117 protein-coding genes (2 of these 117 only partly in view) are annotated in these 109,981 nt (G+C 63.6%); 32 read left to right on the top strand and 85 right to left on the bottom strand.

Features of this window, described 5'->3' with window-relative positions; all coding sequences use genetic code 11:
• On the bottom strand, positions 1 to 1,070 hold the 5' portion of the coding sequence (locus tag ACM0PK_RS09880) for an integrase arm-type DNA-binding domain-containing protein (RefSeq protein ID WP_069139110.1). It extends 823 nt beyond the left edge of the window; 1,070 of the gene's 1,893 nt are visible here — the first part of the coding sequence; it begins with the start codon at positions 1,068 to 1,070; its stop codon lies beyond the left edge, outside the window.
• A 714-nt stretch (positions 1,071 to 1,784) separates the two neighbouring features.
• Here ACM0PK_RS09880 and ACM0PK_RS09875 point away from each other — a divergent pair.
• From ACM0PK_RS09875 to ACM0PK_RS09850, 6 genes are all read left to right on the top strand, one after another.
• The gene (locus ACM0PK_RS09875) at positions 1,785 to 2,489 is read left to right on the top strand and encodes a YaaW family protein (RefSeq protein ID WP_145513009.1); all 705 of its coding nucleotides are present in this window, start codon (positions 1,785 to 1,787) and stop codon (positions 2,487 to 2,489) included.
• A complete protein-coding gene (locus ACM0PK_RS09870; RefSeq protein ID WP_114618621.1) occupies positions 2,480 to 3,451 on the top strand; it encodes a hypothetical protein in 972 nt (323 codons plus the stop codon). Before ACM0PK_RS09875 ends, ACM0PK_RS09870 begins: the two co-directional genes overlap by 10 nt.
• 183 nt (positions 3,452 to 3,634) lie before the next feature.
• A complete protein-coding gene (locus ACM0PK_RS09865) occupies positions 3,635 to 4,390 on the top strand; it encodes a M15 family metallopeptidase (protein ID WP_050483500.1) in 756 nt (251 codons plus the stop codon).
• Positions 4,391 to 4,454: 64 nt separating this feature from the next.
• Positions 4,455 to 6,149 carry a YadA-like family protein gene (locus tag ACM0PK_RS09860; RefSeq protein WP_162792545.1) on the top strand — a complete coding sequence of 565 codons (1,695 nt, stop codon included), beginning with the start codon at positions 4,455 to 4,457 and terminating at the stop codon, positions 6,147 to 6,149.
• A 131-nt stretch (positions 6,150 to 6,280) separates the two neighbouring features.
• Positions 6,281 to 6,751 (top strand): GIY-YIG nuclease family protein, encoded by a 471-nt coding sequence (locus ACM0PK_RS09855; protein WP_099470569.1) that lies wholly within the window; start codon positions 6,281 to 6,283, stop codon positions 6,749 to 6,751.
• Between the two features lie 117 nt (positions 6,752 to 6,868).
• Positions 6,869 to 7,975: a hypothetical protein gene (locus tag ACM0PK_RS09850; RefSeq protein ID WP_414606805.1), complete on the top strand. Its 1,107-nt coding sequence runs from the start codon at positions 6,869 to 6,871 to the stop codon at positions 7,973 to 7,975.
• A 3-nt stretch (positions 7,976 to 7,978) separates the two neighbouring features.
• On the opposite strand, the gene mobF is transcribed toward ACM0PK_RS09850, so the two are convergent.
• From mobF to ACM0PK_RS09800, 10 genes are all read right to left on the bottom strand, one after another.
• Positions 7,979 to 11,002 (bottom strand): MobF family relaxase, encoded by a 3,024-nt coding sequence (mobF, locus tag ACM0PK_RS09845; RefSeq protein ID WP_414606806.1) that lies wholly within the window; start codon positions 11,000 to 11,002, stop codon positions 7,979 to 7,981.
• Positions 11,003 to 11,064: 62 nt separating this feature from the next.
• Positions 11,065 to 12,801, bottom strand: a complete 1,737-nt coding sequence (locus tag ACM0PK_RS09840) for a type IV secretion system DNA-binding domain-containing protein (RefSeq protein ID WP_414606807.1) — start codon at positions 12,799 to 12,801, stop codon at positions 11,065 to 11,067.
• Between the two features lie 151 nt (positions 12,802 to 12,952).
• Positions 12,953 to 14,425 carry an ankyrin repeat domain-containing protein gene (locus ACM0PK_RS09835; RefSeq protein WP_162792543.1) on the bottom strand — a complete coding sequence of 491 codons (1,473 nt, stop codon included), beginning with the start codon at positions 14,423 to 14,425 and terminating at the stop codon, positions 12,953 to 12,955.
• 195 nt (positions 14,426 to 14,620) lie between these two features.
• Complete coding sequence (locus ACM0PK_RS09830) at positions 14,621 to 14,743, bottom strand: hypothetical protein (protein ID WP_255313069.1); 123 nt, start codon at positions 14,741 to 14,743, stop codon at positions 14,621 to 14,623.
• A gap of 270 nt (positions 14,744 to 15,013) precedes the next feature.
• Positions 15,014 to 15,544 (bottom strand): hypothetical protein, encoded by a 531-nt coding sequence (locus tag ACM0PK_RS09825; protein WP_139726882.1) that lies wholly within the window; start codon positions 15,542 to 15,544, stop codon positions 15,014 to 15,016.
• A gap of 85 nt (positions 15,545 to 15,629) precedes the next feature.
• Positions 15,630 to 18,653 (bottom strand): TraM recognition domain-containing protein, encoded by a 3,024-nt coding sequence (locus ACM0PK_RS09820; RefSeq protein WP_235645984.1) that lies wholly within the window; start codon positions 18,651 to 18,653, stop codon positions 15,630 to 15,632.
• A 2-nt stretch (positions 18,654 to 18,655) separates the two neighbouring features.
• On the bottom strand, positions 18,656 to 19,150 hold the full coding sequence (locus ACM0PK_RS09815; protein WP_197593388.1) for a hypothetical protein: 495 nt from the start codon (positions 19,148 to 19,150) through the stop codon (positions 18,656 to 18,658).
• A 64-nt stretch (positions 19,151 to 19,214) separates the two neighbouring features.
• The gene (locus ACM0PK_RS09810; RefSeq protein ID WP_114618612.1) at positions 19,215 to 20,381 is read right to left on the bottom strand and encodes a hypothetical protein; all 1,167 of its coding nucleotides are present in this window, start codon (positions 20,379 to 20,381) and stop codon (positions 19,215 to 19,217) included.
• A 66-nt stretch (positions 20,382 to 20,447) separates the two neighbouring features.
• Positions 20,448 to 21,056 (bottom strand): glycoside hydrolase family protein, encoded by a 609-nt coding sequence (locus tag ACM0PK_RS09805; protein WP_049419283.1) that lies wholly within the window; start codon positions 21,054 to 21,056, stop codon positions 20,448 to 20,450.
• 34 nt (positions 21,057 to 21,090) lie between these two features.
• Positions 21,091 to 21,423, bottom strand: coding sequence for a hypothetical protein (locus ACM0PK_RS09800; protein ID WP_130519073.1), 333 nt, complete (start codon positions 21,421 to 21,423; stop codon positions 21,091 to 21,093).
• A gap of 1,086 nt (positions 21,424 to 22,509) precedes the next feature.
• Here ACM0PK_RS09800 and ACM0PK_RS09795 point away from each other — a divergent pair.
• Together ACM0PK_RS09795 and ACM0PK_RS09790 are read left to right on the top strand one after the other, a co-directional pair.
• On the top strand, positions 22,510 to 23,568 hold the full coding sequence (locus tag ACM0PK_RS09795) for a hypothetical protein (RefSeq protein ID WP_414606808.1): 1,059 nt from the start codon (positions 22,510 to 22,512) through the stop codon (positions 23,566 to 23,568).
• Between the two features lie 41 nt (positions 23,569 to 23,609).
• A complete protein-coding gene (locus tag ACM0PK_RS09790) occupies positions 23,610 to 24,041 on the top strand; it encodes a hypothetical protein (RefSeq protein WP_180862704.1) in 432 nt (143 codons plus the stop codon).
• 4 nt (positions 24,042 to 24,045) lie between these two features.
• Here the strand turns inward: ACM0PK_RS09790 and ACM0PK_RS09785 are convergent, their stop codons facing one another.
• The 10 genes from ACM0PK_RS09785 to ACM0PK_RS09740 form a co-directional block, all read right to left on the bottom strand.
• Complete coding sequence (locus ACM0PK_RS09785; RefSeq protein ID WP_180862703.1) at positions 24,046 to 24,366, bottom strand: hypothetical protein; 321 nt, start codon at positions 24,364 to 24,366, stop codon at positions 24,046 to 24,048.
• Positions 24,367 to 24,527: 161 nt separating this feature from the next.
• The gene (locus tag ACM0PK_RS09780; protein ID WP_049452734.1) at positions 24,528 to 24,947 is read right to left on the bottom strand and encodes a hypothetical protein; all 420 of its coding nucleotides are present in this window, start codon (positions 24,945 to 24,947) and stop codon (positions 24,528 to 24,530) included.
• A gap of 489 nt (positions 24,948 to 25,436) precedes the next feature.
• The gene (locus tag ACM0PK_RS09775; RefSeq protein ID WP_414606809.1) at positions 25,437 to 25,793 is read right to left on the bottom strand and encodes a hypothetical protein; all 357 of its coding nucleotides are present in this window, start codon (positions 25,791 to 25,793) and stop codon (positions 25,437 to 25,439) included.
• Positions 25,786 to 26,016, bottom strand: a complete 231-nt coding sequence (locus ACM0PK_RS09770; protein ID WP_323162915.1) for a hypothetical protein — start codon at positions 26,014 to 26,016, stop codon at positions 25,786 to 25,788. The genes ACM0PK_RS09775 and ACM0PK_RS09770 overlap by 8 nt, the downstream gene beginning before the upstream one ends.
• A 338-nt stretch (positions 26,017 to 26,354) precedes the next feature.
• Complete coding sequence (locus tag ACM0PK_RS09765) at positions 26,355 to 26,579, bottom strand: hypothetical protein (protein WP_046433416.1); 225 nt, start codon at positions 26,577 to 26,579, stop codon at positions 26,355 to 26,357.
• Between the two features lie 306 nt (positions 26,580 to 26,885).
• Entirely contained in the window at positions 26,886 to 27,440 is a 555-nt protein-coding gene (locus ACM0PK_RS09760) for a hypothetical protein (RefSeq protein WP_323162916.1), read from the bottom strand.
• Positions 27,441 to 27,451: 11 nt separating this feature from the next.
• On the bottom strand, positions 27,452 to 28,036 hold the full coding sequence (locus ACM0PK_RS09755; RefSeq protein ID WP_180862701.1) for a ParA family protein: 585 nt from the start codon (positions 28,034 to 28,036) through the stop codon (positions 27,452 to 27,454).
• Positions 28,037 to 28,232: 196 nt separating this feature from the next.
• Complete coding sequence (locus tag ACM0PK_RS09750; RefSeq protein WP_180862700.1) at positions 28,233 to 28,703, bottom strand: hypothetical protein; 471 nt, start codon at positions 28,701 to 28,703, stop codon at positions 28,233 to 28,235.
• On the bottom strand, positions 28,700 to 28,945 hold the full coding sequence (locus tag ACM0PK_RS09745) for a hypothetical protein (RefSeq protein ID WP_180862699.1): 246 nt from the start codon (positions 28,943 to 28,945) through the stop codon (positions 28,700 to 28,702). The genes ACM0PK_RS09750 and ACM0PK_RS09745 overlap by 4 nt, the downstream gene beginning before the upstream one ends.
• Positions 28,942 to 29,169: a hypothetical protein gene (locus tag ACM0PK_RS09740; RefSeq protein WP_099596025.1), complete on the bottom strand. Its 228-nt coding sequence runs from the start codon at positions 29,167 to 29,169 to the stop codon at positions 28,942 to 28,944. Before ACM0PK_RS09740 ends, ACM0PK_RS09745 begins: the two co-directional genes overlap by 4 nt.
• A 133-nt stretch (positions 29,170 to 29,302) precedes the next feature.
• Here ACM0PK_RS09740 and ACM0PK_RS09735 point away from each other — a divergent pair, with 133 nt between their 5' ends.
• Positions 29,303 to 31,216: a type 4 pilus major pilin gene (locus ACM0PK_RS09735; RefSeq protein ID WP_414606810.1), complete on the top strand. Its 1,914-nt coding sequence runs from the start codon at positions 29,303 to 29,305 to the stop codon at positions 31,214 to 31,216.
• Between the two features lie 31 nt (positions 31,217 to 31,247).
• On the opposite strand, the gene ACM0PK_RS09730 is transcribed toward ACM0PK_RS09735, so the two are convergent.
• Positions 31,248 to 32,456: a restriction endonuclease gene (locus tag ACM0PK_RS09730; RefSeq protein ID WP_157635959.1), complete on the bottom strand. Its 1,209-nt coding sequence runs from the start codon at positions 32,454 to 32,456 to the stop codon at positions 31,248 to 31,250.
• 76 nt (positions 32,457 to 32,532) lie between these two features.
• Between ACM0PK_RS09730 and ACM0PK_RS09725 the strand changes: the two genes are divergently transcribed.
• The gene (locus ACM0PK_RS09725; RefSeq protein ID WP_414606811.1) at positions 32,533 to 33,315 is read left to right on the top strand and encodes a hypothetical protein; all 783 of its coding nucleotides are present in this window, start codon (positions 32,533 to 32,535) and stop codon (positions 33,313 to 33,315) included.
• 21 nt (positions 33,316 to 33,336) lie between these two features.
• Here ACM0PK_RS09725 and ACM0PK_RS09720 read toward each other — a convergent pair whose 3' ends face one another.
• The 3 genes from ACM0PK_RS09720 to ACM0PK_RS09710 form a co-directional block, all read right to left on the bottom strand.
• Positions 33,337 to 33,837: a hypothetical protein gene (locus ACM0PK_RS09720; protein ID WP_232281411.1), complete on the bottom strand. Its 501-nt coding sequence runs from the start codon at positions 33,835 to 33,837 to the stop codon at positions 33,337 to 33,339.
• Between the two features lie 74 nt (positions 33,838 to 33,911).
• Positions 33,912 to 34,295 carry a hypothetical protein gene (locus tag ACM0PK_RS09715; protein WP_046433505.1) on the bottom strand — a complete coding sequence of 128 codons (384 nt, stop codon included), beginning with the start codon at positions 34,293 to 34,295 and terminating at the stop codon, positions 33,912 to 33,914.
• A gap of 1 nt (position 34,296) precedes the next feature.
• The gene (locus tag ACM0PK_RS09710; protein WP_114618596.1) at positions 34,297 to 35,115 is read right to left on the bottom strand and encodes a hypothetical protein; all 819 of its coding nucleotides are present in this window, start codon (positions 35,113 to 35,115) and stop codon (positions 34,297 to 34,299) included.
• Positions 35,116 to 35,221: 106 nt separating this feature from the next.
• On the opposite strand from ACM0PK_RS09710, the gene ACM0PK_RS09705 reads away from it, so the two are divergent.
• The 4 genes from ACM0PK_RS09705 to ACM0PK_RS09690 all read left to right on the top strand — a co-directional run bounded on the left by ACM0PK_RS09705 (position 35,222) and on the right by ACM0PK_RS09690 (position 38,656).
• Positions 35,222 to 35,608, top strand: a complete 387-nt coding sequence (locus tag ACM0PK_RS09705; RefSeq protein WP_024958708.1) for a helix-turn-helix domain-containing protein — start codon at positions 35,222 to 35,224, stop codon at positions 35,606 to 35,608.
• The gene (locus tag ACM0PK_RS09700; protein WP_136191685.1) at positions 35,602 to 35,913 is read left to right on the top strand and encodes a hypothetical protein; all 312 of its coding nucleotides are present in this window, start codon (positions 35,602 to 35,604) and stop codon (positions 35,911 to 35,913) included. The genes ACM0PK_RS09705 and ACM0PK_RS09700 overlap by 7 nt, the downstream gene beginning before the upstream one ends.
• 136 nt (positions 35,914 to 36,049) lie before the next feature.
• Entirely contained in the window at positions 36,050 to 37,534 is a 1,485-nt protein-coding gene (locus tag ACM0PK_RS09695) for an AAA family ATPase (protein WP_414606812.1), read from the top strand.
• A 33-nt stretch (positions 37,535 to 37,567) separates the two neighbouring features.
• Entirely contained in the window at positions 37,568 to 38,656 is a 1,089-nt protein-coding gene (locus ACM0PK_RS09690; protein WP_414606813.1) for an AAA family ATPase, read from the top strand.
• Positions 38,657 to 38,669: 13 nt separating this feature from the next.
• On the opposite strand, the gene ACM0PK_RS09685 is transcribed toward ACM0PK_RS09690, so the two are convergent.
• The 7 genes from ACM0PK_RS09685 to ACM0PK_RS09655 all read right to left on the bottom strand — a co-directional run bounded on the left by ACM0PK_RS09685 (position 38,670) and on the right by ACM0PK_RS09655 (position 41,983).
• Positions 38,670 to 38,996: a hypothetical protein gene (locus ACM0PK_RS09685; protein ID WP_114618594.1), complete on the bottom strand. Its 327-nt coding sequence runs from the start codon at positions 38,994 to 38,996 to the stop codon at positions 38,670 to 38,672.
• The gene (locus ACM0PK_RS09680) at positions 38,996 to 39,181 is read right to left on the bottom strand and encodes a hypothetical protein (protein ID WP_114618593.1); all 186 of its coding nucleotides are present in this window, start codon (positions 39,179 to 39,181) and stop codon (positions 38,996 to 38,998) included. Before ACM0PK_RS09680 ends, ACM0PK_RS09685 begins: the two co-directional genes overlap by 1 nt.
• Positions 39,182 to 39,202: 21 nt before the next feature.
• Complete coding sequence (locus ACM0PK_RS09675; RefSeq protein ID WP_114618592.1) at positions 39,203 to 39,469, bottom strand: hypothetical protein; 267 nt, start codon at positions 39,467 to 39,469, stop codon at positions 39,203 to 39,205.
• A 477-nt stretch (positions 39,470 to 39,946) separates the two neighbouring features.
• The gene (locus ACM0PK_RS09670) at positions 39,947 to 40,321 is read right to left on the bottom strand and encodes a hypothetical protein (RefSeq protein ID WP_197593398.1); all 375 of its coding nucleotides are present in this window, start codon (positions 40,319 to 40,321) and stop codon (positions 39,947 to 39,949) included.
• Positions 40,318 to 40,557, bottom strand: a complete 240-nt coding sequence (locus ACM0PK_RS09665) for a hypothetical protein (protein WP_114618590.1) — start codon at positions 40,555 to 40,557, stop codon at positions 40,318 to 40,320. Before ACM0PK_RS09665 ends, ACM0PK_RS09670 begins: the two co-directional genes overlap by 4 nt.
• 40 nt (positions 40,558 to 40,597) lie before the next feature.
• Positions 40,598 to 40,738, bottom strand: coding sequence for a hypothetical protein (locus ACM0PK_RS09660; RefSeq protein WP_162792537.1), 141 nt, complete (start codon positions 40,736 to 40,738; stop codon positions 40,598 to 40,600).
• Between the two features lie 858 nt (positions 40,739 to 41,596).
• Positions 41,597 to 41,983 (bottom strand): H-NS family nucleoid-associated regulatory protein, encoded by a 387-nt coding sequence (locus ACM0PK_RS09655; protein ID WP_114618589.1) that lies wholly within the window; start codon positions 41,981 to 41,983, stop codon positions 41,597 to 41,599.
• A gap of 348 nt (positions 41,984 to 42,331) precedes the next feature.
• Here ACM0PK_RS09655 and ACM0PK_RS09650 point away from each other — a divergent pair, with 348 nt between their 5' ends.
• Positions 42,332 to 43,309: a HEPN domain-containing protein gene (locus tag ACM0PK_RS09650; RefSeq protein WP_114618588.1), complete on the top strand. Its 978-nt coding sequence runs from the start codon at positions 42,332 to 42,334 to the stop codon at positions 43,307 to 43,309.
• 149 nt (positions 43,310 to 43,458) lie between these two features.
• Positions 43,459 to 44,397 (top strand): HNH endonuclease, encoded by a 939-nt coding sequence (locus ACM0PK_RS09645; RefSeq protein ID WP_114618587.1) that lies wholly within the window; start codon positions 43,459 to 43,461, stop codon positions 44,395 to 44,397.
• 56 nt (positions 44,398 to 44,453) lie between these two features.
• On the opposite strand, the gene ACM0PK_RS09640 is transcribed toward ACM0PK_RS09645, so the two are convergent.
• Positions 44,454 to 44,981 (bottom strand): hypothetical protein, encoded by a 528-nt coding sequence (locus tag ACM0PK_RS09640; protein WP_143579325.1) that lies wholly within the window; start codon positions 44,979 to 44,981, stop codon positions 44,454 to 44,456.
• A 253-nt stretch (positions 44,982 to 45,234) separates the two neighbouring features.
• Here ACM0PK_RS09640 and ACM0PK_RS09635 point away from each other — a divergent pair, with 253 nt between their 5' ends.
• Both ACM0PK_RS09635 and ACM0PK_RS09630 read left to right on the top strand, forming a co-directional pair.
• Positions 45,235 to 45,618 carry a hypothetical protein gene (locus ACM0PK_RS09635; protein ID WP_235648845.1) on the top strand — a complete coding sequence of 128 codons (384 nt, stop codon included), beginning with the start codon at positions 45,235 to 45,237 and terminating at the stop codon, positions 45,616 to 45,618.
• Positions 45,619 to 45,636: 18 nt separating this feature from the next.
• Positions 45,637 to 46,068, top strand: coding sequence for a hypothetical protein (locus tag ACM0PK_RS09630; RefSeq protein WP_235648844.1), 432 nt, complete (start codon positions 45,637 to 45,639; stop codon positions 46,066 to 46,068).
• On the opposite strand, the gene ACM0PK_RS09625 is transcribed toward ACM0PK_RS09630, so the two are convergent.
• The 4 genes from ACM0PK_RS09625 to ACM0PK_RS09610 form a co-directional block, all read right to left on the bottom strand.
• Positions 46,065 to 46,289, bottom strand: a complete 225-nt coding sequence (locus ACM0PK_RS09625; RefSeq protein ID WP_414606814.1) for a hypothetical protein — start codon at positions 46,287 to 46,289, stop codon at positions 46,065 to 46,067. The genes ACM0PK_RS09630 and ACM0PK_RS09625 overlap by 4 nt on opposite strands.
• An 8-nt stretch (positions 46,290 to 46,297) precedes the next feature.
• Entirely contained in the window at positions 46,298 to 48,265 is a 1,968-nt protein-coding gene (locus ACM0PK_RS09620; RefSeq protein ID WP_414606815.1) for a fimbria/pilus outer membrane usher protein, read from the bottom strand.
• Between the two features lie 9 nt (positions 48,266 to 48,274).
• A complete protein-coding gene (locus ACM0PK_RS09615; RefSeq protein ID WP_414606816.1) occupies positions 48,275 to 48,928 on the bottom strand; it encodes a fimbrial biogenesis chaperone in 654 nt (217 codons plus the stop codon).
• A gap of 116 nt (positions 48,929 to 49,044) precedes the next feature.
• On the bottom strand, positions 49,045 to 49,542 hold the full coding sequence (locus tag ACM0PK_RS09610) for a Csu type fimbrial protein (protein ID WP_080281884.1): 498 nt from the start codon (positions 49,540 to 49,542) through the stop codon (positions 49,045 to 49,047).
• 268 nt (positions 49,543 to 49,810) lie between these two features.
• On the opposite strand from ACM0PK_RS09610, the gene ACM0PK_RS09605 reads away from it, so the two are divergent.
• Both ACM0PK_RS09605 and ACM0PK_RS09600 read left to right on the top strand, forming a co-directional pair.
• The gene (locus tag ACM0PK_RS09605) at positions 49,811 to 50,167 is read left to right on the top strand and encodes an HNH endonuclease (RefSeq protein WP_032960326.1); all 357 of its coding nucleotides are present in this window, start codon (positions 49,811 to 49,813) and stop codon (positions 50,165 to 50,167) included.
• A gap of 34 nt (positions 50,168 to 50,201) precedes the next feature.
• Positions 50,202 to 51,179 (top strand): hypothetical protein, encoded by a 978-nt coding sequence (locus ACM0PK_RS09600; RefSeq protein ID WP_197599482.1) that lies wholly within the window; start codon positions 50,202 to 50,204, stop codon positions 51,177 to 51,179.
• Between the two features lie 129 nt (positions 51,180 to 51,308).
• On the opposite strand, the gene ACM0PK_RS09595 is transcribed toward ACM0PK_RS09600, so the two are convergent.
• From ACM0PK_RS09595 to ACM0PK_RS09485, 23 genes are all read right to left on the bottom strand, one after another.
• Positions 51,309 to 51,767, bottom strand: a complete 459-nt coding sequence (locus ACM0PK_RS09595) for a hypothetical protein (protein ID WP_149500840.1) — start codon at positions 51,765 to 51,767, stop codon at positions 51,309 to 51,311.
• Positions 51,764 to 52,222, bottom strand: coding sequence for a hypothetical protein (locus tag ACM0PK_RS09590; protein ID WP_032960331.1), 459 nt, complete (start codon positions 52,220 to 52,222; stop codon positions 51,764 to 51,766). The genes ACM0PK_RS09595 and ACM0PK_RS09590 overlap by 4 nt, the downstream gene beginning before the upstream one ends.
• Before the next feature lie 2 nt (positions 52,223 to 52,224).
• Positions 52,225 to 52,605 carry a hypothetical protein gene (locus tag ACM0PK_RS09585; RefSeq protein ID WP_032960332.1) on the bottom strand — a complete coding sequence of 127 codons (381 nt, stop codon included), beginning with the start codon at positions 52,603 to 52,605 and terminating at the stop codon, positions 52,225 to 52,227.
• 210 nt (positions 52,606 to 52,815) lie between these two features.
• The gene (locus ACM0PK_RS09580; protein WP_032960334.1) at positions 52,816 to 53,073 is read right to left on the bottom strand and encodes a hypothetical protein; all 258 of its coding nucleotides are present in this window, start codon (positions 53,071 to 53,073) and stop codon (positions 52,816 to 52,818) included.
• Positions 53,074 to 53,148: 75 nt separating this feature from the next.
• A complete protein-coding gene (locus tag ACM0PK_RS09575; RefSeq protein ID WP_197593770.1) occupies positions 53,149 to 55,794 on the bottom strand; it encodes a DEAD/DEAH box helicase in 2,646 nt (881 codons plus the stop codon).
• A 2-nt stretch (positions 55,795 to 55,796) separates the two neighbouring features.
• Positions 55,797 to 57,452 carry a site-specific DNA-methyltransferase gene (locus ACM0PK_RS09570; RefSeq protein ID WP_197593772.1) on the bottom strand — a complete coding sequence of 552 codons (1,656 nt, stop codon included), beginning with the start codon at positions 57,450 to 57,452 and terminating at the stop codon, positions 55,797 to 55,799.
• Between the two features lie 131 nt (positions 57,453 to 57,583).
• Positions 57,584 to 58,063 carry a helix-turn-helix domain-containing protein gene (locus tag ACM0PK_RS09565; protein ID WP_141098025.1) on the bottom strand — a complete coding sequence of 160 codons (480 nt, stop codon included), beginning with the start codon at positions 58,061 to 58,063 and terminating at the stop codon, positions 57,584 to 57,586.
• On the bottom strand, positions 58,060 to 58,371 hold the full coding sequence (locus ACM0PK_RS09560) for a hypothetical protein (RefSeq protein ID WP_141098024.1): 312 nt from the start codon (positions 58,369 to 58,371) through the stop codon (positions 58,060 to 58,062). The genes ACM0PK_RS09565 and ACM0PK_RS09560 overlap by 4 nt, the downstream gene beginning before the upstream one ends.
• Positions 58,372 to 58,439: 68 nt before the next feature.
• Positions 58,440 to 58,754: a hypothetical protein gene (locus ACM0PK_RS09555; RefSeq protein WP_114618575.1), complete on the bottom strand. Its 315-nt coding sequence runs from the start codon at positions 58,752 to 58,754 to the stop codon at positions 58,440 to 58,442.
• Positions 58,751 to 59,071, bottom strand: a complete 321-nt coding sequence (locus ACM0PK_RS09550; protein WP_114618574.1) for a hypothetical protein — start codon at positions 59,069 to 59,071, stop codon at positions 58,751 to 58,753. Before ACM0PK_RS09550 ends, ACM0PK_RS09555 begins: the two co-directional genes overlap by 4 nt.
• A 220-nt stretch (positions 59,072 to 59,291) precedes the next feature.
• Positions 59,292 to 59,543, bottom strand: coding sequence for a hypothetical protein (locus ACM0PK_RS09545; protein ID WP_414606817.1), 252 nt, complete (start codon positions 59,541 to 59,543; stop codon positions 59,292 to 59,294).
• Between the two features lie 336 nt (positions 59,544 to 59,879).
• Positions 59,880 to 61,634 carry an ankyrin repeat domain-containing protein gene (locus ACM0PK_RS09540; RefSeq protein WP_114618572.1) on the bottom strand — a complete coding sequence of 585 codons (1,755 nt, stop codon included), beginning with the start codon at positions 61,632 to 61,634 and terminating at the stop codon, positions 59,880 to 59,882.
• Positions 61,635 to 62,001: 367 nt separating this feature from the next.
• Positions 62,002 to 63,015 (bottom strand): ArdC family protein, encoded by a 1,014-nt coding sequence (locus ACM0PK_RS09535; RefSeq protein WP_049451931.1) that lies wholly within the window; start codon positions 63,013 to 63,015, stop codon positions 62,002 to 62,004.
• A 67-nt stretch (positions 63,016 to 63,082) separates the two neighbouring features.
• Positions 63,083 to 63,328, bottom strand: coding sequence for a hypothetical protein (locus ACM0PK_RS09530; RefSeq protein ID WP_323162930.1), 246 nt, complete (start codon positions 63,326 to 63,328; stop codon positions 63,083 to 63,085).
• Positions 63,329 to 63,419: 91 nt separating this feature from the next.
• The gene (locus tag ACM0PK_RS09525; protein WP_414606818.1) at positions 63,420 to 65,294 is read right to left on the bottom strand and encodes a DNA primase family protein; all 1,875 of its coding nucleotides are present in this window, start codon (positions 65,292 to 65,294) and stop codon (positions 63,420 to 63,422) included.
• 57 nt (positions 65,295 to 65,351) lie between these two features.
• A complete protein-coding gene (locus ACM0PK_RS09520) occupies positions 65,352 to 65,513 on the bottom strand; it encodes a DUF3450 domain-containing protein (RefSeq protein ID WP_136191690.1) in 162 nt (53 codons plus the stop codon).
• Between the two features lie 613 nt (positions 65,514 to 66,126).
• Positions 66,127 to 66,852, bottom strand: a complete 726-nt coding sequence (locus ACM0PK_RS09515; RefSeq protein ID WP_114618569.1) for an N-6 DNA methylase — start codon at positions 66,850 to 66,852, stop codon at positions 66,127 to 66,129.
• Entirely contained in the window at positions 66,845 to 67,633 is a 789-nt protein-coding gene (locus ACM0PK_RS09510) for a DNA methyltransferase family protein (RefSeq protein WP_162792532.1), read from the bottom strand. Before ACM0PK_RS09510 ends, ACM0PK_RS09515 begins: the two co-directional genes overlap by 8 nt.
• Positions 67,626 to 68,279 (bottom strand): DNA N-6-adenine-methyltransferase, encoded by a 654-nt coding sequence (locus ACM0PK_RS09505; protein ID WP_114618567.1) that lies wholly within the window; start codon positions 68,277 to 68,279, stop codon positions 67,626 to 67,628. The genes ACM0PK_RS09510 and ACM0PK_RS09505 overlap by 8 nt, the downstream gene beginning before the upstream one ends.
• 122 nt (positions 68,280 to 68,401) lie before the next feature.
• Positions 68,402 to 68,650, bottom strand: coding sequence for a hypothetical protein (locus tag ACM0PK_RS09500; RefSeq protein WP_046429568.1), 249 nt, complete (start codon positions 68,648 to 68,650; stop codon positions 68,402 to 68,404).
• A gap of 224 nt (positions 68,651 to 68,874) precedes the next feature.
• Entirely contained in the window at positions 68,875 to 69,804 is a 930-nt protein-coding gene (locus tag ACM0PK_RS09495) for a hypothetical protein (RefSeq protein ID WP_414606819.1), read from the bottom strand.
• A 37-nt stretch (positions 69,805 to 69,841) separates the two neighbouring features.
• The gene (locus ACM0PK_RS09490) at positions 69,842 to 70,498 is read right to left on the bottom strand and encodes a nucleotide-binding protein (RefSeq protein ID WP_235319588.1); all 657 of its coding nucleotides are present in this window, start codon (positions 70,496 to 70,498) and stop codon (positions 69,842 to 69,844) included.
• 91 nt (positions 70,499 to 70,589) lie between these two features.
• Positions 70,590 to 72,446: an integrase arm-type DNA-binding domain-containing protein gene (locus ACM0PK_RS09485; RefSeq protein ID WP_414606820.1), complete on the bottom strand. Its 1,857-nt coding sequence runs from the start codon at positions 72,444 to 72,446 to the stop codon at positions 70,590 to 70,592.
• A gap of 294 nt (positions 72,447 to 72,740) precedes the next feature.
• Here ACM0PK_RS09485 and mutS point away from each other — a divergent pair, with 294 nt between their 5' ends.
• The 3 genes from mutS to katG all read left to right on the top strand — a co-directional run bounded on the left by mutS (position 72,741) and on the right by katG (position 78,487).
• A complete protein-coding gene (gene mutS, locus ACM0PK_RS09480; RefSeq protein ID WP_414606821.1) occupies positions 72,741 to 75,296 on the top strand; it encodes a DNA mismatch repair protein MutS in 2,556 nt (851 codons plus the stop codon).
• Between the two features lie 206 nt (positions 75,297 to 75,502).
• A complete protein-coding gene (locus ACM0PK_RS09475; RefSeq protein ID WP_088496962.1) occupies positions 75,503 to 76,102 on the top strand; it encodes a DUF937 domain-containing protein in 600 nt (199 codons plus the stop codon).
• Between the two features lie 147 nt (positions 76,103 to 76,249).
• On the top strand, positions 76,250 to 78,487 hold the full coding sequence (katG, locus tag ACM0PK_RS09470) for a catalase/peroxidase HPI (protein WP_414606822.1): 2,238 nt from the start codon (positions 76,250 to 76,252) through the stop codon (positions 78,485 to 78,487).
• A gap of 220 nt (positions 78,488 to 78,707) precedes the next feature.
• Here the strand turns inward: katG and ACM0PK_RS09465 are convergent, their stop codons facing one another.
• The gene (locus ACM0PK_RS09465; protein WP_005415742.1) at positions 78,708 to 79,115 is read right to left on the bottom strand and encodes an RNA-binding S4 domain-containing protein; all 408 of its coding nucleotides are present in this window, start codon (positions 79,113 to 79,115) and stop codon (positions 78,708 to 78,710) included.
• Between the two features lie 9 nt (positions 79,116 to 79,124).
• A complete protein-coding gene (locus ACM0PK_RS09460; protein ID WP_088496961.1) occupies positions 79,125 to 79,364 on the bottom strand; it encodes a hypothetical protein in 240 nt (79 codons plus the stop codon).
• Between the two features lie 62 nt (positions 79,365 to 79,426).
• On the opposite strand from ACM0PK_RS09460, the gene ACM0PK_RS09455 reads away from it, so the two are divergent.
• The gene (locus ACM0PK_RS09455; protein WP_414606823.1) at positions 79,427 to 80,899 is read left to right on the top strand and encodes an MATE family efflux transporter; all 1,473 of its coding nucleotides are present in this window, start codon (positions 79,427 to 79,429) and stop codon (positions 80,897 to 80,899) included.
• Between the two features lie 68 nt (positions 80,900 to 80,967).
• On the opposite strand, the gene ACM0PK_RS09450 is transcribed toward ACM0PK_RS09455, so the two are convergent.
• From ACM0PK_RS09450 to ffh, 10 genes are all read right to left on the bottom strand, one after another.
• Positions 80,968 to 81,375 carry a DUF1801 domain-containing protein gene (locus ACM0PK_RS09450; protein WP_072166882.1) on the bottom strand — a complete coding sequence of 136 codons (408 nt, stop codon included), beginning with the start codon at positions 81,373 to 81,375 and terminating at the stop codon, positions 80,968 to 80,970.
• A gap of 38 nt (positions 81,376 to 81,413) precedes the next feature.
• Positions 81,414 to 81,848 carry a DUF1801 domain-containing protein gene (locus tag ACM0PK_RS09445; RefSeq protein ID WP_180884694.1) on the bottom strand — a complete coding sequence of 145 codons (435 nt, stop codon included), beginning with the start codon at positions 81,846 to 81,848 and terminating at the stop codon, positions 81,414 to 81,416.
• A 78-nt stretch (positions 81,849 to 81,926) separates the two neighbouring features.
• Complete coding sequence (locus ACM0PK_RS09440; RefSeq protein WP_414606824.1) at positions 81,927 to 82,307, bottom strand: DUF6404 family protein; 381 nt, start codon at positions 82,305 to 82,307, stop codon at positions 81,927 to 81,929.
• A gap of 82 nt (positions 82,308 to 82,389) precedes the next feature.
• On the bottom strand, positions 82,390 to 82,791 hold the full coding sequence (gene rplS, locus ACM0PK_RS09435; RefSeq protein WP_005415736.1) for a 50S ribosomal protein L19: 402 nt from the start codon (positions 82,789 to 82,791) through the stop codon (positions 82,390 to 82,392).
• Positions 82,792 to 82,945: 154 nt separating this feature from the next.
• Entirely contained in the window at positions 82,946 to 83,704 is a 759-nt protein-coding gene (gene trmD, locus ACM0PK_RS09430) for a tRNA (guanosine(37)-N1)-methyltransferase TrmD (protein WP_005415735.1), read from the bottom strand.
• An 8-nt stretch (positions 83,705 to 83,712) separates the two neighbouring features.
• Positions 83,713 to 84,225, bottom strand: coding sequence for a ribosome maturation factor RimM (rimM, locus tag ACM0PK_RS09425; protein WP_005415734.1), 513 nt, complete (start codon positions 84,223 to 84,225; stop codon positions 83,713 to 83,715).
• 44 nt (positions 84,226 to 84,269) lie between these two features.
• Positions 84,270 to 84,530 (bottom strand): 30S ribosomal protein S16, encoded by a 261-nt coding sequence (gene rpsP / locus ACM0PK_RS09420; RefSeq protein ID WP_005415733.1) that lies wholly within the window; start codon positions 84,528 to 84,530, stop codon positions 84,270 to 84,272.
• Between the two features lie 87 nt (positions 84,531 to 84,617).
• A complete protein-coding gene (locus ACM0PK_RS09415) occupies positions 84,618 to 85,430 on the bottom strand; it encodes an aminotransferase class IV family protein (RefSeq protein ID WP_414606825.1) in 813 nt (270 codons plus the stop codon).
• Positions 85,427 to 86,503 carry an NAD(P)H-dependent flavin oxidoreductase gene (locus tag ACM0PK_RS09410; protein ID WP_414606826.1) on the bottom strand — a complete coding sequence of 359 codons (1,077 nt, stop codon included), beginning with the start codon at positions 86,501 to 86,503 and terminating at the stop codon, positions 85,427 to 85,429. The genes ACM0PK_RS09415 and ACM0PK_RS09410 overlap by 4 nt, the downstream gene beginning before the upstream one ends.
• 148 nt (positions 86,504 to 86,651) lie before the next feature.
• On the bottom strand, positions 86,652 to 88,028 hold the full coding sequence (gene ffh, locus ACM0PK_RS09405; protein ID WP_134972785.1) for a signal recognition particle protein: 1,377 nt from the start codon (positions 88,026 to 88,028) through the stop codon (positions 86,652 to 86,654).
• A gap of 122 nt (positions 88,029 to 88,150) precedes the next feature.
• Between ffh and ACM0PK_RS09400 the strand changes: the two genes are divergently transcribed.
• Complete coding sequence (locus ACM0PK_RS09400; protein ID WP_005415730.1) at positions 88,151 to 88,945, top strand: cytochrome C assembly family protein; 795 nt, start codon at positions 88,151 to 88,153, stop codon at positions 88,943 to 88,945.
• Between the two features lie 99 nt (positions 88,946 to 89,044).
• Here ACM0PK_RS09400 and ACM0PK_RS09395 read toward each other — a convergent pair whose 3' ends face one another.
• From ACM0PK_RS09395 to ACM0PK_RS09345, 11 genes are all read right to left on the bottom strand, one after another.
• A complete protein-coding gene (locus ACM0PK_RS09395; RefSeq protein ID WP_134972784.1) occupies positions 89,045 to 89,509 on the bottom strand; it encodes a YqhG/Tai3 family protein in 465 nt (154 codons plus the stop codon).
• A 161-nt stretch (positions 89,510 to 89,670) separates the two neighbouring features.
• Positions 89,671 to 90,117 (bottom strand): REP-associated tyrosine transposase, encoded by a 447-nt coding sequence (locus tag ACM0PK_RS09390; RefSeq protein WP_414607595.1) that lies wholly within the window; start codon positions 90,115 to 90,117, stop codon positions 89,671 to 89,673.
• A gap of 170 nt (positions 90,118 to 90,287) precedes the next feature.
• A complete protein-coding gene (locus ACM0PK_RS09385; RefSeq protein ID WP_414607594.1) occupies positions 90,288 to 91,046 on the bottom strand; it encodes a 2,3-dihydro-2,3-dihydroxybenzoate dehydrogenase in 759 nt (252 codons plus the stop codon).
• Entirely contained in the window at positions 91,037 to 94,927 is a 3,891-nt protein-coding gene (locus ACM0PK_RS09380; protein ID WP_414607593.1) for an enterobactin synthase subunit F, read from the bottom strand. The genes ACM0PK_RS09385 and ACM0PK_RS09380 overlap by 10 nt, the downstream gene beginning before the upstream one ends.
• Positions 94,924 to 95,181, bottom strand: a complete 258-nt coding sequence (locus tag ACM0PK_RS09375) for a phosphopantetheine-binding protein (RefSeq protein WP_072167534.1) — start codon at positions 95,179 to 95,181, stop codon at positions 94,924 to 94,926. Before ACM0PK_RS09375 ends, ACM0PK_RS09380 begins: the two co-directional genes overlap by 4 nt.
• A complete protein-coding gene (locus ACM0PK_RS09370; protein WP_049465418.1) occupies positions 95,181 to 95,813 on the bottom strand; it encodes an isochorismatase family protein in 633 nt (210 codons plus the stop codon). Before ACM0PK_RS09370 ends, ACM0PK_RS09375 begins: the two co-directional genes overlap by 1 nt.
• Positions 95,813 to 97,465 (bottom strand): (2,3-dihydroxybenzoyl)adenylate synthase, encoded by a 1,653-nt coding sequence (locus ACM0PK_RS09365; RefSeq protein WP_134971884.1) that lies wholly within the window; start codon positions 97,463 to 97,465, stop codon positions 95,813 to 95,815. The genes ACM0PK_RS09370 and ACM0PK_RS09365 overlap by 1 nt, the downstream gene beginning before the upstream one ends.
• Complete coding sequence (locus tag ACM0PK_RS09360; RefSeq protein ID WP_414607592.1) at positions 97,462 to 98,655, bottom strand: isochorismate synthase; 1,194 nt, start codon at positions 98,653 to 98,655, stop codon at positions 97,462 to 97,464. Before ACM0PK_RS09360 ends, ACM0PK_RS09365 begins: the two co-directional genes overlap by 4 nt.
• The gene (locus ACM0PK_RS09355; protein ID WP_065196141.1) at positions 98,652 to 99,848 is read right to left on the bottom strand and encodes an MFS transporter; all 1,197 of its coding nucleotides are present in this window, start codon (positions 99,846 to 99,848) and stop codon (positions 98,652 to 98,654) included. The genes ACM0PK_RS09360 and ACM0PK_RS09355 overlap by 4 nt, the downstream gene beginning before the upstream one ends.
• 154 nt (positions 99,849 to 100,002) lie before the next feature.
• The gene (locus ACM0PK_RS09350) at positions 100,003 to 100,314 is read right to left on the bottom strand and encodes a DUF3817 domain-containing protein (protein WP_032129991.1); all 312 of its coding nucleotides are present in this window, start codon (positions 100,312 to 100,314) and stop codon (positions 100,003 to 100,005) included.
• Positions 100,315 to 100,491: 177 nt separating this feature from the next.
• Positions 100,492 to 101,427, bottom strand: a complete 936-nt coding sequence (locus ACM0PK_RS09345) for a TIGR03571 family LLM class oxidoreductase (RefSeq protein WP_414607591.1) — start codon at positions 101,425 to 101,427, stop codon at positions 100,492 to 100,494.
• 66 nt (positions 101,428 to 101,493) lie between these two features.
• On the opposite strand from ACM0PK_RS09345, the gene ACM0PK_RS09340 reads away from it, so the two are divergent.
• From ACM0PK_RS09340 to ACM0PK_RS09320, 5 genes are all read left to right on the top strand, one after another.
• Positions 101,494 to 101,943, top strand: a complete 450-nt coding sequence (locus tag ACM0PK_RS09340; RefSeq protein WP_171957138.1) for a GNAT family N-acetyltransferase — start codon at positions 101,494 to 101,496, stop codon at positions 101,941 to 101,943.
• A gap of 96 nt (positions 101,944 to 102,039) precedes the next feature.
• Positions 102,040 to 103,560: a thioredoxin family protein gene (locus tag ACM0PK_RS09335; protein WP_414607590.1), complete on the top strand. Its 1,521-nt coding sequence runs from the start codon at positions 102,040 to 102,042 to the stop codon at positions 103,558 to 103,560.
• 181 nt (positions 103,561 to 103,741) lie between these two features.
• Entirely contained in the window at positions 103,742 to 104,371 is a 630-nt protein-coding gene (locus tag ACM0PK_RS09330) for a superoxide dismutase (RefSeq protein WP_065179196.1), read from the top strand.
• Complete coding sequence (locus ACM0PK_RS09325) at positions 104,368 to 104,946, top strand: flavin reductase family protein (RefSeq protein ID WP_139727235.1); 579 nt, start codon at positions 104,368 to 104,370, stop codon at positions 104,944 to 104,946. The genes ACM0PK_RS09330 and ACM0PK_RS09325 overlap by 4 nt, the downstream gene beginning before the upstream one ends.
• Positions 104,943 to 105,278 carry a tetratricopeptide repeat protein gene (locus ACM0PK_RS09320; RefSeq protein WP_053498539.1) on the top strand — a complete coding sequence of 112 codons (336 nt, stop codon included), beginning with the start codon at positions 104,943 to 104,945 and terminating at the stop codon, positions 105,276 to 105,278. The genes ACM0PK_RS09325 and ACM0PK_RS09320 overlap by 4 nt, the downstream gene beginning before the upstream one ends.
• A gap of 5 nt (positions 105,279 to 105,283) precedes the next feature.
• Here the strand turns inward: ACM0PK_RS09320 and ACM0PK_RS09315 are convergent, their stop codons facing one another.
• Positions 105,284 to 106,432, bottom strand: coding sequence for a fatty acid desaturase family protein (locus tag ACM0PK_RS09315; protein WP_005416924.1), 1,149 nt, complete (start codon positions 106,430 to 106,432; stop codon positions 105,284 to 105,286).
• A gap of 11 nt (positions 106,433 to 106,443) precedes the next feature.
• A complete protein-coding gene (locus ACM0PK_RS09310; RefSeq protein ID WP_172412121.1) occupies positions 106,444 to 107,514 on the bottom strand; it encodes a ferredoxin reductase in 1,071 nt (356 codons plus the stop codon).
• A gap of 92 nt (positions 107,515 to 107,606) precedes the next feature.
• Here ACM0PK_RS09310 and fabR point away from each other — a divergent pair, with 92 nt between their 5' ends.
• Together fabR and ACM0PK_RS09300 are read left to right on the top strand one after the other, a co-directional pair.
• Entirely contained in the window at positions 107,607 to 108,263 is a 657-nt protein-coding gene (fabR, locus tag ACM0PK_RS09305) for an HTH-type transcriptional repressor FabR (protein WP_180885353.1), read from the top strand.
• Positions 108,264 to 108,540: 277 nt separating this feature from the next.
• Positions 108,541 to 109,981 carry the 5' portion of a TonB-dependent receptor plug domain-containing protein gene (locus ACM0PK_RS09300; RefSeq protein ID WP_111200601.1) on the top strand. The gene runs 719 nt beyond the window's last position, so 1,441 of the gene's 2,160 nt are visible here — the first part of the coding sequence; its start codon is at positions 108,541 to 108,543; its stop codon lies beyond the right edge, outside the window.

Below are 109,981 nucleotides of genomic sequence, written 5' to 3'. Positions count from 1 at the left end.
CGGCGGGTGCCCCACAGCAGGGTCAGCAACACATAGTCGACGCCCACGGCGTTGTGGCCGTTTTGCATGTCCCGTCTGCCCACCAACGCCTTCAAGACCGTCGGCAACGTCTGGCTACCCGTGGCGCTATCGTCCGTGCCCAAAGGGTTTCGCACCTTGGAGTCCGCGTAGTGTTTGGCCAGCTCCCTTGAGGAACGGTAGCGCTCGTCGTCAGCCAGTGCCTCAAAGGGGTTGTGGACCAGGGCCTGCTGGCGGCCTGTATTGGAAGCCGCGATACGTTCAGCCTTGATCGCCCGGGCCACGGCACGCGACGCGTTGCCCATGGTCTGCTCCGTTGCTGACAGGCCAGCCGCGTGGGCACGGGCCAGCGTCTTCCCCGTCAGCCCCAAACGCACCAAGTCTTCCAGCCTCAAGTTCCACCATGCTCCTTGCTTGGTCAGGAACTCTTTGGTCTCGGGCGACAGTCGATTGGATTGCAGCATGCACGTGTGCCGCAGCCCGTTCCAAGCCGCCAGAAGATCCTTATTGGTCAGTGTGACGATCGGCTTGTCGGCCAGATTGACTTCCGGCCGTTGTAAACGGGCCAGCGCGTCCTTGACGCCTTCCACGCCCCCCGCCTTGGCCCGGCCACGTGCCAGCCGGTCTTCCAAGTGCTCGATGTAGTCTTCCAAGGCCTCGCCCACTGTCTTGCCACGCGCCTTCTGCCGGGCAACTTCGGTTCGTACACGCTCTCGCGGATCCTCACCCGTATGCCGGATGTGGTGACGTTGCGCCCCAGCCAGCTCATGAGCGCGGGCCAAGGTAAGCTCTTGGACTGACCCCAGAGCTAGCCGGCGGCGCACGCCGTTGTGCTGGATACGCAGTTCATAGAAGGCCCCCATGGGACCGACATAAAAGCCAAAGCCTACGGGCGCGCCGGGCGTACCGTCGACAAACCGATACGGCTTGCCCGTAGGGTTGGATACGATCACCACGTTCCCCTGCTGGTCCAGCTCGGGCCACTTTGCGATCGTCAGGGAGCGCAGTTGAGCCTGAGTCAGGCGATACTTCTTCAAGGCGACTTTTGCCATGGTCCGCGTCTCTTCGCGTGGCTAAACAATGGTCCATGATGACCATGCCCGGCGCCTCGCCCTTCGATTGTGGTCCATGTATGGGCCATCGAAGTCGCCACAAAACCGATTCTACCTCCCTTTTGAGCTCGTAATGCAAGTGCCAGATACCTCACAAACCACTGATAAAAAAGCAGTTAGGGCGAAACCAACAGGCACACAAGAACATACCCCCCTAATGAAGCATCACGGGCGCATGCTTTGCATCCGTATGTTTCTGAAAGATATTTTCCGGGACCGCGCCCACTGAGGGCTGGCATTGCTACACTGTCGCTACACGACTCTTGAACCGCGGCGCGGCTCATCGCCTCTTCCTTAGGGTCAAGTCCCGACCTCGCAAGGACTCCCAAGCGGCAATCGCTGGACGCGTTAGGGAACGAACCATTTCCACACTGAGCAGCCGCGTGGGCTGACCGAGATTCTGACAACGGCGCCGCCGCCGTTCGGCCCCTGAGCAGCCCATCTCGACTTCCATCATCGCCCGCCCCTCGCTCTTCATGGCCGAGAAGCGCTGCACGCGCTTTTTCCAGTGACCGAACTGCCGATCTCTTTCAATGCGACTCCAATGACCGAGACTACGGCGGCTTTGGTTAGAATCCGATTCGAAGGGCCGATTGTAGATCGAGCCCTAACGCCAAGAGACAGACGGGCTAAGCAGCCCATACAGGGGAAAACATGGATTTCAGCGTTCCACGAAACCGGCCATTGGCCGAGCTTCTTTCTCAAGCCGGCAGTGAAGATCTGGATGTCCTTGCTGACTTGATCACCGACAACGGCAAGGGGCGGCTCGCGCTCGATTCTGGCATCAAGGCGCTCATCGTTAAGCGAAAGGCCGAAGGGGCCCTTCAGTCGATTGCTGATGTCCTGGAAAAGGAGATCTGCGACTTCGGCGGCAACACCCTGATGAACACCTACAGGTCCTCCGGGGTCGAATACCCGGAGCTAGCTAAAGACGTTGCTAAAAAGCTGGGTAGCAAGATCCCAGAGGGCGCCGACGTCTATGCCCTCGAAGAGTTGGCCCTTGCGGGAGCCATCGGGAAATACTCGCCCGACGATGCAACTGCAGAGGGCGCTGGCGAGACCACGCCGAACTCGGTCATCGACAAGGTGGTGCAACAACTAGTTCAAAACGCAGGGACGGCAACAGGCTTGGCCTCCGCTGGTGGGGTCGCAGGCTTTGCATCCGCTTTGGGCGCTCGTGCAGCATCGTTTGTCGCGGGGCCTGTCGCTGTTGGGGCCGCGGGATACTCACTCTATGAAGCCACAGGCCCAGCATTCCGCATCACAATCCCGGCTGTTCTCCAGATCGCCAAGATTCGTCGCAAGCGGATCGACGCCGATTTCCAACACTATTGTGAGAGGCTGAAAGCATGTCTCTGATCAATGCAGAGCTGGCGCGTGATCTGCCCAAGCTCCAAGACATCCTTGCGCGTGTCGCTTCTGGGGAGCTGAACGTTTTTGGCGGCGTGGTGCGATACGCCGCGGGAACTGGAAAGGGGGGCCAGATCGCCGCGCACCTTGTATTCCCAAGCGACCCGCAGCAGGCCCAGCAGAGCATTTCCCAACTGCAGGCCGCCATGCAACAAAGTATGGGCAATCTTCAGGGCGGCATTGATGTCCTCCAACAGAGCATGGGCTCACTTCAGGCCCTGCAGATGGCAAACCTCGCCATGGCTGGCTTGAACCTAGCGGTCACAACCGCAGGCTTCGTCATTGTTTGTAGAAAGCTCAACAAGATCAGCGGCCAAATCGAGTCCCAGTCCGCTGGCATAGCCCAGACACTTCAGCTGGTGAGCGAGGCCCACGAGCGTAGCTTGCTGATGGATGAGGCGAGGTTCCGCGGCCTGGTCCTGGCTTGCCAACAGCACTTTGAGGAAGGCGACACGGAGCTCCTCAAGCACAAGATCCAAGATTTCCACGAGCAATACCAGTTCACCAAGCTGGTGTTGCAGCGCCACGCAGTTAAGGCAGCAAGCAACAACGAAGCTCGCTTGATTGATATCCAGGTTCTCCAAGACCGCCTAGTGAACCTTGGCCTGTTCCTCTCCCATATCCAGACCAAGGTGGGAGCCCGCGAGCGCGGGCAAGAAACCCTTCGGAACCTTGCGCAGGATCTGGAGGAACTCAACGGGAGCCGCGTGCAGGCCTTGACCTCGGATCGCCAGTTCGCTTTCAGCATCACCGAAGATCAGCTGAGCAAGGTGACTTCTTTCATCCAACAGGGGCAGCAAGCCATCCCTGCCCTTACCTACCAGGCCGACCTTCTCGCCCTCGAACACTTCGATGTCGACGCTGTGAACGAAGCGGCGACGACAGGAGAGATCGTGGTGATTGCGGCGTAGTCACCTGGATTGACTTTTATTTGATGCGTGCTATTAACTAATGAGGCATGCTTTCTTACCTCCCCATGCCTCATTAAGCCCCCACCCCCGGATGACTCGGGGGCTTTTTATTTTTTTCGCCTTGCGCTTTCCATACAATCCACTATCCCTGAATGCATCCAACGATCTTTCTGGGAGGAAAGCATGCAGTCCCGATTTACCATCACCGCCATCCTGGCTTGCCTGGCCTTGGCCGGGTGTTCGACCGTTCAACCCAAACCCAAGCCCAGCACCCCTTGGATCTACCAAACCCCTAAGCCGCACGGCGCCATTTACCGGTTCTTCCATCCGAAAAGTGAAAGGATGTGGAAAGGGGTTTCCCCAGCGCTGCGGGAAAAGGTTGAAGCCGTCCAAGCTCAACTCGCAGCAGAGGGCTACGACGTCCGCCCGGTCGAGGGCTACCGTTCGCCAGAGCGGCAAGCTGCGCTACTCGCTTCAGCTTCTAATGTCACGACGGTTGGTGCCTACAGTAGTTGCCACAACTTCGGCCTCGCATTGGATGCCGCCGTTTTCGTCAATGGCGAGCCGAGCTGGAACCTGGACGATGCCTATGTAATGGCCGGCTATCAACGCTTTGGCGAGCTGGCGGAGATCGTGGGGCTGAACTGGGGCGGCCGGTGGACCAACCCGAAAGACTATCCCCACGTCGAACTGAAAGCCGAGTGCGGCCAGGCCAAGTGGGCCTACCGGCAGGGACGCAAGCCGGGCGCGTTTCCTCCAGTGACCGGGACACCCTCTTCTGAAGTGCTGGCCCGGGCGCTGGCTCCGGCCTGGTGTCCTGCTGGCATGGAAACGGAGTGTCTGGCGTGGGGCAATGAAAACCGGATGGCCTGGAACTGGACGCTCCCGCGTCGGGTTTGTTTTGCGACCTTTCCTAACACATTGAAAAAGATCGGATGATCGCCTTGCGGAAATGAAATCGCCTGCTATGGATGAAGTATCAATCCATACTCGGAGGGTTTTCATGGCTTCGCTTCGCATTTCGATTTTGACGGCTTTGATGGGGGGCGCGTTGTTTTCCTCACCATCGTTTGCTCAAACCGCCACGGGGACCGGGGCCACGGCTTCGGACCCCAACTCGACGGCGACCGGGGAATACGCCCAAGCCTTAGCCCCGAATGCCACTGCAACGGGGGCCTATGCCAATGCCTCCGGGAACGGGGCCGTCGCCACCGGTGTTCAAGCCAACGCCTCTGCAGACAACGCAGTGGCGTCGGGCACGAATGCCCAAGCGTCCGGCGCGAACTCCATTGCGATGGGCCAAGCCGCGAATGCCACGGCGGTGAACGCCGTTGCGGTAGGCACGCTGAGCTACGCCGGGGGCGAAGCGGCCATGGCCCTAGGAGCGCAATCCGCGGCTACCGGCGTCCATTCCTTGGCGGCTGGTGTCCAGTCACAAGCCAGCGGGGACCTCTCGTTGTCGCTGGGCTACTTCAGCCGGTCGCGAGGCAACTCGTCGTTGGCTCAGGGCACCTTGGCAGAAGCCAACGCGGATCATGCAGTCGCCATTGGCTCCTCCACGGTCGCCGACGCGCGCCAGTCTGTCGCACTGGGCGCCGGGGCAGAAGCACGAGCGCAAGATTGCGTCGCCCTGGGCTCCCATAGCCGATGCTGGGCCAGCGACGAAGTCAGCGTGGGATCCACTTCTGAGGACGGAGGCCAGAGCACCCGCCGAATCACCAACGTCCGCGCCGGCACCTCGGACACCGACGTCGCAAACCTCGGACAGGTCCGTCAGGCGGCCCAAGCGCTGGGCGGCGGTGCCACGTTCGTCAACGGCAACTTTGTCGCGCCCATCTTTCAGTTCCGTAGTGGAGCCACCTACAACACTGTCGAGGCCGCTATGGATGATCTTGATGGTCGCTTGACTGTCCAAGAGCAGAATCCAGGCGGTGGCTCGGGCACGCCAGGCCCGCGTGGCGCAGATGGGTTGAGCGCTTACGAGGTGGCGTTGGCCAACGGCTTCCAAGGCAATGAACAAGTTTGGCTGGCAAGCCTGAAAGGGGAGCCAGGGGAACAAGGGCCTGCCGGCAACGATGGGGTGGATGGAACCGCCGGCAACGGCACGGGCGGCTCGACCGTCACGGCGGGCACCAACACCACCGTGACCGACAACGCCGATGGCACCCAGACCGTGGGCGTGGCGGACAACGTTCAGCTCTCCCAGAGCGGTTCGGTGAGCGCTGGATCGGTCACCATGAGCAGTTCGGGCTTCACCGTGGCCAACGGGGCGTCAGTGACCACCGCAGGCGTCAACGCGGGCAACCAGCGCGTGACCAACGTGGCTCCGGGGCGCATCGAGCGCGATTCGACGGATGCTGTGAACGGTTCGCAGATCTACGAAATGCAGCAGGTGTGGAATGACCGCTGGGTCGATACGGACCGCCGTTTGCGGCACCAGGATCGCCGGATCAACGGTTTGAGCGCCCAACTGGGAGCGATGAGCCAGATGGCCACCGCTGCGGCGCAGAACGGGGGCACGGCCGTTGGCCAGGTGAACCTGAACGTGGGCGTGGGATTCTCGGGGGGCAGTGCTGCAATGGCCGTGGGCTGGGGTGCTCGGGTGTCTGAGCGCACCAGTATTTCTGCTGGCCTGTCCTTTGGCTCTGGCAACAAGCCGGTGGCCGGCTTCGGGTTGAGCATCAACTTGGGGCGCTAAACGATTGCGTGGTGGAAAAGGAGGTGATCGTATCTCGGCAAGGGCCCTTCGGGGCCCTTGTTCGTGCCATGGCTTGACGAATCGGTTCTTTCTTTTATGGGTATGTAGGTATACCCATCGATGGAGGACCCTTGAACTGGAAACGCAATCAGAAATACCTGCCCCGCCCACGCCATCTCTACGGGTTGTTCTTTGACAACGGGTGCTGCTACGTGGGGCAGACCGTCGATTTAAAGCAACGCGAGCAGCAGCACCGCAGTGCTCGTGGGGGCTGGCAGGGACGCCGATTCTCGTTCGTCCCGCTGTCGAGCATGACGGGCACCCAGGCCGATGCTGAGGCTCACGAATACGCGTGGCGCTACAAGGCCTTTCAGCATGGCTGGCGAATCTATAGCAAGCCGCCTGGCCTCATCATCCGCAATCCGCGTCGCCGCACCACGGGTTACATAAAGTCCTTGGCTGCCGGCTACACCTGGCCCGGTGCTGCACCCACGCCGGCTCGGGGAGTGGGCGGGAGTCCGGGGTGGATTGTGTTCAAGTGGTGGTTTATCTACCCCGGGATCCTCTGCCTGGTCCTGCTCGCACTGGGCCTGGGTCGTTGAGCCGACAACTCAAATGAGAACGGATCGTATCGCCTAAAACGCGCCTAAGGAAATGGGTTGCGCGCCTATGAACCGTGCCCTACATATACTGCCCTCAGGGACAACATGGGGGCTTCAATGACACTGCAACATGGATGGCAGGCTTGCCGAAACTGCCACGCTTCCGACAGCGATTTGCGCGTTGAGGGGCGATGGCATCTCCGCGCCAATCCCGGCTATTGGGGCACCAGCGAACCCAAGGTCTTGGTGCTGGGGTTCTCCAAGGGCGCCACCCAGATCTCCGCGTCTCAATCCGGCAGCTTTGATGGGGTCGCCTTCGCCCGCATGCGCCCTCGCTTGCGCCAGGTGCTCGATGCGCTGGGCATCGACCTGGGAACGGAAACGGTTGTCCAAGCGCTCTCGGCGTCGAGCCGTTGGCTGGGTGCGGCTTCCCTGATTCGCTGTGGCCTCTCGTTGGACATCGACGGCAAGCTGACCACCAGCGGCACCATCATGCCCAAGGCGGTCTCCGCGGCATTCACCCGGCAAGTCATGCGCTCCTGCGTGGAGCAGCACTTGAGCCCGCTGCCTGCCAGCGTCGAAAGGGTCGTGATGCTCGGGACCACGGATGCCTACATCAAGGGCGTCAAAGCCCTGATGCGCAACCAGTTCGCCGACTACCAGGACATCAACGAGGTGGCCTTCACTGCGCAGGGCCGAGTCTGGGTCTTCGCCGCGCATCCGAGCCCCTCCAACGCTGAGTTCAAGCACTGGCTGGGCGGGGACATGGGTTCGACGTCGGGGCGAAAGCTGCAGCTGGCAGTCCAAGCCCTTGGTTCAAGGCCCGTGGCGCCTACTGCACTCGCATCGGTCATTGCCGTCGCCAAGGCCGCTCGCCCCGCCGCCTCTTCGACTCCCCCCCCAGCACCAGTTTCCAAGGACCGCGTTCCGATGACCAGCACCACCGATGACCGCTTTGCCCAGACCTTCCACCTGGTTCGCGGTGATGGGAAGAAAGTCGTCCCCGTCATGATGAAGAACAAGGACACGGGACGCGTGGCTTTCCGCTTGGCAAAGCAAGGGAACACCAAGGACGTTACGCTTGAGATCACCGACGAGGCAGACCTCCTTCGCAAGTGCGAAAGCGGCCTCTACCAAGTCCGGGTGCAACCACTGGACAAATCGTCCCCTCCAAGCTTTGTCCGCCCGCAGCTCAAGCACCGCATCGTGAAAGGCCGCGCCTGACGGCTACTGCCCAAAGCCATGCCGCTGGCGGGGCTGTTGGGTCGGCCACTGGACTCTGGGCGTCGGTTGTAGAGCCTTCTGGCGCCGAGCCTGCTTGAACACTTCCAGCAGTTGGCGGGCCTTGCGCTCCGCTTCGCTTATTTTGGCTTGGGCCACCCTCTCCTGTTTCTGTTCCTGGCGTTCCTTTAGCAGCGCGTCGAGCTTGCCTTGGATGCCCGTTCGCTGAGAGGCTGGACGTTGAGTGGTGGGACGTGCAGCTGCCCCAGGGGGCTGGACAACCGGCCGTTGCGGATCGTCTTTCAGTCCCGCGTCCAGCACGGTCTCTTTGAGGCGTTCCAGCCCCAGACGTTCGTTCAACCGCTCCACGTCATCGGACGTCGCATACATGCGGTAGGAACCCTTCGTGAGTCGGGTGTAGGCCACCAGGGCGCTGTGGGCGTCGAGCATGCCCAGGTTCGCCAGGTGGTAGACCTCCCGCTTGCCTTGGCCCTGGCTCTTGTGAACCGTCCCGGCATAGGAATGCGTCAGTGCTTTCATTTCAAAGCTGTTGAACGTCAATCGCCGGCCATCGGCCTTGGTCTCCGAGCGAATGGAAACGCTGATGTCGTAGCCGCCCGCCCTTGAGGGCTTGATGTTCTCCACCACGGCCTGCGTGCCATTGATGACCCCCAGGTCCTTGTTCTTCGCGGTGAAGACGATCTGATCGCCTTTCGACAAGGCCAAGTCGAACTTGCGCCCCTTGTCCCGGGCCTCGATCACCACCTCTTCCTGGTCCAGCTTTCCACGCTCTTTCAACCCAGCCCGGATGCCCGCATTGAGCGCGGCCACGTCTGCACGGGTGTGGGCGATGACCAACTTCTCCTGCATCGGGGTTGGGTCTTCGAAGTATTCGTGCAGCAAGCGCTCGCGGGCGTCCTTCTCCGTGGCCGTTTCGCGGATGGTGTCGAGCAACCGGGCCTTGATTTCGTTGCCCTTGTCGAGGGTCTGCGCCCGGGAACGGCTGGCCTTTTTCAGATCGATGATCTGGCCGCTTTCGTCCGTGGCGTAGAACGACAACGCGGTTTCTCGGTCTTCCTGTTTGCCCTGGCGTCGGATCTCCGTGAGTTTGGCATCACCCACCGCGCTCTTGGTCAACTGAAAGCCGGACCCAGCTCCGATGGGCTGAAGCTGTTCCACGTCGCCCTGCATGATGACCTTCGCCCCCGCCTTGGCGGCGTAGCTGAAAAGCTTGTGGGTGTTGCGCGCATCGACCATGCCTGCCTCATCCACCACAATGACGTCCGTCTTGCGGAACTGCATCTTTCTTTTGTCCAGGTCATGGAGCATCTGCGCCATGCTCACGCTGGACATGCCGCTTTCCGCCTCCAGCTTCTCGGCCGCGGCGTTGGAAACGCAGACGCCCAGCAACTCGAATCCTTGGGTTGCGTAAGCTGCCCGAAAACACTCACTGATCGTCGTTTTACCGGTTCCGGCGAGCCCAGAAAGATTGACCACGCCCCCGCTGCCCTGGGTGATGTGGTCCAACGCGTGGCGCTGCTCCTGGGAGAGTTGAAGGCCCTTGGCCTTCTCGTAGTCTTTCACCACCCGGTCCACGTCGGCCTGGGGCACGTGGTGATGGGTTTCCTTGGCTCGCTCAATCGCGAAGGCCACCACCTCCTGCTCGATCTGGAGCATCCACGGGGCGCAGTAGCGCTCCTGGGTATGCCGCCTTGCCAGCGAGTCGCCCTTGTCGTCGTCGTGCAGGCGCATGGGGTTGACCAGCACCAGGCCGTGCTCCTTCTTGAACGCTTCAACCAAGCCGTAGAGCTCTGGCACGGTCACGCTGCCGGAGTATTCCTGGCCCAAGACCTCCAAGAGGTTGTGGTCGCAGAAGATGGCGTCGGTCTCATGGAGCCGCTCCAGCAGTTCTGCCGGGGATTTTTGCTCCATTTCGTGCGCGTTGCCCTTGGCCTGCTTCAGGCTTTCCGTGGATACGTCGAAGCCTTTCAGCGTGTCCTGCCAGTGCGCGATGAGCTCCTGATAAGGCGGCTCGTCCTTGTCTTTGCGCGTGGCCAACGTGGCCTGCTGATTAGACACGTTGTGCTTGGCCGCGTAAGCGAGGATTTCCTTGCGGCGGTTGCCATAGCGATCCGTCACCTCCTCGTCCAGGCCCGCGATCCGCGCGTAGACGCGCCCGGTTTCCTGGCCGTCGTCGTCCAGTTCACGGATGCGGTCCACCCCATAGCCCAGCGCCTTCATGCCCTGGTAGAGCTCGGTCTTGTAGACCTCATCCATGGCTTTGCGGTAGCGGTAGATTTCTTCAGCAGAGAGGCTGGCCTCTTTGCCGTCGTTGCCCAAGGAAAGGTTGTAGAGCAGGTTGTGGGTGTGGAGGTTCGGGCCCATCTCCCCGGTCGCTTCGTCGGCTCGGGCGGCGTAGTGGTGGTGGGAGCTCCAGATCAAGCCCCCCTCCCCTACCCCAATGACGTCTTTCCCGGCCTTGTTGCGCCGGGTTTCGGACATGGCTTCGAAGGCTTCCATCGCCCGCTGGACCGCGTTGCGGTGCGCGGCATGGATGGCCTCTTGCTCTGCCGGATCGGACGCCAGTGCAAACGCCACGGAGATATCCAGCGGTGCGCTGATTGTCAGGTCAAAGCCGATGCGATGCCCACCGGCCAGATACGTGACCACCTTGCCGTCTTTGTCGCGCAACGGGGCCTTGCCGGTCTTATCAAAGCGGACTTTGACCTGTCCGCGATCCCCGGCTCCGTGGCATAGCGCTCGACCGGTCTTGGGGTCAAATCCATCCGTCAGCGGAATCATCAGCTCTTCCGTGGCGCGGACGCCTGCCAGACCCAGGTGCTGGGCCAAGCCGCCGAAGAACTTCGATTGCGCCTCTTTGCTCGGCGCGGAGCGGCTGTAGTAACCCACGGCCATGCTTGCCTGCTCGGCTTCTTCAGAGAGCTTTTCCTGGGCCAAGAGGTAGTAAATCGACGCAGAACCACCCTTGGTTCCCCCGGCGTTTCGCTTCAGCAGTGTGGTGTTGATCATGAGTTCTCCAGGTCCTGGCTATCCCTTCAGATCTACCAAAACCCTGCGACTCCACAACCCCACTACTTGCGGAAGATGGCTTCCAGCTCGTCGTCTGAAACGGCGCGGAGCTTCGGCGGCGTGGCACCGCGTTTTTGCAGCTCCGCGGCGGCCTGGTCGGCGGTCATCTTCAACACGCGCTGGACCTCTGCGGCGCTCTGCGCGTCACTCTGTGGCATGGGTTTTTGCTCCACTGGGCGAGCGCCCTGCTTCGTCCACCTCGCCCGCTTCTGCCCCTCTCGAACCTTCGGATAACTCACACCCGGCCAGTCCAGCAACAACAAATCGCCCGTGGTCTGCACGATGGCCCGGATGCCCCAACGTTCTTTGCCGTAAGCCTTCCCTTTGCGGAAGCCCAGATCGTCCGTGAGGCGCCCTGGCGGAACAACGGATTTCGACTCCTCGTGGACGGTCGCCTTGTCGTCATGCGTGCGCCAAGCCACGGTGCGCTTGCCCAGGTTCCGGGAGATTCTCTCCCGGGTCTCGCCCACCTGGAGCTGACACACGATGTGTGTGCCGACCAACCCAGAAAACGCCTGAGCCGTCTTGTCACCGTAGACCTTCTCGACTTGGCTCCAGTCCTGCACGGCCATGCAGGCCACCACGCCTTTCGACCTGCCCAGGGCCAGCAACGGCTCGATGTTGAGCTTGCCGGCGGAAGTGAGCTCATCGAAGAAGAACCCCAGGAATCGCCCGGCTTCGTCATCTGGCAGCGAGGGGCCGATGATTTCCGGCACCGCGCAGTTGATCATGGCGGAGATGTAGGCCTTGGTTAGCACCTCGTCTGGGCCCGATTGAACGATGACCTGCTTCCGACCCTCATAGGAATCTTTGATCCAGTCGAGCATCGAGAACATGCGGTCCGGCTTGCGCTCCGGCCACGCCAAGGCCAGGCGCTCGATGACCGCGGTGCCGTTGGCGAGCACGGCCATGCAGCTCGATGTGGTGTTGCTGTCGGGATTGGAGATGAGCGCGGCGGCGCGGGGATAGTGGATTGAAAGCGCTTGGGACATGAGTCCGGCTGGGCGGGCAACCAACGCGGCCAACTCTGCCCACCCCCAGCTCTTGCCCTTCGTGGCCTGGAGTTCGCGCACGCACCCTTCCAGCAAGGCTTGCGCCGCAGACGCCCAGAATGCGCCGCTGCCCTCCTCCGGGGGGATGATGCTTTGGGACAACGCGGCGGCCTGGGTTTGCGTCGCCACGTCACGGCCCACGTCCCAGATCCAACTGCGTTTGTCGAAGGGGCAGACGATGACCGGGTGCTTAAAAATGGACGTAAAGTCCCCTTTGATGTCGTAGATGAAACTTTTCTTTTTGAGACGGACCGTTTGCTCCAGCAGGTGCTTGAGGATGACGCTCTTACCGCTGCCCACGCTGCCGTAGATGAACATGTGCCGGGCCAGCAGCTTCTTGCTTGCGATCCAGTCGGGATGCAGCGACAAGGCATGCAGCTCGTCTTCCTGCTCTTTCTTCGTGAGCGAACGACGCCGGGCTTCAGTCAGGGCCTCTTTCCCCTGTAGCAGTTGAGCGCCGGACACATGCCAGGTATTTGAGCGCGGGATTAACCCCCGACGCGTCACCCAAGCCGACGCCCACCCGGCCAAGCAAGCGGCGACGCCGACCCGTGCCAACGTGCCAAACGTGGCCTGCTCCTTGGCCACCTCCCAGAATGCGGCGGCAGGCTCTCGGAATGAGATCGTGCCGGTGGCAAGGTTGCCCAGCGCTGCCAGGCTGCCAGTGAGGGCCTGGTTGAAGTTCATGAGCGTGTGACTGCTGGGCACCTGCCAGCCCAACCAAAGCGCTGCTGGGAAGACCAGACCAGCCACACACGCCCCAGACAGCAGGGCCCGGGGCCAATAGCGGACGGCCCGACTTGGTTCGATGCTCGACGGGACCGTCCAGCTCCAGCAGTCATAAATCGTGGACTTGCTCACGTGCCTTCTCCCGGTGAGCGTCGCCCGGCTTGCGCCCCTCCCGATCCAACTGCCCCGGGTCCGCGCCTGCGGCCATGAGCTCCAGGCAAACGCGGGCCTGCTTCCATTGCGCAGCGAGATGCAGTGGGGCCTGGCCGAAGTGATTCACCTGCGAGGGATCAGCTTGGACTTCCAGAAGCCGGCGGACGATGACGTGACTTTCGGAACGCACGGCTTGGTGAAGCGGACGGTCGCCCATCGCGTCGGGCTGGTTAGGGTCAGCCCCCAGGTGCAGCGCTGCGTCCACCACCTCGGGCGCGTTCAACGAAATGCCTTCTTCCAGCCACGTTTGCGAAGGGACGTTGAACGTCAGCTCGGGATGGAACGCGTGCGCGGACGCCAGAAGTTCCGCCACATGGAAGCGGGCGAGTTGGGGTCCGTGGGCGTCGATGAGCTTCAGTTCCAATGCTTCCGCTTGCTCAGGCGTAGCTCCGTAACGCTCCATCAGTCCTGCCGGGTAGTTTTGGACCGAGCGCTGCATGCCCAGCGCGACGTAGGTCTGGGCCACCCGGTGGCCTTCAGCCATGCTCAACGTCGTCTGCCCATTGGGTGCCGTGAGCGCGGGGTCGGCTCCATGCTCCAGCAACCGACGAACGATGGCCCCCTCGCCCTGGCGCGCGGCCAGGTGGATGGGCATCAATCCTCGGGCATTGGGGCAGTTCGGATCGGCGCCCATCGCCAGGCAAGCATTGACCGCGGCCAAGTTGCCCAGGGTGCTGTTTTCGCAAAGCCAGGTCTGAAACGGTGCGCCGTAGAGCCCCGGGTGTTCGCAGTGCTGGTGCGCGGCGGCGATGACCTCGCTTCCGTGCATCGTGGAGAGCGTTCCGCCCAGGGTTTGGATGAGGTGTTGCTCGGTGGCCTTGGCCTGCTCTTCCGGGACCTCGTAGCGCTGGAGAAGTCCGGCGATGTCCAGTTGGGGAAGCGCCGGGGCCTCCTGCGGCAACTCGGGCTGGGCACGCAGGAGCTGGAGCTGGTCAGCGGCGGCTCGGTTGGCTTGGACTTCTGCGATGGATTGCTGGAGCTGGGCCAGCAGGCCGGCGCGCTCGTCGCTGGGGAGGTTGAGGTAAGCCGGAGCAAGCCGGGTGTGGCCCAACACGCCCGCGTGGATTGTGACGTCCAGTTGCGAGGGGGTGATGCCGGGCTCGACGTGAACCTTGGTTCCTCCAGCTCGGTTGCCCAGCTCCAGGGAAATGCGGTTGGAGAAACGGCTGGGGGTCAGCACCCAGTCAAAACCCGCGTCGGTCTGGGTGTCCAACCCGAAAACCTGGGCCTCTCGGCAGAACCGCGTGGCCAGGTCCAACACTTCCCGCGCATCGGCGGCAGCGGCGGCCTCGTGATGCTTCCCGTAGAACTGGGCCAGCGTCAGGGGGTGGAGGATGGGATGAAGCAACGGCTCGTGGGGACGATTCAAGAAATCGCCCCCACCTGGGTTGCCTGCTGGGTTGTCGTGTTGGGGTTCCATCCCCTTTGCATACCGTCTTTTTCGGTTTTGGCAATCAGCAAGCGATCTTGAGGATGAAAGCCGCGCCAACCAAAACCCCGGTTTGTAGGAAAAGCGAAACGGTGTGCAGATCCATCTGCTCCAAATCCCCCCTCAACCAGGCCATCAAGCCAGCAACCCTGCCACGTTGGCGGCCACGTAGCTCACCACCGAAAACGAAAGCAAGGTGATCAGCAGGTTCCCCACGTTGTCCACGGCGAACTCGTAAGCATCGGCAAAAATATACATAAGGGCCTCCCCCGGTTGTGTTTGACTGATTACAGTCAACCACATCCCATAAAACTGGCAACCCTAAAAATCTCGATTGATCGACACTTTTGATGTTTAGTCAAACCTTTTTTTCTCTCTTCCCCAGATGATCAACCCCCACCCCGCTTCTTGCTTTGAGCCGCTTTTTCCGTTTGCTTTTATGGGTAGATCGATCCACTCACAAACAAGGGAACGTGCCCAACAAAAAGGGCCCCGAAGGGCCCTGGATGCGACACGGGGAATGGACCGTCATTGACGGTAGATGTTTTTCTGGACTTGGGCCTCGTGCTTGTCCCAGTCGAAGTTCGCCTCATAGCGCTTCATGAAGTCCGCTTCCTTCTTCGCGCTGGCGGCGTAGTGCGCGTAGCCCAACTTACCAGGCCCCATGGTTTGCTGCCGCTGGGCCGCAGTCAGCATGGGGATGTTTTCCTCCAAGGATTGCCCTCCGTCCTTCTGCTGGCGCTTCTGTCGCCATTCGTCCACGGTGCTGAACACCACTTGGGCGTGCTTGTCTTTGGGCGCGTCTTCAGCGCGCTGCTGCACCTGTGCGTGCAACCGCTCACGCGCGTCGGTGATCTCGTCGGGCTTGGCTTGCTTGGCCCAGTCCAACACGGCTTGTTGCTTCTCCTGGATATCGGCCTGGTCCTTCGCCAGAGACTGGTCGAAGGCTGCTTTCTTCTGCGGTTGGTGGTCGTTTGGACGCTCTCCGGCCAGCTTGGCTCGCCGTTTATCGCGAGCGCCCAGCAGGTCGTTCAAGGCATCGAGGTGGGTATTGCTCATAAAGTCCTCCTTCAAGGAAATGGGTGGTTGGGTCAGCATTGATCGATTTTGGAAAAGGGCAAGGGTTGCCTTGCCCTTTTGGGGCTCAGTCGTTGGGCATCATCTCGGCCAAGTCCGTGCGGCTCACGCCTGCCCGGCAGAGCGAGACAATCGCATTGCCACGTGCAGCGGTCAGGGCCGGGTATTCCTCTTCCAGGAAGAGCGGCAGGACCTCCCGCTTGCCCCCTGTGGGCATGTCGATGTCCCGTGCCAGCTCCTCTTGGCCCACCGTGTCTTCAGCCCCGACGCGCCATTTGCGCCCCGTCGCCGGATCCACGCGAAGCGCGCTCAAGCGGCCTGCGCCCTGCATCAGCATTTGCTCGTAGGCCGCTGCGTAGGGGTGGTTCGGATCGTTGAGAACGCTGTGGCGGAAGTTGGTCAAGCCACCCGAGAAATCGATGCCACGCGTCGGCTCCTTGAAGGTGGTCAACTGAGCCTTGCCCAGCCGCTTCATCAAGTAGTTGCGTGTGACAAACGAGTGGTTGAGCGCGATGACCGATTGCATGGTGTTGGCCAGCAAATCGGCTTCGTTCTCCGACCCGTAGGTGTTGATAAGGCTGTCGTGGCCCTGCACCGCGATCACCGGCATCAACCCCAGGCTTCGGGAGGTGCTGAAGAGCAGCACGTCGTCCGAAGTCAGCAGCAAATGCGCCTCGTCCATCATCAGCAGCACGTCGGTTTGGCCCGGCAGCATTTCGCGCCACTTGTCGCCGTGCGCCCCGCGTGCCCGAATGCCGTTCATGACACGCTGCTTGAGCAACCGCTGCATCATGTCGCCCGCTTCGCCGAACTGGGTGGGGGGCAGGAACAAGCCCACGAACTTCCCGTAAAGCGCCTGAGAGACGTCCACTTCCCCACGTTCGACGGAATGCCACGGGATGTCATCTGCCGTCCGGAGCTTTTCACCCCGAAGCAGTTTTTCGATGAGCCCCCGCGAGTTCAACGTGAAGGACTGGCGCTGCTCTTTATGCATTGCAGGAACGCCCAGCAATGCCCATTCCAGCGAGCTTTGCAGCTGGGACATGGGACGCAGCAAGTCGGGATGGACGGTCTCGGACCGGGTGGCCAAGCGGTTGTGGTAGTCCCGGGAGTAGGCGGCATAGGCCTCCCGCTCTTCGTCAGTGCTAGACGTATCCGGGCGCTCCAACCCCAACCAGTTCACCAACTCCAGCACGCGAGCGCTGGCAATCTCCCCGCCACGCGGCGTCGGCACCACCTGCTCAACCATCGCCAACAGCTTGGCATGGTGGAATGGGGTGTAGAACCAGTTCCGGGAAGCCTCCGCCACAATCGCGTAAGTGCCCATTTGCTCTTCCACGCGAGCCAGCGCCGCTTCCAGGTCTTCCAACCCCAAGCCACGCTTCTCCAACTCCTCCCGCTCCAGCAGCATAATCAACCGGGCGTGCTCCAACCCTTCCAGCTTGGCGATGCAGAAGTCTCGGTAGGCCTGCTCGTGCTCGCATGCGGCCTTCAGGATGATGCCGGTGTGGAAGAGGAACGCGTCGCCGCCGTCGCTCCAGAGCTTGGACTTCTCATCGACCTTGCCACCGGTCGCGCCGCGAAGGGCCTTGGTGATTTGGTCGGGCTCCAGGCCCTCGTAGGGGGCCACCGACATGCCTGCGCGCACGACGATATCAAACGCGTCCTTGCCCAAATCGGAGATGATCGCGCCGTCCTTCGCGTCGAGGATGAGTGCTCCCCCCCCGCTGCGCTTCGCATCAAGAACGGTCTCGCCCGCGGCGCTCCCCTTCAGTTCATTCCGCAGTCCTACGGCCAATGCGGACTCGCGATAGCGACGGGCCAACGGCCGCAGCACGCTGAAGGACTTGCCGGAACCGATACGCCCGTAGACGATCAGGCCTTGGGTCAGGTCGCGCCAGGACAGCATCATCACCGTGCCCTTGTCCGGCGCAAAGCCATGGCCGCGGTCGTTCAGGTGACCAGACGCTCGACCCACCTTCAAAAGTGGGGTGTTGTCGCGCAACGCTTCGGCAGCCTGCTGCTCGCGGGCCTTCACGTGGGACTTGGACAGGGCACCCTGGGTCGCCAGGTTGTTATCCATGTTCTGCAGGTAGAGGCGAGCGGCCGTTTGAACGAAGTTGCCTTCCGTGAACTGCAAGGCATACATGGCCGCGATCACAAACGCCACGGCCACGCCCATCCCGTCCGGGAGAAGGGAGCCAATCCCCACCAGGGCCAAGATCACCACCATCCACTTCATCATCTGAATGAAGCGCTCGGCGGTTCCGCCCAGCACACCCCGGTGGGGATGCGAGGCCGCACTCAGGAAGGCCGCGAACAACAGCAGGCCAGGAATGGTCAAGATCAGAAGAACGATGCCCGCCATTTTGGCAAAGCCCGCGGCGACCGCCATCATCTCCGCTAACTTGCTCATGGGGTCAGCCGCTGTTTGCTGGACCTGCTCGATGCTGGCGGCGTCCACATGGAGCGCGGACGACAACGCCGCCGAGGCGGTTGCAATCAGCACGGGCAGCACCATCAGGGCCAGGCCCTTGAAGGCTTCCTTCATCCCTTCCGCTTGCTTCAACGCAACAAAGTAAGGAATCGCGGCCAGCAGCACCACGTAACTAAAAGCGCCAATGAGCGAGCCCAAGAAGTATTGAACCGCACCGATCAGCGGGAAGGCCAGATACATCAGCGAGGTTGCAGTGCTGTCGCCGCCCAGCGCCATGTCGTCCCCCAGCACGAAGCCTTCGGCACGACGTCCTTCCTTGGTGATGATCATGCGGGCCTGGGTGTTGCGCAGATCCTCCGGAACCTTCGGCCACCACGGATGGAACCGATCCAGATCCAGTTCTTCGGGCACAACCAGTGCCATCTCTTTCTCGTCGAAAACCGCGCCCGCTTGGACCGCCATATCTACATCCTCTGGGGGAACGTCCAGCACGCGGCTCTTCACGCGGTCGCTCACGTCAAAGCGCCCGACCAAGTTTTCGTAGCGGTCATTGCCGTCCAGAATGATTTGCTCCAGCGTGCTCGACGCTTGATCGTCCTTCTTGAACAGCTTGCGGCCAATACCGACCGTCCAATCCATCAGCGATAGCAACATGCTCAGTGCCTCCCGTTGTTGTTGTTGTTGGTTTGAGATAGCGCCTGACACGCCACGATTTCCTGAGGCGTGATGGTGCCGCTCGTCCATTTCTTTTTGCACTCGTTCAACGACAACGAGGGCGCGAGTTGGATCGCCGCCGGCGAAGGGCGTGTTCCTTTCACTTTGTTGACGACCAATGCCCCAAAGCAAAGGGCCACGCACGCGGCGGAGGTGACAAGAAAGCCGGCTTTGGACACATGTTTTTCGCTGGCGTGCCGAACCTGGCTGGCGCGCAGGGCGTCCATCCTCCAGGCATCAAAGTCCTCATCGTTTGCCACCGGCATCTTCCGGTCCGCCCGCAGGTAGTAATACGAGGTCAGAACGTTTTCCCTGCAATCGGAGAGCCCAAAGCTTTCTGGGTTACCAATGAAGAAGCGCCCATGCAGGTTGAGCCACTTCGATCCGAAGTGGAGCTTTCCGGGCTTTCGATACTGCGTAAACAACCAACCAAACATTTTTCCTCCCATCTTTCATGGATACACATTCTTTCTAGCAAGGCTTTCGATAAGCGCAAGCTCTTCACTTGATCTTTTTTGCCCAAGCGTCGATATCGCTGTTGGCTTGGTCCTGCCAATCGTTTTTCGGCTCGGGTTTAGCAACAGTTTTCGGGACCGGCTTAGGCTTGGGTTTCGCCACGGGCTTTGCAGCCGGTTTCGAAACCGGCACCGGCTTTGACGCTGGGGCGCCTGCCGGGGTCTGGGCCTTAGGTGGCTCTGCCAGCACCGGGGCTTCCACAACCGGGGCAGCGACCGCGGCCTTCTCTTCCACCGGGGCAGGCACGGGCTTGGGCTCCTCAACCTGGGGTGGCGCGGATACAACCGGAGCAACTGGCACGGCGACGGGGGCCGGGGCAGTCACTGCTGCAGCCGGTTTGTCTTGGAGCGGAACGGTTTCGCTGGAGCGGTGAGTGGTCCACCACGCCAACGCCCCACCCAGCACCAGGACGACCACGCCCGCACCAGCCAGAAGTTGCCAGCCCTTCTGGTTGCTGGCCTTCGCCGACGCCTCACCGGCCGGATTGGCCTTGGGGGCTTCCGGTTTCACCGGGGCCCGGGTCGACGTCGCCTTGGGGGCCGGTGCCGGGGCTTGAGCCGGCTTGCTCGGTTCGGGGTTCGAAACAGACGGGACCACCAGCTCGACAGGCGCTGGAGCGGCAGGCGTTGCGTCCACGGCTTCACTGACTGCAGGCGTAGGAACACTGACCGGCTCCACGGCGACCGGCGCGGGGCCTGCTTCTGGTTCTGGTGTCGGCTCGGGAACCACCTCCTCAACAACCGGCTCGGGCGCTTCGGGAGCGGAATCGGTTTGAACGGGCTCGGGCTCAACCACCCGCGGCTCGGGCTGGGCAGTCGCTTCTTGCTCGGCCAACGCCTGGGCGCGCTCGACTTCCAGGCGTGCGTTCTCTGCGGCTTCGGCTTCCCTGCGTGCCTTGGCCTCTTCCGCACGACGGGCCAACGCTTCTTGCGCCTCTCGCCCCTTCTCAGCGGCGACCGAGGCCGCTTGCTTGGTTTTGTCTGCCAAGGCTTTGCCAAAACTTGCAGCCAGCCGGCCTGCGGTTTTCAAGTTTTCTTTTGTCGCATCGCTGACGAGCTTCTCCGCGTCCGTGGGCGCGGTGGTCTTGGCTTGTGCTGCTTTGGCGAGCAGCTCGCGCTGCTTGCGTTGTTTGATGAGTTCTTCGGGTGTCATGGTTCCTCCCAGGCGCTTGAAAAAGATTTGAGCCAGGGGGCTTTCGCCCCCCAGCTCTCGGTTGGCTTAGCGAACGTCGGGGATCGGCGAAACCGTGATGGCGTAATCGCCCCGGCCGCACTGGTCATCGACCGTGGCGTTCTGAAGCGCGCCGCGCTTTGCCAGCTCAACGACCGGCACCTGGCACACGGCGGCATCGGCACCACTGAAGCCAACCGTCAGCTTTTCTTTGCTCGCCTTGAGCAACGCGGCCAGCTTGTCCAGCGTGGCGCCGGTCTTGGCACTCACCGGCTGCATGTCAGCGGCCGGGTAACGGATGACCAGCTTGTCCAGGGCTTCGGCCTGGCCGTCCTTGGTTTCGACGGTCTTGGTATGCACCTGAGCATCCAGGCCAGCTGCCTTGGCTTCGGCTTCCAGTTCGCGGAACTCCTTGAGCTGGGCTTGATAGGACGCAATGCCTCCGACAATCGCCCCAGCAGCGCACACCGTCAGGGCCTTGTCTTTCTTGCCGGTCAGCAGGGCGATGCCTGCACCGGCAGCGCAGCCAATCCCGCCGGCCTTGAACAGGCGCAGCTTGTTGGTCTTTTGGGGTTCGGGCCGGGTGCTGTCCTGGGCAAACGAAAGCCCCGGAGCCAGCAACGCGGCGATGGTGAGAGTGAGGATGAAACGCTTCATGGGTATGCCTCCTTATGAGGTAGTGGGGAAAGGGTTAGAGTTTTGGAGGCAGGAACGCCGAGGTAGCAGCAGAAGCTCGACTGGGTTCGGCAGCCGGTTGCTTGGAGAGGGTTTCGGCGTCGGGTTCTTGCTGCGCCAGGAACTGGGAAAACGCTTGAAGGGTTTTCACCACCAGTTCTTCATTGGCCTGGAGCGCCGCGCTCTGCTCTGCTCGCAAGTCCGCCAGCGCGCTTTCTAGGGCAAGGGCATTCCGCGTTTCGGATTCGCGGACCGTGGCTCGGATGTCGCCCAACGCATCGGACGCTTCAAGCCCCTGAACCACGCCCCGGTTTTTCTCCAGGACCGCCAGGCGCAAATACTTGTTCAAGGAAACGCCTTGTTCTTTCGCGCAATACCGCGCGCTCTCCAACTCATCGGGAGCGATGCTGAAAGATTTGGTTAGAAGCGACGGACGACCCACTTAACCCCCTGCAATGAAAATCCACACCCATGGATTAGCAAAGGATTTAAGAAGCGCAAGTGGGCTAAGCCGTTTTTCTTCTGTTTTTCTGGGGTTCCGGCCATTTTTCAGCCGAACGGTTGGCCAAGTTGTTAGCCAAGACTGAAAACAAGGCGCAGCAAGGCCTGGGCGGGCGGAAAGGCGCAGCGTTTCTAGCCAAGCCGGAAAAACACTTCAGTGCGACTTGTGTATGGCCTACTCCCTTCACCCTTCGGTAAACCTTGAACGGTGAATGGGCAGCCAATCTCTTTCCCCGCAGTCCTCCCCCCAGTTTTCGTTCCACCGATCTTGCTCTTCCGATTTTCAGGGGTAGAAGTAAAGGAAAGTCCCAACCCTTAACGAACCCGGAGACCCCAGTGCCCCTCACTCCCGCCACGCTCAGCCGCTCAAAAACGTTTTCGCCAGCCCCCGCAGCCTCCCTCCCCACCCAGCCAGCTCCCCACGTCCCCACCGACTCCACCCCCCCTGCCTCAAAAATCCGGGACCTCCGTTTTCCCCACTTCCGCACCCTGCCCCAGTTCGTTTTAGTCAAGCGGAGGCCAGCATGGGATCCCGTGAGTGGCTGGGTTCAGTCACGCTGCCGGGGTATTCGGAAAGCCCTGTCTCCATCCGTTTTAGTCAACTCTGCTTGGGGGTTTGGATGGCCGAGTGCGGGGGTTCTCGCGCTCGGTTCGCATACCCTGGAAACACTGACCCCATCCGTTTTAGTCAAGCGGTCTGACCTTGCTCTCGTTCGCTGTCCCCCGGCCTTCGATCAGCGGCTGGGGGTCCAGTGCTGGGCTGGGAATAGATCGGGCAAGCAGGTTATGGGTTTTGGATCGGCGGTAGCTGGGGAGGTTCGACAGGCTCGGCATAGCGTTTTAGTCAAATCTTTTTCAGGCTCCTGCAACGCCCCACTGCCCCCGTTCCGCGATCCGGTTGCTGGGCCTGCGTTGAACGACTGGGGGGTGTTCCGTGCTTGAGCTGACCCCCTTCTTGGATGCCATTGCCCGAGCCGATGCCCCGCTGGAAGGCAAGGCCAACGGCTGGCAACGCAAAGCTGTTTTGGCCGAGTTCGGCAACGCCTGCGCCTTCTGCTCCACTCCGCTGGACCTGGCCTCTCCCAAGTCCTGGACGGCTACGCCACTGGTGCCCGCTCAACTGGGCGGCCCCGCTGGCGTGGTGGAAAACTGGGTGCCTGCCTGCCGTCCCTGCGCTGCTGCCAAGGGCCTGCGCGATGTCGTGAGCTGGTCGGACTGGCAAGCGTCGGCGGACCCTGACCGGGTGGCCTTGCTGCTGGAGCGTCGGCGCTCTGCGTTGCTGTATGCAGAGAACCACTTCACCCCGTTGAGCCCTCACTCCAAGCGTGAGCGCGTGATGGCCCACCTAGGCTCTCGTTTCGACAAGCCCCGCTTCCGGGTCTATGCCTGGTCGGGTGAGGTGGATAGGGAACGGGTGTGCCTGGTGGGCTGGAGCACCCGACACGGGGATCCGTTCGCCGTTGGTGAGGCCCTGCTGGCGTTACGACTAAGGGACGGGGGCGAGGTGCTGTCAGAGGGCCAGACGACCCTTCTGCGGCTTCCGGTGGACGCGTTCCTGGGGGCCGTGTGGGCGCTCATTGAGGCCCATGGGATCGTCGTGCCGCTTGAGGTGCCGGGCGATGGCCAGGTGGACGATGACGACTGGCGGGAGTGCTGGCGCCACCGTGTGATGGACCCGGTGAGCAACCACAAGCGCGTCCCGATGACCGGCGGTCCGGCCCTGCCTCATGCCCCCCGCGTGCTGTCCACGAACCCGGATTCGGTTCGCCGGCTGGCCCAGCTGCAGGCCGCCAAGCGTGCTGACCGGGTGGAGGAAGCCGAGCTGATGTATCGGGAAGCGATGGCTAGGAAGAGCAAATACCTGGAGCGGGTGAAGCGCGGGTTGGAGGCTCCGATGCCGCTGGACGAATACCGGGCGTGGGGGGATGAGGTGAGGCAGTTAGGAGTGGACTGGGCGCGCCTGGAGAACGAGAGCTTGACGCGGGGCGCGTAACGCGCCACAAATAACTACCACCACAAGGCAAGGGATTGCAGATGCAGTTAGAAAAACTTATTCACCTCAGCAAGTTTGAGCTTTCTTTGATGTATGTCAGAGAGATGAGCGAGCACGTCGATGTCGCTCCACTGCTGGCGAAGCCAAACTGGGCTCGCGCCGTATCAGATCCCGCTTCCGTTGCTACGATGGAGTGGAAAGATTTCAACCGCCTACGCAACGGTGCCTACCGAGTCATCTCGAAGCATCTGAAAGAGGCTTCTGAAATCGGCGACAAGATCCGAGACCTAGTCTGCAATCGACTAAAAATCTGCAACAAACTGGGCTTACCTGTCATCGTCTTGGCCAGAGAGGTCGCAGATGCGCTCAAAGATGCCTTTGGAGAAGCAACCGCAAACATCATCACTGCCTTGCTTATTTCCCACGTATCCCTAAGCCTTTTCTGCAAATGTCATTCGAAAGGACACTCCTAGACTGTTATTTGCGCATGATCGTCAAGAACCACCCTGCATAGGGCGTGTTCTTCACCAAGCACCTGTTCCAATCCCCCTCCCCATCGGTCCACCACACCGGGCCACGTTCGCCCAAGCCCGTTTTCGCGCTGTCCACGGCGCGCCGGGCGGCGGCGAGTGCTTCCCCATCCTGATTGGCTTTTGCTGACTTCACGGCACGCCGGGCGTCCATCAGCTCGTGGACCAGTCGCTCCCTCTGCGGCTCGCTTAGGCCCGGGTTGGTGGTTCGCCAGAGGCGCCCGCGGACGATGAGGTAACGGCCGTCTGGTGTGATGAGGGGAGGCATGCTGGGAGGGTATGGGGTGAGCGGTGACGGGGGAGCAGACAAAAGAAAGGCGGCACCCTGGCCGCTCTTGCTTCTATGCCTCCCTAGCCCCCGCCCAACAAAAAGCCCCGGCTTACCGGGGCTCTTCTTAAGCTTCGTGGGCTTGGCTTCGTAGTGTGCCGTCAAAAGCGCACCGGCTGGCGGGCTGCGGAGCTGGCGGCAGGCAAAGCGATATCGAGGCCAATAGCGCGAGTCATTGGCTTGAACGATTCCACCGGATCTTCTTCTTCGTCCTCTGTCGCGAAGAGCACGTTGCCCTTCAGATTGTCACCGACCTCTTCACGCAGAGCAGCCAAGGTTTGGCCGAAGCGGGAGCGAGGTCCCTGATTCCTGGCGTCCACCCTCCAGCGCTCGATCACTTCGAAGCTCTTTTCGTGGCGATGGCCGTTCTTATTCAACTCTTCCATCACTTGATCGAATGAAGTCAAGTCAAAACGAATCGCAGAAAGCATAACAGGATGCCCATACTTCCCACCGCTGGAAGCAGCTTGGGTGATAGCGATAACTTGGCTTCCGTCGGTCGCAAGAGTGTGAATCTTCATAAATATCCTTGTTTGTTTTCAGGTTAGCGGTATTGCCTCCCTACAAATCCAGGTTACGACAGAGCATAAAAATGTAAACCCGAAAGCAACACATTTATTTGACTAAAGTGCAGAACTGACGGGCAACCGCAGAAAACACAAAAACCCTGAAACACCTCACATTTCCCGCCCAGCGCTGGGGCCGGCAGAAACCCCGCCCCCCGCCCTTCCCCCAATGCGCTTTTGCTTTGAGCCACTTTTGCCGTTGCCTTCTCTCTCCTAGATCTCAAAAGAACGCGGCCCGGGGCCGCGCCTGAAAAGCCCCCTCCGGGGAGGTTAGGACATGGGCCGGGGCTTCCGCCCCAGCCACCGCTCAACTCTCCCACATCCGAAAAACCCAGCCACCACCCAAAGGGGCGCCCCCCCCTTTTCTCCCAGCATCGCCAGACTGCAGGCATAAAAAAGGCGACCCTCAGGCCGCCGCTTCCCCTCCCCCGTTTGTTCCCCGCCTCACCTGCTCTGCTCCAGGCACCGGTCAACCAACTGCCGCATCGCCTCGCCCAGCGAGATCCTAGCAGCTCGTGCGTCTTGGATCAGGCTCTTGGCCACCTCTTCATAAACTTTGGGATCGGGCAGCACCGCGCCGTAGCGCATCCCATCAGGCCCATGCTGGGCACGGACCCGGGGCCCGAACGGCTGGCGGATGTCGGCATGGGCGGCCGCCAGGGCAGCCAATGCACTGCTGGCCGTGAGCCCCTGCTGGCGAGCGAGAGCCCGGAATGCGGCAGCCTTGTCCGGGGCAATGCGAACCGTGGGCAGCCGGCGGGGAACCGGCTGCTTGGGGGCGATGGCGTATCCCTTAGCCATTGATGAGCTCATCCCGGACGTGGGCGCGATACCAGCGGCGGCAGACCTTCTCAAACCCTTCTTGATCTTCGCCCTCGTAGGAATGGGTGTAGCCATTGCTATCGCAGATCTGCTCACCGAGGGTGCCTGGTTGACCATTCAAATCAGCGTAGATGTAGGAACGGCCAGGGCGAGAGAAAGTGATGGCGCGGTTGAGTTTACGGCTATTGATGATGAGTTCCATGATGATTACCTTTTTGGCTTTTTCGGTCAGCGGTATTGCCTTCCTATGAATCCAGGTTACGATAGACCCAAAAAATGTAAACCCTAAAACAACACATTTATTTGACTAAAGTATAGAACTGACGGGCAACCGCAAAAGAAACAAAAACCCTGAAACACCTCACATTTCCAGCCCAGCACTGGGCCCGGCGGAAGCCGAGGCCCCACCCGCCTTTCCTCCACAACGCTTTTCCCCATGCCGCTTTTGCCGTTGCTCTTTCCACCCGCCGCCAGCCATAAAAAAGGCGGCCGATGGCCGCCTGTCTTTCACTACCACCCCAGGGATGGCGTAGGACCTGCTCATAGCTCTGCCATGATTTCCTTGTGATCCAACGCCTCGGAAACCTCGGCCAGGGTGGCATACCCGCAAAGACTGTCTTGGTATTTCCCGTCCGAAAGCTCCCACCGCGGCATGGCTTCGCAGTTGTTGGCGGCTTCCATTTTGACGTGGAGCCCAGCTTCGGAGAGTCGCAGTCCCAAACGGGCGGCGCGGTTTTCGAGGGTTTGGCGGCGAGGGGTTTTCATGATGAATCCTTGTTTGGTTTTCAGGTCAGCGGTATTGCCTCCCTACAAATCCAGGCTACGACAGAGCGTAAAAATGTAAACCCGAAAACAACACATTTATTTGACTAAAGTGCAGAAGTGACGGGCAACCGCAAAAGACACGAAAACCCTGAAACGCCTCACACTTCCAGCCAAGCACCGGGCTCGGCGGAAGCCGAGGCCCCACCCGCCTTTTCCCCATGCCGCTTTTGCCGTTGCTCTTTCCACCCGCCGCCAGCCATAAAAAAGGCGGCCGATGGCCGCCTGTCGTTCACTACCAACCCAGGGCTACCGTTGTTTCCTCGCCCGCCCCACAATCGCCTTCCGGACCTGTTTCCGCACCGGATCCAGGTCGTCGGTCGCCGTCGCCACCACCAAGCGCCGCTTGCTCCTTTTTAGTTCCTGGCAGGCCCAGGACGCCAAGGCGATGATCGCAGTGGTGATCACCGGGCTCTCTTCTCCCGTCAAATCCTGGAGCTGATCGCGGAGCTTGGGTGGCACGGTCACCATCGTTCGCTCGGTCCTGACGCCGTTGACGTCCCGGTAATCGAACATCTGGCTACCGCGGCCCACTTCGAGATACACCTTCTTCCCCGACCGAGTAAACGGCTGCTCTTCGCTGTAGTCGAAGTAGGTCTTCCGCCCAGGCGCGTCCCCTGCAGCCACCATCAGCTCTGCCAGCTGCTCTTCGGAAATCTGGTCCAGATCAATGAGCGGCGCATACGTGCGTTGCGGCTTGGCGTGGACCACTTTCGCGGCCTTGGACAGGTCTTTGCGGGCTTTGGCAACGGCGTTCTTGGCGGGGGTCTTCTTGGCAGCCATGAGGTCCGGCAGGGGCAGCATTGGGATGTCCATCATGCATTCCCCCGGCCCGGGTTGGCCAATCTTTTTTGGATAGCCTGACCTACCCGCAATATATCTTCTCGGGCTTTAGCCACGCCCGCGCCGCGCATGGAAAAGACGGTCTCCCCCAGCTCATAGAAGCTTCCCAGCGCAGCGCGCTCGGGGATGACGATGGCCCCGGCCAGCTCCGGGTCTTCCAGCCGCCGGCGGTGTTCAGCCCGCTTGATGTTGACCCGGTTAGCCACCGGCAGGAAGGCCTTGCCCTGCTTCCGGAGGGTCTCGATGGTATGCAGGTAGACGACGTAACTCCCGCCGTCGAGCAGAGTGGGAACGATGTAGAGGTCGCCATCCGGAAGCTGATCTTTCACTGGGGCGCTGGGCGGCAGGTCTTGGATTTCCAAGTCGAACCCGGGGGAGGCCGAACGGCCCACGGTGAATGGGGTTTCGTCGGAAAGCGCGGCCCAGGCAACAGAACAGCAGTGCGGATCTCGGTCGTTCACCAAAACTCGGTGTTGGGAGGCGAAGAGCGCAGCAAGATTGAGCGAAAGCGTCGTTTTTCCAACGCCCCCTTTGAAACAACAGACGACGAGACGCATGATAGAGATCCTTTTATGGGTAGGTCATGCAACACACTAGGCTGCAAACCTAATCCCGCAAGGGCCTCTGCATCCAGAGGGTTTTCGCCGTGCAGACGTCCGGGATTCAGCGACCCAGGCCGCGGCGGGAGCCGTGGCCCTCCCCGCCCCTTCTCCCACGACGCCTTTCGGCGGCGAGTAGCCGCCGGCACGCGCTTCAAACCTCTTCAGCGACCGGTTGCTGAGTCTTGATGAACGCTGGGTGGTAGCGGTGAAGGTGGGTGTTCATCAAATCCGCGGTATGGCGTGCGAACCATGCCTGCATTGCCGGGCACAGAACGCCCCCGCAGGCCTCCGCCAGGCTTCGGCCGGCTGACACCTGGCGCCGCTCCAGCTTCCCAGTGTGCCCCCGTCGCACCACGAACCGCTCCCCGATCTGAACCAGCGGATTGGCCCCGGCGTCCATAAGCGCCTCAATCATTGCCGCATAACGCGTCGCCAGGACCGGGTCCGACTGGATGGCCTTGGAATACATGAGGGAGGCGACGGCCAACGCGGTGATACCAGGATCGCCGGCCACGCCAGCGTCCAGGTCGGGCGTCCCCTTGAGTGTGCGCAGCCACCCATAAAACGCCAGCGGGTCGTTGGTTTGGATGGCCCTGATGAGGCTTTCAGTCCCGGCACTCATTGCCCACCTCCCAAAACCCCGATGAGCACCAGGGCCACCAGCACGTAGAACGGCACCAGCACGATGCTCCACCACGCCTTGGAAACCTGTTGCAGAACGCTTCCTTGGCGATGCTCCGCCGGCAGTTGATAGAAGCGCACCAGGGCGCGCCCAGCGGCGATGGGGTTGGCGACCAGGTCCTGGTAGAACACCGTGGTGCCCAGGAGACCGACAAACAGCAGGGCCATGTTCAAGAGGCTCATGCGAACCGCTCCTCTTCCTTCTTCCAACGCCGCTCGTGGCGAGCGCGGGTGGCGAGGCGCTGGAGACGCCGGTGCTTGTCGGCCAGTTGGTTCAGACCGTTGGTGCGGTCCAGGAACCGCGCGGCGGTGTGGAGCTGGAAATGCGCCAGGTCGGTGCTGGCGGGCTCTCGGGGATGAATCTTCATGGCTTCACTCTCTTTTTGTGAGTAGGTCGGCTTACCCATTAAACCGCTCCTACACCACGATCCAACCACTCCCCCAATCTTTGTCAACCCATTGATTTGAAAGATTTTTGACTAAAATCAAGAACTGCTTTTAGGGCTTGTCAAAACGCGTTCATGTCGCATGCTGAAGTGCATGACAACGCAAGCTCGCCCTCACCGTCGTTCTCCTGCCCCAGGCTTTGGCCTGGTCGAGTTGCTGCTCGCATTGGGGGTTGCCACCGCAATGGGCGCCGCCGCGTTTTGGGTCTACCCCCGCGTCACCACTCGGGTCAACGTGGCGTCGGACGTCGAGAACGTTCGGGACCTGGCCAGTCGCATTGATCGGTCCCATGGCGTCATTGGCTCGTTCCGCGGCGTCAGCACGTTGAACGTTCTTGAGGATGGGCTGGCCCCCACCGACTTCCGCCAGGACAGCGCAGCGACCATGAGCAACGCGTGGGGCGGCGCGGTGACCGTGGCCCCGGCCACGGTGCGCTTGGCAGGGGATGCCTTCACCGTCGGGCTGTCCGGCCTTCCTGCCCGCGCCTGCGTGCCGTTCGTGTCGGCCGTGGCGGGCGACGTGAACGTGCGGGACGTGATCGTGGGCAACACCAGTGTTTTGCTGAGCAACCGAGGGAGCTTGGACGTTCCAAGCTTGGGATTGGCATGCGGTGTCGATGGAGCCTTGGTCGAGGTCGTCTATTACTCCGGCCTCGTGGCAGGTGCGTCGGTGGCCGTGGTGCCCACGCTTCCCCTGCCCTCCACGCCCGCCGTCCCTGGCCCTTCAACGCCGACACCGGCTGGCCCCGTATCCACCGCTCCCAGCGTGCCCGATGCAGTGCCGGGCGTTCCTGGGAGCGTGTCGCCAAGCCCTGGGGTTGCTCCTTCCCCGGCGGTTCCGCCGCTTCCTGTTGCGCCCAGCGTTCCGGTGCCTCAGCCGCTCCCAACGCCGGTCCCCACCCCGGCTCCGCCGGCCTTGGTGCCGTGCCGGCAATCGGAAAGCTCGGCGGCCCGGGCGAGCTGTCCGGCGGGCACGTGGGGCACAGAGACGGTGCGCACGCGCCAGGTCTGCGCTCCCGGCGACGTGGATCCAAACTCAGACGCCGCGTGGGAGCATCCCGAGGCGTGGGTTCAAGCCCAGACGGTGGCGGCCGTGACGACGAGGGATTGCCAGGCCTGCCCGGGGACCACCCGTGAGGAACGCGATCAATGGCTCCCCACGTCGCAAGCCTGCCCGTCGGGTCAAACCGGCACGCACACCTGGGAACGGCAGCAGGTGCGGTCGAGGGACGTGTTTACCCATTGCCCGTTTGGCACCACGACCCTGCCCGGCCCCACTTACGGCGGCTGGTCCCACTGGGTGGATACCGGGGCTCGTCGCAACGAGGTCAACACATGCAAGCCCACGGCCGCTCGCTGCAGCGATGGAAGCTTGCAGGTCGTGGCGTGGCACTCGGCCGATGGGCAGGACGTGCCGCCGCCCTCCGGTTCGAGTGGCATCTCCTACTGGTATCCCGACGCGGTGGTGCGCCTGACGCCAGCGGAGAAAGCAAAGTTGGACTGGGCCATCGCCAACGTGCCCATCCACCGGGTGGAGACGCCTGCACCGATGCCCGGCAACTGGCCCGCCAATGTGAGCGAGTCGGCCTTCTACGAAGAGCAATGCAACGCGCTTTCGGACGCGGGGAACATCCGTTATGCCTACTCCTACGATTTTGAGTGCGTCTCCAACATGGGCATGCACTACTGCGACTACAACTGGACCAGCGGCGGCACGTCCTTGGCCGTGTGCCGACAAGCGTGCGCATCGGAGCTAGTGGGCAAGAGCAACAATCCCTATCGCTGGGAGTGGCCCGAGTCGTCGGTGGTGGCTTCGACGCCCTACATCACCTGCACGGGCCAGCCCGGATGCACGCCCAACGGCGGGTTTGGCACCCAGCAAGGGCTGCCTGCGTGCAACGAGCACAACGTCGGCCAGACCGTCGTGTTCAACTGGTATCGGCAGTTCTACAACCCAGTGCGGGTGGACTACCAGGTGCTGACGCTGACATGCAGAGGGCCTAGCTGATGTGCCGGGGACCATCGTCCCCGCCCATAGGTCAGTCGCAGAGATCAAACCTCAACGGCTTGCCATCCCACCGACCATACAGCTCGCCACTCCCCCAATAGCTGACCCGGCCTTCGCTTTCGCGCCGAATCGCTCTGAACACGCCGTTTCCCGGTGTCTGGTCGACCAAGCTCCCATCAAGCACCGGGAGAACATATCCAACCAGGCCATCCGGCGGAGTTGCTTGAGAAGGGATTGGTAAAAGGAGAGCACCTGTCGGCGTTTCTCGAAGAACGATGCAGAAGCACGGGTAGCTGAAGCTCTTCCAGGAAAAGACCAGCGCAGGATGCGTGCCTCGGGAACGAATCTCGTCGAGCAGCGGGCCGAGCGAAGTCATTGCTAGCGCCCTGGCCTTCGCCTTCATGGCCTCTTGGCTTGCCTCCTCGCACCAAGATGCAACGTCCGATGAGTCGGCGAGGATCAGGTCCTTATTTCGGCTAGCAAAGCGCTTGGCGACGTTTCTGTAGCGAGACGTAGTAACAAACAACCCGCCCGCCTTCTCCCGCAGGCTATGCGCCTCAAGGGCTGCCACTGCATCAAGATCTATAGGACGATGCTTGGCGTAACGCTTCGCTTGCACCAGCGTGAGGGCATCACCCAAAGGGGATTGAATCCACATTCGGACATCCACGCCTTCATCGGCGCTGCCCGGTCCGATCTGAGTCCGCCAGCCTCTGGCCGTGAACACGCTGCTGATCAGCTCTTCGAACGCACGGGGACTCAGCCGATACAGGTCATCTGGGCGCTTCGAAAAATATTCGTAGATATCGCCGGAAACATCCGCCGTATCGGCCTCGATCAGCCGACAGGTCCACCTCCAGCGAGCCCATTCGTCGAACCTCTTCTGAAGGTCGGACTCCTGGTCAATGAGGTAGTAGCCGGCGGTGACGTGGTCATCTAGCTCAATGAATACACCGATGGACTCCAATGCCGCGTAGAGCTCCTCGGCCTCGTCCATCCCTTCATTCAAGCAGCGCCCCACCATACCTTCGGACCAGAGGGTCAAAATGGAAGAACCCTCACCCGGCTCAGTGTCGTAGTGATCAAGTGGATCCTTGTGCCCAGAATCACCCCACAGGTCGTGGCGCTCTGCCCATGACTCGGTGATCGCCTTGGCTTGGGCAACCACATCCTCCAGCTCTTGATCCGGCTTGGCCCTTGACTTTCGAGCACCCTTGATACTTTTAGATGAAGTTGCCACGACATATCTGCCGTCCGATAAAGTTGGAACGTATACTCCGCCCAACCGACATCTTTTTCCACATCCTCGGACGCACATGACAATCCTTTTCTTGATTGCGCTAGCCCTTGCGATCCCTACCAGCGGCCTATCTCTACTGGTCTACGGTGCAGTATTTGTAGGGAAAGCCATCCTTAAAGCTAAAGTAAGGATGCAGGAGGCCAACAAGAACATCGCCTTTAAAGCGATTGACAGCGAGGGCCCGAAGAACCTTCCCTCTTGGGTTAAAAACGAGGATCGGCGAGATGAGTTTGTCAGCGCGCTGCTGATGATGGCTCAGCGAAGAGGAGTTCCGGAGGCTTACTTGGGCGTGATGCTCAACACTCGGCAGTCTCTAGAAATCCTGTTGGGCTTCGCAGCAGAGATGGAGAAGAACGGCGCCTCTTTCGTGGAGCAGCAGTCCGGCAGCATCGATTTCGTCTGCCAGATGTGGGATCGCTTGGACGCAGCAAACAAAGCTAAGTTCGCAAACATTGATCTGACAGAAGAACAGTATCGCAGCCTCCACACGCCAATCGAACGCCGACTCCCCATCAACGCTCCGAGGCGCAACGATGCCCGCACTACCCAAATGATCGAATGGGCAATCGAGACTCTTGGCAAAGAGCCAAGCGTAATCGGAACCGCCTACGACGAGATTTCCTACAGCGCAGTGGTCAGCTACGTTCATGAACGCAAATGCACGCTCATTGCGCGAGTGGCAAAGCCCTATGGCGACTGGCTTGAGTTCCAAACGAACGTGCGTGGTCGGTCCTATCAAGTCACACTGGGAATGACACACGAAGGACACGGTTCGGTGCTCACCTCTCATCCCGCCTAAGATGTCAGTCCATGCGCTGGCTCATCGGGCGTCCGGCAGGGCCGTTCTATCCCACGCCCGCTTGACCCACCCGAACACTACGGCCAGCACGCCGATCAACAGCACGCCCCAGAGCCAAGCCAAGTAAAACGCTGCGGTAGCGATCTCCCCAAGCTGGGGATGCTCCGCATACTTGAACCCCAGAACGGCGGCCGCCACCACCGTCACCACGCCCAATCCGCCCCCGAGCAGCGCCCCTTTCAGGAAGCCGTGCTTCCGAAAATACGGCATCCGCCCCGTTCGGACGTGCCAGTCCCAGAGCCGCTGAGCCCGGAGATGGAGCGCCAGGCAAAATGCCAAAAACGCGAAGACGAGCGCACCGGGCACACAACAGACCACGCCGATGAAGAAGTCGCGCTTCATCACCTCCAGGCCGGCCGCCAGCCCAACCAGGCCCAACGGGCCCAAGATGACGCTAGGGAGGATCAGCGCGGATGGGCCCGGCGGCGCATACACAACTTGCTGCGGCGGATAGCGGTTCATATGGTCCTCCCCTGTTGGATGGCTGCACGCTTGATCGGGACCGGCGTGCAGTCAAGCGGCGGACTGCGGCCCGTTTAGCCCGCAGACGTCCCTTCGTCGGTCACTTCGACCACTTGCCAGCCCTCGCCCTGCGGGCGGAACAGTGCACGCAGCTTCGGCTTGAGGGTGCTTGGCTCGGGCTTGGTGGGCTGGCCACCGATGGACCCCTGCGCTTTTACCGACCCGCCCACCATGCATTCTTGATCCCCATTGGGCTTCTTCTCGCAGTCGAGATCCAAGCCGCCCGCGTCGGTCACTTCAAACCGCCAAGAGCGCTGGAGGGTTGCCTGCCTCCCCTGCTCGGTGAAAAAGCCTTCCACGACCTTCACCCCATCCTCCTTTGAGGGGCCCTTGTCGCCAGAGCAGGCGGTCAGGGTCAAAAGTGCCGCTGCTGCGGCCACGATCAGTGCGTGCTTCATGTCATGCGTCCTTGTCTTTGGAAGGGGTGATGCCGATGATCTGGTTCTTGTAGCCGATCTCGAGGCGGTCGATTTGGAGAACGATGTCGGGCAGGCCGTTGGGCTTCAACCTGCCCTCCACGACCTTGAAAAAGATTCGGTCTCCCGTGGCGTCGCGCCCCACCCGTCGCAGCTCGGCCGCGTCTTCCGGCTTCAATCGCAACGCGGCGTGGTAGCGCCCGCCATGCTCGACCCCGACCACCGCACTGCCCTTGCCCAACGGCGAAGGGCCGATAACGGCCGTCGGAAGAAAGTCAGGCGAGCGGGGATACCAGTCGTGGTTCATGACCAGCACGTAGGCGTGGAGAATGTTGGTCTTGGGGTCGATCTCCACGTCGATGTAGGGCCGCAGGTAGAACGCATCGGTAGAGGCGATCTGCCGCGCCTTGGCCTCAAACGCAGAGGCCGGATCGCCTTGCAGGCCTACGCGTTTGAACTGGTGCCCCCATGAGCCAATGCAGTGGGTTCGCATCGCCGGTGCCAGGGCAGCGCCGGCCTTGGCCTGGGCAAAGAGGTTGTCTTCGCACATGCCGAAACCGGCCGACGCGGTGGCCGCCAAGCCCCACCGGATCCGGGTGTAGCCGTCGAGCACTGGAGGGTCGCCGTCGTCCCAGTAAGTGCCTGCCGGCTCCAGGTAACGCTTGGTCGCCGGGGCCGAGGCGGCGTCCTTGCCCGCCTGCATCAACCCCTTGCCAATCCTTCCCAAAATGCCGTCCTGGGCGGTGGCCGTCCCGCTGGCCAACGCCAGGCACACGGCCACGGCTGCAATCGCTTGCTTCATGCATCCCCCTGATCCCGGCCACCATGGCCTTATTTGCCATTTTGGCAAATGCGGTGCAGCATGGGAAGCGGCAGACTTGGGGATTGTTCCCGGTTCGTGATCGCCCATGCCTGCCCCTCTCGCCCCAGCTCACACGTTTGGCCGCCGCTTGCGCGAGGCCCGGCTGGCCAAGGGCCTGACGCAAGCACAGTTGGGGGCCGTGCTTGGGTTGGACGAGGAAAACTCCGCCGCTCCCAGGGTTTCTCGTTACGAGAGAGGAGATCGCGTGCCGGATCCTGCAACGATGGAAAAGCTGGCCCAAGCACTTGGCATGCCGGTCGCCTATTTCCATGCCACAAATGATCTAGTGGCAGAGACGTTGCTGGTGATGTCGCGGCTTGAACCCGAACAGCAGCGAGAGCTGCTGACGAAGGTGAGGGATTACGCCCAGAGCCGTGGCGTGGCCATCCTCCCGAGTAGCGACAACGATCTCAGGGAAGAGAAGACATGCTGAAACGACTTCGACGCTGGTGGCTGCAGCGGGATGCGCCAAGCCCGATGGCACCGGAGCAGTTGCAGGCGCTGATGGACATCAACCTGCTAGAAATCCAGTTGGCGGCATTGGACGCCCTCAAGTCCTCGACGCCAGCCGCGGAAGCGGCCAGACTGCGATCCCATGCTTGGCTCGCGTCGATGCGTGGGCAAGGCCCGGTCGGGACGCCGAACTGGAGCGAACTGCGGGCTGAAGCGCGAGCACTGAACCGTGATCTGGCAGCCGCCCTGGCTGCCGCCCAGATCGATGCCCCCTCAGAGGCCTGATCCCTACCGTTCGGGAAAACCATTTCCCCATCCCCTACGACCATCACCGACTTGCCTCCAAATGTGACCCGCGTCACTATTGCGGAAGGGGGAACGGAGCCTTCCTGGCTCTGGCCATTCACAGGGGAAGTGACCGATGGCGAACAAGAATGGGGCCGCTGCGCCTACGACTCTGGAAGAGTGGTTGAATGGCCGCCCAAGCTGGCTGCGCATGGCCGCTTCCACGGTGATCCAGCACCGCCGCATGCCGAACGAAGAGGAGATGGAGGCGCTGGCGGATCACTGCCTGGCCGAGGCAGCCAAGAAGCTGGATGCTCCCCACCCGGCGTTGGCACCGGGAACCATCTTGGGGACACCCACCGCCGCTGAGCTTCGCATCGACTCGGTCTCCTCCATCCGCGGCGTCAATGCCCTTGGCGAGGACGCGGCATTGGACCTCAGCCAAGGCCAGATGACCGTGGTCTACGGACCCAACGGGGCCGGCAAATCGGGCTACGCCCGTTTAATGAAGCACGTTTGCGGCGCGCGGGCCAGGGGTTCTATCCACGGCAACGTGTTCCAGCAAAACCCCGCTGCTGCCTCTGCCCTCATCAAAGTCACGGCGACGCGATCCGACGGCACCACATCGCCTGCTGAACTCACTTGGCAAGCAACCGACGGCCCCCATGCGACGTTGAAAGCGGTGCCGGTGTTCGACTCAGCCACGGCGCTGGAGTTCGGCGACAGCGCCACCACCGCCACCCACCTTCCCCGGGCCATGCGGTTCGTCGGGATGCTCATCAAGATCTCCGATGACCTGGCCACCCAGTTGAAGGCCCGCGGAGCCAAGCTCACCAGCAAACTGCCCATCATCCCGGAAGACCACGCGCAGAGCAGCGCTGCAACGGTCCTCCGGAAGTTGACGGCGAAACTGACCGAAGAGGAGATCAACCAGCGTTGCGCTTTCCCCGCTGCACTGAACGATGAGCGTTTGGCGCTAGAGACCGCCCTGGCCCAGGCGAACCCTGAAGTGGCCCACGCCAAGGCCGTCGGAGAGCTAGAACGCTTGTCGCAGATGGCCACAAGCGTCTCGGCGTTGAGGGAGAGCTTGAGCGACGAGAAGGCCCAAGCCCTCTTGGATGCCCGCAGCAATGCAGAGGTCAAGCGCCAGGCCGCCACCGCCTATGCCACGGCATTCCTCAACGGGTTGCCTCTCAAGGGCATCGGAGACGCCGTGTGGCGAACCCTTTGGGACGCTGCAAAAGCGTATTCGACAGGTCTTGCCTACCGTGACCACCCTTTCCCCCACGTTGGGGACGAATCCCGTTGTGTCCTCTGCCAGCAACCGTTGGGAGACGACGGCAAGGCCCGCTTGGCCAGCTTCGAGAGCTATCTCAACGACACCCTGCAGACAGAAGCCAAGAGCGCGGAAGACGCGCTGACGGCGCTGAAGAAGGCATTGCCCAGTCCTCTCACCGATGTCGCCTGGCAGGCCCAGTGCGCTGCTATTGGCTTGGAAGCCCCTCAAGCCACTGAGCTGCTTGAGGCCATCCATGCGAGGTTGAAAGCCATGGCCGGGGCCACGACGGCTTCGGCGGTGGAGTGGTCGGTGTGGACCAACGCCTACGATCAGAAGGTCTAAACAACCACCGCTGATCGCGACGCGCTGGCGGGCTTGCTGGACCCGACGGGGCGGAAGGAGAAGGAAACCCGCCTAGCAGAGCTGAAAGCACAACAGTGGCTGTCGGAGCAGCGCGATGCGGTATGGGCGGACGTGATCCGCCTCAAACGCGTGGGAACGGTGGAAGCCGCTGTCCGGTCCACCTCAACCAGCCAGTTGACGACCAAAAGCAATGACATCGGCGAATCGGAGTTGGCCAAGGGCTACTGCGACCGCTTCAATGCCGAGTTGCGGGCGCTGGGGGGCCATTCGCTTCCTGTCCGCATGTCGTATCGCTCCCAAGGCAAAGGCGCGTTCACCTTCTACGTGGAGCTGAAGGACGCGCAAGGCGCCCAGAAGAATCGGGAGATCCTGAGCGAGGGTGAGCAACGCATCGTGGCATTGGCGGCCTTCCTGGCCGATGCGACGGGCCTTGAACGGGGCATGCCCGTGATCTTCGACGACCCCATCTCCTCCCTGGATCAACGCTTTGAGGAGGCGGTCGCCAAACGCTTGGTGGATCTGGCCGAGCATCGCCAGGTGATCGTGTTCACGCATCGGCTGTCTTTGATGGTCCTGCTGCAGAGTGCCGCCAAGCAGCGGGCCAACCTCGATCAGTCTACGGTCAAGGTCGCGGTTGAATCGATCGCCCGCGATGGAAGCAGGACCGGCATGCCGGCGCAGATCAATACGTTCTCTCTGAAGCCACAATCCGGCTTGAACCAAATGATCAGCAGCATCGGACAGCTTAAGAAGCTTGATCCGCCACTAAAAGAACTTGCCCTGAAGGCCGCCTGCAGCAACTTCCGAATCTTGGTTGAGCGCTCCGTAGAGGACGAACTTTGTTCGGGCATCATCAACCGCTATCAGCGCGAGATCAACACGCGCAACAAGCTACAGCGGCTCAGCGCAATCACTCCGACAGACTGCGCACTGATCGACGGCATGATGACCAAGTATTCTGCGTTTGAGCACTCTCAATCCATTGATACACCAACGTGGCTTCCAGAGCCGGACGAGCTCCTTAAGGACGTGCAAGACATGCTCGAGTGGTGCAAGAAGTTCAGTAAGCGAGCGGAAGCGGCGGCGAAACCCAAGGCGTAGGCCGGGCCACCCTTTACTGCGGGCTCACGGTCATCAGAAGCGCCGCTTGCCAGCGCTTCCCACAGTAGGTGGCAGCTTGATGCAACTCGTGCGCGCGAAGAAACGCATGCAGCCACTCTTCGGCGTCCTTGACGCCCGTCAGTTCCCGAATCACCACCCCGGCCAAGCAATCCCCAGGGACGGCAAAAAGGTCGTCGTTCAGATCGCTGCTGGACAGAGGGGTATGGAAATCGGCCCCCTCTTGGAACGCCTGAAGCAGGTGCTGCCGGGCAAGAGGATCCCGGCGTGCCGCCCATGCGAGGCGAACGAGCTCCGACGATGGCCAGGGTGCGGGGGTCATCAGAACTCGTAACCGTCTGGCACGCCCGAGGGGATGCCCTGCATGGGGCCGGAGTAGCCCACCTGCTGAACCAGGTTCTGGGCGGTTTGCGACATGCGATCCAGGCGTTCCGGGACTTGGTCCAGGGCGAACAGAACCATGCCAAAAACGGCGATGTTAAGCAGTTTGTTGAAAAGTTTTCGCACGAGCGAGGTCCTCCGTGGTTGTCAGGGGTTCGGGTTTAAAAAAAGCTGGTGGTGTTGGGCGATGCCGAACAGGCAAAGCGCCCAGGTGGCCGCAATCGCTGCAGGAGCCAGGCAGAGCGACACGCCGATGGCAATGTCCGACAGCTTGGCCTTGGGGTCGGTCACCATCTCCCATCCCAGCTTGGCCGCTCCCATGCCCGACATGGCGTCGAACAGGAATCGCAGGAGCGCTGAGGTGGTGGCGATGGAAGACCGGGCGGGCGCTTGGGTTTGGCTGCGAGTATTCATCAGAGCGCATCCGGTCGATCAGCAATGGCCAATCCGGCGACCAATCCAGCCAAGAGGCAAAAAGCAAAGAACGTCAACATGGGGTTTCCTTTGGTTAAAGAGCATCGGCGCTCTTCTCTGATCTCAAAGTAAAAGAAAACCAACTTTTCGCAATAGATAGACCCTGTATTTTTCTGACTAAAATGCAAAACTGACGGGCATTGGCAGAAAATGCCAAAACCTTGAAACACCTCATATTTCCACTGCCCGCCAAGCGCCGGGCCCGGCGGAAACCCCGCCCCCCGCCCTTCCCCCAATGCGCTTTTGCTTCATGCCGCTTTTGACGTTGCCTTTTTCTCTTCAAGAACTCAAAAGAACGCGGCCTGGGCCGCGCCTGAAAAGCCCCCTTCGGGGAGGAAAGACCCAGCGCCGAGGCTTCCGCCCCAGCGTCCGCGTGGCTGTCCTTGGCCCCATGCCCGCAAAAGGCAGTCCGATTCGTCAGGCGCTGGCTTGGATGCATCGCCAGACCAACTGGCGAACGGCTTCTGGCTGACGAATGCCGATTCGGTTGGCGTCGATGAGCAGGGCCATGGCGACCTGGGGAGCCACCTGCACACTGGGGAGCGCGGTTTTGTAGCGCTCTCGCCCCTTCGCCGCCTCTCCGGTCCAAGGCGTGGGGCGTCGAGGGGAAAACGGTTCTCGAATCTGGGCGTGTTGCTCGATGAGCTGGGCCAGTGCAGCGCGCATGCTCAGGCCTTGCGCGGCGGCCAGGGCTTGAAACGCGGCTTTGCTGGGCGCGTCAATCCACGTTTCATGGATGGTCTCCACAAGTGAAATGTTGTTCCGCTTGGGTTGTAGCGTGTAGCGGCTCATCCGCTCCTCCTCTTCTCCTTCAGGTCTGCTCTTACATACAACCCCGAATCCATAAAAACGAGGGCCATCTCGCCAAACGAAACGCCCGCCGGAAACTCTTGACTCCAGACCACAATCCCATCTTTGAGGTAGCTGTATTCCTGGCGAGTCACTACGCCAAAGCCATCTTCTGAGTCGCACATGTATTTGACCCGGTGGCGGTAACCGGCGTTCTCGATTTCAATCAACTCTTTCATTCGAACCCTGCTTGTGAGGGCCAGAGGACGTAGCGCCTTGTCATGCGGTCCTCCGGCTGGGCTTGGCCATCCATCCTTGGGCGGCCGCTTCTTCAGCGGTCAGCAACGCGGAAGTGCCCAGGAAACGCGTGAGCTGGTAATGGCCGATGGTGTGCGGATACCGCTGGAGGTGGGCGTGCATGGCTTTGTCGAAGTAGCACGTGGACCCCGAGCGGCGTTGATAGGCGAAATAGCGGCGGCGACGCGTTGCTGGGGGCTTCATGCCGAACCCCCGCAATCGTCGCAACGCTGCATTTCTGCCGGATACGTTGAGAAGGGGTAGGCCCCTTTCTGCCCCACTTCCCCGCAGCACCCACACTGCATGAGCCCCCGAGCCGTTTGGCAAATCGCGGCCTCCGGGCCTTGCCAAACCACGCCGACAACGACGGCTTCCCAGGAGCTGCCGCTCCGGGCAACCACAGTGAGCCTGTCGCCGTTCCGAACATTCGGGGCGGGCACCCGGGCGCCCCATTCGCCCGACTTGAGTTGGAGGGGCCTGGCGTGGTGGTGGGCCATTAGAAGACCCCCCGATAACCAAGGGCAACAAAGCCTGACCGGCCAATAGCGCAAGCAATCATTAGAAAACCTTTGAAGAGGGGGCATTCCCTCACTACCCACTCAAACTAAGCCCCCTCAAAAAAATCGCAATACTTTCACCCTGCGTTTTATCGACTAAATATCAAAACTGCCGGAAGGGCCGCGAATCGCTGAAAAACCCTGAAACGCCTCACATTTCCCGCTCAGCACCGGGCCCGGCGGAAGCCGAGGCTCCACCTGCCTTTCTCCCAATGCGCTTTTGCTTTATGCCGCGTTTGACGTTGCCTTTTCTCTCCAAGAGCTCAAAAGAACGCGGCCGGGACCGCGCCTGAAAAGCCCCCTCCGGGGAGGTTAGGACATGGGCCGGGGCTTCCGCCCCAGCCTGCGCGTGGCTGCCATTCACTGAACGCCCACAAAAAAAGCCCCGGTTTGCCGGGGCTCTGTCTGCAACGCCCAATGGCAATCAGGCCTTGAACGGGTGCGCCGGCCATTCCTGGTCCGGGTGTTTCTTTTTCCACGCTTTACCTTCAGCAGTTTCGGCCCATGCAAGGAATGCCTTCGGCTGACGTCCAGTGCCAGCCCACGTGGTCCCATCCGGGATCTGGAACTTCGGGGCGCGACTGATGCCGGTGCTTGCGGAAGACGGCTTGCGTGGCTCAAGCAGCGCCTTCAGATCGTTCTTCTGCTTTGTCGTGTAATGCTGCCCGAACTGCTGCAAGGTCTCGTAGACTCCTGCAAAGCTGGCCCCGGCTTCGGCCGCAAGCGCATCGCCTTCGGCCTTTTCCATTTCGGCCAGCAAAGCCTCGGCCTCGGCCTTTTTCTTTCGGATTTGTTCAAGCGTCAGTGCCATGGCTTTCCCTTGGGGTTGGTCAAACCTTGATCCTGCCGTTTCGTAGAACCACTGTAAACCCTCAACGACTCAAACCCGGCTTGCACCGTTTTCGGACCCCAGATGGAGCGGCGTCATCCCTGCATGGTTGAGGCTCTCTCGCCAAGTGCTGCCCCGCCATGAGGGGGACCACCAAACTCAGGTGAGGGGCAGGCCCCATCGGGGCAACGTCGCTGAGGAACAACCCGCGAACACCGGCGATGCTTGCCCCTCTCAATCGCTGCGGCTTTCTTTCACCGGATTCACGCGTCTCAGAGCCCGCGTGGCGCCGTTTATACTGCACATCTACTTAAGCCCTAAGGGGGCGACATGGAACGGTCGAGAAAAGATGAGCTGAACGAGTGGAAGTGGCCCACTCGCCCAACCAACGAAGAAGAGTTCGACGCCATGATGACGTCTCTCGACAGTCGCTTTTCGGCGATGGGCATCGAACCCTGCCATCGAGGAATGAGAGCCTCCCAGCAAATATCCTGGACCTTGAAGCTGGATGGCACTCCAATCCTCGGCGGACCACCGGACAGGGGTCCCCCCTTCGGTCCGCGCGACCTACTTGCCAAGGTCCATGACTGGTATTCGGATCACTACGGCGACGCGATGAAGATCGACTTCTCACCGGGAAGCTTCCTGGTTGTCGTCAACGGCAACCTCTGGAAGGTTCGTCTTCCGATGATCATGGGCGAAGGGACGCTCGTGTTTGATCGCGACCTATCCATAGCCCAGAAGGGCGGTGTTGGCAGGGGTCCGGCAATCCACAACGTGTTGTGCTCGGTGGAGGGACTGACACAACCGATGGCCAACAAGTTATCGGACCCGGAGCTTGCGTTTTTCTTCCACGCATTTGTGCATGGTTGGCAAGCAATCATGACTCTGGATTCACTCGGCGGGCATGCACTGTTCTCTGAAGCAAAAGCAGATTTCAGGCACAGCGTCGATGCCATCGCCAGCCGACGCGAGTATGGAAAAGCGCGCTGGGAGGCGGCTCAATGCGCTGAGAAGTTGCTGAAAGGCCTTCTTGCCCGCGAGGGACACTCGTATCCAAAGGATGCCGGAAAGGGGCATGACCACGTCCACCTTGGCAAGCTGCTGGAGGAAAAGCTCAGCATTCGTATCAGCGAAGAGATTCTAACGGCATTGAAGACGTCACCGGCCGTTCGATACGGGGAAGAGGCCAGCACATTAGAGCAAGCGATGGCGTCCCATAGCGCTCTGCTGGCATTGCTAAGGACGCTTGGGCCACACCACTTCGTCGAGACCAGCGATGGCGATTCAACCAATGGAATCGGCTAGCACCGTCTGCTCTACGCTTGCAGGCTGCGTCTCACTCCGCCGGGATAACGGCAGACACGGCATGAAGGACGTAGCGAGATAGCGCCCCAAGCGCTTGAACGGCCCGTCTTGGAGCGTGGACTACTGCATTCGGCCAGCAAAGGAATGGCATGGACAACGGCAACGACAAACAACGGATCGCCGAATGGCGCGCAAAGCGACGCCGGCAGCGCTTCGAGCAGGAACTGGAGCGAAATCGCACGCGGCAGTTCGGCGGGCATTTCTTTCTCGAGGACGATGAAGGGGAAGGCATCGATCCTGCTGACGCCGCTGCGGACGCAGAGGAGCTGGCCTTAGCCCAGCAAAAGTTGGTGCGCGCACAGGCCCCGCCTCGCCTGACGAGCAGCGAGCTCAGGCTGGCGTTGTGGTCATGGGATTTGGACGCGCTGCGCCAGTTGTGGAGTGAGCGGGAGCAAAAGCTGACCTACCTGGAGGACGCCGCTCGGTTGCTTGCACACATTCGTCACCGATCCGGGATTGACCCCGTCCTTCGTGCCCCGGCGCAGATGATGAAGAACGACGCGGTCGAAGCACTCAGGGGGACGCTGGAAGAGTCCGGCCGCCTGATTCCGAGCTCTGCACCCGCCTCACTCGCTCCGCCAGACGTCGAGGTGGATGGCAAGCGCGTCGAGCAGGTGCTGCGAGTCATCCGGGATGGGCAGGCCGAGTTCAGGAAGCGATTGATCGAGCATTACGGGGCCGTGTGCATGGTCACAGGCACGGCGCACGCGGCCGTGATCGATGCTGCGCACATCACGCCCTACAACGGCACGTCCACCAATGCGCTCAGCAACGGGCTGCTGCTTCGGAAGGACATCCACGCCCTGTTCGATGCTGGTTTGCTTGTGGTGTCTCCGAGCCTGGTCATCTCCGTCTCCAGCACCCTTTCTGATGCCTGCTACCGCGATCTGCATGGGCGGCCGCTGAGACTTCTAGCCCCGTCCAAGATCTCTACGAACGCTCTGCGGTCCCGGATGCTTGGCAAGGCAGCGGACGAGATCAGCCTTTCAGGCGTTACCCTCGGGAACAAAAATGAATCTCGCATCTGATCCGCTGGAAGCCGTTCGCTGGGCGAATCATGAGGGGGCAACTTACCAAGGAGTGCTCACTCCTCACCCTCCCACGGATCATCCTCAAGCTCCGACCAACGACCATCCCCTCCCGCCTCAAGGCGCTTGCGTTCAGCTGCACGCTCTGCTTCTTCCTGCTTCAGCCAAGCACGGGCGGCCTCGCCGCCCTCAATCAGTGCCATCAAACGGCGGTTTTGCCGTTCGTATTCACCCTGCTTAAGCAATCCGGCGGCATAGTCCTGCTCGAGTGATTCAAGCTCTGAACCGAACTCCAATGCACTTCTTACTTGATCCGCCTCTTCAGCCTCTCGCCGCGTCGTGTGCTTGAGTAGAGAGAGCATCGGATCTCCTAAATCTTCACCAGGGGCACAAGCTGCCACCTGATCCAAATCGACACCAGCAATTCGGTTAATTTGACCAAGTTCAATGAGCTTTTCCTCAAGCAACAGAACTGATCGGTGGTGGTTCCGTGATATCTCCAGCAATCCCTTGCCGCCAGAGTATGCCCTGGCAACGATCACCTCCTCCGCCTCTGTCCACGGACTATCATCTCGAGTGCCCATCCCCGTCACCTGCTTTACCCCGGTCGATCTTCGGGATTCTAATCGATAGGGGCTGCACTAGAAGCCAAGCGCTGCCCCACCTCTTTCCTGCGGGGTCAAAACCTCCGAAGCTGGACAGGTCATCAGGGTGATTCCACCACACCTTATAGACCGACCGCGGGGGTGTCGGCAGGATCCGGCACTCACTAAGCGCCTGTCGGCCACCGTGCACCATTGGGCAGCGCATTCCCTACAGAGCCAGTATGCTGCACGCATGGCCCTCTACAAAATCGCAGATCATCTCGAAAAGGCGAAGGCCTTCCTCACCCAAGGCGAGGAGTCCTCGCTGATTTATGCCGCACTTGAGCTTCGATTCTGTCTGGAATCCGTGGCTTATCAAAATCTGGCCGCCTACGGCGACGACATTTCAGCCGAGTTGGCTAGAGAGTGGCGACCCGATCAAATCATCAAAATGCTGGCCGCGTTCGATCCAAACTCTGATCAAACGGCCAGCTTCTCTATCTCGGTGACGCCGCTGCCCGAAGACCTCGATTTCGCCTCAAGTGACTTAAGAGCTGCCTTCAACGACAGCGATTTCCTGCCGATAGGCGAGGCCAAACGCATTCCTTGGAGCAAGTTTCGTAGCTACTACAACTAGTTGGGCAGCTTTCTCCATTTGCGCAAGGATCTGACGAACGCACGGCCGAAGATCGAAAGGCTCCGGGCTCTCATCGCGGAGCTGGAAGAGGTTGCGAGCTCGACGCTGATCGCTGCCGGCAAGCATCTCGCGACGGGCAAATGCGTCGACTGCGGCCATGTGCTGATTCTCGGTCCGGCTGAGCAAGCGGGCGACAAGCCCGTTTTCTGCCCGAACACCAAGTGCAACTCAAGCTATTTGGCCATCAGGGGGGACCGGGAGCGGCGGGTGCAGAAGGTCGAAGCCCTGGGGCTGCGCTGCGAATGCGAGGCCATCGTTCCTATCTTGCCAGAGAGGCTCCTCAAGCCTGCGGTTTGCCCGGATTGTGGGTCGACCGTTTGCGCAGTCATTGCTTCGAAGGCAAGGGTGCTAGGGGCGCCGCACGGTCGCGAGGGAGATCTGAGCAGCTAGTTGCACCTTAACTCCGCCACTTCGTCCAGGCCCGGCAGTGGCGACGGCAACACGGCTTTGCACACGCCCGAAACCTCGACGGCCATCCCCGGCTCAGGGTGTTCTAGGTAAAGGGCTCCGTCGTAGCCGACCATGGCTTGTTCGTTCGGCGTGGACGCGACGGTGCCCGGCGCGATGATCGGACCTGTCAGGATGAAGGCCCGGGCGTTCTGCGTCAGCACGGGGAAGGTCACCCGCACACCGCCTTGCCGGGGGCCACGGCTTGTTTCTCCGTCTCCCCGATCTCCACGCCCACCGGCAGCTCCTTGTCCTTGAGGCTGACGGTGGTGGGTAGCAGGGAGGGAACGTCGGTCACCAGCACGCGGCCTTGCTTGTTGGTCTGGCCGACCGGCGCTCCGTTGACCCGCACCGGCACGCCCGCCTGGCCCGGCACGTCCACGACCGCGAAGCTGGCGTAGGCAGGCCTTCCGAAGGCCACACCGCGATGGTCCAGGAACACGGAGCCAGAGAAGTTGGCCGCCACCTGGGTTTGCCCGTCGTAGCGGTCCAGCATGATCCGGGCGTCGCCGTAACGGGTCATCGCGTCGGCCGTGGCCCGGGTGCTGCCCAGTTCGCCCTCGGTGTGCTCTGCAGCCAAGCGAAGGCCGCCCTCGGTGCGGTAGGTCGCTCGGGTGGTCAGGGCATCCTGGCCTGGGGCCTGGCGGGCCCGCACGCCCACGCTGGCCTTGCTGCCGAAGCGGTAGGTGTAGCTGGCGGACACTTGAAGATCGTCGCCTTGAAGGTCTCGGAGCACGTTGGCGGACACCTGGCCCGCGGTGCCCAGGTTCGCGCTCACGCTCAGGGAGGCGAAGGCTAGGCTGGAGCGCCCCGTGTCGATGGCGCTGTAGGTGCCGCGCAAGGTGAAGCGGCGATCCGGACGGTAGGAAACGCTGGCTTGGGTGCGCGACGCGATGGGCAGCGCGGTCTCGCTCTGCAGTCGCCAGAACCCGTCGTTTTCCTCGTGTTCCAATCGCACGCCAAACGTGGGCCCTTTGTAGCCGTAGGCAACAGCCCAGCGCGTCCCGCCGTCGCTTGAGCGACCCACCTCGCCGTCGAGCACGCCCCAGGTGCCCGGGGCCCAGGTGGAACCCACGGTGACGTTGCCCTTGCCCTTCTCGTCCACCTGGCCACCGGCTCGGATGGTCCAGCGGTCGTTGACGCCCCTGGCCCAGGAAGCGCTGACGCCGGCCGTGCCGTAGCGGTTTTCGTCTTCGCGGACCTGGCCGGCGGCGATTTCCCACGCGGAGAGGCCCCGACGCAGCAGGGTCGGGGCGACGTAGAGCCGTGCAGTGGAAACGGCGGTTTCCCGGCCGTAGGCGTCCCGCACGACCACGGCCGTTTGGCTGGCTCCCAAGGCCACGTTTCGACTGTCCACGGTGAAGGGGCCGGCCTTGACGTCTTGGCGCGTGATTTCCGCCTGGTTGGACAGGACCTTGACCTGCCCCGGATCCAACGCGATGCCCCCCAAGGTCGGGACGGGCCACGTCGGCGTGAGCGGATCCAGGGCTGCCGGGTCCTTCGCGAGGCGAATGCCCCCCAGCGCCACGGGGCCGATGCGGGGGATGGCGTAGACATCGCCGGCTTGCCAGGTCCGTTGGCGCTTCAAGTCGTCTTTCTGCCAGGCCGTCATGCCGCGGCGCATGCCAAACCCGCTGGGGGAATGGTTGAGCTGCCCGGTGGTGGAGACCACGCCCCAACGCCCTCCGGTGCGCGCGTCCAGTGCCAAGGACGTGGCTTGTTGGCCGCCTGCGATCTGGGTGGCGAGGTTGTAGTTGACCAGCACGCCCCCGATGGCCGGCGAGACCTGGGAAACCGGGGTGCCTCGTCGGGTGAGCTGCTGGGCTGGCTTGCGGTCGGCGGGGATGGTGAGCCGGACCGTGGCGTTCTCGGGGTTGTAAGCCACCGAGACGCCCAAGGCTTGGTCAGTCAGGTCCTGCCCCTCTTCGCCCGGGCGAAGGGTCACGCCGAGCTGCTGCCAAGTCGTGGCTTCCGCGACCCAAGCCCCGTTCTGCTGCCAGAGCAACACGGGGTCTTTGGCGGGCTGGCCGTTGGCCAGGATGGGCGCTGCAAGCACGGGTTCCACCCCGTCTGGGATGGCCGCGTGCGCGGTGCCGATGGACAGGGCCAGCGCGAGGCCCAGGACGCTTCCCCGCCGCATGCGTTGCCCTTAGTCTGCGGGGACGGTAGCGGGGGACCCGTTGACCGTGATCGAGAGCGAGGCGGCTTTCAAGCCGGACTTGAGCTCAACCAGCTTGTTCTGACCAGGGAGCACCCACCCCAGCGCCCCTTCGCGCCATGCCGGCATGCCTTGAGGACCGACGGCGGTCAGGCGCGCGGCGGTGGGCCCGGTGTTGGTCAGCAGCAGGCCGTCGGCGGTGAAGCGGGCCTTGAGCACCGGAAGACCGGCCTTGGCATCCTCAAACCCCACCGGCAGGTTCTGGTGAATCAACAACTGCACGCGGCCCGCCGTGGACGGCTGGGGCAACTGGCGCAGCAGCACGCGGTAGTAGCCCGGCGTGCCGACGCCTTGAGTGCGCACCAACCGCACGGCCCGGCGGGACCCAGGCGGGATTTCGACAATGGACGGTGCCGCGAGCACCGCGGTGGCGGGGCTGGTCACGTCCTGCCCGGCGTCTTGGGACCAGTCCAGCACCGTTACTTGGAAACGCTCGGGGGTTTTCCCATGGTTTTCCAAGGTCAACGCGCCCGATTTTTCCCCAGCCGGCGCCACGATGCTCGTGGGAAACAACGACACATTTCCCGCCCACGCAGGCACGGCGAACAATGAGCACAACGAAACGGCCAACAAACGCTTCAACATCACTCCTCCAAACCGATCACCTCCTTTGATCCAACCAAAACATTTAAAGTTGTCAACCCACCCCCAAAAGAAAACCCCCGGGGATTTCCGGGGGCTTTAAGGGAAACGGTTGAGGATCAATAAGTCAGGGTCACGGCGATGGTATCGGAGAAGGTCCCGCCGGGCACCTTGTTCAAATCATAGAAGGCATAACCGATGCCGATCATCTGCTGCTCACCGGTTCCCACGCCCTCCCACGCATCGGCCCCACTGCCCCACGCTTGGCTGGCACCAGGGTCTTTAAACAGCCCGTAGGCCACGAAGTTCCCGGCCCCATCGGACACAGCACGGTGATTGGGTCGCGCGATGGCCGCCCCGTAGTTCAACCCATCGCCAGGCACGATGCTGAAGGCGGTGCCTTGGTTGCAGCGAACCATCAACGCACCATTGGAATAGCCCTGCGTGCCGGACGCCAAGCCGTTGTATTCACCGCCGCCCAGCTGGGTCACGAGCAGGCTGCACTCGTTGTTCACGGTCGCAGAAATCATCAGGTCTTCGGTGACGTCAGCGGCGGACGCCGAAGCGGCAGAAAACGCGGCCATCAAGGCCAGAGAAAAAGAAAGGGTCTTGCGCATGAAAAATCCTCCTCGGATTTAGGGAAAGGGAAAGTGGCCCGGATTGGGCTTGCTTCACCAATACTCGATAAATCCATTTCCGCAAGAGGATCGGGCAACAAGATTTGGAGGCGCCAACCCAAGCGCTTGCACCGAACGCACGAGTAAGCTAAAAAGCAACCGCCGGTCGCAGAAGCGTCGGTGTTGTGCCCGCATGCCAGTAGGCTCCGGGTGCCCGAGGTCCACCCAATGGGGGCGCGGGAATCTTTTTTCGATTCCGGAGCCATCCATGACGACCAAGCGCCTCAAATCCATCCGCACATCCGCCTTCCATGCCCAGTCTGGCCGCTGCTTCTATTGCGGTCTGCCGATGTGGCTCGAAGCTCCATCAGAACTGGGACTGAAGTCCCGCAAGGCTCAAGCCTTTCAGTGCACCGCCGAACACCTGCTGGCCCAGCAAGACGGGGGCCGAGACGTGTCCGGGAACGTGGTGGCCGCACATGCCCGATGCAACCAGTGCAGGCATAAGCGGAAGGGGCCAGCCCCTTCCCCCGATGCTTTCCGCGCGCTCGTGATGAGGCGCGTCAACGCGGGGAAGTGGTGGCCCCAAAACCAGAAGTTCTGGCAACATCAGTCGACCCAGTAGGGGCGATGCCTTGCCCCACTGCAAGGAGGCTTTGATGTTGATTCGGGGGGCAGAACCCGTCAGTTGCTTTGGGCTAGCCGGCTGCGATGAGAACGCGGGCACCTATGCCCTGGGATGGTGCCTGGAGCAGTCCGCAGCGCTTCGTGCGGAGCTCTTCGGTGCCATGGGGCTTGATCCGTTGGCACAGGTGGCGCTTTCCAGCCAAGACTTCGGCATGAAGGATCGCGGGTTCACTGATTTGGAGGTTCTTTCAGGCACGGCCTTTCATCTGGTGTTTGAAGCCAAGCGACACTGGCAGGTGGCCACGCATGCGCAACTTGCCCGGTATGTCCATCGCTTGGCCGACTCGAATGTGCAGCACAAGCGGCTCATCTCGGTCAGCGCGGCTCGGAAGGATTGGGCCGTTAGGCACCTTCCCGCGGACGTCAAGGGCATCCCCGTCGATCACCTCTCCTGGTCTGAAATCCGTGCCATGGCGAAGCGGGCTCATGCTGCGACCAGAAACCAAATCGAACGCTTGTGGCTGGACCAGCTCGCCTTGCACCTATCGGAATACGGAATGACCTCCAACGCGTTTGACTCGCTCGCCTATGTGGTTTCGCTAAGCCGAGACTTGATGCCCAGCTCTCAAGAGCTGACCTGGATCGATGTCGTCACCAAGCAGGGCAAGTATTTCCATCCCATCGGTGGCAATGGCTGGCCCACTGTCCCGCCGGCCTACATCGGCTTCCGCTACCTATCGCAGTTCCGAAGTGTCCACTTCATCGAGCGCGTAGACACGGTTGATCGGCTTCAGGACGTAGACCGGCATTGGCCGGAAACCGATTCTCCGCACTTCGTCTACACCCTTGGCCCCGCGATGCGTCCAGCGACGGTGTTGCCACTGGGGAACATCTACTACACCGCCCGGCACCGGGTCGCGTTGGATCTGCTTCTTAGCGGCAAAGCAGCCACGTATGAGGAGGCGGTTGCGCTCACCAAGGACCGCCAAGCCCAGCGAGGCGAGGCCTGACACCAGGCAAAAAAATAGGCCGGGGATGAGCCAGCAGAAGGATTCCGAGGAACAAGGGATGGGCAGAAGTATGCCCAGCCTCATTCGCAGTGGTAGAGACCCTTGGCCGAAATCCCGTCTGCCTCGATGTCAGGCGTGCGTGGGAAGCTTGACCAGTCCCATCCAGTCCGACTGCGCCGTGGAAGCGCTCGCCATCAGGGGCCCGTGCCCTGGGATGACCTTGAGCTGGTCCACGCCGGCCTGGTCTTGGGGGAAGAACGGGCCGTCTGGGCTGAATATGAAATGGTCTCCCTGCAGCGCGCCGCAGATTTGACAGTGGTTGGCCACGTAGGTCTGGTTGGCCGTCTGCGAGCAGTTGGGCTTGAGCCAGGGGGCCGCGGCCCTGACCCGGGCCATCGTGCCCACGTCCAGCTCGCTGACGTATTTCAGCAGCGATGGGCCGCCTTCCTCGGGATACTCCTCGTCCTCGTTGTCGAGGAACCCAGGCACCCAAATGGCGGTCACCACGATCGACTCCGAGCACTTCCAACAAGTGAACTTGCCCTGCAGCAGGGCGTAGCTGGTGGCCGTGATATTGAGATCGGTCATGGGGACTCGTCCACGTATGCACCGCGATCCCAGGAGCGGTAGCGCCAGGGCAACACTTCCTCCAAGAAGGTGACACGGGGGCTGGGGAGGTTCTTCAGCCCGCCGATGGCGGATTGAATGCCCTTGGCATTGGACTCTGGGACAAAGAGCCAGGGCCTGGCACTCCAATCCAGCGGCACACCGCTGTCCCGAGCCAGGGCTGCCCTGACCCCAGGCCAATGCTCGTCCCACGCCCGCAGACGGGCCAGCAGCGACGGCGCGCGTGCGGCGTAGGTGATTTCGCAGAGGTAGGCCGCCTGCTCCTTGAAGCTGACCGCGACGGCGTCGCAATACCAGTGCGGGCCGCTGGTATCCGGGTTCGCGCCTTCGTTGAGTTGGATGCAGCACTGGCTGTTGACGAACAGCGCTCGGTCGGCGCGCAGATAGTCCAGCACCACACCTTCGAAGTGATCCATCGCTATTTGGGCTCCATTGCGGTTCGCAGCTCTTCCAGCCGCTCGGCTATCTTGGCGCCGGAGAGCTTGCAGCCCCCAGCGCCGCAGACGTCTTTGACCATAACCAAGGAAACGACCGAGGCACGCAGGAGGTCTTTCTTGTTGCGCTCCAGCGCCTGCCATTCGTCTGGCAACGCAGTGAGCGCGGCCGGGGCTTCTTTGCCGGACAGGTATTGGAGGCAGTTTAACGGTGCCCAGGCCAGGCCGATCTCGTTGACCAGCAGGCTGCGCAGCTCGCGTTCGCCGGCCTTGCCTTCTGCCAGGTTCAGCACCGCGTGCGCGGCGACGATGGCCTTCTGCTGGGGGGACAACTTCGCGCTGGGCCAGTTTGTGGTGCGGACCATTTCCTTGCTCTCGACATTCTGGGCATTGCCAACTTAGACGCTCGCCGTATCGCAGCTTGAGACCTTAGCGGAGAACAGCCAACGGGAGGCTACCTGATCCGCCATGCGCTTCAGCCTTCGATCCATATCTGGGTTTTAACCAAGGCATCGCGGGCTCGTATAGCGGGCGATCAACGATCCGAGAATCAGCCCGTGCGATAAGCATCCCGTTTACATCCTTCGCCCGGGTCCATCCTTACCGCCCCCAAGCTCTCTCTTCATCTTGTCGCCCACGGCTCTGTCAAAAACTTGCGCGGCCTTGCTGTAGCGCCCCTTAGCCTGATTCACCAGCTTCCGCTTGAAAGGTGTAGGACTCTCCTTCGCGACCCTTTCAGCTTCTTCAAGCTCTTTTCCAGCCTTATCCATGCTTCCTTTAGCCAAGCGCACTCTGGCTTCAATCTTTCGTTGTTCGATCTCGTCTTCGGTCACACACCCTCCTTGCACTGTATGGTCAAGCGGCCTTCCGGTGTTCGTAATACGGGGGTGAACCCCACTCACACCTGATCATTTAGAGATCGCTGCTTTAAGTTGCTCGGTGATGCTGTTGCCCTTCTCGTCCCGCAGCTGGGCCATGAGGTAGACACCTCGGCCGTTGCTCTTAGCGGCCCATAGCTCGCCGATCATGCGCTTCTCCTTCTCGGAGTCCGCGGAGTAACGGTCACCACCCTTGTATTCAACGACGAGCAGTCGACCATCTTTAAGCCGCGCCACGAAGTCCGGGTAGGTGCGCTGCTTGGACGTCGGCATCCAGAACTGGCTCTTGTCCACCAGGTTGCGGACCCAAAACTCCACCTCGTCCAGCTGATCGATGGCCTGGGCGCAGAGGAACTCCTCGCCCACCTTGCCCCCGGCGGTCTTCCATTGAAGATCGCCCACGAAGGGGTAGTAGTGCTTGCGGAAGCGATATGTGCCGCCTTGGTAGTAAGAATGCGCTGGATACTGGGTCATGTCCGCCGGATAGGTGAACATGGCATCGGGCTCGTCGCTGACCACGATCTCTGCGTCGGCACCAAACAGGGCCTGCTGGAAGCCATCCTTGAGTGCTTCTGCCTTGGCGATCTGGAGCTGTTCGCCGAGCTTCCGTCGGAGCACGAACTGGCCATTGAGCAGTTGCGATAGCGAGAAGCCCCGATCTTCGGACAGCCCGCTGATGGACCGGCGCAACCACTCCCGCAGCACGGGCTGCTTGACCGCTGGATCGCGGATCTTCTGGTCCAGCCAGCCGACCAAGTCCGCTTGAGTGCGGTCCTTGGCGAAGCCAGGCAAGTAGGTATTTACGTCGTCGTCAATCGGCGTGTAGCTGACCTTCTCGTCCACCAAATCGACTTCAAAGGTTTTGCTGTCCGCATTGAACTTGAGGCTGGTCAAGTCCGGGGGATAGGCCAACAGATCCCAAGTAAAGCCTGGGGGCGTCGCCCCGCTCTCCACAAACTCCAGCTCGCCCTGCTCCATGACCCCCAACCGGGGCACGCTGAACACCGAGCCATTCTGGCTGGGTGCCTTGACGGCCTTGGCGGCGATCTGGTGCCGCTGGATCGTAGCCGTCGCTTCCTCGCGCTCCTTGGTTGGCACAGCCTTGGTGATCGCTTCCACGGTGGACTCGTCCACCTCGCCCGTGATCTCTACCAAGCCCCCCTTACCTTCTTCGTTCGGAGTGAATACAACGCTGGCCTGGTCCCGAGCAGGGATGCCGGTAAGATCAGGCTGTTTGCTCACAGCAATGGTGGCCCTGGGCGTCACGGGCACCGGATTGACCTTGCCGCCTTGCAAGTCCAAGCCGGGCCCAGGTGTGGGATCCGCCAGCACCGCGCCCACGGCCTCCAGCGGGTTGAACCCGATGTCGATGAGCGACTTGGTGAGCTCTGCGGCAGCCAGATTGAACGCCGCAGTGGTGACGTGCGCGTAGGCCTTGTTCATGGCCTCCTGCTTGCGGCGGGTGGCATACGGCATGCGCAGAACGCGCCCCAGCAGCTGCTGGATGTCCTTGTCGCTCTTGACCTGGGCCACCGAGCAAAAGACGTAGGCAAACGAGCAATCCCACCCTTCCTTGAGCGCTTGCTTGGTGATGATGACCTCGATGGGGCAGTCCTTGGCGAACAGGTCCACCCCGTCGATCTCGCGCTGATCGCCCGTGGCGATGGCAATCGCCTTCTCGGGCACCTTCTCGTTGTCGATGAGGTGCTTCTTGACCTCCTCGACCGTGGCAGTGCCCTTGGCGTTCTCAGCCTGAATCAGCAGGATGGGACGGATATAGTCCGGCTCGCCCAGCGCGGTCTTGCCCAACTCGTTACGGCGAGCCACGGCGCTACCCACTGCGACTTCCCATTGCCCGACGTGCTCCTTGAGCACGACTGGGAACTTAATCATATTGGCAACTTTGAGCTCAAACGCGCTGACGCTCACCAGCACATTGCTTTTGCTGGCTTCCGGCGTGGCCGTGAGCTCCACCACGACCTTGGCACCAAGCCGCTCGTAGACCTGATAGGACAGGGGCGTGTTGGCATTGTGGGCTTCGTCGGTGATGACCAACGGGCCGTGAAGTTTCAGCAGATTGGCGAAGGACGCGATGGCCTTTCCCGCCTTGTTCTGCTCCAAGTAGGGCAAGTCGGACACGCTGCCGGCGAAGTGAGGCTCCAGATCTTCGTGGTGCTCGTAAACCTTGCGGCCTTCCTGGTTCTCCACGCGCAGGGCCGCCATGGTCGAAATGACCACGCACACCTTGGTGCCCAAGTCAGCGGGGCGGATGTGGGTGAAGTCCTCCACATCGAACACAGCGACCTTGCCCCCGAACGCCTCGTCCAGTTCTTGGCGGTAGGGGTGTCGGGGATTCTTGAAGGCTTCCAGCGTCTGGGTCTTGATCTGGGTGGTGGGGACCATCCACATGACCAGCGGGAACTCGCGCTCGAGGTAGGCGTCGCCCGCCGCCTGGATGATGTGCGCGCCCATGACCGTTTTACCGCCGCCCGTCGGAATGCGTAGGCACACGTAGGGCGAGGCCTCGAGATGAGGCATGGGTTTGTATTGGGTGACCAGACCGGCATCCGCGTTCTTCTCAAACGCGGATGCCGGGCCGGTCAGCCGGGCGTCTTCGAGGAACTGGGCCAGGCTGGACAAGGCCCGTTGCTGATACACCTTGAGGGAAAGAGCCATGCTTAGCGTGCCTTGATGTCGTAGGGGGTCTGTTTGAAGGTGATCTGGAGTTCTTCCAGACGCTCCTTTGGCAAGTCGCAGGACTCCCCGTAGATCACCTTGGGCCCCTCAAAGGGCTGCAAGCCCTTCAAGATCCGCTTGGTCAGCACGTTACCGCCACTCTTGCTTTCATCCCCGAGAATGCCGTTGAACAGCAGGTAGTAGCCGATCCCATGGTGCTCACCCAGAAACGGTTGCTTGGGGGCACGTGTGGAGCGTGCGGTGCCTGTTTCGGCAAACCAGACGTGGGCGGCCAAGTGTTCGAACTTGATGCCCTCGCGGATGTGGCCCGCATCATCGAACACGGGCACACCGAGCTTGTAGAAGCGAAAGCCACCGCCACCTTTCCAACCGACTTCTTTCGAAATACCTGATTGCTCTCCTTCCACAACGGATACAAGCCTCGCTTGGCAATGGCTTCGCGCCTGGTCACCTCGCTCAATACCAACAAACCTGCGATTGAGCTTCAAAGCAACTGCTGCTGTCGTCCCGCTTCCAAGAAAACTATCGAGAACAAGGTCCCCAGGTTTAGTCGTTAACTCAATGCAACGACGCAGGAGCCGCTCGGGCTTTTTACCTTTCTTAAATGTCACGCCGCCCTCGCCAGCAATACCCTCCCACGAGATATCACTCCAGATATTCGTAAGCATTGAGGAGGCGACAGGCTCTCCATCAATCTCAACAACGTTCTTGCTGTAGAAAAGGATTTGCTGACCGTCCAAGATGTAGACCGTATCGAGCGATTCGCCCCGCTCCAGCTTTAGAACCTCACCAGGTCTACTGAGAGACTCTTTCTTTAGATCAACGATTGCCTGACCCGCACCGGAGTCGCTAATGGATGCTAAGCGGCAGACTTGGCTTGAGTTCTTCAGAACCCACTTGTCGAAGTGCTGGAGAATAGACTTAGGGTGTTTGATCCTTGCGTTCCGTGGCACCTCAGCATATTTATCGGCAAGAGACGAAAACCTCCATTCACTCTCAGGCAAATCCCGGTTCTCCAGCCAAAGGTTGTAGGCATAGTCAACACCGCGTGGAATGCGGGCACTTACGTCTTCAAACTTCTCTTTGTCCTTGGCATACCAAAGAATGTATTCCGATGCTTTGAATACACCAGGATTGACAGTGCTAAATGCAGAAGGAGAGCGGGCAGCGATAGTTATCCTGTTGACGAAGTTAGACCGGCCAAAAATCTCATCCAGCATCACCTTCGCATAGTCAACCTCGTTATCGTCCAGATGAAGAAAAAGAGATCCCTTCTCTGAAACAAGCTCGTGGATGAGTTCGAGCCTGGCATACATCATTGACAACCAAATCGAATGCTCGAAGTTGTCGTCGTATTTCGGGAACATCGCTCCGGTATTGAACGGCGGGTCTATGTAGACGCAACCAACCTGGCCGGCGTAGTAAGGCAGCAACGCCTTCAACGCATCCAGGTTGTCGCCCTCGATCAGCATGTTGGGAGCGTCCACCTCCCCATAGGACAAGCTTGCCACCGGCTCCAAGAGTCGATAGGGCGTCAGGGCGGAGCGGGTCAGGTCCTCATCACGGTCGGACCAGTTGAGCAGTGGCATCGAATACATCCCCTCGAACAGGCTCCAAGTATCCTTCAACGGGTGCATTTGGGCCAATCCCTAAGGCACCATCCGGCTCTAAATCATTGATCGAAATGAGCTTTGCGAAATAAGAAACCGGCGGGGCTTTAGAGCCTGACGACGCATCGGCACTTGGGCCTGGAGATATGTCTCGGCTACTACGTGCTGAGGCCCGCATTCCTGCAGTAGCGATACACGGCCGAGCTGCTCACCCCGAGCTCCCGCGCCAACTGAGCCCGGCTGACCTCCTTTAAGCGAGCCCGAACCTGGTCCAGGGCCAGCCCCCGCAAGGTGCGGTGCTCCGGCCCTTTCAGGACGCGCCCCAACCAAAGGGCTTGGCGGTCCAGGCCGATGGTGGCCGGCGACACGCCCAAGCGCTTGGCGACCTCGGCCGATGTGAGCCCGGCGTTGACCAGCCGCTGCACCTGCTGGCGGCGCTCGGTGACCTCTCGGGCTTGGCGGGCCCGAAAGGCCTGCCGTCCGCAACCGGCCAGGCGATGCCGCCGGACAAAGCGGTTCACGGCTTGGTGGGTGACGCCCAGGCGTTGGGCCAAGGCGCGCTGAGTCACCCCTTCGTCCAGCAAGGATTGGATTTCAGTCGGGGAGCGGCCGCCGAGAAAGCCTTTGCGTGGACTCATCGAACCATCGCCGCCCAGTCGCCACGAATCACCGAGGGCGACACGCCCAGCGCTTGCGCGATGGCCTCGGGCGTCAGGCCTGCAGTCATGCCGGCCCGAATCGCATACCTCCTCTGGCGTGCATAGGCTTGGCGACGCACCTCCGGGTCGATGGGCATGGCATCGGACGGGTCTACGCGTTGGGCGTGCTCGATTTGCTCCGCTTCGCCGTGTGCGTTGCGGTGCGCGGCCAAGGCGTCGTCCACGTCCTTGCTGAAAGGCGTGTTGCACTGGGCAGCGTCGTAGATGGCTTGGATCTCCGCAGGCATGGGGAGCAGCTCGATGCCGTCAGGCCCGGGAAGAACGTCTGGGGCAAACAAGGTGGACGGCTCGCGTGTCATCGGCCCACCCAGTAGCCCAGCCCCGCGCTAAGCAAGGTGGCCGCGTATAGAGCGGCGTCCTCAGCGCTGGAAATGTTGAGGGCCATGATTACCGCCCCGAATGCGAGCGTGAGGACGCAGCCCGTGAAGATCCCCCCATAAATGGCGAAACCAATGTAAAGCGACGCGCTCCGCTCGCCGCTCCGGATGAAGGTCAGCGATTGCTTCACCGTCGGGTAAGTCAGCGCGGCCACAAAAGAGGTAACCGCCGCCGAGCAAAGAAACACTGCAAGGACCAGAATGGAAAGGAAAAGCATCGTCAACGCACTCATCCGCGCGACCTCCCCTTGCCCCAGAAATAGGCAAGCAGGCAGAGCACCGCGACCGTGCCGAGTGCAAACAGGCCTCCCGCGGTGGCGACGTGGCGCCAAACACTGAAGGTGGCTTGAGCCAGGAACGCGGCGATGACCACCATCCCAACCCCAAACAGCCCGCCATGAATCACGAAGCGGCCGTGCGTGCGAGCGTCTCGCTCACGGCCTCTCACCCGTTGCCAGGCTGCCTTGGCGTCGGCAAAGCGCTTGAACGTCCAGAGCGGAATCAGGACCATGAGGCCAAGCAGGGTCAGCAAAAGGATCGCGCTCACCATGGGCGGCCTCCCGCTTCGCTCTTCAGCGGGCGTGCCTGGAAGGTGAGAGGTTGGCCCCACTGGCTGGGCTTGAGATTCCATGCCATTGGCAGGTGATGCAGCTCGCGAGGTTGCGCAGGGGAGCAGTCCATGCCATCCAGGACTAGATGCCCGCATTGCTTGAAGTCTTCGACGGTCAATGAGGCAGCGGAGCGCTTACGAGGAAATGCGTTCCACTTCATCAGCGCTGCCCTTCAATCGGCACAACGCGGCTTTTGGAACCCCGGCCGGTCAAGAACACCTTGTCGCCGGCGCGGATCAGCAAGTCGTCTGCCTGGACGATGGCAATCACCTTGCCGCTCTCCAGGTCGCGGACATACACCTCCACGCCCTTGCGCTTGCGCTTGCTCAAGCCGTTCTGAACCGCCGTGCCGGCCACCCCGCCGATGGTCCCGGCCGCAATCCGGGAAGCGTTTCGATAGTTTTTGTTCACCTCTCGCACGGGACGCATAACCCACGGCGGCGCCGATTGCGGAACCGGCGTTGAGGCGCTTGTCGGATTTGATGTCCACGCTGCGAACCATGAGCACCTCGCCCAGGCGGGCGTTCTGAACACTCAAGGTTTCACTGGTGCCGTAACGATGGGCGGAACCGTTGTCCGCAGCGGAGGCCGTCAGGGGGAGCAGGCCGACAAGGGCCAGAGAAAGAACCAAAACGCGCATGAGGCCTCCTTTTTTTGAATGGGTTGCACTACCCATAACAAAAGGTTTGGTTTGCGCAAGGGGATCTGGAAAAGAAAAGGCGGCCTTCGCCGCCCTTTCCCTTGGCCTTAGAAGCGCGCTCGCAAGCGAGGGACCTCCTGGGTTTGGCCATCCTGCCCATGGGCCTTCATGGCCGCACCGACCTGGCGTTGGGCGTCGGCCCCAAACCCGCCTTCCGGTGGCTTCCAAGCGTTGGCAGCGGGAAGAAGCTCGTCCAAGAGCTTGGATCGGTTGTGGGCTCGCAGCTCGTTCTCAGCGTTGTTCAAGAACGCCTTGGTCTCTCGGTTGCTCGCAAAATCGATGGGCTTCATACGAGGCTCGTTTCGAAAGCCGTTGACATGGTTGTCAAAGCCTTGCTCGCCGACGAGCTTACACCCCTTGTCCCAGTCCGCCCCTGCGAACACCAGTTCTCGGCAGAGTTCCGTTTTCCCCTGCTTCGCCGCTTCATGGAGGACGCTGTAGCCGGCATAGTTGTTGTAGGCCCAGCCCTCGTCTCCGTCGATGTTGAACGTTCGGTTCCGACTGACCAGTTCTTCGTTGGGATCCACCTGCTCCAGCAGACGTTTGGCGTCGCCGGCCTCAACGAGGGCCACAATGTTGAGCACGCGGTCTTGCTCCTCCTTCGTCTCCTCCGCCTTTTCCGCGGCCTGCTCTTCCGCTTCGGCATCCCAATACCGATCCTCGTGGTAGTAATCGCGGGTCGCATAAGGGGTTTCCCCCCTGTCGTTCTCTACGTGGTGCTGGGGAACGCCTCGCCCCACCCCATCGACCAACTCTTTCATGGCGCGCTCGTCCGCGGTGTGAGCAGGAATGTTTCCCTCCATGTCTTTTGCGTCAACCTGGGCGCCGGCCAACACCAACGCCTGCACCATCTCCCCCGTTTTGACGTAATGAAGCGGGGTTCGGCCCAGCGCATCGGTGTCCCTCACACTGCCGCCCTGCCCCAACGCAGCGACAAGCTCGCTGGGCGTTTCGGCCAGGAAAATCGGGTCGGTCGCCGCATCGACGCGCTCACGCGGCGAAAAATCGTCTCGGTGGTTCCGAGCGTTTTCTCGATAAAGCACCGGATCATGTTTGAGCGCTGGCTCGCCACTGGAGTTCAGCAGGGAGGGATCGGCCTTGGCATCCAGCAAGCGCAGCACAACGCCTAGATCGCTGGCCAGGTGGAGCGGGGTGTCTCCCCCGTCCGCCCGCAGATTCACGTCGGCGCCGGCATCGACAAGCATGTGGATGTCGCCGTCAAGCCCTCGCTTCGCAGCGACATGCAGAGCGGATTGCCCTTGGCTCAGGGCATTGACATCCGCTCCGGCCTTCGCCAACAACGCCAAACCTTCCGCAGTAGGTTTTTCGGACCAAGCGGGTTCCCTTTGGTAGGTGCTCAACAGGCGATCAAAAGGCGAACGCCCTTGTTTGTCCAACGCGTGAACATCCGCCCCAGCCGAGATGAGCAGCTCCATCTGCCACGGTTCCTGACATTCATGCAAGGCGGAATCGCCGCGCGAGTCGCGATACCCTTTCACATCGGCGCCGTCTTCGATGGCCTGCCTCACCTCGTCCTCGAAGCGACCCTTCGTCTTCAGACCAGCAAAGGCCAGAGTGCTCCCCAACCGATCCGTTGCCTCATCGTTGAAGGGCACACTTTGAGGGCCCTCAACGGGCGAAAGGGTTGCCGGCTCCGCTGAAGCCACTGGCCGCTGGCTTGAATCGTCCAAGCGCTCCCGGACCGGGGGTTCAGGCGGCTCAGAAGGAGCCACGCCTGGAAGTTCCGTGTCCTTTTGACGGATGAAGGGTCGAAGTAGATTTGAAAAGACGTTGCCAGCCATGGTTCCTCCGCTTGATGAGTGATACCCATGTCTTAACAAAGAAAGGGGGATGCGCAAGGGTCTGCAAAGAGAAAAGGGGTGGCGTTCGCCACCCCTCTCAATCCAGCGCAAGAAGCTCAAGAAACAACATGGCGCCTAGTTAGTGATTTCTGAGGTCGGTTAACTAAGCATTCTTTCCACCCCGGCGACAGCAACCACCGGAAACCACCAAAACAGCAAGGATAACCACCCAACCACCCAACCACCCCCTAACCGCTCACCCTCAGAAAGTTATCAGTTAGAAGCAGAGGAATCGGACCTCAGCCGGGACTTCCCCCGACACATTCATTTCTAACTCGAAACCTCAAAAGGTCAACCCCCACCTGCGTTAAGCAACCTGGCGTTCCTTGCGTCGCGATGGAGACCTTCGGCCGGCTTCCGCCTCCCGCCCCTGCTCCGTGTCCTGCTCCTTCTTGACCTGCGGCAGCGGCTCGCGTTCAAACGTCGGGATGTCGAGGAAGGTCATGACCTTCTCCGCTTGGCTGGCTGCGCGGAACAGGGTCCTCGGGTCATCGGCCAGGGCTTTCATCCAAGACTGCAGGTAGCCGGCGTGCTGTTCTTCGTGTTCTTTCCCCAGCCCGATCCCGAGGCGCTCGGAAATGAAAAGGCTGGACAGCTCTGCCACCAGTTCCTCCTTGGCATACCCCTCCGTCCCGAATCGCCCGGTTAGATCGCGGCCGAGCCGGTGCTTGGCCCCGGTCCAATGGGCCAGTTCGTGGAGCACGGTTGACGCATAACTAATCGGGTCTTGAAAGCTGCCGGCTTTCGGAACGTGGATGCTGTCGGTAGCAACGGAGTAGAAGGCCCTGTTCCCGCCATCGTGATGAAGTTTTGGCTGGTGCTTGTCCAACAACTCCCGCAGACGCAAGTTGCGGATCGACTCGGGCATGATGAAGGGCGGCGGGGGCTCGGGCATGCCGTCCATTTGGCTGGCATTGAACACCGTGGCGACGAACACCGATGGCCCTTGGTATCCGCTCTTCTCTTCGCCTTCGATCAACGGCTCGGCACCGTCTTTGGCTTTGCCCGTCTTGCTGAAGTCCCAGTAGGTGATCTGCTGCCCCTTCTCGCCGCGCTTGACTTGGGCCCCAATGCTTTCTGCCTGCCGGTAGGTCAGCCAGCGATTGTCGTTGTAGCCATGGGCCATCTGCGCCCCGCGCAGGATCAGCGTGTTGGAGCCGCGATAGGACTTGCCCGAGGTTGGATTCCACGGCCCGTTGATCGAGCCGTTCTGCGGGGCGTCGGGGTCGTTCCAGGGCCGGCGCCAGGGGATGGTGCCCTGCTGCATGAGCGAAAGCATTCGCTCGGCAGTGGCTTCAATGAGATCAGAATACTTGGACATGGGGTGGTTGCCTCAAATCTTTTTCAACCTCCTGCGCCTCTCAACAGGTGGTTGTGGGTGGATGGGGTCAGAACTCGATATGAAGGGTCAGCGTCTTTCGGTGATACAACGCTCGCCGCACCAGCTCGGCGATTTCATCCTCGCTGCGCAATCCCTGGTCGCCGTCTTTGCCAAGACGGACATGGAGACCAAACCCGCTCTGCACGAGCAAGTATTGCGGGTCCGCTTCCGGTGTCTCTGGGCTCTCCAGATCGGCCGGGCCGATGGCCGATTCGGGGAACGCGTCGTCGGGGATGTGGTTGGGCGATGGCATGGGGGCTCCGTTTTGGTTTGGATACCCCTTTGCAATAGCGCAACGTCGCCGGTTGTAAAGGCCTGCCCCGGAAATGCCCGGCGTTGCTGGGTTAGCCGGCCTTCTTCTTTTCCGCTTCGGCCTTGCGTTGCTCGCGCGCCTGTCGCTCCCGGCGATCCTGCCTCTCACATGCGGCGGCGTTCTTGGCTTGGCGCTCCCGTTCGGCGCGGCGTTCCGCCTGGACCTGCTCGTAGGGCGTATTGGTGAAGCCAAAGACGTCTCGGATGGCATCGGGCATGTCGGCGAAGTCCTGCTCGTCTTGCCGTTCGGCGGCGACGGCCAGTGCGACGTTCTGAGCGTCGTTGGCCGCCTTGGCCTGCTCAGATTCGGCATGACGGGCTTCTGGGGTCAGGGCCTCCAGCCGCTTGAGCTCCAGCTCTTGTGCGCGCTCGGCATCGGTCTGCTCGCCCTTCCAGCAGCAGAGGTAGCAGTCCAACTGCTCGCCCTCTACGCGCCGATTCGACGGGCGCCCCCGCAGGTGCCCGGCGGTTTTCAGACCACGGGTGAACTGGCGCTGCGAGAGGATTTCATCCGGTTCAAAGCCCTTCTTCTCGCACCAGGCCACATAGCGGGCATGGATGGCCTTGACGCTTTGCCATTGCTCACTGCCAGCGGCGGCGCCGAACAGCACGCGGTCGGCGTGGGCCCAGGCCGCGATGGAGTCGGCGCCGTGGATGACGGCCTGCTTGTAGGCCTGCGCGGCCTCCGGGAGTTCGTGGTCGGCCATGAACCGGCCTCGGGCCACGACTCGGCGGGCGCCTTCCAGCATCCAGTCGAGGAACAACTGGCCTTCTTCTGCAAGCAGCTTCTTGCTGAAGTCAGGAATGCGGTCACTCTCCGGGATCACGTTCGCCCACTCCACGATGGAGAGGCGGCGGGCCACGCCGCCGGACTTGTCGCGGAAGAACGGCGCGGAGTTGGAGCTGATGATCCACTTGGCCTTGGATTGGTAGTTCAGAACCGACAGGTGCTTGCGATTGATCGCGATGCCGTTGCCGCTGACCAGGGTCTTGAACGTGCCCTCTTTCCACTTCTCGCACTCCACCTCATCCACCAAGATCAGCTGGCTGCCCAGGATGCCTTCGAGTGCAAACGTGTCGCTCAACGTGCCCAGGTCCAGGCGGGCCACTTTGTTGTGGACGACTTCGACGCACTCGGCCAGCGTGCTCTTGCCGCTGCCGGCGGCGCCATGCCACCACGCCGCGATCTGATAGGAACCGGGCAGCAAGGTCATCCCGCACTGCTCCTGCACCAAGGCGCGCACGCCTTCGTCCGGCAACGCATGGGCCAGGAACTTGCCCAGCAGGCTATCGGCCGGCACGGAGCTGGGGATGTAGCGCTGGCCGGGCGTGGCGCCCGTGGCGATGTTCAGGGCGTGGGTCATGCCGTAGCGCGGCTGGGGTTCCAACGCCTGGATGCTGTCGGCGGTGATTTCCAGGTAAGCGTCAGCGCAGGGGACCACCGCCCGCTTGGGTTCCAACTGCGGCAACGCGCTTTGCTGGCCTAGGCGGGTGCGGGCGTAGGCCCAGCAACTCGAAGCGAGCTTGTCGCTGGCCTTTGCGGGGATGTTGGCATCGAGCCAGTCGGACGCCAGGCCGTCGCCGAGGCCGCGGTGAACCAGCGCCCAGTGATTTGCACTCCAACGGTAGACCAGCGTCGATTGCGTCGCGGATTCGTCGCGGACGCTGGCCCAGAGGTGGCCGTCGAGCCCCAACTGGAGGTGGCGAGCGAACAAGAAGTCCAGGCTTTCCGGGCGCAGCTCGCCTTTGTTGAGCTTGGCTTGCTTGTGGCGATCCAAGGCCCGTTGTTCAACCTTGAGATTGCTGGCGTAATCCCGCCGGTTTTTCTCCCAGTGCTTTTCGATGAGAAAAGCAACCTCAGGGGGGTTGACGACCGACGGATCTTGAGGGAGATTGTTCGTAGACATTGTAGTTCGGCTCCAACGACTCCCCGCCCGGCAAGGCGGGGTTTCGCGTTTGTGGGGTTAGGCGACGTGCGGCAACGCGTTGTCGAGGATCCGGCGCAGCTTCTCGCTGGGAGAAATCCCCGACCGCTTGGCTTCGGCTTTCAGCCGCTCAATCAACGCCCTTTCCATGCGGGCATTGAAAGGGTCTTTGCGTGGGGTTTGGTTCTGCTGCGTGCTCATGGGTTCTCCGTGTTGCATCCGTAATACATTCAAGAAAGCAGGTTTCTTGAAACCGTCAAGCCCCTTCCCCAGAAATATTTTTTAGCTGCTGGTTAACTTTTCTGCTGGTTTTCTGTTTTTTCTTAAACCAGCAGACAAACCAGCAACTAAAAACCTTCCAAGTGATTGTTTAATCTCGTTTTTGTTCAAAAAATAAGCTAACTGCTGGTTTGCTGGTTAAAAAAACAGGTTTACGCTACGCGCCAACGTCTCATTTGGTCGAGAGATTTTCACTTATTCTTAACATTTTACAGTTGCAGAGAAAAAGTGAAAAAAATTAACCAGCAAACCAGCAGGAGCCTTCAAAGCCTTACGTGACAAGGGTTTTGCTGCTGGTTTGGCTGCTGGTTAACGGTTTTGGGGTTAACCAGCAGGAGCGTTAACCAGCAGTCTTTCCTAACAAACCGATACGGTTGGATTATTTTTCGTATGGAATAGCTTTCAGGAAAGCGGGGTAACAAGCACTTGTTACCCGGTTTCTGCGGGTTGAAGAGCAAAAGCAAAAGCGGCTTGGAGCAAGAGCCGGCGGCTGCTCGCCGCCGAGTCTTGGAGAGGGGAAAGGCGGGCCTCCGGCCTACTCGTAGTTGAAGGAGTGGGACCAGAACCCGCATCGCCTAGGGTCGGCCAACTCGTCCCCTTCTGCCTGCCCCTCTCCTTCCGTCTGCTTTTTTCCTCGGACCAGCTCGTTTCCCACCGTCACTTTGACTTCCCTAAGCGGCAGGGAATGAAAGGTCTGGTTCATGTGAATCTGCAAAGCTGTCATCGCTGCGCACAAGGGATCAATGTCTCCCGCGCGAACCCGGATTTCATTGCTTGAAATGAGGTTGAGGCGACTCCGGATCGCGGCCAGGGCCAGTGAGCCGGCACCACAACAACAGTCATAGACGTTACTCACGCTGGCACTGGGGTGCCGCCAGGTGAGGTTGGTGGCAAGGGCTTGAACCAGGTCCAAAAGATCGCCTGGCGTGAAAGACTGCCCCAGCCCTTCCCCGCCCTTCCTGGCCAGCAGCTCGGCATGGACCTGCCCAAGAATGTCTTCAAACGGCCTGCTTGCAGCGACTGCGTCGAAGTAAGCGGTGATGGCCGCCCCCACCTCGGGCACTGCGACGGCTCTTTCCTGCAAGGGGGTAAATGCAAGCACTTTGGGGTCGATGTGAGCCACCAGCTTCACGTGATAAATCCCGAGTGACATCAGCGCGTGCTGAACAAACGTTTCGACTGCAACCCGCGGATTCCACGGCTTGCCATCGGTGGAAGGAATGGCGCGGATGGCCTTCACCAGGTTGGCGACCTCATTCATCGTTGGCCGCCCCCATGTCAGCGCCCGTCATCCGGTTGGCCTTCTCGAGCCGGATCTCCTCATCCATGGCGATGAACCGATCTCGCGAGAGAGACCAAAACACCACCCGCGTTTCCAGGTATTGAGTGATGATGTCTTTGCACTCGACCACCACGCGCCCGATGGGCATCCGCCAGATCAACTGGTTTGACAGCAACTGAAGTGCGGTCATCGCAGCACACAACGGATCGCGGTCGTTCGCTTTCACGGTAAGCCCCCGAAGGGCCTTCGAATCCTTCCCGGCCAGTTCGTGAAGCTTCACAAGCAACAGCGTGCCGGCTCCGCAGGTGGGGTCACCCATGGGCCACTCGTCTTTTTGAGGCGCTTGAGCAAAGGCGTTCAAAGCCATCGCCAAGCCCCAGGGGGTGAAATGTTGAGCGTCGTTCTTTTTCCCTGACCACACCAACTCATTAAACAGCCGGCCCAGGATGCATTCGAACGGCTCGAAGGTTTCCACTGCGCCGCCGTAGGCCTGGCCCGCTTCGAGGCACCAATCCTCGGACCCATCCACATCGGTCCCAAGCAGCGTCAAGTCACACCAGGCGACCAAGGGCCCATATCCCAAGGTGAACAACTCCTCGGCCTGCTTGAGAACGCAAACCTTCAGCGCAAGCGCGGTGAACTTGCGCATCTTTTCCCGGGGCGAATCCCCGGGGATGGTTTGGACGGCCTTCAGCAACCGCTGGTAAGCCGCATCGCGGGGTGAGGTCGGCTTTGCCTTCTTCGAAGTGGGCTTACTCATCGTTGGCCGCCCCCACGTCAGCGCCCAACACCCGGCCCACGCGGGCCATGTCAAAGTAGCTTCCGCGGATCAGGCCAGACTCCACTCCCCGCTTGAGCCTGCGCGCGGCTTCAGCACCGTAGCCGATGAACACCGATCCCGCCGGGCAACTCGTGCCCAGGGTCCCATCCGGGCGGCAGAACGACAGACGCCCCTTCGTGAACACCACCGCTGAAACGCTGGGGTGGTTGAGCACCGACTCCTGCATCCAGCTCGTTTCCATCCGCGCCAGCACAAGGGCAATCCCGTTGCCATGCTCTGCGGCCTTCTCCATCCAGCGGTGCTGCGAGGTCGAGCTGTTCTTGTGCCCACCGTAAGGCGGATTCATCCACACGAATGCCGATTTCGGCCAGGGCGTCTTGAGCCCGTCGTCGCTGGGCTTCAGCATCCGGGTGGCCGTGCGCCAGGGCATGCCCTGCTCCGGGGTGCAGGGATCCAGGTCAAACGGACCCAGGCCGTGGACGATCTTCGGCGGGGTGAGCCAAGTCTCGGTCGTAATGCCTTCCGGTGCCCGGTCGTAACCCACGTTGTGGGCGACGGCGAGCGAAAGCTTGGTCTGCTTGGGCTTCTTCGGCTTGGTGGTGAGGGGGCGAGCAACAGCGTTCATGGGAAATCTCCAGGGTTGAGGGGTTTTTGGGCAAAGCTCCGCCAGCACGGCTGGTCGGCCGCGTTTCGCGAAAAGGGTTGAGGGGGTTGGGCCTAGGCCCGGGTTACCGCTGCGCTGCTGGCTTAGCCGTTGGCGGCGTCGGCCACGTCCAGGAAGCTGTCCAGCGTTGCCAGCTGCAGGGTGAGCACCCGGGCGGGGTGGTGGCCGCGCATGTCGCGGTTGGGCACGATGACCGACGTGCTGGTGTCAGCGGCGAGCTGGGTCAGGGCCTGAGGCAAGGCGTCGGCCAGGGCGTCGATGAGGACCTGCGGTGTCAGGGTGGAGAAGTGGGTCGAGAGCGAGGGGTCGAGCGAGAGGATGAGCGGCTGCATGGCGGTGTCTGTGTCGATTGGTGTGGCGCCAGCCTATCGATCAGGACATGGGAATCGGGCCCAAAAGGGGCGCTTGCCCCTTTCCCGTGCGGACACAAAAAAGCCCCAAGGGCGACCTGGGGCTTGAGCGGGTGAACAAGGCTGCGGCGGAAGCCGCGGCCTCCCTGCCTTTTCTTCCAAGACCGAGCCGGCGGGTAGCCGGCGAGAAATGCTCCAGCCTCCGGTCAGAACGGGCACGGCTTGCGAGCCTGACCTGTGGCAGCCGGCAGGGTCAAATCGAACAACGCCTCGCGAACCTCGGACTGAAGCATCTGCACGTCGTGCTCCTCTCCCCTCCACATGTCCAGCATTGCCGCCTGGACGGCTTGGGCGGTTGGGCTTTCCTCTTGAGCAACCGCCTCACGGGCTTTTCGGATGTCTTGCTCCACCCGGGCTAGGAGCTGGGCCAGCTCGCCCTGGGCGCTTTCCAGCAGCTCCTTGTAGCGTCCCGCGCAATCCTTTTTCAGCGCCTCGTCCGCCCAGGGCAGCGTGAACGCTTCGGGCAGCGTGGCTTCCTTTTGCATGAACATCACCACGCCCCGCTCGTCCTGCTGGAGCGCCCCACGCGCGCCACGCAGCAGCGCTGCAAGTGCAACCCTCTCCTCTTCACTGAGGTGGGAAAGGTCCAGCGTTGACACCTTGCCGTCCACCAGCCCCAGGCGGATCTGGGTTTTTTTGACCACTTGGAACGTCGCCGCTGGCCTTTTGACGGTTGCCCCAAGCAAGTCCTCATCGCGCCGAGACTCACGCCAGCGGCGAACCTTGGGGGCGCCCCTCACCCCTTCTGCCCATTCCAGAAGTCGGGGCAGGCCAATGGCCGCATGCTTGCCATCGTCTGCAAGCAACGGACCTGTTTCGCTGTCCATCGTTGCGAGAACCCGGAAAACCTTTTGGTTGATTCCCAGAAGTCCAGCGGCCTGCGCCGATGTCCACGGCGGGCTCAACTCCACCTTCGTTTTCGCCTTGGCCGCTTTCGCCTCTTGGTCAATGTCGTTCTTCAGACGCTTCCAGGAGACGCCCTCGCCGGCCAGGAACGCCGGGTGCTTTTGGCCCCAGGTTTTTCTGTAGCGTTTTAACAGCTGTGTTTCCGCTTCCTGCTTGGAATCAAGGGACATGGGTTTGCCGCATGGGTGGAATGACGATGGTAGCCGGTCAGAACCGGAACGGTGTGCGAGTGATTGGGTCCGCCGCGGGCGGCAGGCCGTCGTCCAAGCCTTGCGCACGGGCTTGGTTCCGGACCGCCCTCCACGCCGCCTGGAACGCGGATTGTGCCGCCTCCATTGCGTCATCGAATGGCTCGCGCGCCGCGACGCTGGTCCAAGGCTCCAGCAGCGCCTCGGCCAGGGGGGCCTCCCAGAGTTCGCCCTCGGCCAGGGCGCGATCCAGGGTGTCCTCGTCCACGGTGAGCACGTGCCCGGCAATCAGCCCTCCCACCACCGCCCATGGGTGGGGAATGGCCCAACCTTCATGGGACGTGATCAACGCAGCAAAGCGCCCGGCGTTCTTGCGCAGCTTTTCCAATGCCACCTTGGCCTCGTGGATCTGCCGCTCCAGCTCCAGCTCTCGCTGCTGTTGGCTCAAGCGCTCCAGCTCAGCGCTCAGCCGACGCTCTTTCGCTGACCTGCCCTGACGCCCATCCTTCCAAGCCACCAGTTCGTCGTAGTCGTATTTCACACGCTGGTTGGGGCCATTGACGGCGCTGCCGGTGGCCTTCTGAAAGCGGGGCCCGGTGGGCGGGGTGCGTCGCCTCCACTCGCCCAGCGTGTCGGCATGGATGCCCAAGAACCACGCGGCGGCCTTGGCGGACACCAACCCGCCTCCAGCGCTCTTCGCCCGGGCCAACTCTGCGTTCCAAGAGGCTTCCGCTTTGGCTTGGAACGCCTCTTCTGTGCGAACGGGCTCAATCCTCGTCATCGAGCGCCACCTTCTGGTTGCGTGCTGCAAAAATCGTCACTGGCGGGTCGTTGACCTCATCCAGCCGCGGCTTGTCCGTGCCCTTCCAGCGGTTCCAGACCCGGGGACTGCTCGCCATCATGTGCTCTTCCACCACGGCAAACGCTTGACGCAGGACCGACCACTCCTGCTCGGTGTAGATCGCGTCGGTGGCCGCGGAATCCTTGTCCTTGATCCGGTGGTGAAGCATCTGCGACACGACCCGGGCCTTGGTGCCGTGAATCCGTTCGGCATAGCGCCCCAGAGTGCGACGCAAATCGTGGGGGGTCAGGCCGATGTCCACCTCCTCGCGCAAATCGATCAGCCCAGCGTCGCGACGCACGTTGGCGATGATGGATTTGCTGTCGGAGTAATGACCCGTTTTGCTGCGCCCGGACCTTGCCGGAAAGACGAACCGGGTTCGATCCAACGCGTGCTCAGCGTCGGCCACCGCCGCCTCCAAGGCGTCGATCAGTCCCCGTTGCCCACCCCGTTTGCTCGCGGCGCTCAGCGCGGCCTTGGCGGCCTCCAATCCCTGCTTGGCCCCTGTATCGTCTGCGCGCTCGTTGAAGCGCCGCTGCAGGACGCGCTCGGCGAAGTAGGTGACGGGCAAGAACCGCTGCTCCTTGTTCTTGGTCTCGAAAAGGTAGACCTGGCTGCCCGCCCGCTTGGTGGTCGGGTTGATGTCCTCTGGCCCCGCCAGCCAGACCCAGGACACCATTTCCTGCGACAACTCTCCGGGCGTGCAGCGGTCATACCAGCGCAACGGAGCAGCCTCGCTGCGCCGTGTTCCCCAAAGCAAGGTCAGCAGCAGGTAGTCCGCCCCGGCCGCATTGCGCCCGCCTTGTTCGTCCCGCCGTGCTGCAATGGCTTTGAGGACCTTGGGCAGCGTTTTGTCGTCCAGGGGATTGCGAACCTCTGCCCGGCTGTAATGGTTTCGCAGCTCGTGCGCTTCCCGGAGCATGTCGCGGGTATGGATCACCACCAGCGGGTTGTAGAACTGGCGCTGGGGACGGCCAAACCGATGATCGCGGGCTCTTTCCTCGTCGATGAGGAAATCCACCGCTCGCCTGGCGTCCGAAAACGTGTGTTCCGTTGAACTCAACCCTGCAGCTCGCACCCGCTGGATGTATTTGCCGGTGATGCCCAACGCTTCCAGCTGGGAAACGGTGAGCTTGGCCCAATCCGCCACCTCCGCCAGCTTTCTGCTCATGTCCCGCGGAATGCGATTGGACAGTTGCATGGAACTGATCCGGCAAGCATCAAAGGCCTGCTGGATGACCTCCAAATGGAGCTCGTTCAAGGTTTTGTCCGCCAACCCAACCGTGGGGCGTGAAAGGCGGGCCAAACTGTCCCTCACCCCGTCCACGCTGGCCGGCTTGATCTTCTTGTTCTTTGCGCGGGCGTCCAAGTGGGCGATGTAACGCTCCAATGCCTCGCGCAGGGTCAGATCCCCGAACTCTTTTTCCGATTCCCTTTCCAGCGTTTCCAGCAACTGCTGGCGCTTGACGTGGACGGGGTTCTTCCCCGTTTCCTTCAACAGCGCCAGGTGCTCCCTGCACGCCTCCCTGGCCTCGTCCAGCCCCATGTCGCTCACGTTGCCCAAGGTGAAGCGGATCGGCGTGCCCGTGGGCCCTCGTTTCTGGCCAACGTAGGTGGTCATCGTGGAGCCGACCCGGAAGCCAAACCCCGTGGGAGCCCCCGGCCCGCCGTCCAGCACCACGTAAGCCTTCCCGTCCGGGCGCGGGACCAGCCGAACCTTTCCTTGCGCATCCAAGGCCGGGCCTTTGTGGACCGACAGCGCCAGCACCTGGGCGTAGGTCAAACTAAACTTGAGCGAACCCGCCCTACTGCTTGACGCTGGACTCTTCATCGCATGCCCCTCCGGGTGCCGGTGTTGCTACAGTAACGCACGCCCGCGGTCATTGCTACACGGCGTTGCTACACCCCACCCCACCCCATCCCGCGCCCGTCGCTACATCGTCACTACAGAAAACACCGTCACTCGCCCTCATTCGCCTCGAATCACCGTCACTCCACTCAAAGCCCTTCAACTCAAGTGATTGATATTAAAGAAAACAACAGCGCCAGCAAGGGCTCGAAGGAACACACGCCTGCGATGAAGCAGTTCTTCGCAGCCAAGTCCGAGTACCCGGACCTGCTACTGTTCTTCCGCATGGGCGACTTCTACGAGCTGTTCTACGACGATGCGCGCAAGGCCGCGCGCCTGCTCGACATCACCCTGACCCAGCGTGGCAGCTCCGGCGGCGCACCGATTCCGATGGCCGGCGTGCCGGTGCATGCCTACGAGGGCTACCTGGCACGGCTGGTGGCGCTGGGCGAGTCAGTGGCGATCTGCGAGCAGATCGGTGACCCGGCGCTGGCCAAGGGCCTGGTCGAACGCAAGGTGGTGCGCATCGTCACCCCCGGAACCGTCACCGACGAAGCGCTGCTGGACGAGCGCCGTGACACCCTGCTGATGGCGCTGTCGCGCACGAAGCAGGGCTACGGCCTGGCCTGGGCCGACCTGGCCGGTGGCCGCTTCCTGGTCAACGAAGTGGAAACCGACGACGCCCTGGAAGCCGAACTGGCCCGACTGGAGCCGGCCGAGCTGCTGGTGCCCGACGAAGAAAACTGGCCGGAATTCCTGCGCCAGCGCACCGGCGTGCGCCGCCGTGCGCCGTGGCTGTTCGATGCCGACAGTGGCCGCCGCCAGCTGCTGAACTTCTTCAAGCTGCATGACCTGAGCGGCTTCGGCATCGATGACAAGCCGCGCGCGACCGCTGCCGCAGGTGCCCTGCTCGGCTATGTCGAGGAGACCCAGAAGCAGCGGCTGCCGCACCTGACCTCGATCGCCATGGAAACCGCCGGCGAGGCGATCGCGATGAATGCCGCCACCCGTCGCCACCTGGAACTGGATACGCGCGTCGACGGCGATACCCGCAATACCCTGCTGGGCGTGCTCGACAGCACGGTGACGCCGATGGGCGGCCGCCTGCTGCGGCGCTGGCTGCACCGCCCGCTGCGCCTGCGCGAGGTGCTGGTGCAGCGCCACCATGCGGTGGAAACCCTGATCGATCGCGGCAGCGACGCCGACATCCGCGAACAGTTCCGCCGCCTGGGCGACCTGGAACGCATCCTCACCCGCGTCGCGCTGCGATCGGCGCGCCCGCGCGATTTTTCCACCCTGCGTGATGGCCTGGGGCTGCTGCCCGCCGTGCGCGAGGTGCTGGCGCCACTGGACTCGCCGCGCCTGCAGGCCCTGCACGCCGCGCTGGGCGAGCATGACGCGTGCGCGCAGCTGCTGGCCAGCGCCATTGCCGAAATGCCGCCACTGAAGCTGAGCGACGGCGGCGTGCTGGCCGACGGCTTCGATGAAGAGCTGGACGAGCTGCGCCGCCTGTCCACCCATGCTGACCAGTTCCTGGTCGATCTGGAACAGCGCGAACGCGAAAGCAGCGGCATTCCCACCCTGAAGGTGGGCTACAACCGCGTGCACGGCTACTACATCGAGATCAGCAAGGGCCAGTCCGACCGTGCGCCGGTGCACTACACCCGCCGCCAGACGCTGACCAATGCCGAGCGCTACATCACCGAAGAACTGAAGGCGTTCGAAGACAAGGTGCTGTCCGCGCGCGACCGTTCGTTGTCGCGCGAGAAATACCTGTACGAGCAGCTGCTGGACACCCTCGGCGAACAGCTGGAACCGTTGAAGCAGTGCGCCGCTGCGCTGAGCGAACTGGACGTGCTGGCCGCCTTCGCCGAGCGCGCGCAGGCGCTGGACTGGTCGCGGCCTGAACTGGAAACGGCACCGTGCCTGAAGATCGAGCGTGGCCGCCATCCGGTGGTCGAAGCGGTGCGTGAGCAGCCGTTCGAACCGAACGACCTGGACCTGCATCCCGACCGTCGCATGCTGGTCATCACCGGCCCGAACATGGGCGGTAAATCGACCTACATGCGGCAGAACGCGCTGATCGTGCTGCTGGCCCACATCGGCAGCTTCGTGCCGGCCAGCCGTGCGGTTATCGGTCCGATCGACCGCATCCTGACCCGCATCGGCGCCGGTGACGACCTCGCCCGCGGGCAGTCGACCTTCATGGTCGAGATGGCCGAGACCAGCTACATCCTGCATCACGCCACCGCCCATTCGCTGGTGCTGATGGACGAGATCGGCCGCGGCACCTCCACCTACGACGGCCTGGCGCTGGCCGATGCGGTCGCACGCCACCTGGCCTACCAGAACCGCTGCTATACGCTGTTCGCGACCCACTACTTCGAGCTGACCGCGCTGGCCGACGAACAACACGAGGGCGGCCGCAGCGGCATTGCCAACGTGCACCTGGATGCCGTCGAGCACGGTGAAGCGCTGGTGTTCATGCACGCGGTGAAGGACGGTCCGGCCAACCGCAGCTTCGGCCTGCAGGTGGCCGCGCTGGCCGGCCTGCCGCGCACTACCGTGGCGCAGGCACGGCGGCGCCTGGCCGAGCTGGAGCAGCGCGGCGGTGAAAGCCACGCGGCCGAACTGGCACCGCAGGCACTGGATGCACCGCAGCAGTTCGGCCTGTTCAGCGCGCCGTCCAGCAAGGCGCAGGAAGCGCTGGCGGCGATCGATCCGGACGAGTTGACGCCGAAGCAGGCGCTTGAGGCGCTGTACCGGTTGAAGACGCTGCTGTAACCGCGCCCGCAGGCAGGCCTGGGCCGAGCACGGGCTCGGCTCTACAACTCACGCCCTGCCTGTAGAGCCGAGCCCATGCTCGGCTCCACAACGACCCCGTCGCGCTCTGTCTGTAGAGCCGGGCCCATGCTCGGCTGCCTTCGCATTCCCGTAGTGCACGCAGCGTTATGCTCGGGCCGTCCTTCCTTCACAGAACAGAGACTGCCATGAACACCGAATCGCTCGCTGCATCCCTCTTCCAGCAGCTGCAGCAGGGCCAGGGCCTGCAGCAGCTGTCCCAGCAACTCGGCCTGGACAGCAGCCAGACCGCCCAGGCCGTCGGCAGCGCCCTGCCCCTGCTGCTCGGCGCGATGGGGCAGAACGCCAGTGAGCCGCAGGGCGCGCAGTCGCTGCTCAACGCGTTGCAGCGCGACCACAGCGGTGGCGGCGGTTTCGACCTGGGCGGGATCCTGGGCGCGGTGATGGGCGGGGGCGGCAGCGGCGCCACCGATGGCGCCGGCATCCTCGGCCACGTGTTCGGTGGCCAGCAACCGCAGGCGGCACAACTGCTCGGGCAGAAGACCGGTCTCGACAGCGGCACTTCGGGCAAGCTGCTGGCAATCCTCGCCCCCATCGTCATGTCCTTCCTGGCCCAGCGCTTCGCCCAGGGTGGCAACGCAGGCCAGCTGAGCCAGGCATTGGGCCAGGAAACGCAGCAGTCCGGCGGCATCGGCAACCTGCTCGGCGGCGTCCTGGACCAGGACGGCGACGGCCAGTTCGGAGCTAGTGACTTGATGAAGCTGGGCGCGGGTCTGCTGAAGCGTTGATCGGACACGACCGTCCTAGTCAGATGGCTCCATAGTTCGCCACTATCGCATCGGTTGAATCAATCGAATTTACCCATTGGTAGGCGCCACCTATCGTGGTCAGGCCTCCCCCGATTCCACCTTTCGCCAGTCCACAGGTAGAGACCCATGAAAAGCGAAGCGAAGTGCCCGTTCAACCATGCCGTCGTCGGCGACGCGACGACCAACCGCGACTGGTGGCCGAACCAGTTGCGCGTGGACCTGCTCAACCAGCATTCGGCGCGCTCCAATCCGCTCGATGCCGGCTTCGATTACGCCAAGGCCTTCAAGGGGCTGGACTACGCCGCGCTGAAGGCGGACCTGAAGGCGCTGATGACCGATTCGCAGGACTGGTGGCCGGCCGACTTCGGGCACTACGGTGGCCTGTTCATCCGCATGGCCTGGCACAGTGCCGGCACCTATCGCATCGGCGACGGCCGCGGCGGCGGCGGTCGTGGCCAGCAGCGCTTCGCACCGCTCAACAGCTGGCCGGACAATGTCAGCCTGGACAAGGCCCGGCGCCTGCTGTGGCCGATCAAGCAGAAGTACGGCCAGGCCATTTCCTGGGCCGACCTGCTCATCCTCACCGGTAACGTCGCGCTGGAATCGATGGGGTTCAAGACCCTGGGCTTTGCCGGCGGCCGCCCCGATACCTGGGAGCCGGACCAGGATGTGTACTGGGGCCGCGAGACCACCTGGCTGGGCGGTGACGTGCGCTACAAGCATGGCTCGGAAGGCGTTGAAGAGAGCCATGGCGTGCTCGTATCCGATGACGATGCCGACGGCGACGTGCACTCGCGCACGCTGGAAAACCCGCTGGCCGCAGTGCAGATGGGCCTGATCTACGTCAATCCGGAGGGGCCGGATGGCAACCCGGATCCGGTGCTGGCCGCGCATGACATCCGCGATACGTTCGGCCGCATGGCCATGGACGACGAGGAAACCGTCGCGCTTATCGCCGGCGGCCACAGCTTCGGCAAAACCCACGGTGCCGGCCCGGCCGACAACGTCGGCAAGGAACCGGAAGCCGCCGGGCTGGAAAGCCAGGGCCTGGGCTGGGCCAGCAGCTTCCGCAGCGGCAAGGGCGGCGACGCCATCACCAGCGGCCTGGAAGTGACCTGGACGCGCACCCCGGCGCAGTGGAGCCACGATTTCTTCGAAATCCTGTTCGGCAACGAATGGGAGCTGAGCAAGAGCCCGGCCGGTGCCCACCAGTGGGTGGCCAAGAACGCCGAAGCGGTGATTCCCGACGCGCACGACCCGTCGAAGAAGCACCGCCCCACCATGCTCACCACCGACCTGTCGCTGCGCATGGATCCGGCCTACGAAAAGATCTCGCGCCGGTTCCTCGCCGAGCCCCAGGCCTTCGCCGATGCCTTCGCCCGCGCCTGGTTCAAGCTGACCCACCGCGACATGGGCCCGCGCGCACGTTACCTCGGCCCGGAAATTCCGGCCGAAGAGTTCATCTGGCAGGACCCGCTGCCGGAAGCACAGCACCCGCTGATCGACGCCAGGGACATCGCCGCGCTGAAGCAGCAGATCGCCGCAGCGGGCCTGAGCGTCGCCGAGCTGGTCTCCACCGCATGGGCGTCGGCCTCGACCTTCCGTGGTTCGGACAAGCGCGGCGGCGCCAACGGTGCACGCATCCGCCTGGCCCCGCAGAAGGACTGGGCGGTGAACCAGCCGCAGCAGCTGGCCAAGGTGCTGGCCGCGCTGGAAAAGGTGCAGGCCAGCTTCAATGCCGGCGGCAAGCACGTGTCACTGGCCGACCTGATCGTGCTGGCCGGTGGCGTGGGTGTCGAACAGGCGGCCAAGGCCGGTGGCCATGAGGTCAGCGTGCCGTTCACCCCGGGCCGCACCGATGCCAGCCAGGAACAGACCGACGTCGAATCGTTCGCGGTGCTCGAGCCGGTCGCCGATGGCTTCCGCAATTACCTGAAGGGCGCCTACAGCGTGCCCGGGGAGGCGCTGCTGATCGACAAGGCGCAGCTGCTTACGCTGACCGCGCCGGAGATGACCGTGCTGGTCGGCGGCCTGCGCGTGCTCGGTGCCAATGCCGATGGTGGCAAGCACGGCGTGTTCACCACGCGCCCAGGCACGCTCAGCAACGACTTCTTCGTCAACCTGCTGGACATGGGTACGGAGTGGAAGGCCACCGGCCGCGAAAGCTACGAAGGCCGTGGCCGCACCGACGGCGCTGTGCGCTGGACCGGTACCCGCGCCGACCTGGTGTTCGGCTCAAACGCGGTGCTGCGCGCATTGGCCGAGGTCTATGCCAGCGCCGATGGCGAGAAGAAGTTCGTGCAGGATTTCATCGCCGCCTGGACGCGGGTGATGGAACTGGACCGCTACGACCTGCACGGTTGAGGCGATCGGGGTAGTCGCCGGGCATGGCCCGGCGCTACCGGCGCGCTCCACCGGGTGCGAAGCGTCGGTTCGCACGCTCTCCGCAGCACGTGCGCCATCTCGGCCGGCGTCCCGCAGCACCTGGACGCAGGCACGGTCCGGCGAGCTCCCATTGAAGCCGTTGCCACAGCGCTGCGGCATATCCCGGAAGGTGATGTCGCCGGCGAACGCCGGGGCTGCGTCACAGCGCGTCAATGTCCCCCAGGGCGCGGATCAATCGCCGCGCACGCTTGTCCGGCTTGTGCTCCGGCGGCTGGAACCCGTCACGCGCGGCGATGCGCAGCGCACGCTGTTCGGCACGACGCGCCTTGGAGGCCTCGCTCTCGGCATACAGCTGCTGCGCCGTCGCTGCGGGCCCGCGCTGATCGCTCAGGCCGAGCACCTGGACCTCGAAATGCTCTTCACCACGGTCGACCTGAAGCTGCTCGCCCACACGCACCGCGCGTGAGGATTTCGGACGCTGCCCGGCAACGCTGACCTTGCCGGTCTCGATCGCCTGCTTGGCCAGGCTGCGGGTCTTGAAGAAACGGGCCGCCCACAACCAGATGTCCAGGCGGACACTGGGTGACAGCGGGGAAAGCTCGGGCATGGGGGCAGGCTACTCCAGTGGCTTGTTGAGGGGACGCGGGTTGTCCGGGTCGGCCCGGCAGCCGGTGCCGCCGATCAATGGCCGCACCCCGGAGGCCAGGTCCTGGCGCTGGCTGCCTACCAGGCACTCGGGACGGTCGGTTGGCCGGATCTGGGTATCACCCAGCCGGTCGTCCATCGAACATGCGGCCAATACAGCGCCGATCAAGGCCAGCGCCAACCTCCGCTCCACCTGCAGTCGTTGATGCATTGCCACATCCCGCGAACTGGCTTGGTGCTAGTGTGCGCCTCCCGGGATTCGATCACCACTCCATGGCCAAAGCGCCGCTTGACCTGACCTCCGGCCCGATCGGGCGCAATCTCCTGTTGTTCTCCCTGCCGATCCTGGCGGGCAACATCGCGCAGTCGCTGAACGGTTCGGTGAACGCGGTCTGGGTCGGGCGCTTCCTCGGCGAGGCGGCACTGACCGCCACCGCGAACGCCAACAACATCATGTTCTTCCTGATCGGCTCTGTGTTCGGTTTCGGCATGGCCTCCACCATCCTGATCGGCCAGGCGATCGGCGCGCGCGACATCGTGCAGGCGCGGCGCGTGGTCGGCACCAGCGCAACCTTCTTCATCGGCCTGTCGGTGATCATCGCCCTCGCCGGCTGGTTCATGGCCCATCCGCTGCTGGCGGCGATGGGCACGCCGGCCGCTTCGCTGCCATTGGCCGAGGCCTACCTGCAGATCATCTTCCTGGCGATGCCGACGCTGTACGCGTTCGCCTTCCTCACCGCCGCGCTGCGCGGTGCCGGTGATTCGCGCACGCCATTCCGTTTCCTGATGGTGTCGGTGGCACTGGACATCGTGCTGAACCCGGTACTGATCTTCGGCATGGGGCCGTTCCCTGCGCTGGGTATCGCCGGCTCGGCGTGGGCCACGCTGGTCGCGCAGACGCTGTCGCTGGCCGGCCTGCTGCTGTACATGCGGCACAAGCGCCACACCCTGTGGCTGGGCCGCGCCGACATGCGCCTGTTCAAGCTCGACATGACCATCCTCAAGGCGCTGGTGGTCAAGGGCGTGCCGATGGGCCTGCAGATGGTGCTGATCTCGCTGTCGGTGATCCTGCTGATGACCATGGTCAACCAGTACGGGACCGACACCGGCGCGGGCTACGGCGCTGCCCTGCAACTGTGGAACTACCTGCAGATGCCAGCGATGGCGATCGGTGCGGCGTGCTCTTCGATGGCCGCACAGAACGTGGGGGCGCAGCGCTGGGACCGCGTGCGCGGCACCGCGCGCCAAGGCGTGCTGTTCAACTTCCTGCTGACCGGCGCGTTGATCCTGCCGCTGGTGGTGTTCGATCGCCAGCTGCTGGCGCTGTTCCTGCCACCGGCCAGCCAGGCGCTGGAGATCGCGCGCCACCTCAACCACGTAGTGATCGGCTCGTTCCTGTTCTTCGGCGTCAGCTTCGTGATCTCCGGCGTGGTGCGCTCCACCGGCGCGGTGATTCCGCCGCTGCTGATCCTGGCCGGCTCGCTGTGGGGCGTGCGCGTGCCGTTCGCCGAACTGCTGCAGCCTTACTGGGGCGCCGATGCGATCTGGTGGAGCTTCCCGGTCAGCTCGCTGGTGTCGATGCTGCTGTCGCTGGCGTATTACCGCTGGGGTGGCTGGCGCAAGGCGAAGATGATGGGCAAGCCCTCCCATGCCGATGCGCTGGCCACGCCCTCGGAGATTCCCGCCTGCCCACCCTCGCCGGTGGCCGACCCGGATGCGGCACTGGAGCCAGCGCCGCCACGTTGAGGTGGGTGCGGACCGTTGGTCCGCACAGGCCTGTCAGCCGAGCATGGGCTCGGCTCTACAGAAGACGGTCAGCGCTTCTTCTTCGCCGCGTTGAACGTCGCCGCCGCGCGCAGCAGCGCCTTGAACGTAGCGGCATCCGGCATCGCGCCTTGATGGATATCGATCGCGCGCCGGGTGTTGCCGTCCAGGCTGGCATTGAACAGGCCCTTCGGGTCCGGCAGCGCCGCGCCGTGGGCGAAGGTCAGTTTCACCGCCTGCCTGTAGGTTTCGCCGGTGCACAGGATGCCGTCCTGCTCCCACACCGGCGTGCCGCGCCACTTCCAGGTCTCCTGCACGTCGGGCAGGGCTTCATGGATCAAGGCGCGCACGCGTGCCAGCGTTTCGCCGCGCCAGTCACCCAGTTCGGCGATGCGCGCGTCGATCAGTTCAGCGGCCGGTGTTCCGGCATCGGCAGGGTTCGGTGCATGCGTGACCATCAGCGGCTCTCGTCGGGAAGGGAATCGGAACGTCGGGGTTACATGCGCTCGCCGGGCAACGCGGCGGCCTGGCGCACCCAGTCGCGGAACTGCGTTTCATCCAACGGGGCATCTTCGAAGATGTGCAGGTAACGCGTATTGGCGCTCCTGGACGGCTCGGGCGGCACTGGCGCCAGTGCCGCGCCGCGGAAGAACGCCACCTTGATGTAGCGGGTGAAGCAATGGAAGCTGAGAAACCACCCTTCGCCCGGCGCAACCGCATACATCGGCGAGTTCCACTTCACCGCCTTGTGCACGCCAGGTACGGCCTGCTCGATCAATGCATCCAGTCGCGCGCCGATCGCACGTTTCCAACCCGGCATGGCGGCAACGTATGCCTGCACCGGCGCATCGCCCTCGCCCTTGGCGATCTGCGGGTTGCCACCGGACAGCAGCGTGGGCGCAGTGGAAGGTGCGGTTCGCTTGGCAGGCATCGCACGATACGTCCATCGGGATGAAGCTGCAGCCTAGCGCGGGCCCGCCGTGTGGTCACGGCGCAGTGCGCCATCGGCTCAGTCCGCCTGCCGTGCGCGGAACCGTCGCCAGTCCGGCAGCTTGCGGTGGCGGCGCAGCGAGCGCATCAGCGCCGCCATCACCATGCCGAACAGCGCTCCAGCCAACAGGCCGGCCACCAGCAACAGCGCCAGCGGGCGCTCGCTGCCCTGCCACAGCATCAGCCACATCAGCGCGGTCCAGAACAGCCCGAACAGCAGGCCCTGCACCAGCGCGTTGGTAGCAAAACCGGCCAGGATCGGCGGCGGCAGTGCAATGCCCAGGCGCCAGAGCAGGCGATGCAGCAGCGGTGCCGACTGCACGCGCGCCAGCCCCTGGCCGTCCAGGAAGCGCAGCGCCGACTGGATCACGGCAGGATAGCGCGGGTTGATGTCGCTCATCACCTGATCGTGGCCGATGCGATGCCGGAAACGCAAACGGCCACCCGAAGGTGGCCGTCGCGGCAACAACCGAAGTTGTTTATCAGGCCTTGTCGGCCAGACGGGCAGCCTTGGCGGCAGCAGCGGCAGCCAGGTCTTCCTTGATGCGGGCAGCCTTGCCTTCCAGGCCACGCAGGTAGTACAGCTTGCCGGCGCGGACCTTACCACGACGCTTCACTTCGACCGAGTCGATGATGGCGCTGTGGGTCTGGAAAACGCGCTCGACGCCGTAGCCGTGCGAGATCTTGCGGACGGTGAACGAGGAGTTCAGGCCGGCATTCTTGGTGGCGATGACGACGCCTTCGTAGGCCTGCACGCGCTCGCGGCTGCCTTCCTTCACCTTCACGTTGACGACAACGGTGTCGCCCTGGCTGAACTTCGGCAGTTCACGGGTGATCTGGGCGGATTCGAATTCCGCGACGATGGACTTGTTCAGCTTGCTCATGGGTTACACCGATTCTGGTTCGGGTGGGCGTGTCATATCGACAACGTGGGCTCATGCAGTCACCGGACTGTGCTGCACGTTTGTTTTGGGTACGGCGCGCGCCAACCGGGGCTGGCGGGAATTGGCCATGATAGCCGATAAAGCCAGCCCTGCGCTAGGGGCTGGCCTTCTGGTTCCGGGCCTGGCGGCCCTGCTCCAGCAGTTTGCGGTCGGCCTTGCCCAGTGCCTGTTCATCCAGCAGGTCCGGGCGCCGCTGGGCGGTCCGGAGCAGCGACTGCTGGCGGCGCCAGGCGGCGATGGCCGCGTGATTGCCCGAGCGCAGCACCTCCGGCACGTCCCCCAGCGGGTGCTGGGCCGGCTGGCTGTAATGCGGGCAGTCGAGCAGACCGAGGTCGCCCTCGAAGCTGTCCTGCGCCGCCGACTCCGCATCGTTCAGGGCACCGTCCTGCAGGCGGGCCACGGCGTCGATGATCACCGCCGCGCCCAGCTCGCCCCCGGACAGCACGTAGTCGCCGAGGGAGATTTCCTCGTCGACATTGGCCTCCAGGAAACGCTCGTCGATGCCCTCGTAGCGGCCACAGAGCAGGACCATGCGCGGCAGCGCCGCCAGTTCCCGCACCTTGGCCTGGGTCAACGGCGCGCCCTGCGGGCTGAGGTAGATCACCCGCGCCGGGGTTGGATCGGCCTCGCGGATCGCCTGCAGGCAGGCCTGCAGCGGCTCGATCAGCATCACCATGCCCGGGCCACCGCCGAACGGACGGTCGTCCACCCGGCGGTAGTTGCCTTCGGCGTAATCACGGGGGTTCCAGCCATGCAGGCTGAACAGTCCCTTCTCCTGCGCGCGCCCGACCACGCCCAGTCCAGCGGACTGGGCGAGGAACTCGGGAAACAGGGTGATGACGTCGAAACGCATGCTCGCACTCAGAACTCGGGGTCCCAGTCGACCACGATCAGGTTGGCCTCGAAATCGACCGATTTGACGAAGTCCGGCTGCACGAACGGAATCATCCGCTCGCGGTCACCCCGGACCACCACCACGTCATTGGCGCCGGTGCTGAACAGGTGCGAGACCTGGCCCAGGGCGACGCCCTCGGTGGTCTTCACATCCAGGCCTTCCAGGTCCACCCAGTAGTATTCATCGGGCTTCGGCGGCGGCAAGGCACTGCGGGCCACGTAGATCTCGGTGCCGCGCATCGCTTCGACCACATCGCGATCCTCGACCCCGGGAAAACGGGCCACCAGGTGCTTGCCGCTGTCGCGGCCGCGTACACCCTCAACCGTGGTTTCCACGCCGGACGGGCTGCGCACGATCCACGGCTGGTAACGGAAAATGGCGGAACGAGGCTCGGTCCAGGACTCGAGCTTGATTTCGCCGCGCACACCAAAAGCGCCGACAACCCTGCCCAGCAGGATGCGGCGCTCGATATCTTTCATCTGCTTCAACCAAGAGGGCCACGCCGAAGCGTGGCCCGTCAGGATCAGGCCGCAGCGGCCTGGGACTTGGTCGCTTCCTTGATCAGGTTGCGGACCTTGTCGGTCGGCTGGGCGCCGTTCTTGACCCAATGGTCAACGCGGGCCAGGTCCAGCTCGATGCGCTTCTCGGCGCCCTGGGCGACCGGGTTGTAGAAGCCAACGCGCTCGATGTTGCGGCCGTCGCGCGCGCTGCGCACGTCGGTGACGATGATGTGGTAGAACGGACGCTTCTTGGCGCCGCCGCGGGTCAGTCGGATCTTGACCATGGTGTTTTTCCTATTGCCCAGTCGCCAGGATGGCGAGGTAAGCGGACGATTATAGCGGCAGATCGCGGCCGGGCCAACCCCGGGGGGTCAGATCGCTTTTGTGCCGCAAAAGGGGTCTGACCCCAATCCCTGCCAGGCCACCGCCGCCAGCACCACCCTGCCCTGTTCAGCCAGTGCCTGCGAGCCGGGCAGGACATGCCCGTCGATGGCCTCCAGCGCCCACAGGCCGCTGGCGTTGCAGGCAAAAGCGGCCTTTACGCCGGCCAGTTCAGCCAGCGCCAACGGCCGCGTCAGCTGCGCGCCGGGCCAATGCTGCTTCAGCAGCGCTTCGGCCGTACCGCGCAGGGCTGGCGCCTGCGGCCAGAGCAGCCGTTCACCATCGTGCACGGCCAGGTTCCAGGTGCTGCCTTCACTCACGTGGCCATCGGCGGTCATGAACAGCACGTCGTCGAAACCCGCCGCCAGCGCCGCGCGGCGTTCGGCGAACAAACCAAACGTGCCGACGTGCTTGATCTGCGGCAGTTCACGCTGCCAGGCCACGCTGCGCACGCGCTTGGCGACGGTCAGCGTCACCGGCGCTGACACCGCCACCAGCACGTCCACCGGCACCGCCGCCAGCGGATTGCGGAAATCGAAGCGGCGCGAGTACACCGTCGCCCGCAGCGAGGCATCGGCCTGCCCTGACTGCTGCAATGCCTGCGCCATCCATGCCTGTACCTGCACCGTGTCCAGTTCGCTGCCGAACAGTTCGCGCGTAGCCTGTGACAGCCGCGCCAGATGCAGGTCCAGCCCCTGCACTGCACCACCACGCACCTGCAGCGAGGTGAAGTGGCCGTAATTCACCAGCGCCGGCAGGAGATCCTCCACCTGCGCCGCCCGGCCGTTGCAGCTCACCATCATGGCAGCAGTGCCTGCGCCTGTTCCCACATGCCGCGCAGCACGTCGGCGGCCGGCTGCGCCGGCGCCATCCGCGCCGACTGCCCGGCCCAGGCCTGCATCGCTGCGAGACGATTGTCCTGTGCCGCCTGCCTGCGCATCGGGGCGGTCAGGCCGCGCTGCACCGGGTATGGACGCGGCGCGGGGGCGCCTTCTGCGGCAGCGGCGCGCACATAGGGCGTCGCCAGGCCACGGCCCAGGCGACCACTGAAGGCGCGGGTCGGCCAGGTGTCTTCCGGTTCGCTGGCGGCCAGCCCATCGGCCCACGCCGAAGCGATCGCCGCTTCCGGCGTGCGCAGGAAGGCGGTGCCGATCTGCACCGCACTGGCGCCCAAGGTGAGTGCGGCAGCGATGCCACGGCCATCGGCGATGCCGCCGGCGGCAATCACCGGAATCTGCAGCTGATCGGCCAGGCGCGGCAGCAGCGCAAACAGTCCCACCAGCTGGCGCTCGGCCATCGCCGGATCAAAGGAACCCCGATGGCCGCCGGCCTCCGCGCCCTGCGCCACCACCGCGTCGGCGCCGGCGTCCTGTGCCGCGCGCGCTTCGGACAAGGTGGTGGCACAGGCGATCCAGGCGATGCCGGCGTCCTTCAACTGCTGCACGTGGCGCGGCAACAGCACGCCCATGATGGTCGAGGCCACCGCAGGACGCGCCGCCAGCAGTGCGGCGAACTGTTCTTCGAAGTCGGCCGGCGTGGCGTCGGCGGCGCTGGCCGGCACCTCCGGGCCCCATTGCGCGAGGAAGGCGCGGCTGGCGGCCTCGGCGGCAACGTCACGGGCAGGTACAGGGTCCGGCATCCACAGGTTCACCTGCGCCGGACCGCTGGAGGCTGCGCGGAAGTCATCCATCCAGCGACCGATATCGGCCGAAGAGGACAACACCGCGCCCATTGCGCCCATGCTGCCGGCGTTGGCCAGCGCAGCCGACAACGGTACCGGGCAGGCACCGGCCATCGGTGCCAGCAGGATCGGAACGGAAACGCCAAAGCGCCGGCAGAACGCCTCGGCGCGGGAAGCTACAGCGGAACTCTGCATGACGGCCCATCGTTTCGGACAGGCCCCCATGGTGCGCGCAGGACAGGGGAAGAGTCGAGCCTGCTGCCCGACGGCCTGCTGCGGCGCTTGTGCGCCGCCGCCCGAGCGTGGGCCCGGGCGCTACATCAGATTGCGGACGGGGCCGTCATCAACGGAACGGCATGCCACGGCCGCCCATGGCGCCCATCATGCCCTTCATGCTGCGCAACATGCCCTTCATGCCACCGCCGGCCATCTTGCTCATCATCTTTTCCATCTGCATGTACTGCTTCATCAGCTTGTTGACGTCGGCCGGCGTCACGCCCGAGCCCTTGGCGATGCGCGCGCGGCGCGAGCCGTTGAGCAGGTTCGGATTGCGCCGTTCCTTCTTGGTCATCGAGCTGATGATGGCGATCATGCGCGGCACTTCCTTGCCCTGGCTGACCTGCTGCTTCAGATGGTCGGGGATGTTGCCCAGGCCCGGCAGCTTGTCCATCAGGCCGCCGATGCCGCCCATGTTCTGCATCTGCTCCAGCTGGTCACACATGTCGTTCAGGTCGAATTTCTTGCCCTTGGCGACCTTCTCGGCCAGCTTGGCGGCCTTGTCCTTGTCGACCTGCTGCTCGACCTGCTCGACCAGCGACAGCACGTCGCCCATGTCGAGGATGCGGCTGGCGATACGGTCCGGGTGGAACACGTCCAGGCCTTCCGGCTTTTCACTGACGCCGACGAACTTGATCGGCTTGCCGGTGATGTAGCGCACGCTCAGCGCGGCGCCGCCGCGGGCGTCACCGTCGGTCTTGGTCAGCACCACGCCGGTCAGCGGCAGGGCATCGCCGAAGGCCTTGGCGGTATTGGCCGCGTCCTGGCCGGTCATGGCGTCGACCACGAACAGCGTTTCGGCCGGATTCACCGCAGCGTGCAGGGCCTTGATCTCGGCCATCATCGCTTCGTCGATGGCCAGGCGGCCGGCGGTATCGACCAGCAGTACGTCGACGAACGACTTGCGTGCATCGTCGATGGCGGCGCGGACGATGGCTTCCGGCTTCTGGTCGGCACTGGACGGGAAGAACAGCACGCCGACCTGCTCGGCCAGGGTCTTCAGCTGTTCGATCGCGGCCGGACGGTAGACGTCGGCCGAGACCACCATCACCTTCTTCTTGCGTTTTTCCTTCAGGTGCTTGGCCAGCTTGCCCACGGTGGTGGTCTTGCCGGCGCCCTGCAGGCCCGCCATCAGGATGATGGCCGGAGCGGGCACATTGAGGTTCAGGTCGCTGGCTTCGGCGCCCATCACCGCAGTCAGCTCGTCGCGCACGACCTTGATCAGCGCCTGGCCCGGGGTCAGCGACTTCAGCACTTCCTGGCCGACCGCGCGCACCTTGATGCGCTCGATCAGGGCCTGCACCACCGGCAGCGCAACGTCGGCTTCGAGCAGCGCGATGCGCACTTCGCGGGTCGCCTCGCGGATGTTCTCCTCGGTCAGGCGGCCACGGCCACGCAGGCGCTCGATGGTGCCGGAAAGGCGCTGGGTCAGGGACTCGAACATGCGGCGCAACCTGTCTGAAAGCGGGGGACAATAAGGCAGACAGTATAACGGGTCCGGCTGTCTCCCCGGACTGCGGCCACGGGGCCGTCGCCAGCATCACGGGGGTATGCGAAACTGCAACGATGACAATCGTTCTCATCGCCGTCCTGCTCTACCTGGCTGCCAGTGCCCTGCTGGTGCGCGCGCTTGGCCGCGATGAGACGACCGGCTCCCCCATCTGGCTGTGGCCGGCCCTGCCCGCCATGCTGCTGCACGGCGGCTACCACGTGATGGTGGCGATGCGCACCAACGGCGGGCCGGACATGCACTTCTTCGCCGCACTGTCGCTGGTCGGCCTGGGCATGGCCTGGCTGACGTCGCTGGTCGGCGCGCGCGGGCGGATGTCGGCGCTGGGCGTGGTGGTGTTCCCGCTGGCCGCCGTGCTGCTGCTGGCCTACCACGGTTACGGCCACGAACCGAGCAAGGTACTGGGCTGGCGCCTGGCCAGCCACGCCTGGCTGGCCCTGCTGGCCTACGCCACGCTGAGCATCGCCGCGCTGCTGGCGATCATGCTGTGGCTGCAGGAACGCGCGCTGCGCCGCCGCGAGTTCCGGCCTTGGCTGCGGGCGCTGCCGCCGCTGGCCGACCTGGAATCACTGCTGTTCCGGGTGATCACCGTCGGCTTCGCGCTGCTGACCCTGACCCTGGTCACCGGGGTGCTGTTCGTCGACGACCTGCTGGCGCAGAAGCTGGTGCACAAGACCGTGCTGAGCGTGCTGTCGTGGATCGTGTTCGGCGTGCTGCTGATCGGCCGCCGGCGCTACGGCTGGCGCGGCATGAAGGCGGTGCACTGGACGCTGGCGGCGATGCTGTTGCTGCTGCTGGCCTTCTTCGGCAGCCAGTTCGTGATCGAACTGGTGTTCGGGCATTCGCGATAAAGGCGTGCCGACCAACGGTCGGCACCCACCCGACATCACCGGGTAGCGCCGGCCGCTGGCCGGCAACTGGACCGCATCATGCGTGGATGCCGTACGCGGTCAAGGCAGCGGCTGGGCCAGGATTTTCCGCACCGAACGACCACTGTTGGTGACGATGTCATCAACCTGCCAGCACCCCTGCCCGCGGCGCACCATCGGCAGGCGGGTCAGGTAGGCCTTCTTCCACACCGAATAGCGCATCTCGACCTGGCCGGCGGAGGCCGAAGCCTCCTTCCAGCTGTAGCGCACCGGGGTTTCGATGTCACCGTCCTGCGCATCCAGCCACGGATCCGAATCGATGGTGCAGATGCCCTCTTCGCGCTGCTGGCAGGCGCGCTCTCCACGCAGTGCCTTGCCGAAGGCAGGGCTGACCAGCGCCGAGGGTGGCTCCAGCAGATCACCATCGCCCGTCGTTGCCTCGTAGAAGGCGCGGGCCACCGCCTCTGGTTCCTGGCAGGCGGGTGACGCCTGCACGGCAGGGGCCAGCAGCAGCCCGGCGATCATCAACATCCCTGTCTTTCGCATGTATTTTTCCCTGAGGTAGTGCCGGCCGCTGGCCGGCAGCACCGGGAGATCCTGTATTGCCGGCCAGCGGCCGGCACTACCATCGAGGGTGCTCTGTGCGCCGGAACGCGATCTACGCTGCGCGTCGGTTCTGCTGTGGTAGTGCCGGCCGCTGGCCGGCATCACATCCAGGCCGACCACGCATAGGGATACTCGCCAATCTGTCCAGCGAGACCGGCGCGTACCGGATTCCCCAGGATGTACAACGCCTGCCGCGCCAGCGACTCTTCGGTCCTCAATGCATGATCGAAGTAGCCGGGCTGCCACACCGTGCTTCGACGGCCCGCCAGGCGATTCAGGGCAAGCGCGCTCGACGATTTCATCCGGCGCGCCATGTCGGGAAGGTCAGCTGCACGCAGCTCGAACATCCAGTGGACGTGATCCAGCATGACAACCCATGCCCGTGACCGTACGAGCCCGCGCTGTTCGATGTAATCGAACTGATCGATTACACATGCTGCCGAAGCGTCGCTTTCAAAGAGCCTGCGGCGCCGATGCGTGGTGGTGGTCAGAATATAGGCCTGGCCAATGATCGAGCGACGGCCCAGGCGGAGGCGATGGCTGCTCATGCGCCATGGTGGGTCGATCATTGGGCGCTGGCTGTCGGGCCAAGCCTCGATGGGGGCTGGGAGATGTCTGAAGCTGAATGAGGTTGCCGGCCAGCGGCCGGCACTACCGGGGGCTATGGACTACCGGCCAGCGGCCGGCACTACCGTTGCCGGGCAGCGGCGGTCGGGGCTCAGGCGCGCAGGGTGGCGCCGCCGTCCACGTACAGGTCGCTCATCGCTACGTGCCCGGCCTGCTCGGAGAGCAGGAACATCGCCGCGTTTGCGATGTCCTCGGGGGCGGCCAGCTTGCGCAGCGGAATGCCGGCCTTGTAGGTCTCCAGGTTGCCGGCGATCACCCGTTCGGCGCCGTGCTCGTCCTGCCACATGCAGGTCTGCATCGGGGTCAGCGTCGAGCCCGGGGCGACGATGTTGCAGCGGATGCCCAACGGCGCCAGCTCCAGCCCGAGGCAGCGTGTGAACATGGTGGCGGCGGCCTTGGATGCCGCATAGGCGGCCATGCCATGCCTCGGCACACCGGCCGCATTCGAGCTGACGGTAACCATCGCGCCCTGCCCGCGCGGCGACATCACCCGCGCCAGGGCACGCCCGACATGGAACACCCCGTCGGTGTTCACCGCGAACACCCGGCGCCAGTCGTCATCGCCGGTCTCGGTCACGCCGCCCACATGCAGCACACCGGCCACGCTGGCGCCCAGCATGATCGGCCCGATGCGGGACTCGACCTGATCCACCAAGCCGTCCACGGCGGCACTGTCGGTCACGTCGAGTGCGAAGGTATGCACACGCACATCTGCCGTAACAGGCGCCTCGCGATCGGTCGCCACCACGGTGCAACCGGCCTCGGCCAGTAACCGTACCAGTGCCTCGCCGATGCCGCCGGCAGCGCCGGTGACCAGCGCCACGCGGCCTTCAAAGCCGGTCAACTGCATGTTGCGATCTCCTGTTGCTCGTCCCATTGGCGCAACCGCGCCGACAACCACGGCGCCAGCTGCGCCACCGCATCGCGGCCGGTCAGTTCTGCATGCAGGAACGGCAGTTCCAACGACTGCACCCTACGCGCGTGTGCCCGCCACAACGCCGACTGCAACTGTGGCCGCGCCTGGTGATCCCGGCCCGCACGCACATGCACCAGCGTGCCATCGAACGACCGGTGGATATGCTCACGGATCAGTCGATTGGTGCCGGTCACTGCGCGCACCACGCCATCCAGCACGACATCCGGCAGGCTACCCAGCGCACTGCCACCGCGACGCAGGAACGCGAGAATGCGCTCCCGGCTGTCCAGTTCCGGATGCGCATCCGGGTCATGCCCGGCAATCGCCAGCAGTGCCCGCAATGCGGCGATGGCATCGGGTTCCGGCTCGGCCCGCCAGCACTCGCTGGGATAGGCGTCCAGCAGTACCAGTTCGCCGACCTCGCGCCCGATCTCATGCAGTCGCACCGCCATTGCCTGCGCGAGGATGCCACCCACCGACCAGCCCAGCAGGTGTACCGGCCCCTTTGGCTGCAATGCAACCACGCGCTGTACGTAGTCGCTGGCCATCGCCTCGATGCTGCTCGGCAGCGGCTGCCGCGCGTCCAGTGCCGGCGACTGCAGGCCATATACCGGGCGTGCCGGCTGCAGTGCCCGGGCCAGGGTGCGGTAGTTCCAGGCGATGCCGCCGGCCGGGTGCAGCACGAACAGCGGCGTAGGCCCGGCAGCGTCGGTCGCGGCCAGCGCGATCACCGGCCCCAGTGCGTGATCGGCCAGCGCGGGTGGCTCGGCAATGCGAACCGCCAGCGCGGCCACGGTGGGCTGGGCAAACAACGCCCCCAGACCGAGATCGCAGCGCCAGCGCTGTTCGATCGCCAGCAGCAGGTGCACCGCCGACAGCGAGTCACCGCCGAGACTGAAGAAATCCGCATCCACCGCCACCGGCGCTTCTCGCCCGAGTGCCTGGGCAAACAGCGACGCCAGCTCCTGTTCCAACGGCGCCCGCGGCGCCAATCCGGCGACCTCATGTTGTGATGGTTTCGGCAACGCGTTGCGGTCGAGCTTGCCGTTGGCGGTCACCGGCCAGTGGTCCACGCCGACAAACGCCGAGGGCACCATGTAGTCCGGCACACGCGTGGCCAAATGGCTGCGCAGCATCACGGCATCGGCAAGCGCAGTCGGCACATACGCCACCAGACGCGCGTCGCCGGGCGCATCCTGGCGCAGCAGCACTTCCACCCGCTCCATGCCCGGCAGTTCGCGCAAAGCCGCCTCGATCTCGCCCAACTCGATGCGCAGGCCGCGCAGTTTCACCTGATGGTCGCTGCGGCCCAGGTACTCCACCGCGCCATCGCTGCGCCAGCGCGCTATGTCGCCGGTGCGGTAGATGCGCTCGCCCGCCAGGAAAGGATCGGCAAGGAAGCGTTCGGCAGTCAGGTCCTCGCGACCGAGATAGCCGCGCGCCAGCTGCACACCGCCCAGATAAAGGTCACCGGCCACACCGACCGGCACCGGCTGCATCCGCGCGTCCAGCACGTAAAGTCGGGTATTCCAGACCGGGAAGCCGATCGGCACCGGCCGCGATCGATCCTGCGCCGACGCCGGCCAGTAGCTGACGTCCACCGCGGCTTCGGTCGGGCCATACAGGTTGTGCAGCTCGGCGTGCATGCGCGCGTGGAAGCGGTCGCGCAACGCGGCGTCCAGCGCCTCGCCACTGGTGAATGCCCGTCGCAGCTGCAGGCCTTCGGAGGCCGGTGCAGCGAGGAAGGCATCGAGCATCGACGGCACGAAATGCGCCGTGGTGATGCCATGGCCACGGATCAAGCGGGCCAGTTCAGTGGGGTCGCGATGCGCATCGGGCCCGGCAATCACCAGCGTTGCCCCGCACAGCAACGGCAGGAAGAACTCCCAGACCGACACATCGAAGGTGGCCGGGGTCTTCTGCAGCACGCGGTCATCGGCGCGGATGCCGTAGTGCTCGCGCATCCACAGCAGGCGGTTGACGATGGCGCGGTGTTCGATGACCACGCCCTTCGGCTCGCCGGTCGAACCGGAGGTATAGATCACATAGGCCGCATCGCTGGGCGCCGGATCGGCCCAGGGCGCAGCGAAGCTCAGCGCGGCCCACTGCTCCGGCGCGAGCACCGGTACGCCGGCCGTGCGCGCCGAAATCTCCGCCGCAGCCAGAACGCACACCGGCTGCGCCGAGGCGAAGATGCGCGCCAGCCGCTCGTCGGGATGGGCAAGGTCCAACGGAAGATAGGCCGCGCCTGCACGCAGCACCGCGACCAGCGCGATCACCAGCTCCAGCGAGCGCGGCAATGCCACCGCCACCACGCTGCCCGGGCCGACATCCATTGCCCGCAGCTGTGCCGCCAGCGCGAAGCTGCGCGCTTCCAGCGTCGCGTAATCCAGCGTCGCATCGCCGAACACCAGCGCAGGCGTGTGCGGGTCCCGATCCATGCCCTGCTGCAGCAATTCAACCAAGGTGGTCTCAGGAAGCGCGTGCGCGGTGGCGTTGAAACCCTGCAGCACCTGTTGCGCCTCCATGGGCGTCGCCAAGGGTACGGTTTCGATATCGTCAGCCTGCAGCGCCGCCGACACGAAATGCAGCAGCCTCACCGCGTGCGCCTCGACATCCTCGCGACTGTACAGCGCGGGATTGGCCTCGATCTCCAGATCCAGCAGGTGCTGGCCATTGCCACGGAAAGCCAGCGCCAGGTCATCCACCGGCCCGGTGCACAGCACCTCCAGCGTCGCCTGCACGTCGGTCAGCGCCAGCGGCCTGTAGAACGGCTGCACGTTCACCAATGGACCATGCAGGCGCTGCTGCGTGCCGACCAGGCCCAGGTCCCGGCGCAGCTGCTCGCCCCGGTAGCGGCCGTGCCTGCGGCCTTGACTGAGCTGGCGACCCAGGCCCCGGGCAAAGGCCTCGACGCTGCCCTCGCCGGCCGCCACGCGCAGCGGCAACACATTCATCACCATCGCCGGCACCCGCGCCGACGCGTTGCCCAACCGCCCCATGTAGGGCACGCCCAGCACCACTTCATCGGCGCCACTCATCCGCCGCAGGTACTCGGCCGCCAGCGCGACCAGCACATCCGGCCAGGGCTGCAGCCAACGCACCGAAGCCTGCAGCAACAGCTCACGGAATGCCGCATCGAGCGGCTGCACCCAGCGCAGCGCGTCGTCACTGGCCGCGAGCGTGCCGGCCAGGCCTGCACCTGCCGGTGCGCCCTGCATGTGCTCGCGCCACCACTGCCTGGCCTGCACGCGGCGCGGATCGGCACGAAACGCGGCATCATCGGCCAGCACGCCCGCCAGCCCCGGCAGTGACTCACCGGTACGACCGGCATACAACGCGCACACCCGATCAGTGAACAGCGCCATGCCGTAGCCATCGGCCGCCAGATGATGCACGCGCAGGTACCAGACCCAGCGCAGGCCACCCAGATCGAACAGTACCTGCTGGCTGATCCGGTCGCGGGCGGGATCGACCGGGCTCAGCCGGTCGGCGTGCATCAGGTTGCGTGCCGCAGCGGCGGGATCCGCCTCGGTAGAAACATCGCGCACCGAAAGCAACGGCACGTGTGCCGGGTCATGCCACTGTAGTGGCTGGCCATCGGCACCTTCGGCAAAGCGCAATGCGAAAGCCTCGGCCTCGCGCGCAGCCTGGTCTGCGGCTGCGACGAACGCGGCCACGTCCAGCGGGCCGTCGATCCATACCGCGTGCGCGGTATTGAATGACGGATTGTCCGGTGCCAGCCGCTGTGCGAACCACAGCCCCGCCTGGGCCTCGGTCAACGCCACCGGCGTGGCCAGCGCTGCGGCGTTCATGCGTTCTGCGCGGCCTGCAGTTGCTGCACCACACCCCACCACCGGCGCAGCGTGGTGTGCTCGGCCAACTGCGAGAACTCCAGCGGCAGGCCAGTGTTGCCCCAGGCCAGGACCAGGCCGAGCATGCGCATTGAATCCAGATCCAGGTCGATCAGGTTGTCGTCGTCCCCGATCTCGGCCGGCGTGCACTCCAGCACGCGCGCCACGTCGGCGCGCATCCGCTCCAGATCCAGCGCCTCACCCATGGCAGCCATCACAGCACCTCCAGCAGCTGATCGGTGGTCATCGGCACACCACAGGTGCGCGCGATCCAGTGCAGCGCCTGATCGTGATCGGCACGCGAGAAGTCCGCCACCGCATCGGCGGCGATGAAGGCCTCGATGTCACGCTGGAAGGCCTCGACGACGGTCGCGGTACAGCCGATATGGGCGTACACGCCGGTCACCAGCAGCTGATCACGCCCACGTACCCGCATCAGCGTCTCCAGGTTGCTGCGCTGGAAGGCGCTATAGCGATGCTTGACCAGCACATGCTCGCCCGGCTGCGGCGCCAGCGCCTCGATGATCGGCTCATGATCGGCGCTGCGACGCATGCCCGGTCCCCACAGGTCGGCCTGAAGGCCGCGGTCGCGACGGTCCTGGTCACCGTGCTGGGCGGTGTAGAACACCGGAATGCCCTGCGCGCGGCAGTGCGCCAGCAGGCGCACGATGTTGTCCACCGCCGGCCGCAAGGGCGTGCTGCCGGCGTCGAATGCCGCCAGGAAGTAGCGTTGCATGTCGTGCACCAGCAAAGCCACACGATCGCGCTGCGGGCGCCACGGGCCACGCGCCTGCGGTAGTTCGGCGGCGGTCGGCAAGGGATAGTCGGTGATACGGGGCAGCGCCATCAGCGCGTTCCTCCTGTCTGTTGCAGATGACGCGCACGCAGCTGCGCGCGCAATTCGCGGCGGCTGATCTTGCCGACCGCCGTGGTATTGAAACTGTCGACGAACACGATCTGGTCGGGCACCTTGAACGCCGCCAGGCCGCGCCCGCGCATCCAGGCCTTCAGTGCCGGCGCCTTGAACGGTTCGCCCTGCGGGATCACAAAGGCGCAGCTGCGCTCGCCCAGGTACTCGTCGGGAATCGAGACCACGGCCGCATCGAACACGCCCGGATGTGCCAGCAGGTGGTCCTCTATCTCTTCAGCAGAGATTTTCTCGCCCGCCCGGTTGATGTGGTCACCCGCACGCCCCTGTACCACCAGGTAGCCCCCGGGCAGCTGCTGCACGCGGTCACCGGTACGGTAGAAGCCGTCATCGGTGAACGAGCGCGCATTGGCCACCGCATCGTTGTGGTAGCCACGGATGGTGTACGGGCCACGGGTGAGCAGATGCCCCACCTCGCCTTCGGCCACCGGCTGGTCATGGTCATCGACCACGCGCACTTCGTCGTCCGGACTGATCGGCCGACCCTGGCAAGCCACGATCAGGTCCTCCGGATCATCCAGCCGCGTGTAGTTGACCAGGCCTTCGGCCATGCCAAACACCTGCTGCAGCGTGCAGCCAAGGCCGTCGATCACTCGCCGTGCGGCTTCCGGCACCAGTTTGGCACCGCCCACCTGCAGCACCTGCAGGCTCGACAGGTCATACTTGCTGGTGGCGGCGGCCTGCGCCCACAGCAGCGCCAGCGGCGGCACCAGGCCGCAGCAGGTCACCCGCTCCCGTGCGATCAGCGGGAATGCGGCGTCCGGCCCGGGGCCGGGGCTGAGCACCACGCGGGCACCGGCATACAACGCGCCGAAGAAGCCGGGCGAGCTCATCGGGAAATTGTGCGCGGCCGGCAGCGCGACCAGGTAGACGCTGTCGCGGTCGATGCCGCAGATTTCATTGCTGGCACGGAACGAATAGATGTAGTCGTCATGCGTGCGTGGAATCAGCTTGGACAGCCCGGTGCTCCCACCGGAAATCTGCAGGAACGCCACCGACTGCGGGTCCGGATTGGGCGGCAGCTGGCTGCGGTCACCCTGCAGCGCCTCCAGCGCGATGAACTCCGCCGCATCGCCGTCGATCACCACATGGCGCACTGCCGGGGCCTCGGCCTGTAGTGCCCGCGCCAGCCCGCGATGATCGAAGCCATCGTGCAGTGGCGTGGTGATGTAGGCACTGGCTTCGGCCTTGTTGGCGAAGTGCGCCAGCTCGGTGATGCGGTGCGCCGGCAGCGCGTACACCGGCACCAGGCCGGCCCGGAACAGGCCGCAGACCGTGGTGATGAAGCCTGCGGTGTTGCCCAGCTGCACCAGCACCCGTTCGCCAGGCTGCAGGCCCAGCGCCAGCAGGCCTGCACCGATCCGCCCGGCCTCGTGCCACAGCTGCGCATAGCTCAGGCGCACGTCGCCGGCGACCACCGCGATGTCATCGGCATAGCGTTCTGCACGTTCGCGCAGGAACGCCGGAAAGGTCTCGCCACGCCAATGACCGGCCTCGCGATAGCGCGCGATCAGGTCATCCGGCCACACCTGCTGCAGTGCCAGGCGGGAAGCGTCAGTGGAGGTAGTCATGCGGCAGGCTCGATCGCAGGCGCGGATTCATGGACACCCAGCGCATTCAGCAGGGCGGCGAACTTCGCAGCGGTCTCGGCCACCTCGGCCTCGGGCTGCGAGTCGGCAACGATGCCGGCGCCGGCGAACAGGCGCAGCTGCATTCCCTGCAGGCGTGCGCAGCGGAGTGCCACATACCAGTCGCCGTCACCCTGCGCATCCAACCAGCCCACGGCGCCGGCATAGAAGCCGCGCGGCACCGTTTCCAGCTCGCGGATGCGCTGCAGCGCCGCCAACCGCGGCGTACCGCAGACCGCCGGCGTAGGGTGCAGTTGCGCCAGCAGCTCGGCGGCCGACGTGTGCGGATCCTTCAGCGTGGCATGGATGCGTGTGCCCAGATGCCACATGCTGGCGGTGGCATGCAGCGCCGGCCGCGGCTGTGCATCGATGTGGCTGCAATACGGCGCCAGACCCTCGACGATCGCCTCGACCACATGACGGTGCTCGTCATGGTCCTTGGTCGAGGCCAGCAGGTTCTGCGCGGCGCGCTCGTCCTCGGCAGCATCGGCGCAGCGCCGCGCAGACCCCGCCAGCGGGTGCGACAACAGCTCAGCACCACGCTTGCGCAGGAGCAGTTCCGGGGTCGCGCCCACCAGCCACGCTGGCGCCTGACCCACTTCCACCGGCAGCGGAACCGCATAGGTCGCCACCGAAGGATCCGCGCCCAGCCGTGCCAGCAGCACGTCCGGAGACAGCGCCCGGTGGGTGCGTGCCACCAGGCTGCGCGCCAGCACCACCTTCTGAAGGTCCAGTTCGGGCGCGCGCAGTGCCTGCACCGCCGCAGCCACCGACGCCGCGTACGCCTGCGCCGAAGGCTCGGCCTGCAGGGCACCCTCCAGCGCTGGCGCGGCCTGTGGCTGTAGTGCCAGCGCTGGCAGCAGGCGCTCGGGCTGGTACAACGCGTCGTCGGCACGGGGTTCGAATGGGACTGCGCCAACCAGCAGGCCCGGGCCGCCGCGCTGCTGGGCAAAGAACACCGAAACGCGTTCCGCCAACGTCGCCAGCGCACCGGCCGGCAGCGTGGCGCGGCAACCGCGTGCGTGCACGTGCTGGCCAGCGTGCTGCAGCAGGAACAGCGTCGCGTCGTCGCTGCTCTCCTGCGGCGCGGGCGCAGCCTCCGGCCACGCGCCCTGCATCAGGGAATCGTTCATGGGGTCTCCTTCATCCGATGCACTGCGGCCAGCGCGCACAGCAACAGCAGCAACGCGCCGACCAGGAGGTATGGCAGGCTGGGCCCGCCGCGATACACCAGCGTGCCGAGCATCGGCCCGGCCACCATGCCCAGTCCCTGCGCGGCAGCGACAGTACCGGCGGCGGCGCCCTGCTCGTGCGCCTCCACCGCGTCGGCGGCCAACGCCTGGAACGAAGGGAATACGAAGCCCATGCCGAATGCAGCCAGTGCGTAGGCCGCAGGCAGTTGCCAGGCCTGCTGCACGCCCGCCACCGAAGCAAAGCCGATGCCTGAGATCACGGCGCCGAGGGCGATCCAGCGGCGCGGATGAACCTCCAGCTTCATCACCAGCGCCTGCGCCAGGATCAGGCCAACGCCGACCGCCGTCAGCGCGATGCCGGCCATGCGCGCACCGGCCGCCGCATCCAGGCCCAGGCGATCAATCGCGAAGAAGCCAACCGTGACCTGCGCGATGGTCACGGAAACCATGGCGATGAACGCCGCCAGCTGCGGCAGGCGCAGGCGCGGGTCGAGGCGGCTCATCGGCGCACGGCGCTGGGCGGAAACGCCCATTACAGGCGGTGTGGCCGGCAGTCGCCAGGCCAGCAGCGCCAACGCCAGCAGTGGCAACAGTGCGGCCACGTACAGCGCCAGCGACAGGTTCGTATAGGCCAGCCAACCCGCGGCAGCCGGGCCCAGCACCATGCCCAATGCGTTGGCGCTGCCCAGGCGGGCGAGGAACTTCGCACGCTGCCCGGTCGGTGCCTTGTCGGCGATCAGCGCAGCTGCGGTAGGAGGCACCGCTGCGTAGAACAGGCCGATCAGGCCGCGCGCAGCGACCAGCACCAGCACTGACACCAGCACCGGCGGCACCGCCTGCAGGGCCACGTCGATGAACACCGCCAGCGCGATGTAGACCACGGTGTAGGCACTCATCGCCAGCATCAGCACGCGCTTGCGGCCGATGCGGTCGCTGAGCTGGCCCCAGGGGCGCGCGGCCAGCATCCACAACACGCCTGCGGCGGTGACTGACAGCCCGGCATGCCACTCGGACAAACCGAGCATGCGGACCACCGGGCCGATCACGGCGACGAAGGACATCATCGCCATGGTGCCAATCAGGGCAGCCAACACCAGCGCCGGCAAGCCGGGAACGACGGGACGTGCGTGCATGAAACACCAGCCGTAACAGGAAAGGATTGGCCGGGCGCGCCTGCGCGCCCCACCCGGCACCGACCCTGCTCAGGGCCAGATGCCACCCTCAAATGATAACGGCTCGTATTTGCATTTGATACCCATTCTCTTGAATGGGCGCGTAACACTGGGTTCAGCGCATTGCACGCAGGCCGAGCAGGCCACGGCGCTTGAACCACCACTCCAGGGGCAGCGTCACCAGCGGCGGGATCGCTGCCAGCAGGGCCAGGGCACTGGCCCACCACGGCCAACGCAGGCGCACGGCAGCAAACAGGGTGACTGCCACATAGACCAGGAAGGCCACGCCGTGCAGCGGCCCGAACAGCTTCACCAGCGCCACGTTGGCCATCGGGCCGTACTTCATCCACATGCCGATGAGCAGGCCGGCCCAGGTCACGGCCTCGATAAAAGCGACCGCGGCGAACAGGCGTCCGGTCGGGTGCATGGGGGAACGTTGGGTCACGCGGGGCTCCGGCATCGGGATATCAAATGCGAATGATACGCAGATGCCTGCTGCATGTAGAGTCGAGCGGTGCTCGACTGCTTCTGCCTCGGCTACTGAAGGAAACGCTCAGCAGTTCAGCGGGCGCAGCGGCGAGAGCGTGTCCACCAAGGTGGACACCTACCCGGGCATATCCGGCAGAACCTGCTCCCCGATCTCGCGCAGCACGTCATCCATCGTCCGCCCGTTATCGATCAGGTTGAACATCACATGCGCCACGCCCTGCGCATGCGCGCGCAGCAGATACTCACGCAGGCCTTCGCGGCCGACCTTCAGGCCCAGCGGCAGCGGCTCGGGCGGCGCCTGCGGATCTGCCTGCAGGTCCAGCAGCATCGACTGCACGAACGGCTTGCCTGGCCCGCCGCGCTGCGCCAGCGCCTGCTGCCACAGGCCGATGCGCCCTTCCTGCGCGGCCTCTTCGCGGTGATAGGTGGCCCAGCCTTCGGCCTCACGCGCTATCCACTGCAGGCTCTGCCGCGCGGTACCCACCACCAGCATCGGAATGCGGGTTGCCGGCGCTGGCAGCACGTCGAAGCCACCAGTGGCCTGCAATGCGGCGGTGCGCTCATCGGCGGCCGGTGACAGCGCCGCCCGCAACAACGTCCAACGCTCACGGAAGGTCGCCGCCCTGCCCTCCAGATCCTCGCCGAATGCGGCGAACTCTTCCGGGCGGTCACCCGAACCCAGGCCCAGTACGAAGCGTCCGCCGCTGATCCGGTCCAGGCTCAACGCCGACTTCGCCACCTGCAGCGGCTGGCGCAATGGCAGCACGATGGCCGCGCTGCCGACCACGATGTGCCCCGTCGCGGCCGCCAGCATGCCCAGCCACAGGAACGGATCGTCCAGCGCACTTGCTGTCGCGTCCGGACCCTGCGGCACCATCAGCGGCACATCGCGCGCCCACAACGCGGCGAAACCAAGATCGTCGGCCAACCGCGCGATGCGCCGCGCCTGATGCGGATCGGCCAGCCCCTGCGACGCCACCGGCGTCATCAGGCCCAGGCTCAAGCCCTGCCCTGGAAACAACGCAGCGTACGCGGGATTGAAATCACTCATGCCTGCAGCTTAGCGTGCAGGCACGGGGCAGCGATGACGCGCAGCCCGCCACGGGAAGAACACTGCATGCCGACGATCCGCCCTGCCCGCGTCGATGACCTGCCCGCGATCAGCGCGGTGTGCCTGGCCGCGTTCACTGCGGCGGTGGCGCCCTCGCTCAGCGCAACCGGCATCGCCACGTTCGGCAATGTCGCCGCCGCCGATGCGTTCGGTGAACGCCTGCACGGCGACAACCATATCCTGGTGGCCGAGCAGGACGGCCGTATCGTCGGCGTGGTCGAGCTGAAGGAAGGTCGCCACCTGGCGATGCTGTTCGTCGATCCCGGCTGCCAGGGACAGGGCATCGGCCATGCACTGTTCGAGGCGGTGCTGCCTCAGGTACGCGAGCCGGCCCTGACCGTACGCGCATCGCTCAACGCTGTGCCGACCTATCTGCGCTATGGCTTCGTGATTGACGGTGAGGCCGGCGAGTTCAACGGGCTGGTCTACCAGCAGATGGTGCGGGCGGCCGCCTGAAGGCAGCGGGTGTCATGCCCAGCTGCCCAGCCGATATAAGCAAACTGAATCAGCACACTCCCCGGCCATTCCTACAATGGACTGTCCCCCTTCGAGATGCCGCCGATGCGCGTCGCGCTTTCCGTGTTGCTGCTGGCTTCGGCGCTGAGTGCCTGCGCCCCGGCCCCGGTTTCCACCGCCAACTCCGCCGAGGCACCTGCGCCGGCCAAGGGAATCGCGTGGCGCCAGGGTGACGTCGATGATGCCTTCGCCGAAGCCGCAGACAGCGGCAAGCCGGTGCTGCTGTACTGGGGCGCGGTCTGGTGCCCACCGTGCAACCAGCTCAAGGCCGGCCTGTTCAAGGACCCGGCCTTCATCGCCTTGACCGGCAAGTTCGTGCCGGTCTACCTGGATGGCGACGAGGAAGGTGCGCAGGCCTGGGGCGAACGCTTCGGGGTGCGCGGCTACCCGACCCTGATCGTGCTGGACCCACAGCGCAATGAACTTACACGCGTGGCCGGTGGCAACGACGCCGCCGAACTGACCCGGGCATTGACCGTCGCCGCCGGGCGCCGCAGTGCAATCGCTGCCACTCTGGCCACCGCCCTGGCCACGCCGGAGAAGTTGGCTGCAGAAGACTGGCAGGTACTGAGCGACTACGGCTGGGAAGTCGACGCCAACCGCCTGGCCGGCGAGCGCAGGAGTCAGGATGTACTGCGCCAGCTGTCCAAGGCGGCACCGGATGCCGCCCTGCAGCGCCGCTTCGCCCTGCTGGCCTTGGCCACCGCCGACACGCCCGCCAGCTCGCCTACCGAAGTACGCGAGCTGCTGCAGGCCGTGCTGGCGCAGCCGGCCGAAGTCCGCCGCAACCGTGAGTTGCTGGGCTATGCAGGCGCACAGCTGGTCACGCAGGCCAGTACTGGGCCGGCCACCCGCAACACGCTGGGCCAGCAGCTGCTGGTCGCGCTGGAACGCGCAGATGCCGAGCGCGGCGACCGCGCCGACGACGCATTGTCGCGCGCACTGACGGAAGTATCGCTGGCCCGCCAGCAGCAGCCGAAGGGCGCACTGCCCGCGCCGCTGGTTGATCGGGTCAAGCAGCGCGTGGCCGCGGCCGACGCCACCGCCACTGATGCGCATGCACGCCAGGCCACGATCAGCAGCGCGGTCTACGCACTGCGCCAGGTCGGTGACGACGCCGGTGCCGAGGCGTTGTTGCTGGCGGAGCTGAAGCGCAGCGAGCAGCCCTACTATTACATGCCCGAGCTGGCCGAACTGGCCGAGCACCGCGGCGACACTGCCGGTGCGCTGGAGTGGTTGAAGCGTGCCTACGACGGTGCGCAGGGCCCGGCCACCCGCGTGCAATGGGGCGTGCTGTACGTGGAAGGGTTGCTGAAGCTGGCGCCGAACGACGCGCCGCGCATCGAGCAGGCCACCGCCTTGCTGATCGCCGAACTGGAGGCGCAGCCGTCGGGTTACCACCAGCGCACCCGCCAGCGTTTCGAGCGCCTGGCCGGGCAGCTGAAGGCGTGGAGCGGCAAGCACCAGGGTGCCGAGACACTGGCGCGGCTGCAGCAGAGGATGCAGCAAGCGTGCGGCGATCAGGTAGATGGCGCGTGCAAGGACTGGTTGAGTTGAGGTAGTGAAAGGTAGTGCCGGCCGCTGGCCGGCAATCAGGGCGGGTCGGGTTGCCGGCCAGCGGCCGGCACTACCATGCCTCGATGTCCATCGCTTCTGCCCTTGACCTCAACCAATGTTGAGGTGCGATAACGATCTCCCCACGGCCAGCCCCCTGGCCTTCCCCACGGAGATTGCTTCGATGTCGTACTCGCTTCCCCCGCTCCCCTACGCCTATGACGCCCTCGAGCCGCACTTCGATGCGCGCACGATGGAGATCCACCACAGCAAGCACCACCAGACCTACGTCAACAATCTCAACGCCGCCATCGAGCAGGCCGGCATCGCCGAGCAGCCGGTCGAGGCGCTGATCGCCAACCTCGATGCCGTGCCCGAGGCCCAGCGTGGCGCGGTCCGCAACAACGGCGGCGGCCACGCCAACCACAGCCTGTTCTGGACCGTGCTCAGCACCACCGGTGGTGCACCCGATGACGAACTGGCCGCCGCCATCGACCGTGACCTCGGCGGTTTCGATGCTTTCAAGGAGGCCTTCACCAAGGCCGCGCAGACCCGCTTCGGCAGTGGCTGGGCCTGGCTGACCAGCGATCGCGATGGCCGCCTGCAGGTGGAAAGCAGCGCCAACCAGGACAGCCCGCTGATGGGTGCAGCCGTAGGCCTGTCCGGCCACACCCCGATCCTCGCACTGGATGTCTGGGAACACGCCTACTACCTGCACTACCAGAACCGCCGCCCGGACTACATCGGCGCCTTCTTCAACATCATCAACTGGGCCGAAGTCGGCCGGCGCTACCACCAGGCCCGGGCCTCATGAGCGGCGAGACACTGCCCTACGCCGGGCCGTGGGCCGGGGTGTTCCCCGCCCCGGCCCCGGTGCCATCGGTCGAGATGCCGCCGCGTGCCCTGCGGCGGCTGCTCGGCCATTTCCCGACCGGCGTGGCCATCGTCTGCGCGCGCGATGCACAGGGCAAGCCGGTCGGCCTGACCATCAACTCGTTCGTGCCGGTCTCACTGCAGCCACCGTTGGTGCTGTGGAACCTGGCGTTGCACGCACAGAGCCTGTCCACCTTCCAGCGCGCCACGCGCTTTGCGCTCAGCGTGCTGGCGGCCGACCAGGAAGCGCTGGCCCGGCGCTTCGCCGATCCGCAGGTCCGCAACCGCTTCGACGGCCTGGCATTGCTGGATGACGACGAGGACGCTCCGCCCCGCATCACCGGTGCGGTCGCCCATCTCACCTGTACCCGCCACGCGCAGTGGCCGGTGGGCGATCACCTGCTGCTGGCCGGCCGCATCATCGAAGTGCACGAGAACGGCGGCGCGCCACTGCTGTTCCATCGCGGCCGCTTCCAGCCCGGCCCGGCCGAACTGCTGGTGGAGGTGCGCGGATGAACATCGAAGCTCTGGAATGCATGCTTGCCGCAGGCAAGGACGGCGCACTGCTGCGCTTCGGCCTGGGCAAGGGCTGGCTGGATGCCGGCAACCCGGTACGCGCGGCAACCCACCTGGGCCGCTGCGTGGTGCTTGATCCGCAGTACTCGGCAGCCTGGAAGCTGCTGGGCAAAGCCTGGCTGGCCAGTGGTCAGCCACAGGCGGCCCGTGAGGCATGGCAGCGGGGCTTGAGCGTGGCCGGCAGCAAGGGCGACCAGCAGGCACGCAAGGAAATGCAGGTGTTCCTGCGACGCCTGGACCGCGAGCAGGCGGCCCTGGCGAAGGCGGGCTGAGTCGATCAGCCCGCGTTGGCCGATGCCGGTGCGGACATGATGTCCGGCATCGGCAGGCGGCGCGGCTTGCTCGGGAATGCGTGGCGCAGGATGCGCCAGACCACCTGGCCGAACTGGCGCGGCAGCGAGCCGTTGTTGTAGTGCTGGCCGTAGCGGCGGCAGATGTCCTTCACTTCCTTGGCGATGGCCGCATAGCGATTGGCCGGCAGATCCGGGTAGAAATGGTGCTCGATCTGGTGGCTGAGGTTGCCCGACAGCACGTTGATCAGGAAGCCACCGCTGATGTTGGACGAACCGCGCAGCTGGCGCAGGTACCAGTGGCCGCGCGACTCATTGCGCAGGCACTCTTTGGGGAAGGTTTCCGATTCGGCGGTGAAGTGCCCGCAGAAGATGATCACGTAGGTCCAGATGTTGCGCAGGCCGTTGGCAACCAGGTTGCCCAGCATCACGGTGAGGAAGAACGGACCCGCCAGCAGCGGGAAGAACACGTAGTCCTTCAGCACCTGGCGCAGCATCTTGCGCGCCACCGGGCGGGTCTGCAGCCACATCGCACGGGCACTCATGCGGCCCTTCAGCCAGCGGCCAAGGCGAAGGTCCTGCGCGGCCACGCCCCACTGGAACAGCAGTGCGAAGATCGGCGCGATGATCGGCTGCAGCAGGTAGAACGGCTTCCAGCGCTGTTCCGGGAAGATGCGCAGCAGGCCGTAGCCGATGTCATCGTCCATGCCACGCACATTGGTGTAGGTGTGGTGGCGGAAATTGTGGGTCTTGCGCCAGTTGTCGGCGGTGGCAACGATGTCCCACTCGTAAGTGTTGCCATTGAGCTTGGGATCACCGGTCCAGTCGAACTGGCCGTGCATCACGTTGTGGCCCAGCTCCATGTTCTCCAGGATCTTCGACAGCGCCAGCAGCAGCGTGCCGGTGATCGCGGCCGGCCACAGCAGCGGCATCCAGAACAGCGGCGAAAACGCCGCCAGGAACAGCAGGCCACGGCCACCCACGCCGAACCAGCGCACGGCGGCGGCCACGCGGCGGATGTAGCGGGTATCGGAGGCGCCGAGGCTGCCGATCACACGGTCGCGGATCGCGTCGAGTTCCTCGCCGAAGGCATGCATCTCGGCAGTACTCAGGGCACGGTCGGTGGCGCGGGTCATGGCAGGCGTCCTCAGAGATCCAGGGTCAGGTCGGTGGTCGGTGCGCTCACGCAGATCCGTACCGGCTGTGCCGATTCGGACTGCAGGTCGCCGGTGCGCAGGTGGCGGGTGGCGCCACTGACGCGGTCACAGCTGCAGGTGTTGCAGATGCCCATGCGGCAGCCATGCTTGGGCTTGATGCCATGGGCTTCGAGGCTTTCCAGCAACGAGCGGCCGCGCGGCACGCTGAGCTGGCGGCCACTGCGGGCAAGGGTCAGCGACACTTCGCCTTCGCTGCTGGCATCACGCAACGGCGCCGGCGGAGTGAACGCTTCCGCCTGGAAACCCGCAACCTGGTGCGCCAGGCGTTCGCGCGCAGCGGCAACGAATCCATCCGGGCCACAGGCCAGCACGTGGCGCTGCGCCAACGGGGTGTCATCGCCGGCCACCTGCAGATCGTGGGTATCGATGCGTGCGGCAGGCACATCACCCTCGCGGGTGGTCAGCAGGTGCACTCGCAGGTTCGGCTGGCGCGCGGCCAGTGCCTGCAGTTCATCACGGAACTGCAGCTGGGCGGCACTGCGCTCCCAGTAGAACAGGTCCACCGGCGCGGCCAGCGGGCGCTGGCAGGCTTCGCGCAGCAGGCTGCGCATCGGCGTGATGCCACTACCGGCCGCCAGCAGCAATACCGGAGCCGCGGCCGGCAGCTGGAATTCTCCGAACGCAGCCTCCAGGCGGAACAGCTCGCCCGGCTGCGCATGGTTGACCAGATGCTGGCTGACCCGGCCGCCCTCGACCGCCTTGACGGTGATCGCCAGTTCGCGCGGTCCCAGCGCAGTGGGGCTGTAGCTGCGCTGCCACAGGCGTCCTTCAATCTCCACGCCCAGGGTGACGTGCTGGCCCGCGCGCATGCCGGCCCAGTGCCGGTTGGTGCGCAGGACCAGGGTCGCCGCGCCCTCGCCGGCCGGCTCGCGCCGGACCAGGCGGGCCACCGGCTCACGCAGGGTCCACAGGGGATTGAGCTGGCCCGCCCAGAAATCGAACAGCGACGGCGAGACCCAGCGGTACGGAGAGAACAGGGATGGACGGACGACAGCGCTCATAGGCGCACTATACGGGCGCACATACACCTGTGTATACATGTGTATATTGAACCGAATTGGGTATGATTCAGCCTCGCCCCACCGGAACCGCCATGGCCGCCGCCACCGTCTTGTCGACGCCTGAAGATGCCAACAGCCCGGCCCGCCGTACGGTGAGCCGCGAGGATCTGCTGGCCGCCGCCCTGAAACTGATCGGGCCGCACCGCAGCCTGTCCACGCTCAGCCTGCGCGAAGTGGCACGCGAGGCCGGCATCGCGCCGAACAGCTTCTACCGGCAGTTCCGCGACATGGACGAACTGGCCGTAGCGCTGATCGACGCGGCCGGCCGCTCGCTGCGCACCATCATCGGCCAGGCGCGCCAGCGTGCCACCTCCACCGCCACCAGCGTGGTGCGGGTCTCGGTGGAGACCTTCATGGAACAGCTGCGCGCCGACGACAAGCTGCTGCACGTGCTGTTGCGCGAAGGCGCGGTCGGCTCGGACGACTTCAAGCACGCAGTCGAACGTGAGCTGCATTATTTCGAGGAAGAGCTGCAGCACGACCTGGTGCGCCTGGCCGCACTGGATGGCGCCGTACTGCATGCCCCCGAACTGGTGGCCAAGGCCATCACCCGGCTGGTGTTCGCGATGGGTGCCACCGCCATGGACCTGCCGCCGGAGAAGGATCCGGAGCTGGTCGAACAGATCTCCACGATGATCCGCATGATCATCGTCGGCGCCCGCACGCCCGCCGCATTCCGCCGCGGCTGACGATCGCGCCCTGGGGTCGGATCCCTTTCCAAAGGAAAGGGCTCTGACCCCAACCTCACTGCCCACACGGCAACTCCATCCTCCGGACATGACCACCGGCAGGTTTGTGGTTGTTTTATGTAATGTTATAACACTCACTGATCTGACCCGGCCGGCGCTCCACTCGGAATTGCTGCGGCTTCGTTATATAGCACTTGCTATATTGATAAGCCGCTGCTTCCATATGCATCAGCCAGGTCGCCCTCGCCGCCTTTCTTCCCCCAAGGACGACGCCCTCATGTGCTCTATCCCCCACCGCTTCCGAAGGTTGCCGCTGGCCGCCGCCATTGCCCTGGCCCTGCCGCTGCCTGCACTGGCTGACACTCCGAAACCGACCGAACTGGACCGTGTGCAGGTCAAGGTCAGCACCGCCACGCGCAGTGAACGCCTGCTGTCGGACGTGCCGATCCGCACGGAAGTGCTGCGCAAGGAAGACATCGCGCTGCGCGCGGCCACCGACTTCTCGCGCGCCGCCGAGCTGATCAACGGCCTGCGCGTGGAGAGCAACTGCCAGAACTGCAACACCAGCGAAGTACAGCTGCTGGGCCTGCCCGGCGCCTACAACCAGCTCCTGTTCGATGGCATCCCGCTGCTGTCCACGCTGGGCAGCGTGTACGGCCTGGAACAGATCCCGGCCGGGTTCGTCGACCGCATCGAAGTGGTCAAGGGCGGTGGCTCGTCGCTGTACGGACCGGGCGCGGTTGCCGGTGTGATCAACCTGATTCCGCCGCTGCCGACGCGCAGCGGTGGCCATGTGCAGGCCGGCGTGGATGTGCTGGAGGGTACACCTCAGAAGAACGCCGACGTTCGACTGGACCTGGTCGCCAAGGACGCAGACGCCGGTCTGTCGGTGATTGCCCAGCGCAACTGGAACAGTGGCATCGACTACAACGGTGACGGCTACACCGAGATCACCCGCAAGAACCTCAAGGTCGGCGGGCTGCAGGCCTGGTACGCGCCCACGCCGGGCACGCGGCTGCGCCTGGACCTGCAGGTGACCGATGAAACCCGCCGCGGCGGCAATCGCCTGGACCAGCCAGAGTACCTGGCCAACATCGCCGAATCGCTGGATACGAAATACCGCCGCGGCAGTGTGTCGTGGGACCAGGAGATCACCGCCGACGTCGATTTCCGCCTGGCCTACGCCTTCGCCGACATCGACCGCGACAGCTTCTACGGCGGCCTGGGCGACGTGGTCACCGACCCCTCGGCGCCCGGCCATGACCCGTTGCAGCTTGACCGCAACCTGGCCGGCAGCGCGGCCTCGCGTTCGTGGCGCCAGTACGGCCGCACCCACAACCCGCTGCACTACATCGACAGCCAGTTGAACTGGCGCCGCGGCGCGCATGCGCTGGCCTTCGGTGTGCAGTACAAGCACGAGGCGCTGCGCGACGACAACCGCACCGGTGACGGGCAGCGTCTCGCGGTGCTGGAGGATGCGACCTTCCACAACCTGGGCGCCTTCATCCAGGACGAGTGGAGCCTGCGCGACAACGTCGACCTGGTACTGGGCGCACGCGTGGACAAGAGCTCGGAGCTGGACAGCGCGGTGTTCTCGCCGCGCATCGCGCTGGCCTGGCAGGCCACTCCGAACCTGAAATGGCGGGCGGGCGTCGCCACCGGTTTCCGTGCACCGGAGATTTTCGTCGAGGACGTACATGTCGATACCCTCGGTGGCG

The sequence above is a fragment of the Stenotrophomonas sp. FR010 genome, assembly GCF_047520755.2.
Classification (GTDB): Bacteria; Pseudomonadota; Gammaproteobacteria; order Xanthomonadales; family Xanthomonadaceae; genus Stenotrophomonas; species Stenotrophomonas sepilia.
The sequence above is the reverse complement of the archived record's forward strand: the minus strand, read 5'-3'. Positions and strand labels throughout refer to the sequence as shown.

Coding starts and splice junctions, on each gene's coding strand:
- ACM0PK_RS09815 (WP_197593388.1), bottom strand. CDS start 19,150: ATGTTTGGTTGGTTGTTTACGCAGTATCGAAAGCCCGGAAAGCTCCAC.
- ACM0PK_RS09695 (WP_414606812.1), top strand. CDS start 36,050: ATGGCGAACAAGAATGGGGCCGCTGCGCCTACGACTCTGGAAGAGTGG.
- ACM0PK_RS09520 (WP_136191690.1), bottom strand. CDS start 65,513: ATGAGCACGCAGCAGAACCAAACCCCACGCAAAGACCCTTTCAATGCC.
- ACM0PK_RS09450 (WP_072166882.1), bottom strand. CDS start 81,375: ATGGTCACGCATGCACCGAACCCTGCCGATGCCGGAACACCGGCCGCT.
- ACM0PK_RS09655 (WP_114618589.1), bottom strand. CDS start 41,983: ATGGCACTGACGCTTGAACAAATCCGAAAGAAAAAGGCCGAGGCCGAG.
- ACM0PK_RS09805 (WP_049419283.1), bottom strand. CDS start 21,056: ATGAAGCGTTTCATCCTCACTCTCACCATCGCCGCGTTGCTGGCTCCG.
- ACM0PK_RS09475 (WP_088496962.1), top strand. CDS start 75,503: ATGAACACCGAATCGCTCGCTGCATCCCTCTTCCAGCAGCTGCAGCAG.
- ACM0PK_RS09335 (WP_414607590.1), top strand. CDS start 102,040: ATGCCGCCGATGCGCGTCGCGCTTTCCGTGTTGCTGCTGGCTTCGGCG.
- ACM0PK_RS09825 (WP_139726882.1), bottom strand. CDS start 15,544: ATGAGCAATACCCACCTCGATGCCTTGAACGACCTGCTGGGCGCTCGC.
- ACM0PK_RS09575 (WP_197593770.1), bottom strand. CDS start 55,794: ATGGCTCTTTCCCTCAAGGTGTATCAGCAACGGGCCTTGTCCAGCCTG.
- ACM0PK_RS09370 (WP_049465418.1), bottom strand. CDS start 95,813: ATGGCGCTGCCCCGTATCACCGACTATCCCTTGCCGACCGCCGCCGAA.
- ACM0PK_RS09755 (WP_180862701.1), bottom strand. CDS start 28,036: ATGCGTCTCGTCGTCTGTTGTTTCAAAGGGGGCGTTGGAAAAACGACG.
- ACM0PK_RS09820 (WP_235645984.1), bottom strand. CDS start 18,653: ATGTTGCTATCGCTGATGGATTGGACGGTCGGTATTGGCCGCAAGCTG.
- ACM0PK_RS09840 (WP_414606807.1), bottom strand. CDS start 12,801: ATGAACTTCAACCAGGCCCTCACTGGCAGCCTGGCAGCGCTGGGCAAC.
- trmD (WP_005415735.1), bottom strand. CDS start 83,704: ATGCGTTTCGACGTCATCACCCTGTTTCCCGAGTTCCTCGCCCAGTCC.
- ACM0PK_RS09810 (WP_114618612.1), bottom strand. CDS start 20,381: ATGACACCCGAAGAACTCATCAAACAACGCAAGCAGCGCGAGCTGCTC.
- ACM0PK_RS09745 (WP_180862699.1), bottom strand. CDS start 28,945: ATGAGCCTCTTGAACATGGCCCTGCTGTTTGTCGGTCTCCTGGGCACC.
- ACM0PK_RS09850 (WP_414606805.1), top strand. CDS start 6,869: ATGACACTGCAACATGGATGGCAGGCTTGCCGAAACTGCCACGCTTCC.
- ACM0PK_RS09325 (WP_139727235.1), top strand. CDS start 104,368: ATGAGCGGCGAGACACTGCCCTACGCCGGGCCGTGGGCCGGGGTGTTC.
- ACM0PK_RS09395 (WP_134972784.1), bottom strand. CDS start 89,509: ATGCGAAAGACAGGGATGTTGATGATCGCCGGGCTGCTGCTGGCCCCT.
- ACM0PK_RS09315 (WP_005416924.1), bottom strand. CDS start 106,432: ATGACCCGCGCCACCGACCGTGCCCTGAGTACTGCCGAGATGCATGCC.
- ACM0PK_RS09875 (WP_145513009.1), top strand. CDS start 1,785: ATGGATTTCAGCGTTCCACGAAACCGGCCATTGGCCGAGCTTCTTTCT.
- ACM0PK_RS09765 (WP_046433416.1), bottom strand. CDS start 26,579: ATGAAAACCCCTCGCCGCCAAACCCTCGAAAACCGCGCCGCCCGTTTG.
- ACM0PK_RS09640 (WP_143579325.1), bottom strand. CDS start 44,981: ATGGGCACTCGAGATGATAGTCCGTGGACAGAGGCGGAGGAGGTGATC.
- ACM0PK_RS09555 (WP_114618575.1), bottom strand. CDS start 58,754: ATGAGTGCGTTGACGATGCTTTTCCTTTCCATTCTGGTCCTTGCAGTG.
- ACM0PK_RS09770 (WP_323162915.1), bottom strand. CDS start 26,016: ATGGAACTCATCATCAATAGCCGTAAACTCAACCGCGCCATCACTTTC.
- ACM0PK_RS09385 (WP_414607594.1), bottom strand. CDS start 91,046: ATGCAGTTGACCGGCTTTGAAGGCCGCGTGGCGCTGGTCACCGGCGCT.
- ffh (WP_134972785.1), bottom strand. CDS start 88,028: ATGTTCGAGTCCCTGACCCAGCGCCTTTCCGGCACCATCGAGCGCCTG.
- rplS (WP_005415736.1), bottom strand. CDS start 82,791: ATGAGCAAGCTGAACAAGTCCATCGTCGCGGAATTCGAATCCGCCCAG.
- ACM0PK_RS09645 (WP_114618587.1), top strand. CDS start 43,459: ATGGACAACGGCAACGACAAACAACGGATCGCCGAATGGCGCGCAAAG.
- ACM0PK_RS09710 (WP_114618596.1), bottom strand. CDS start 35,115: ATGAAGCAAGCGATTGCAGCCGTGGCCGTGTGCCTGGCGTTGGCCAGC.
- ACM0PK_RS09320 (WP_053498539.1), top strand. CDS start 104,943: ATGAACATCGAAGCTCTGGAATGCATGCTTGCCGCAGGCAAGGACGGC.
- ACM0PK_RS09455 (WP_414606823.1), top strand. CDS start 79,427: ATGGCCAAAGCGCCGCTTGACCTGACCTCCGGCCCGATCGGGCGCAAT.
- ACM0PK_RS09750 (WP_180862700.1), bottom strand. CDS start 28,703: ATGAGTGCCGGGACTGAAAGCCTCATCAGGGCCATCCAAACCAACGAC.
- ACM0PK_RS09865 (WP_050483500.1), top strand. CDS start 3,635: ATGCAGTCCCGATTTACCATCACCGCCATCCTGGCTTGCCTGGCCTTG.
- ACM0PK_RS09355 (WP_065196141.1), bottom strand. CDS start 99,848: ATGCACGCACGTCCCGTCGTTCCCGGCTTGCCGGCGCTGGTGTTGGCT.
- ACM0PK_RS09375 (WP_072167534.1), bottom strand. CDS start 95,181: ATGGCTGCCATGGGTGAGGCGCTGGATCTGGAGCGGATGCGCGCCGAC.
- ACM0PK_RS09390 (WP_414607595.1), bottom strand. CDS start 90,117: ATGAGCAGCCATCGCCTCCGCCTGGGCCGTCGCTCGATCATTGGCCAG.
- ACM0PK_RS09495 (WP_414606819.1), bottom strand. CDS start 69,804: ATGTCCCTTGATTCCAAGCAGGAAGCGGAAACACAGCTGTTAAAACGC.
- ACM0PK_RS09790 (WP_180862704.1), top strand. CDS start 23,610: ATGCAGTTAGAAAAACTTATTCACCTCAGCAAGTTTGAGCTTTCTTTG.
- ACM0PK_RS09560 (WP_141098024.1), bottom strand. CDS start 58,371: ATGCCTGCGGAGATCCAAGCCATCTACGACGCTGCCCAGTGCAACACG.
- ACM0PK_RS09350 (WP_032129991.1), bottom strand. CDS start 100,314: ATGCACCCGACCGGACGCCTGTTCGCCGCGGTCGCTTTTATCGAGGCC.
- ACM0PK_RS09540 (WP_114618572.1), bottom strand. CDS start 61,634: ATGGCTGGCAACGTCTTTTCAAATCTACTTCGACCCTTCATCCGTCAA.
- mutS (WP_414606821.1), top strand. CDS start 72,741: ATGAAGCAGTTCTTCGCAGCCAAGTCCGAGTACCCGGACCTGCTACTG.
- ACM0PK_RS09505 (WP_114618567.1), bottom strand. CDS start 68,279: ATGAACGCTGTTGCTCGCCCCCTCACCACCAAGCCGAAGAAGCCCAAG.
- ACM0PK_RS09740 (WP_099596025.1), bottom strand. CDS start 29,169: ATGGGTAAGCCGACCTACTCACAAAAAGAGAGTGAAGCCATGAAGATT.
- katG (WP_414606822.1), top strand. CDS start 76,250: ATGAAAAGCGAAGCGAAGTGCCCGTTCAACCATGCCGTCGTCGGCGAC.
- ACM0PK_RS09535 (WP_049451931.1), bottom strand. CDS start 63,015: ATGTCCAAGTATTCTGATCTCATTGAAGCCACTGCCGAGCGAATGCTT.
- ACM0PK_RS09565 (WP_141098025.1), bottom strand. CDS start 58,063: ATGAGTCCACGCAAAGGCTTTCTCGGCGGCCGCTCCCCGACTGAAATC.
- ACM0PK_RS09775 (WP_414606809.1), bottom strand. CDS start 25,793: ATGGCTAAGGGATACGCCATCGCCCCCAAGCAGCCGGTTCCCCGCCGG.
- ACM0PK_RS09785 (WP_180862703.1), bottom strand. CDS start 24,366: ATGCCTCCCCTCATCACACCAGACGGCCGTTACCTCATCGTCCGCGGG.
- ACM0PK_RS09830 (WP_255313069.1), bottom strand. CDS start 14,743: ATGTATATTTTTGCCGATGCTTACGAGTTCGCCGTGGACAACGTGGGG.
- ACM0PK_RS09675 (WP_114618592.1), bottom strand. CDS start 39,469: ATGAATACTCGCAGCCAAACCCAAGCGCCCGCCCGGTCTTCCATCGCC.
- ACM0PK_RS09465 (WP_005415742.1), bottom strand. CDS start 79,115: ATGCCCGAGCTTTCCCCGCTGTCACCCAGTGTCCGCCTGGACATCTGG.
- ACM0PK_RS09460 (WP_088496961.1), bottom strand. CDS start 79,364: ATGCATCAACGACTGCAGGTGGAGCGGAGGTTGGCGCTGGCCTTGATC.
- ACM0PK_RS09635 (WP_235648845.1), top strand. CDS start 45,235: ATGGCCCTCTACAAAATCGCAGATCATCTCGAAAAGGCGAAGGCCTTC.
- ACM0PK_RS09725 (WP_414606811.1), top strand. CDS start 32,533: ATGACAATCCTTTTCTTGATTGCGCTAGCCCTTGCGATCCCTACCAGC.
- ACM0PK_RS09570 (WP_197593772.1), bottom strand. CDS start 57,452: ATGCACCCGTTGAAGGATACTTGGAGCCTGTTCGAGGGGATGTATTCG.
- ACM0PK_RS09530 (WP_323162930.1), bottom strand. CDS start 63,328: ATGCCATCGCCCAACCACATCCCCGACGACGCGTTCCCCGAATCGGCC.
- ACM0PK_RS09440 (WP_414606824.1), bottom strand. CDS start 82,307: ATGAGCGACATCAACCCGCGCTATCCTGCCGTGATCCAGTCGGCGCTG.
- ACM0PK_RS09620 (WP_414606815.1), bottom strand. CDS start 48,265: ATGCGGCGGGGAAGCGTCCTGGGCCTCGCGCTGGCCCTGTCCATCGGC.
- fabR (WP_180885353.1), top strand. CDS start 107,607: ATGGCCGCCGCCACCGTCTTGTCGACGCCTGAAGATGCCAACAGCCCG.
- ACM0PK_RS09705 (WP_024958708.1), top strand. CDS start 35,222: ATGCCTGCCCCTCTCGCCCCAGCTCACACGTTTGGCCGCCGCTTGCGC.
- ACM0PK_RS09595 (WP_149500840.1), bottom strand. CDS start 51,767: ATGACCGATCTCAATATCACGGCCACCAGCTACGCCCTGCTGCAGGGC.
- ACM0PK_RS09720 (WP_232281411.1), bottom strand. CDS start 33,837: ATGAACCGCTATCCGCCGCAGCAAGTTGTGTATGCGCCGCCGGGCCCA.
- ACM0PK_RS09760 (WP_323162916.1), bottom strand. CDS start 27,440: ATGCTGCCCCTGCCGGACCTCATGGCTGCCAAGAAGACCCCCGCCAAG.
- ACM0PK_RS09665 (WP_114618590.1), bottom strand. CDS start 40,557: ATGAAAGAGTTGATTGAAATCGAGAACGCCGGTTACCGCCACCGGGTC.
- ACM0PK_RS09715 (WP_046433505.1), bottom strand. CDS start 34,295: ATGAAGCACGCACTGATCGTGGCCGCAGCAGCGGCACTTTTGACCCTG.
- ACM0PK_RS09700 (WP_136191685.1), top strand. CDS start 35,602: ATGCTGAAACGACTTCGACGCTGGTGGCTGCAGCGGGATGCGCCAAGC.
- ACM0PK_RS09365 (WP_134971884.1), bottom strand. CDS start 97,465: ATGACTACCTCCACTGACGCTTCCCGCCTGGCACTGCAGCAGGTGTGG.
- mobF (WP_414606806.1), bottom strand. CDS start 11,002: ATGATCAACACCACACTGCTGAAGCGAAACGCCGGGGGAACCAAGGGT.
- ACM0PK_RS09590 (WP_032960331.1), bottom strand. CDS start 52,222: ATGGATCACTTCGAAGGTGTGGTGCTGGACTATCTGCGCGCCGACCGA.
- ACM0PK_RS09515 (WP_114618569.1), bottom strand. CDS start 66,852: ATGAATGAGGTCGCCAACCTGGTGAAGGCCATCCGCGCCATTCCTTCC.
- ACM0PK_RS09340 (WP_171957138.1), top strand. CDS start 101,494: ATGCCGACGATCCGCCCTGCCCGCGTCGATGACCTGCCCGCGATCAGC.
- ACM0PK_RS09685 (WP_114618594.1), bottom strand. CDS start 38,996: ATGACCCCCGCACCCTGGCCATCGTCGGAGCTCGTTCGCCTCGCATGG.
- rimM (WP_005415734.1), bottom strand. CDS start 84,225: ATGAAAGATATCGAGCGCCGCATCCTGCTGGGCAGGGTTGTCGGCGCT.
- ACM0PK_RS09500 (WP_046429568.1), bottom strand. CDS start 68,650: ATGCAGCCGCTCATCCTCTCGCTCGACCCCTCGCTCTCGACCCACTTC.
- ACM0PK_RS09330 (WP_065179196.1), top strand. CDS start 103,742: ATGTCGTACTCGCTTCCCCCGCTCCCCTACGCCTATGACGCCCTCGAG.
- ACM0PK_RS09660 (WP_162792537.1), bottom strand. CDS start 40,738: ATGCACGCCCACCTCCAGCGGTATCCGCACACCATCGGCCATTACCAG.
- ACM0PK_RS09585 (WP_032960332.1), bottom strand. CDS start 52,605: ATGGTCCGCACCACAAACTGGCCCAGCGCGAAGTTGTCCCCCCAGCAG.
- ACM0PK_RS09445 (WP_180884694.1), bottom strand. CDS start 81,848: ATGCCTGCCAAGCGAACCGCACCTTCCACTGCGCCCACGCTGCTGTCC.
- ACM0PK_RS09650 (WP_114618588.1), top strand. CDS start 42,332: ATGGAACGGTCGAGAAAAGATGAGCTGAACGAGTGGAAGTGGCCCACT.
- ACM0PK_RS09415 (WP_414606825.1), bottom strand. CDS start 85,430: ATGATGGTGAGCTGCAACGGCCGGGCGGCGCAGGTGGAGGATCTCCTG.
- ACM0PK_RS09345 (WP_414607591.1), bottom strand. CDS start 101,427: ATGAGTGATTTCAATCCCGCGTACGCTGCGTTGTTTCCAGGGCAGGGC.
- ACM0PK_RS09525 (WP_414606818.1), bottom strand. CDS start 65,294: ATGTCTACGAACAATCTCCCTCAAGATCCGTCGGTCGTCAACCCCCCT.
- ACM0PK_RS09780 (WP_049452734.1), bottom strand. CDS start 24,947: ATGAAGATTCACACTCTTGCGACCGACGGAAGCCAAGTTATCGCTATC.
- ACM0PK_RS09510 (WP_162792532.1), bottom strand. CDS start 67,633: ATGAGTAAGCCCACTTCGAAGAAGGCAAAGCCGACCTCACCCCGCGAT.
- ACM0PK_RS09735 (WP_414606810.1), top strand. CDS start 29,303: ATGACAACGCAAGCTCGCCCTCACCGTCGTTCTCCTGCCCCAGGCTTT.
- rpsP (WP_005415733.1), bottom strand. CDS start 84,530: ATGGTCAAGATCCGACTGACCCGCGGCGGCGCCAAGAAGCGTCCGTTC.
- ACM0PK_RS09670 (WP_197593398.1), bottom strand. CDS start 40,321: ATGAGCCGCTACACGCTACAACCCAAGCGGAACAACATTTCACTTGTG.
- ACM0PK_RS09310 (WP_172412121.1), bottom strand. CDS start 107,514: ATGAGCGCTGTCGTCCGTCCATCCCTGTTCTCTCCGTACCGCTGGGTC.
- ACM0PK_RS09360 (WP_414607592.1), bottom strand. CDS start 98,655: ATGAACGATTCCCTGATGCAGGGCGCGTGGCCGGAGGCTGCGCCCGCG.
- ACM0PK_RS09380 (WP_414607593.1), bottom strand. CDS start 94,927: ATGAACGCCGCAGCGCTGGCCACGCCGGTGGCGTTGACCGAGGCCCAG.
- ACM0PK_RS09860 (WP_162792545.1), top strand. CDS start 4,455: ATGGCTTCGCTTCGCATTTCGATTTTGACGGCTTTGATGGGGGGCGCG.
- ACM0PK_RS09410 (WP_414606826.1), bottom strand. CDS start 86,503: ATGCAGAGTTCCGCTGTAGCTTCCCGCGCCGAGGCGTTCTGCCGGCGC.
- ACM0PK_RS09870 (WP_114618621.1), top strand. CDS start 2,480: ATGTCTCTGATCAATGCAGAGCTGGCGCGTGATCTGCCCAAGCTCCAA.
- ACM0PK_RS09615 (WP_414606816.1), bottom strand. CDS start 48,928: ATGTTGAAGCGTTTGTTGGCCGTTTCGTTGTGCTCATTGTTCGCCGTG.
- ACM0PK_RS09605 (WP_032960326.1), top strand. CDS start 49,811: ATGACGACCAAGCGCCTCAAATCCATCCGCACATCCGCCTTCCATGCC.
- ACM0PK_RS09400 (WP_005415730.1), top strand. CDS start 88,151: ATGACAATCGTTCTCATCGCCGTCCTGCTCTACCTGGCTGCCAGTGCC.
- ACM0PK_RS09600 (WP_197599482.1), top strand. CDS start 50,202: ATGTTGATTCGGGGGGCAGAACCCGTCAGTTGCTTTGGGCTAGCCGGC.
- ACM0PK_RS09550 (WP_114618574.1), bottom strand. CDS start 59,071: ATGGTGAGCGCGATCCTTTTGCTGACCCTGCTTGGCCTCATGGTCCTG.
- ACM0PK_RS09610 (WP_080281884.1), bottom strand. CDS start 49,542: ATGCGCAAGACCCTTTCTTTTTCTCTGGCCTTGATGGCCGCGTTTTCT.